Source organism: Paenibacillus sp. SZ31, from assembly GCF_012912005.1.
Classification (GTDB): Bacteria; Bacillota; Bacilli; order Paenibacillales; family Paenibacillaceae; genus Paenibacillus.
In genome coordinates, this window is the sequence record NZ_JABBEA010000021.1 from 1 (window position 1) to 87,247 (window position 87,247).

General features: G+C 47.4%; 65 protein-coding genes and 1 riboswitch. Of the genes, 45 read left to right on the forward strand and 20 right to left on the reverse strand.

Features of this window, described 5'->3' with window-relative positions:
• Positions 1 to 240: 240 nt before the first annotated feature.
• The 3 genes from HF638_RS25975 (at position 241) to HF638_RS25985 (ending at position 2,280) form a co-directional block, all read left to right on the forward strand.
• Positions 241 to 864 carry a deoxynucleoside kinase gene (locus tag HF638_RS25975; RefSeq protein ID WP_169482874.1) on the forward strand — a complete coding sequence of 208 codons (624 nt, stop codon included), beginning with the start codon at positions 241 to 243 and terminating at the stop codon, positions 862 to 864.
• Positions 861 to 1,517, forward strand: coding sequence for a deoxynucleoside kinase (locus HF638_RS25980; RefSeq protein ID WP_169482875.1), 657 nt, complete (start codon positions 861 to 863; stop codon positions 1,515 to 1,517). The genes HF638_RS25975 and HF638_RS25980 overlap by 4 nt, the downstream gene beginning before the upstream one ends.
• 280 nt (positions 1,518 to 1,797) lie before the next feature.
• Positions 1,798 to 2,280, forward strand: coding sequence for a hypothetical protein (locus HF638_RS25985; RefSeq protein ID WP_348982159.1), 483 nt, complete (start codon positions 1,798 to 1,800; stop codon positions 2,278 to 2,280).
• A gap of 479 nt (positions 2,281 to 2,759) precedes the next feature.
• Here the strand turns inward: HF638_RS25985 and HF638_RS25990 are convergent, their stop codons facing one another.
• From HF638_RS25990 to HF638_RS26020, 7 genes are all read right to left on the reverse strand, one after another.
• Complete coding sequence (locus tag HF638_RS25990) at positions 2,760 to 3,503, reverse strand: MerR family transcriptional regulator (protein ID WP_169482876.1); 744 nt, start codon at positions 3,501 to 3,503, stop codon at positions 2,760 to 2,762.
• Positions 3,504 to 3,825: 322 nt separating this feature from the next.
• Positions 3,826 to 4,491 (reverse strand): thiamine phosphate synthase, encoded by a 666-nt coding sequence (thiE, locus tag HF638_RS25995; RefSeq protein ID WP_169482877.1) that lies wholly within the window; start codon positions 4,489 to 4,491, stop codon positions 3,826 to 3,828.
• Positions 4,491 to 5,303: a bifunctional hydroxymethylpyrimidine kinase/phosphomethylpyrimidine kinase gene (gene thiD, locus HF638_RS26000; protein ID WP_169482878.1), complete on the reverse strand. Its 813-nt coding sequence runs from the start codon at positions 5,301 to 5,303 to the stop codon at positions 4,491 to 4,493. The genes thiE and thiD overlap by 1 nt, the downstream gene beginning before the upstream one ends.
• Positions 5,300 to 6,112, reverse strand: coding sequence for a hydroxyethylthiazole kinase (gene thiM / locus HF638_RS26005; protein ID WP_169482879.1), 813 nt, complete (start codon positions 6,110 to 6,112; stop codon positions 5,300 to 5,302). Before thiM ends, thiD begins: the two co-directional genes overlap by 4 nt.
• Before the next feature lie 506 nt (positions 6,113 to 6,618).
• Positions 6,619 to 7,692, reverse strand: coding sequence for an ABC transporter substrate-binding protein (locus HF638_RS26010; RefSeq protein ID WP_169482880.1), 1,074 nt, complete (start codon positions 7,690 to 7,692; stop codon positions 6,619 to 6,621).
• A gap of 162 nt (positions 7,693 to 7,854) precedes the next feature.
• Entirely contained in the window at positions 7,855 to 8,685 is an 831-nt protein-coding gene (locus tag HF638_RS26015) for an ABC transporter permease (RefSeq protein WP_248278278.1), read from the reverse strand.
• A complete protein-coding gene (locus HF638_RS26020; protein WP_169482881.1) occupies positions 8,672 to 9,439 on the reverse strand; it encodes an ABC transporter ATP-binding protein in 768 nt (255 codons plus the stop codon). The genes HF638_RS26015 and HF638_RS26020 overlap by 14 nt, the downstream gene beginning before the upstream one ends.
• Positions 9,440 to 9,597: 158 nt before the next feature.
• Positions 9,598 to 9,700, reverse strand: a riboswitch (TPP riboswitch).
• Positions 9,701 to 9,905: 205 nt separating this feature from the next.
• On the opposite strand from HF638_RS26020, the gene HF638_RS26025 reads away from it, so the two are divergent.
• Together HF638_RS26025 and HF638_RS26030 are read left to right on the forward strand one after the other, a co-directional pair.
• Positions 9,906 to 11,897 (forward strand): glycoside hydrolase family 127 protein, encoded by a 1,992-nt coding sequence (locus HF638_RS26025; protein ID WP_169482882.1) that lies wholly within the window; start codon positions 9,906 to 9,908, stop codon positions 11,895 to 11,897.
• Positions 11,898 to 11,984: 87 nt separating this feature from the next.
• Positions 11,985 to 15,956, forward strand: coding sequence for a DUF5695 domain-containing protein (locus tag HF638_RS26030; RefSeq protein WP_169482883.1), 3,972 nt, complete (start codon positions 11,985 to 11,987; stop codon positions 15,954 to 15,956).
• A gap of 187 nt (positions 15,957 to 16,143) precedes the next feature.
• Here the strand turns inward: HF638_RS26030 and HF638_RS26035 are convergent, their stop codons facing one another.
• Entirely contained in the window at positions 16,144 to 17,052 is a 909-nt protein-coding gene (locus tag HF638_RS26035) for an AraC family transcriptional regulator (protein ID WP_169482884.1), read from the reverse strand.
• A 157-nt stretch (positions 17,053 to 17,209) separates the two neighbouring features.
• Between HF638_RS26035 and HF638_RS26040 the strand changes: the two genes are divergently transcribed.
• The 15 genes from HF638_RS26040 (at position 17,210) to HF638_RS26110 (ending at position 37,040) form a co-directional block, all read left to right on the forward strand.
• Positions 17,210 to 18,529 carry an ABC transporter substrate-binding protein gene (locus HF638_RS26040; protein ID WP_169482885.1) on the forward strand — a complete coding sequence of 440 codons (1,320 nt, stop codon included), beginning with the start codon at positions 17,210 to 17,212 and terminating at the stop codon, positions 18,527 to 18,529.
• Between the two features lie 139 nt (positions 18,530 to 18,668).
• On the forward strand, positions 18,669 to 19,541 hold the full coding sequence (locus HF638_RS26045; RefSeq protein ID WP_169482929.1) for a carbohydrate ABC transporter permease: 873 nt from the start codon (positions 18,669 to 18,671) through the stop codon (positions 19,539 to 19,541).
• A 7-nt stretch (positions 19,542 to 19,548) separates the two neighbouring features.
• Positions 19,549 to 20,403, forward strand: coding sequence for a carbohydrate ABC transporter permease (locus HF638_RS26050; RefSeq protein WP_169482930.1), 855 nt, complete (start codon positions 19,549 to 19,551; stop codon positions 20,401 to 20,403).
• 140 nt (positions 20,404 to 20,543) lie between these two features.
• The gene (locus HF638_RS26055) at positions 20,544 to 21,419 is read left to right on the forward strand and encodes a radical SAM/SPASM domain-containing protein (protein ID WP_169482886.1); all 876 of its coding nucleotides are present in this window, start codon (positions 20,544 to 20,546) and stop codon (positions 21,417 to 21,419) included.
• A gap of 326 nt (positions 21,420 to 21,745) precedes the next feature.
• Entirely contained in the window at positions 21,746 to 22,414 is a 669-nt protein-coding gene (locus HF638_RS26060; RefSeq protein WP_169482887.1) for a pectate lyase, read from the forward strand.
• Between the two features lie 607 nt (positions 22,415 to 23,021).
• Positions 23,022 to 23,615 (forward strand): ECF transporter S component, encoded by a 594-nt coding sequence (locus HF638_RS26065; protein ID WP_062837536.1) that lies wholly within the window; start codon positions 23,022 to 23,024, stop codon positions 23,613 to 23,615.
• On the forward strand, positions 23,616 to 25,205 hold the full coding sequence (locus HF638_RS26070) for an ABC transporter ATP-binding protein (protein WP_169482888.1): 1,590 nt from the start codon (positions 23,616 to 23,618) through the stop codon (positions 25,203 to 25,205).
• Positions 25,180 to 25,974, forward strand: coding sequence for an energy-coupling factor transporter transmembrane component T family protein (locus tag HF638_RS26075; RefSeq protein WP_169482889.1), 795 nt, complete (start codon positions 25,180 to 25,182; stop codon positions 25,972 to 25,974). The genes HF638_RS26070 and HF638_RS26075 overlap by 26 nt, the downstream gene beginning before the upstream one ends.
• A 100-nt stretch (positions 25,975 to 26,074) precedes the next feature.
• Positions 26,075 to 28,378, forward strand: a complete 2,304-nt coding sequence (locus tag HF638_RS28950) for an outer membrane protein assembly factor BamB family protein (RefSeq protein ID WP_169482890.1) — start codon at positions 26,075 to 26,077, stop codon at positions 28,376 to 28,378.
• Between the two features lie 131 nt (positions 28,379 to 28,509).
• Positions 28,510 to 29,319, forward strand: a complete 810-nt coding sequence (locus HF638_RS26085; protein WP_169482891.1) for a methionine ABC transporter ATP-binding protein — start codon at positions 28,510 to 28,512, stop codon at positions 29,317 to 29,319.
• Positions 29,316 to 29,987 carry a methionine ABC transporter permease gene (locus HF638_RS26090; protein ID WP_169482892.1) on the forward strand — a complete coding sequence of 224 codons (672 nt, stop codon included), beginning with the start codon at positions 29,316 to 29,318 and terminating at the stop codon, positions 29,985 to 29,987. Before HF638_RS26085 ends, HF638_RS26090 begins: the two co-directional genes overlap by 4 nt.
• A gap of 64 nt (positions 29,988 to 30,051) precedes the next feature.
• On the forward strand, positions 30,052 to 30,891 hold the full coding sequence (locus HF638_RS26095; RefSeq protein ID WP_169482893.1) for a MetQ/NlpA family ABC transporter substrate-binding protein: 840 nt from the start codon (positions 30,052 to 30,054) through the stop codon (positions 30,889 to 30,891).
• Positions 30,892 to 31,234: 343 nt separating this feature from the next.
• On the forward strand, positions 31,235 to 33,232 hold the full coding sequence (locus tag HF638_RS26100) for a methyl-accepting chemotaxis protein (RefSeq protein WP_481856179.1): 1,998 nt from the start codon (positions 31,235 to 31,237) through the stop codon (positions 33,230 to 33,232).
• Positions 33,233 to 33,315: 83 nt separating this feature from the next.
• Positions 33,316 to 33,621 carry a PAS domain-containing protein gene (locus HF638_RS26105; RefSeq protein WP_169482894.1) on the forward strand — a complete coding sequence of 102 codons (306 nt, stop codon included), beginning with the start codon at positions 33,316 to 33,318 and terminating at the stop codon, positions 33,619 to 33,621.
• Between the two features lie 194 nt (positions 33,622 to 33,815).
• The gene (locus HF638_RS26110) at positions 33,816 to 37,040 is read left to right on the forward strand and encodes a response regulator (protein WP_169482895.1); all 3,225 of its coding nucleotides are present in this window, start codon (positions 33,816 to 33,818) and stop codon (positions 37,038 to 37,040) included.
• A 25-nt stretch (positions 37,041 to 37,065) separates the two neighbouring features.
• On the opposite strand, the gene HF638_RS26115 is transcribed toward HF638_RS26110, so the two are convergent.
• Together HF638_RS26115 and HF638_RS26120 are read right to left on the reverse strand one after the other, a co-directional pair.
• Positions 37,066 to 37,740 carry a response regulator transcription factor gene (locus HF638_RS26115; protein WP_169482896.1) on the reverse strand — a complete coding sequence of 225 codons (675 nt, stop codon included), beginning with the start codon at positions 37,738 to 37,740 and terminating at the stop codon, positions 37,066 to 37,068.
• Between the two features lie 169 nt (positions 37,741 to 37,909).
• Positions 37,910 to 38,755: a helix-turn-helix transcriptional regulator gene (locus HF638_RS26120; RefSeq protein WP_169482897.1), complete on the reverse strand. Its 846-nt coding sequence runs from the start codon at positions 38,753 to 38,755 to the stop codon at positions 37,910 to 37,912.
• 138 nt (positions 38,756 to 38,893) lie between these two features.
• Here HF638_RS26120 and fabF point away from each other — a divergent pair, with 138 nt between their 5' ends.
• Complete coding sequence (gene fabF / locus HF638_RS26125) at positions 38,894 to 40,132, forward strand: beta-ketoacyl-ACP synthase II (protein WP_169482898.1); 1,239 nt, start codon at positions 38,894 to 38,896, stop codon at positions 40,130 to 40,132.
• A 123-nt stretch (positions 40,133 to 40,255) separates the two neighbouring features.
• On the opposite strand, the gene HF638_RS26130 is transcribed toward fabF, so the two are convergent.
• Entirely contained in the window at positions 40,256 to 41,485 is a 1,230-nt protein-coding gene (locus HF638_RS26130) for a nitrate/nitrite transporter (protein ID WP_169482932.1), read from the reverse strand.
• Positions 41,486 to 41,914: 429 nt separating this feature from the next.
• Between HF638_RS26130 and nirB the strand changes: the two genes are divergently transcribed.
• From nirB to HF638_RS26165, 7 genes are all read left to right on the forward strand, one after another.
• A complete protein-coding gene (gene nirB, locus HF638_RS26135) occupies positions 41,915 to 44,068 on the forward strand; it encodes a nitrite reductase large subunit NirB (protein ID WP_169482899.1) in 2,154 nt (717 codons plus the stop codon).
• A gap of 21 nt (positions 44,069 to 44,089) precedes the next feature.
• Positions 44,090 to 46,222, forward strand: a complete 2,133-nt coding sequence (nasC, locus tag HF638_RS26140) for an assimilatory nitrate reductase catalytic subunit NasC (protein WP_169482900.1) — start codon at positions 44,090 to 44,092, stop codon at positions 46,220 to 46,222.
• 335 nt (positions 46,223 to 46,557) lie between these two features.
• Positions 46,558 to 46,977, forward strand: a complete 420-nt coding sequence (locus HF638_RS26145; RefSeq protein WP_169482901.1) for a hypothetical protein — start codon at positions 46,558 to 46,560, stop codon at positions 46,975 to 46,977.
• A gap of 24 nt (positions 46,978 to 47,001) precedes the next feature.
• Positions 47,002 to 51,972, forward strand: a complete 4,971-nt coding sequence (locus HF638_RS26150) for a DUF4132 domain-containing protein (protein WP_169482902.1) — start codon at positions 47,002 to 47,004, stop codon at positions 51,970 to 51,972.
• A 584-nt stretch (positions 51,973 to 52,556) separates the two neighbouring features.
• Entirely contained in the window at positions 52,557 to 55,268 is a 2,712-nt protein-coding gene (locus HF638_RS26155; RefSeq protein ID WP_169482903.1) for a beta-glucosidase, read from the forward strand.
• An 80-nt stretch (positions 55,269 to 55,348) separates the two neighbouring features.
• Entirely contained in the window at positions 55,349 to 56,917 is a 1,569-nt protein-coding gene (locus HF638_RS26160; RefSeq protein WP_169482933.1) for a glycoside hydrolase family 30 protein, read from the forward strand.
• A 278-nt stretch (positions 56,918 to 57,195) separates the two neighbouring features.
• Entirely contained in the window at positions 57,196 to 58,182 is a 987-nt protein-coding gene (locus HF638_RS26165) for a WXG100 family type VII secretion target (protein WP_169482904.1), read from the forward strand.
• A gap of 260 nt (positions 58,183 to 58,442) precedes the next feature.
• Here HF638_RS26165 and HF638_RS26170 read toward each other — a convergent pair whose 3' ends face one another.
• From HF638_RS26170 to HF638_RS26185, 4 genes are all read right to left on the reverse strand, one after another.
• A complete protein-coding gene (locus HF638_RS26170; protein ID WP_169482905.1) occupies positions 58,443 to 59,231 on the reverse strand; it encodes a formate/nitrite transporter family protein in 789 nt (262 codons plus the stop codon).
• Between the two features lie 83 nt (positions 59,232 to 59,314).
• A complete protein-coding gene (locus tag HF638_RS26175) occupies positions 59,315 to 59,701 on the reverse strand; it encodes a hypothetical protein (RefSeq protein WP_169482906.1) in 387 nt (128 codons plus the stop codon).
• Between the two features lie 25 nt (positions 59,702 to 59,726).
• The gene (locus tag HF638_RS26180) at positions 59,727 to 59,945 is read right to left on the reverse strand and encodes a bacteriocin immunity protein (RefSeq protein WP_169482907.1); all 219 of its coding nucleotides are present in this window, start codon (positions 59,943 to 59,945) and stop codon (positions 59,727 to 59,729) included.
• 206 nt (positions 59,946 to 60,151) lie between these two features.
• On the reverse strand, positions 60,152 to 61,141 hold the full coding sequence (locus HF638_RS26185) for a quinone oxidoreductase family protein (RefSeq protein WP_169482908.1): 990 nt from the start codon (positions 61,139 to 61,141) through the stop codon (positions 60,152 to 60,154).
• A 181-nt stretch (positions 61,142 to 61,322) separates the two neighbouring features.
• On the opposite strand from HF638_RS26185, the gene HF638_RS26190 reads away from it, so the two are divergent.
• From HF638_RS26190 to HF638_RS26210, 5 genes are all read left to right on the forward strand, one after another.
• Positions 61,323 to 62,183 (forward strand): LysR family transcriptional regulator, encoded by an 861-nt coding sequence (locus HF638_RS26190; protein ID WP_169482909.1) that lies wholly within the window; start codon positions 61,323 to 61,325, stop codon positions 62,181 to 62,183.
• Positions 62,184 to 62,191: 8 nt separating this feature from the next.
• The gene (locus HF638_RS26195) at positions 62,192 to 63,298 is read left to right on the forward strand and encodes a threonine aldolase family protein (protein ID WP_169482910.1); all 1,107 of its coding nucleotides are present in this window, start codon (positions 62,192 to 62,194) and stop codon (positions 63,296 to 63,298) included.
• 328 nt (positions 63,299 to 63,626) lie between these two features.
• A complete protein-coding gene (locus tag HF638_RS26200) occupies positions 63,627 to 65,006 on the forward strand; it encodes a discoidin domain-containing protein (RefSeq protein WP_169482934.1) in 1,380 nt (459 codons plus the stop codon).
• Between the two features lie 155 nt (positions 65,007 to 65,161).
• A complete protein-coding gene (locus HF638_RS26205; RefSeq protein WP_169482911.1) occupies positions 65,162 to 65,632 on the forward strand; it encodes an SMI1/KNR4 family protein in 471 nt (156 codons plus the stop codon).
• A 31-nt stretch (positions 65,633 to 65,663) separates the two neighbouring features.
• Positions 65,664 to 66,542, forward strand: coding sequence for a LysR family transcriptional regulator (locus HF638_RS26210; protein ID WP_169482912.1), 879 nt, complete (start codon positions 65,664 to 65,666; stop codon positions 66,540 to 66,542).
• On the opposite strand, the gene HF638_RS26215 is transcribed toward HF638_RS26210, so the two are convergent.
• Positions 66,539 to 67,528 carry an aldo/keto reductase family protein gene (locus HF638_RS26215; protein ID WP_169482913.1) on the reverse strand — a complete coding sequence of 330 codons (990 nt, stop codon included), beginning with the start codon at positions 67,526 to 67,528 and terminating at the stop codon, positions 66,539 to 66,541. The two genes, HF638_RS26210 and HF638_RS26215, sit on opposite strands and share 4 nt — an antisense overlap.
• A gap of 105 nt (positions 67,529 to 67,633) precedes the next feature.
• Positions 67,634 to 68,668, reverse strand: coding sequence for a PocR ligand-binding domain-containing protein (locus HF638_RS26220; protein WP_169482914.1), 1,035 nt, complete (start codon positions 68,666 to 68,668; stop codon positions 67,634 to 67,636).
• Between the two features lie 305 nt (positions 68,669 to 68,973).
• On the opposite strand from HF638_RS26220, the gene HF638_RS26225 reads away from it, so the two are divergent.
• The 8 genes from HF638_RS26225 (at position 68,974) to HF638_RS26260 (ending at position 79,090) form a co-directional block, all read left to right on the forward strand.
• On the forward strand, positions 68,974 to 70,116 hold the full coding sequence (locus tag HF638_RS26225) for a glycerol dehydrogenase (RefSeq protein ID WP_076333049.1): 1,143 nt from the start codon (positions 68,974 to 68,976) through the stop codon (positions 70,114 to 70,116).
• On the forward strand, positions 70,116 to 71,885 hold the full coding sequence (gene dhaK, locus HF638_RS26230) for a dihydroxyacetone kinase subunit DhaK (protein ID WP_169482915.1): 1,770 nt from the start codon (positions 70,116 to 70,118) through the stop codon (positions 71,883 to 71,885). The genes HF638_RS26225 and dhaK overlap by 1 nt, the downstream gene beginning before the upstream one ends.
• Before the next feature lie 394 nt (positions 71,886 to 72,279).
• Complete coding sequence (locus HF638_RS26235; RefSeq protein ID WP_169482916.1) at positions 72,280 to 73,317, forward strand: siderophore ABC transporter substrate-binding protein; 1,038 nt, start codon at positions 72,280 to 72,282, stop codon at positions 73,315 to 73,317.
• A 31-nt stretch (positions 73,318 to 73,348) separates the two neighbouring features.
• On the forward strand, positions 73,349 to 74,359 hold the full coding sequence (locus HF638_RS26240) for an ABC transporter permease (RefSeq protein WP_481856180.1): 1,011 nt from the start codon (positions 73,349 to 73,351) through the stop codon (positions 74,357 to 74,359).
• Positions 74,356 to 75,420, forward strand: a complete 1,065-nt coding sequence (locus HF638_RS26245; RefSeq protein ID WP_062837495.1) for an iron chelate uptake ABC transporter family permease subunit — start codon at positions 74,356 to 74,358, stop codon at positions 75,418 to 75,420. The genes HF638_RS26240 and HF638_RS26245 overlap by 4 nt, the downstream gene beginning before the upstream one ends.
• Positions 75,417 to 76,169 (forward strand): iron ABC transporter ATP-binding protein, encoded by a 753-nt coding sequence (locus HF638_RS26250; RefSeq protein WP_169482918.1) that lies wholly within the window; start codon positions 75,417 to 75,419, stop codon positions 76,167 to 76,169. The genes HF638_RS26245 and HF638_RS26250 overlap by 4 nt, the downstream gene beginning before the upstream one ends.
• Positions 76,170 to 76,486: 317 nt before the next feature.
• Positions 76,487 to 77,665, forward strand: a complete 1,179-nt coding sequence (locus HF638_RS26255; protein ID WP_169482919.1) for an alanyl-tRNA editing protein — start codon at positions 76,487 to 76,489, stop codon at positions 77,663 to 77,665.
• A 120-nt stretch (positions 77,666 to 77,785) separates the two neighbouring features.
• Positions 77,786 to 79,090, forward strand: a complete 1,305-nt coding sequence (locus HF638_RS26260) for a DUF1963 domain-containing protein (protein WP_169482920.1) — start codon at positions 77,786 to 77,788, stop codon at positions 79,088 to 79,090.
• Between the two features lie 82 nt (positions 79,091 to 79,172).
• Here HF638_RS26260 and HF638_RS26265 read toward each other — a convergent pair whose 3' ends face one another.
• Entirely contained in the window at positions 79,173 to 79,520 is a 348-nt protein-coding gene (locus HF638_RS26265) for a DUF1801 domain-containing protein (RefSeq protein WP_169482921.1), read from the reverse strand.
• Complete coding sequence (locus tag HF638_RS26270) at positions 79,517 to 80,092, reverse strand: GNAT family N-acetyltransferase (protein ID WP_211175795.1); 576 nt, start codon at positions 80,090 to 80,092, stop codon at positions 79,517 to 79,519. The genes HF638_RS26265 and HF638_RS26270 overlap by 4 nt, the downstream gene beginning before the upstream one ends.
• A gap of 255 nt (positions 80,093 to 80,347) precedes the next feature.
• Between HF638_RS26270 and HF638_RS26275 the strand changes: the two genes are divergently transcribed.
• From HF638_RS26275 to HF638_RS26285, 3 genes are all read left to right on the forward strand, one after another.
• A complete protein-coding gene (locus HF638_RS26275; RefSeq protein ID WP_169482922.1) occupies positions 80,348 to 80,803 on the forward strand; it encodes a GNAT family N-acetyltransferase in 456 nt (151 codons plus the stop codon).
• 481 nt (positions 80,804 to 81,284) lie between these two features.
• Positions 81,285 to 82,637, forward strand: a complete 1,353-nt coding sequence (locus HF638_RS26280; RefSeq protein WP_169482923.1) for an amino acid permease — start codon at positions 81,285 to 81,287, stop codon at positions 82,635 to 82,637.
• 297 nt (positions 82,638 to 82,934) lie between these two features.
• Positions 82,935 to 84,689, forward strand: a complete 1,755-nt coding sequence (locus HF638_RS26285) for a methyl-accepting chemotaxis protein (RefSeq protein ID WP_169482924.1) — start codon at positions 82,935 to 82,937, stop codon at positions 84,687 to 84,689.
• A gap of 155 nt (positions 84,690 to 84,844) precedes the next feature.
• Here the strand turns inward: HF638_RS26285 and HF638_RS26290 are convergent, their stop codons facing one another.
• Positions 84,845 to 85,756 carry a LysR family transcriptional regulator gene (locus HF638_RS26290; RefSeq protein ID WP_169482925.1) on the reverse strand — a complete coding sequence of 304 codons (912 nt, stop codon included), beginning with the start codon at positions 85,754 to 85,756 and terminating at the stop codon, positions 84,845 to 84,847.
• A gap of 333 nt (positions 85,757 to 86,089) precedes the next feature.
• Between HF638_RS26290 and HF638_RS26295 the strand changes: the two genes are divergently transcribed.
• Complete coding sequence (locus HF638_RS26295) at positions 86,090 to 87,133, forward strand: 2,3-butanediol dehydrogenase (RefSeq protein ID WP_169482926.1); 1,044 nt, start codon at positions 86,090 to 86,092, stop codon at positions 87,131 to 87,133.
• Positions 87,134 to 87,247: the final 114 nt, after the last annotated feature.

Below are 87,247 nucleotides of genomic sequence, written 5' to 3' on the forward strand. Positions count from 1 at the left end.
CTCTAGCGCCGATGGTACTTGGACCGCAGGGTCCTGGGAGAGTAGGACGCCGCCAAGCAATATAAAGACACACTTGATGATATCGAGTGTGTCTTTTTTATTTTATATATTGTTCGTTCCGATTTGACTTGTTTTATACATAAAATACTGGCGTTCCAATCCTTAAAGCTGTGATACAATAGGTGAGGTCTATATAGAAAACGGAAACACGCATAAGTACGAGGAGGAACAGTGAACACGATGAAATCAGCCCCGTTTATTGCCGTGGAAGGTCCGATCGGAGCGGGGAAAACAACGTTGGCAACGATGCTTTCCCAAGAATTGAACCTTCCGCTGGTTAAAGAAATCGTAGAAGAGAATCCATTTCTGGCTTCCTTTTATCAGGATATCGACGAGTGGAGTTTCCAATTGGAAATGTTTTTTCTGTGTAATCGGTTTAAACAACTGGAAGACACGGGCGCTCATTATGTAGAGCAGAATACCCCAGTCATTTCAGACTATCATATCTATAAAAATATGATTTTTGCCGATCGTACCTTGAAGGGAACGAAGCGGGATAAATACCGTCAAATCTATCATCTGTTAACGGATGATCTGCCGAAGCCCAATCTGGTTCTCTATATTGAAGCTGAACTCGATACGTTGATGTATCGCATTAACAAGCGTGGGCGTTCATTTGAGCAGGACATGGACCCAGCATATATGGAACAACTGATCGTCGATTACAAAACAGGCATGGACTATCTGGCGAATAGCTCGAATCCGCCAGTAATCATTAAGGTCAATGCGGAGCAACTTGATTTTGTGGAACATCCTGAGCACTTCAGGCAGATTGTTAATCAGGTAAAGGAGTATATCATATGAATAACTATGGCATTCCAGCGAATGCATTAATTACAGTAGCGGGTACGGTTGGGGTGGGCAAATCCACGTTAACCGCTGCACTTGCACAGCGTTTGAATTTCAAGACCTCTCTGGAGCAAGTGGATCACAATCCTTATTTGGAGAAGTTCTATCATGACTTCGAGCGTTGGAGCTTTCATTTGCAGATTTATTTCCTGGCAGAGCGCTTCAAGGAACAAAAGAAGATTTTTGAACTGGGTGGCGGCTTCGTACAAGATCGTTCCATCTATGAAGATACAGGCATATTTGCACAGATGCATGCGGATCAAGGAACCATGTCTGCTACCGATTTTGAAACATACAGCAGTTTGTTTGAAGCGATGGTGATGACACCTTATTTCCCACATCCGGATGTACTGATTTATCTGGAAGGCAGTCTGCCATCGATTTTGAGCCGCATTACGGAACGCGGACGCGAGATGGAAATTCAAACGGATCGTTCGTACTGGGAGCACATGCATGAACGCTATTCGGTATGGATTAATCAGTTTACGGCCTGCCCTGTGCTACGTTTGAACATTGATGAGTATGATGTTCATGATCCAGCATCGGTGGATGCCATTTTGGCACAGATTTCAGCTGTCATTCAGCCTTCCAAGGAAGCGCAAATATAAGTATAAGATGCAAGAAACGCCAAACATCCCTTTCACGGCTATTAGGCTGCTGGAAGGGATGTTTTTTATGTACGGAGGTAATTAGGGATGTCTGTAGACAAATATATAATCGTTTATCTGAGCGGATATGGAAATATACACCTAATATATCTAATCTATCATAATGAATACATCATCACGAAAAGTAGAAAATTGTTGAATAATAGGTCTTTTTGTGGTTTCATAGGAAAGGTGAATTCTGGAAAAAAAGCATATGCATGACTCAGGAGGGAAAGACAACGTGGAAGAGAAACAAGGAATTAAAATCGGGATGCCGATCATTGGTGGCTTAATTGCAGCCATTCTGGGAGGCATCGTATGGGCAGCTATTGCTGCAATGACCGAGTATGAGGTAGGACTAATTGCGATTTTAATTGGAGCGCTCACAGGCTACGCGGTCGTGTTGTTCTCGAACAAACGAATTGCGACGGTACATAAAGTCATTGCCGTACTTTTTGCGCTCGTCGGCATTTTGTTGGGGAAATATCTGACGGTGGTTTATTTTACTTCCGAACTGTTTGGTGATGTAAGCGTGATGGAACTTGTGTTTGATAGCGAGATGATCAGTGCGTTTGTGGAAACCTTCCAGGAGTATTTCAGCCAACCGATTGATTTGTTATTCATCGTGCTTGCGATTGTGTCTGCATGGCAGATTCCTGGGCGGATGGCGAGAACCAGTTTAGCTACGGATGCATCTTCATCGGATCACGCGCCAAGAGCTTAATGGGATAGACGGTGGACGATGGCAGCAAATGAAAAACGTAGTAAGAGCAATCTACTTTAAAAGATATTCATAAAGTACTCAGAGTGAGCAGCAGTTAGGCTTGTTCACATTGCGGCTGGATTACTTGAAGACACAAAAGGGACGTGACGCTTGAGAGAGCGGACGTCCCTTTTGTGTATCTACTGGGCAGTAGGTGGATATCGCTCATAACGGCTGTAGTAACTCGGATCGATTCAATTTATTTAAAACATAGCCCTAGTATATATTAAGCACTTTCATAAGGTTAATTACACGAAGGAAGGTCACCACAGGAGGAAGCTTCGAATGCCCTGATGTTATTTACAGCGAATGAAGCTGATGACAAGAGATTACTTTTACCACTGCAGATTGAGGTCTAAGTTCCAGACTATTCTTTACAGTGCACATCTGACGGCAATGAGCGTCGAATAATACTGTGTGTGGTTGAAGACAAGTCTAAATTATTTGTTTTGATCAGCAAATATAGCCATGGCATCTCTCATAAATACTGCCAAACCATCGCCAAACTGGTCAATATTGTGTGTGAAGCGTTTATCGTCCACGTACATCTGACCTAGTCCTCTGAAGGCTTCAGGTGAGTAGCTTCCCATCTGGTTCAGCAAGGTGAACCATTCTTGAATAGCGGCCTGTGCCTCGGCAGATGCTGGTTCTGTGTGACGAAGTACGGCCAGACGTTTGTAGATTTCGTTCATTTGTCCGGATAGAGCCTTGTGCTCTGTGTTTAATTTACTGTTCAGCTTCTGGTTTGCCTGATCGACGGCATGGTCTCCCCAGCGCTCCCGCGCTTCCTGTTCAAATGGATTTTGGCTAAAATCAAATCCTTCGAATTGTTCTTTGGCTGTCATTTTAATCTCTCCTCTCACGTGTAAAACCGTTCTATCGATGGTAGCAATCATTTGGTCCAAGTGTTGTCGCTTCTCCAATAAAATAAGTCGATGCATGTTTAGTGCTTCTTCTGGATTGAAGGAGGGGTTGGTTATAATGTTTTTGATCTCCTTCAGAGAGAAGTCGAGTTCCTTGAAAAATAATATCTGCTGCAACCGTTCCAGGTTGGCATCTGAATATAATCGATACCCGGCAGAAGTCACTTCGTCCGGGGTTAATAGTCTGATCTCATCATAGTGATGCAGTGTGCGCACACTGATCGAGGCGAGTTCGGCAACTTCTTTTACTTTCATAGCCATGTGAGAAACCTCCTTACAACATCGATTGTACAGTGTCACGTTACGTGAGAGTCAACAGTTGAAAATAAAAAAACAAGATGCGAGCATGAAGGCTGCATCTTGATTATGGATTGATGACTGGATGTGAATAGGTGTGAATAGATATGATGAAATTATTGTATCATTCAGTCACTGTAGGGAGCGGATGCGCTTCTGAGTCGAAGACATAGACTGCCGCGCCGCAGGGGAGAGGCTCCTCTGTTATGGAGAGGAGAGCGAGCGTTTATGGGCCGCACCATGTAATCGGTGCAGCCCACGGGGCTGGCAGTGCAGGGAAGCATGGCTACGCCTGCACCCCACGCACTGCCGCAGCGAACTGCGCAGCCGCTGCGCGCACGTCGGCCGCGCCCGCGATGGCGGAGATGACGGCTACGCCGTCTGCTCCAGCCGCCATCACGGCGGCCGTGGTATCGGGCGTAATGCCGCCGATACCCACAATCGGAACTGCGATGCCTGCGGCGCGCAGTTCCGCTACCCCTGCGGGGCCCAGCACAGCGTGGGCATCCGCTTTGGAGCGCGTCGGGTACATGGGCCCGACGCCAAGGTAGTCGGCGCCCGCCTGCACGGCACGGCGCGCCTCATCCACGGAGTGGGCGGATACGCCAAGCATCCGCCCATCTCCAATGCGGGCGCGTACTAGTGCCGCGTCCGCATCATCCTGGCCGACATGCACGCCGTCGGCCTCCACCGCTACAGCCAGCTCCACATCATCGTTCACGATGAACGGGACCCCGTGCTGGCTGCATACCTCGCGAAGCCGCATCGCAAGCTTGATGCGAGCTTCGCCAACCAGGGCGCCAGTTCCCTTTTCCCGGAACTGGAACAGCGTGATGCCGCCAGCAATGGCTTGGCGCAGCACTTCCACAGGGTCTTGCGTTATATTGACGCTGCCCATCACCAAATACACCTGCATCGCGCGTCGTACCGCTTCTGCATCCCAAGGGCGCATTACTGCTCACCCCGCTGTCTGCGCTGATACGCAAAATGATTAGTTGGCCCATGTCCGGCCCCAATCCCCAGCTCATCTTCGATGGCTGCCTGAATGAATGCTCGCGCGGTCGTAACGGCAGCCAGAACAGGTGAACCCTTGGCTAACTCTGCGGTGATCGCAGCAGAGTATGTACAACCTGTTCCGTGCGTATGACGTGTTACCACACGAACATTCTCCAGATAATGAAAAGACTGTCCATCGTAGAGCACATCCACGATCATGCCACTTCCTTCATCATGACCACCTTTGACCAAAGCATACGTTGAGCCCATCTGTACAATCCGTCTTGCAGCTTCTTCCCGCTGGCTCAGATTGGTGATAGACATCCCGGTAAGCAGTTCCGCTTCCGGAATATTGGGTGTTGTGATCAGGGCATGGGGCAACAGCTCCGTAACCAGCGCCTGTACAGCTTCCTGCTGGAGAAGGGGGGCGCCACCTTTGGCTACCATCACAGGGTCGATGACCAGATTTGACCAACGGTATTGCTGCCATTTCTCAGCCACTAGACGAATAATCTCGGCACTATATAACATGCCGGTCTTCGTAGCGGTTGGTTGAAAGTCTTCGCCGGTCGAGTCCAATTGCTGGGCAATGCCATCGTAAGGGATAGGAAAAACGCCCTGCACACCTGTTGTATTTTGGGCAGCAATAGCGGTGATAACGGTCATGCCGTATACCCCAAGTTCTTGGAATGTTTTCAGATCGGCCTGAATTCCTGCGCCGCCCCCGTTATCGGAGCCTGCAATGGTTAGCGCTTGAGCAATACTCATACTGCACCTCCACGGATCTGACAGATCTGTGAGCGTTCTGCCAAGAGGTCGGGTGTTACTTGTGCCAGTTGATTCAACAATTCAATCTGGAAGCTGCCCGGCCCCTGATGAGTTGTCCGCTCTGCCGCCAGTTCAGCTGCTACACCATAAAACGCGAGCGCTTCAACAACACTGCCTAGAAGATCGGCTCCTGATTCCGCTATGGCTGTAAAAGCACCAATCACCGAACTGAGTAGACAGCCAGCACCTGTGACCTGAGTGAGCAGGGCATGACCATTACTCGTGAGGAATGTGGATTGTCCATCAGTAATGATATCTTCTTTTCCGGTAATGACCACGACACAGCCAAGTTGTTGTGCTGCCCGCTCCGCAATGCCGATTCGGTCGCCCTCACCTGATCCTGCATCCACACCTTTGATACTCCAACTCTCACCGATGACATTAGCGACCTCCGCCACATTGCCGCGCAGTACTGTGAGACGAAGTTCACGAACGAGCATCTGCACGGTTTCCGTGCGATATGTGGTTGCGCCAGCTCCAACCGGATCAAGCACCACATGCACATGATGCGCATTAGCCGATTGGCCTGCCAGACGGATCGCCTGAACGACTTTGTCATCGAGAGTACCAATGTTGAGTACTACAGCTCCTGACATCTTGGCGACATCAGCGACCTCTTCATGAGCATAGGCCATAAAAGGGGACGCACCTAGTGCAAGCAGGCCATTGGCTGTGAAGGGAGCCACGACAAGGTTGGTGATATTGTGTACCAGCGGATTTTGCATACGAACACGTTCCAGATAAGACATATAATTTCCTCCTTGTTATGAAGTAACCCCATCGGTAGAAGAGCAGTATGAAGGGTCACTCAGCAGATAATAGGATATGAGTCTCCTTGTTGAGTTAAGGGCGCAGAGTCTAACAACAGCCAGATGCAGTAATGCGGGAAAAGCAGAAACGTAAAATCTAAATCAATTTCATAACTCACTAAAAATGGATTGTTGGAACTGGATATGGACAAATTGAATCATTCTGATCGATATCTAGCGAAACAGTAAAAAACGAAACGATACAAAATACAGAAAGTGAACAGAGTGAATTTCTCCAAACTCAGGCAAGAGATAATGTAATGGATGTTAGCATCCAACCAGTGTCTTGAAGAAGTCCAGGCTGGTCGATACCCAACTGATTGGGGCACGACTGGTCAGACGATGTTTCTTAAGAACACAGGACGTCTTATTTGGCTGTCAGGTCCTCCTTTTGAAATGTAAGGAACTTCAGTCACTTTGTCTTGATTGCCTTTGCACGCCTTTACTTACTCTCCTTGCAGAGTAATAAAAGCATCCTCGGCTTTCACCGATTCAGGAATCAAATCCTTTTCAACGAGCCATGTACGTACATTTTCCCACGATTCCATTTCCTGCCGGCCAAACGGTTGATCTTGTTCATTCATGAGTGGCAGTAAAATAGCCAGGCTTTTGGTTTCGATCTCCGGGTCAAGCGGTGATGTTTCATTCTCATGAGCGAGCAGAATACTCAAGGCTTCTTCTGGATGCTCCGTTACATATTTCTGTCCTTCCTGGATCGCTTTGACGAACCGGGTAAGCTGATCTTTTTTTGCTTCAATGCCAGCTTCACTCGCGGTCAGAACCAATTCATAATAATCAGGCACACCATACTCGACGGGGTTAATTGATTTCATGGCATGTCCTTCTTTCTCCAAAATCAATTGTTCATGGTTAATAAAACCACCCATAATTGCATCCGCCTGTCCGGAAGCCAGCGAAGGAATCAGATCGAACCCAACGTCGACCAGATTCATGTTGTCGGGATTGCCGCCATCGTGGCTGATCATCGTACGTACCATCGCTTCGTACAGAGGAATGGAGGAATAGCCGACAGTTTTTCCTTCAAGATCTTTAGGTGAACTCACGCTGCCATTCGCTTCGGTCAGCAGATGCACAAGTGGGTGCCGAACAACAGCAGCAATGGAACGTACAGGAATGTTCTCCCCACGAGCTAGCAAAATTTGGGGCTGGTAGCTTAGGGCCAGATCAATTTTTCCGGCAGCAACAAGTTTGAGTGAATCATTGGTATCCGCAGGCATCTGAATTTCAACATCCAGACCTTGGTCTGCAAAGTATCCTTTTTCCTGAGCAACATAGATGAAGGAGTGTACTGCATTCGGGTACCAGTCGAGCATGATGGACAGTTTATCTTTGGTGTCTGATTCTGGATCAGTTACAGACGAATTTTTTTGCTGTGCATTGGATGCTGAATCTGTTGTTGGCGTATTTTGGCTAGTGTCTGTGGTGCTGCATCCGCTAATGACCAGCAACAGGCTTATGAGCATGATGGGAAGCAGGGAGTATATGCGCTTGGTGTTCATAATTGAAGTTCCTCATTTCATCGTTTTAATTTGTAGAAAATGGACAGCAGCATGTTAACGGACAATGTAACAATGTACTGATTAAAGTTTGCTGCTGAAATTGTACATAAGTATGTTTTAGAAACCGTAATTCCTATACTTAAATCAAGTTTCTTTCGAAGATCATTCAACTTTTCTTTTGCCTCCATGACGATGACGCCGTATGCTAAACCGCTTCTCCAGCCAGGCAATCAGTACAAACAAAACGATACCCAGCAGGGATAACAGTACAATAGCGGCAAACATCGCATCCGTGTTCATGTTGCTGGACATGCGGCGGCTGAAGTACCCGAGACCTTTGCTGCCACCGAGCCATTCGCCAATCGTTGCACCCACCACGCAGTACACCACAGACATCTTTAGCCCCGAGAAAAAAGAAGGGAGTGCCAGCGGAACCTGGAGTTTGCGAAAAATATCCCACTTGCTGGCGCCCATGGTGAGCAGCAGTTCACGCTGCTCCGGATCACCTTGGCGGAGCCCATCATAGGTACTGACCACAATGGGGAAGAATGCGATTAAGAATACCACCGCGACTTTGCTCCACAACGTGTAACCAAACCACAAGATAAATACGGGGGACAAGGCAATCAGCGGGATGGTCTGACTGATCACAATGAAGGGATACAAGGCCTTTTCAATCGATCGGTTCATATGCATGCCTGTCGCTAGCATAATTCCGGTCACTATGGACAAGCCAAAACCAACAAGAACCTCCATAAAGGTAGCAGGCAGATGTATGGTCAGCAGCAGACGACGATGCTCAATTAGTGAGCTTGCAATGGCCGTGGGTGCAGGAATGATGAAGGAGGGCACCCATCCCATACGCACAATCGTTTCCCAGATCGCCAGTAAAGAGAGCATGAGCAGAATAAACAAACCATATTGGGAAAAGGACTTCGAGATCCACTTCGAACACCACGTCCAGACTCTAACCTCAGCTCTATCGCTTTGCATGCAATTGTTCCTCCAGTTGTCGTCTCATCTGCACGAGAGTCGGTTCGTAGATCATGTCCGAATGCCTTGGGCGTGGCAAAGGAACCGTCGTTTCCCTCAACTGCTGACCTTGTCCACCCGGAGTTAACAGAATGATACGATCACTTAACAGCAGGGCTTCTTCAATGTCATGTGTAATGAACAGCACGGTTTGTCCAAAGTCCTCCCACAGCTCCAACAACCAGCGATGCATTTCTCGTTTGGTTAAAGCGTCGAGTGCACCGAAGGGTTCATCCAGCAACATGAGCTGCCCGCCTGTAAGCAAGGTACGCAGCAGTGAAACCCGCTGCCGCATGCCGCCGGATAACTCATCCGGATAGGTCTGCTCATAACCGGACAAGCCGAACCTTGCCAATCCTGCGATGATATCGGCTCGTAGTTTCTCATTGTCCTGTCGGCCTCGTGCAAGCTCGGCATGCAGCATGCAGTTCTCCATGACGGTACGCCAGGATAACAGCAGATCTTTCTGCGGCATATAGGCGACTCGTCCGAGCCGTTGTCCTTGCGGTACATCAGCTATATCGATGGTGCCGATGGTGGGCTCATGCAAGCCTGCAAGCAGCTTGAATAGCGTGCTTTTACCTGATCCGCTAGAGCCGATGAGCGAGACAAATTCGCCTTGTTGAACCTGAAGCGACACATTGGCGAGTATGGGTGAATCCTTTTTTCCGGGAAAAGCGAAGCTAACGTTCTCAATGGTTACATGGTTGGTCATCTGATCCTCACCCCCTTAATGCCAGACTGCTGGAATAACAACGGCATCCTGTACTCTGCAAAAGAAACAAAAAAGACCCACCCATTTCCGGAGAAATGAGTGGGTCTGTAAGTTAAATCCGCAATTTATCTTCACATACATGAAAAAATTCCGCTTACTAAAAGGCCGCTCCACTTCCCTCCGCTGGTATGATCCAGATCAGGTTCAAAGGGTCCGAATAGTCATATTCGTCTCAGCCGCAGGGCTCCCCTAGTGCAAAAGTTCAAGATATGCAGTTGTGTGTTCAGCATATATCACTTGAACATGAACTGTAAAGAGGCAGCATGATGGATTTCTTGAGATGAGCGTGGAGTCAGATCCTGAGAGTGAGGTTGTAATCATACAAATTTCAGTTGGAAATGATGATTTCATCGACCTGTAATGATTTGTAAAATGAGGATATTGAATAGAACAAGGAGAGGTTCCAATGAGAAATAAAATAAAAGATCCATTCTGGTCCCATTATGTTGATCTGGTGCGGACCGTGGTTGTCCCCTATCAATGGGAGGCGCTAAATGATCGCATCGAGGGGGCTGAACCCAGCCGGGCCATCCGTAATTTTCGCATTGCTGCGGGTGAAGAAGAGGGAGAGCACTATGGCATGGTATTTCAGGACAGTGATGTAGCCAAGTGGATCGAAGCTGCGTCATACCTGCTTGCAACCCAACCAGATCTGGAACTGGAACGCATTGTGGATAGGGTCATCGAGACCATTGCTAAGGCTCAACAAGCTGACGGTTACTTGAATACCTACTTCACACTAAAGGAACCGGGAGCACGCTGGACGAATCTCGCGGAATGCCACGAGCTGTACTGTGCAGGTCATATGATCGAAGCGGGTGTTGCTTATTATGAGGCAACGGGTAAGCGTAATCTGCTGGACGTGGTCATTCGTCTGGCCGATCACATTGGAACGGTATTCGGTACAGAACCGGGACAACTGCCCGGCTATGATGGGCATCAGGAGGTTGAGCTGGCCCTGTTCAAGCTGTATCAGATCACAGGGGAAGAGAGCTATCTTAATCTGAGCCGTTATTTTCTGGAGCAGCGGGGGAGCAGTCCACACTATTTTGTGGAGGAGTGGGAGAAGCGGGAGCGTACGGTGCATTTTGGAGAGCTGGATATGGTTCACCGTCATGCCTACTCTCAGTCTCACCTTCCGATTCGAGCGCAGAATACAGCCGAAGGCCATGCGGTTCGATTGGTATACATGTGTGCTGCAGTGGCAGACGTAGCGGCAGAGACGGGCGATGAGTCGCTGAAAGAAGCGTGTGAACGATTATGGAACAATACGGTCAACAAGAGAATGTACATTACCGGCAGCATCGGTTCATCCGCGAGAGAAGAGGCATTCACAGGGGATTACGACCTGCCGGGAGATACCGCATATGCGGAGACTTGTGCGTCGATTGGATTGATTTTTTGGGCAAAACGCATGTTTCAGATCAAGCCGGATAGCAAGTATGCGGATGTGTTAGAGCGAGCACTGTACAATACCGTGATCAGTGGTATGTCATTGGATGGACAACGTTTCTTCTATGTGAATCCGCTCGAAGCCGATCCGGAGCTGCACAAGGTCAATCCCAATTATGCACATGTGCGGACACGTCGGCAGGGCTGGTTCGGTTGTGCCTGCTGCCCACCTAATATCGCAAGGTTGCTGGCTTCACTGGATCAATATGTGTATACAACCGATGAGGCTGCATCGACACTGTATGTGCAGTTATACATCGGCGGCGAAGCGGCGTTTACGCTGAATGGTACGGACTTTTCCGTCAACATGACCTCGACCTATACCTCCAACGGAGAAGCGGTCATTCGGATTGAGTCTGTTTCCACGGAGGAAACAGGATTCACAATGGCATTACGAAAACCGGATTGGTGTGTATCTCCGGAGTTGTGGATTAACGGAGAAAAGGCAGATGTAGACAACACCATAATTGAATGCGGTTACATGAAAGTACAACGATGCTGGCAAGCCGGAGATGAGATCAGGTTACGGTTTCCCATGGAGGTATTACGCATGAGAGGACATGATCACATCCGAGATACGTTTGGTAAAGTTGCCATTCAGCGAGGACCCTTCATGTACTGCCTTGAAGAAATGGATAACGGTGCAGGATTATATCGTATTCAGTTACCAGCATCAGCGGATTTTGAGGTGAACAGTGGTGGGGGAGTGAATGTGCTGGGTGTTCCTCATCTTACCGTAGAGGCAAGGAGAATCGTCTCGCATGAGAATGGTGCGATGCAATTATACCGCAGTGATGTGAAACGGGAATTTCAGGCCGTGACGCTGCGATTCGTTCCCTATTTTACCTGGGCCAATCGGGAAGAGGGAGAGATGAGTGTCTGGGTTCGGGAGTGGGACGGGGAGGGACAACAACAAGACGGAGAGGAGGTGATTCAGAGGGGCTGAAGTTAAGACGGCAAAATGAAGAACGGTTATAAGTCGTGTACCTGCCTGTGAACGTTAACGATGAATCCATAAGAGGAGGCCAAGTTCATGAGGTTTAAAATGATGTTGACCGCAGTGTTATCCCTGGCGGCTGCGCTTGTATTTGCTACGGATCAAACGTATGCCCACGAGTTGTCCACCGACAAGCTTATTCTTCAGACGGGAAGTCATGGAGAAATCTCTTCCATTAAGATCAAAGGCGATGCTTTTCCGACGGAATACGTTATGAATGCAACCGTTGCGCCAGAACAAAATACAGCAGACCACCAGTGGCTTGGTGAACTGATGTTCACGTACCGATTGAATGGTGGGGCGTGGACCAAAGCCTGGACCAATCTGTCGGCAGATGGTCGGACTATCACGAATTCCGGTAATCAGGTGACGGTGACGTATGCCAATGCATCGAATGCCCAGGGGATTCGCAATTTCAAAGTGATCGAGACCTATACCACCCAGACGGATGGCTCCATTCTGTGGAAGATTGAAGTGCAGAATACGAGCGGCCAGAAGCTGGAGATTGGCGATTTGGGTCTGCCCTTGCCATTCAATGAACAGTGGACCTACGGTGATGCGATCTATGAGACACGGGTTGTTACACACTCGTTTGTTGGTAATAACAGCTCCTATATTACGGCCAGCCGTCCAAGCGGCATTGGTTCTTATCTGATGCTGATTCCAGATGCAACGACGGGAGCAGGATTTGAGTACCAGGATCGTTGGCGTAATGAGGAACATCCGGGTAGCAAGTGGGCCTGGAATCCGGCAAATGAAGGCAAATGGATTGAAGGGCTGAACGTCTTCTATATTCATTCCAACGTGATCAAATCCACCAACCGGGGATATCTGCCGAATACGAGCCTGGTTCTGGAAGCAGGCCAGTCGAAGACGTACGGATTCAAGTTCCTGGCTGTTGCGGACGAACATGCAGCGAAGAATGCACTGTATAACGCGGGACTTATTGATGTAACCGTAGTTCCAGGCATGATCGTGCCGACCAATCAGAAAGCGAAGGTGGATCTGCGTACGTCCAAGACCATCACCAAAGTGCAATATGCGAATGGAACGGTTGTACCGTTAAAGGAAAGCAAGCCTGGCGATCATAAAATCTATGAATTACAGTTCAGCCAGCTAGGACCCAATAACGTGACTGTGGAGTATGATGGTGGCAAAAAAACGGTGCTGCAATTCTACGCCATTGATCCCGTCGACAAAGCGTTGCAGGATCATTCGACCTTTATGGTGGATAAAACCCAGTGGAACCTGCCGGGAGATATCCGGGACAAAGTGTTTGATGACTGGATGATGAATACCAAGTCCAAGCGCAATGTATTCAACGGCTACTGGGGTTGGGGAGATGACTGGGGACTGACGCATGGACAGTTTTTGGCTGAAAAGAACACGCTAACACCCGTTGCCCGGGAAATTCGGGCCGTGGACGATTATCTGGAAACAGCGATCTGGACCAATCTGATGAATGGACATCATGAAGATTATCTGATTCACGACTTTCTGATGCCAGAGCCGAATACAACACCAACCTACCGTGGATATGCTTATCCACATGTGTATAACACATACTTCAGCATGTATAAAATTGCGGATTTATACCCTGATCTTGTTACTTACAAGCATGACAAAGAAATCTATCTGCTGCGCGCTTATAACATTTTCAAAGCCCTCTACGAAGGGCCTGTCGCCTACAACTGGAACACCGGGCTGATGGGAGAATTGACGACTCCGGATATCATTCAGGCTTTGAAAAAAGAAGGATATGACACTGAGGCGAACGATATTATCACGAAAATGAGAACGAAATACGGGAATTTCAAGAATACGACTTATCCTTATGGTTCGGAGTATAGCTATGACAACACAGGCGAGGAAGCTGTATACACGCTAGCGAAGCTGCATTCGGATCAAGTAACAGAGCAGAGTAGAGCATTGGAGATTATGGGCAAAATCAATCTCAAAACCCGTGCTTCCCGTGGACACATGCCGGTGTGGTATTACTACACGGACCCGGTAACGATTACCGGGGAGAATTGGTTTAACTTCCAGTACACAACCTCTCTGGCCGGATACGCCATGGATGACTGGATTCGGTTCCATGAGGGAACCAAGCGGGAAGAACAACAACGCTTGTCCTACGCCGCTAAGATCGCTAACGTAGGGGCCATTAACTCGGGACAGATTAGTGCTGACCCGGACAATTTTGGTGCAGCTTCCTGGACGTATCAGGCCGAGAAAGGCAACTATGGTACGAATGGAACTGGCGGTGGAGCCAATGTACCGTTATTGAATGGCTGGCGCGGGATGACAGGTGAAGCAGACCTGGGCCTGTTCGGTGCATTGCAGACATTGAGTGCAGATATTGCGGTGGACCCGATCTTCGGACTAACAGGGTACGGTGCAGATGTCACGCTTACGAATGGACAATATAACATCACGCCACTGGATGGATTGTTCAAGCGGCTTAATCTGATTACTGAAAAGATGTACATTGAACTGAACAAAGACCAGTACACAGGGGCCAAACTGGCTGTAGCGAAGGATTATGTCTGGCTGGATATGAAGAATCTGACACCAGGCCAGCCACACCAGACGTCCATTACGTTCCAAGGTCTGAAAACCGGCACATATCTGATCAAGGTGGACGGTCAGGTGAAAGGCAAATTCAATGCCTATCAACCGGTGAACACCTTGAAGGTAGATGCAGGTACAGCAGCATCTTACACCGTGGAGCTTACGCCTACGACGCCGGATGCCAACGCGGCTCCAACGGTTGATGCAGGAACGGATTCTTCCATCACGTTGCCTGACAAGATCCGTCTTCAGGGAACGGTTATCGATGATGGACTGCCGAGTGGTCAGTTAACATTGGGATGGAGTTTGGTAAATGGACCAGCAGGAGCACAGGTCTCTTTTGCATCGCCAAATTCAGCGTATACGCAGGCAACCGTTTCTATTGCGGGCGTGTATACATTCCGTTTAACGGCTAATGATTCGATATTATCGGCAAATGACACGGTGCAAGTGACGGTGAATGCCGCACCGCCACTTCCGGAGAAGATGGCACAGTACAATTTTGATGAGAACACAGGAACGGCTGCCGCGGATTCTTCTGGTAGTGGCAACCATGCGACTGCCAAAGGTACAACATCCTGGGTAACAGGTAAAAAGAATCGTGCCATTAGTCTGTCCGGTACGGACGGTTATGTGCAATTACCTGAAGGTATTGTCAACATGGCGGATTCTATCACGATTGCAACCTGGGTGAAGGCGAACTCACTCAGTGATTTTACCCGCATTTTCGATTTTGGTACGGGGACGGGAACCTACATGTTCCTGACACCGAAGGTGGGGAGTAATATGAGATTTGCCATCACCACAGGAGGTAATGCCGCAGGCCAGGAGCAAACGATTAATGTACCGGGTCTCCCGGTAGGCGTGTGGAAACATGTGACCGTTACATTGACAGGCAACACCGGAATCATCTACGTGGATGGTGTGGAAGTCGGGCGGAATAACAATATGACGTTGAAACCGTCCAGTCTCGGTCAGACCAAGAATAACTATATTGGCAAATCGCAATACCCTGATCCGTATTTTAACGGGCTCATTGATGATTTCCGCATCTATAGCCGTGCATTGAGCGCAGCCGAAGTGGCAACCCTTGCATCCAGTACTTCGCTGGCTCTGAATGGGGAGGACGAAGCCGTTGTACTGCCGGATCTGAGTGAAGAGAATACAGCTCAGCTGAGCGTTAGTGAAGTGGGAAGTGTGGATGTGACGGCTGTGGTAGGTGAAATACCAACCTTACCTGTCGTTGTTGCTGTGACGTACAGCGATGGTGCAACAAAGGACGTTGCGGTGGTTTGGAATGAGATAACGGCTGAGCAATTAGCAGTGGTAGGCACGTTCGTGGTTGAAGGAGCCGTGGAGGGTACGGAACTGAAGGCGCAAGCGAACGTGACGATCATTGCTGCAACGGGAGAGGAGACAGTGGCAGGTGAAAGTTGAATGGATGTAGCCGTTAACCGTATGTAACATAACAGGTACTAGGCAGCATCCCATATTTGACATCCAATAATACAGCGCATTATTACGGATTACACATGAAGCGCCCGGTTTGTTCGAAGATATGCGTTGCAGAGCAACGTGATCTCGACGTATCGGGCGCTTTTTTGCTATATCAATTTGGACAGACTTATAGCGACTTGGGTTTGTATTCGGTACCGGTAAATTTGTTACGGAAGTTGGAGGGTGAGATGCCTTCTTTTTTGGAGAAGCAGGAAGAAAAGTAGGATACATGGTTGAAGCCGATCTCCTCGGCAATGCGAGCAACGGACCAGGCGGTTTGCAGCAGCAGCTTTTTGGCCTGTTCGAGTCTGAAGTGTAGCAAATATTCCATGGGTGTCATGCCGTAGACCTTCAACATACTTCGGGCCAGATAGTTCGGGTGATAGTTCAGTTCCTTTTGCAACAATGGATTGGAGATCGGAAGTGAGTAGTTATGGCGGATATATAATTCAATCTTCTCGGCGATGCGAATGGCCGTTACATCGGACAGGGAGGATAGTCCACGATCCAGATGCTGCATGAAATGCTGAAAGCTCGCCTGTCGTTTCCAGTTTCGCATGGACTGTGGCTCCTGATCAAGCTGTGAAAAGTGTTCCAGCATCTCCATTTCCTTGGGTGAAATTCGCATATGTTTCGGAATGAAGATGGAACATACATCGCAGTGATTCAGATATGCACTTTTCTTATGTGTATCAATGAGCTGAGCCTGATTCGCCAGACACTCATCCATATCGCTGGATTCTTTCCAACTGCCATAGGTCTGAAAATGAATCCAGAGCAATTCTGTCTCCGTTTCACATGCAGCACTGCCATAATGGTGGCCATCAGGCATCAGAATCAAGGCGTCTCCTTCCTGAAGTCGCCATTCCGTTCCATTCTCGTTGACAGCGAGAGAACCACGGGTAACGACAATGAGATCAAATACACCAATGTCACTGCGGCTGATATGATATTCACCAGCTTCGTAATATGCACGTCCACAATCGATAAAATAGGGAATGGGCGGGGTGATGAAGTGAAGTATGGGTGAGTCCAATCCGGCACCTCCGAACAGGTTGGAATATTTAAAATTCATGTTGGCATCGAGCATTTATTTTTTATGATACAGCAAGTAACATAGAAAATAAAGCGCTTACGAAATTAGCTTTATCCTTCATCTGATTCATATCACAACCTTGGGAAGGGGATTTTACATGAAGAAAATGTTGGTTTGGTTAGGGGTATGTATTCTTGCGGTGATGACGGTCTTGAGTGGATGCAGTACGACAAAGGAAGCGTCCAATGGGTCATCTGGGGAAAACGGAGGAAACGCACAAGGGGGAGCGACCAAACTCGTTTTCTGGACGTTTGTAGATGCGCATCAGAAGTTTTATGAAAGTATGGCAGAGCAGTGGAATCAGGAACATCCGGATCAACAGATTGAATTGGAAGCGACTACGATTCCATACGACGATATGCATACGAAGTTGCTGCTTGCATTACAGTCGGGTGTAGGTGCACCCGATCTGGTAGATATTGAGCAGAGCAAATTCCCCAATTTCATGAAAGGTGTTCCGCAACTGGTGGATCTGACAGACATGATCAAGCCAGAACTGAATAACATTGTACAATCCCGTGTTGAGATCTACAGCAAGGAAGGCAAATATTACGGTATCGATTATCATGTCGGTGCAACCGTCATGTATTACAACCAGGAGATTTTGGATCAGGCGGGTGTGAATGCAGATGATATCAAGACCTGGAGTGATTTTGAACAGGCAGGGAAACAGGTGCTCGCGAAGACAGGCAAACCGATGATTACATTTGAGGGTAACGGTAACTGGTCTTGGTGGCCGGCCATCAGTCAACAGAAATCAGATCAGGTGGATGCAGACGGCAATGTTACGGTGAATGCGCCTGTGAATGTGCAGACGATGAAATTCTTCCAGCAGATGGTCAAGGAAGGGGTAGCAGCTGTCGCTCCTGGGGCGGGTCATGATACGGAAGAATACTTCGGTTATATGGATCAAGGCAGTTCGGCGGCGGTATTTATGCCATTCTGGTTCATGAATCGGTTCACGGACCATATTCCGTATCTAAAAGGGAAAATGATCATTCGTCCGATGCCGGCATGGGAAGAGGGCGGTAACCGTTCAGCGGGTATGGGTGGAACAGCAACGTCCATTACGAATCAGTCTGGTGCTGTGGAGCTTGCGGAGCAGTTCCTCGCTTATGCGAAATTATCCAAGGAAGGTAATCTTCAGATCTGGAAACAGCTTGGATTTGACCCGATTCGTACCGACGTATGGACTGATTCAGCGATGAAGAAATCGAATAAATACACGGATTATTTCGGGGACGATATCTTCGATACACTGCTGAGTGTGAAAGATGAGATTGCTCCGGTCAACATTCGGGAGAAGTCACCTGAAGTGTTCGATGCCGTACGTAACAAAGCCATGCCAGACATCTTCATTAATCTGAAAGATCCTGAACAGGTATTGAATGATTTGCAGGCTGAATTAACCCGTTGAGGTAGGAAAGGCTTAAACGTCAATTACATTTCTTTCATACAGAGTATACGGTTCATTCCAGGTTGGAGGTTGGTCCACAGTGCAGCTGCAAAAGGAAACAACGGTTTCTGTACGCGCCATCAGGCAGCGGAGAGTACGGATGAATGCCAGAACATGGGCACCTTATCTGTTTGTGTTACCGTTCATTTTGTCTTTTCTCATCTTCTTTGCCTACCCGTTATTTCGAGCCGGGGTTATGAGTTTCCAGCAGGTGCTCCCCGGAGACGTACAGTTTGTGGGGCTTGAGCATTACAGTAAGCTATGGAATGCCGATTTCCGGGCAGCACTGTGGAATAGCACGCGTTACACGTTCTGGACGCTACTCTTGTTGGTTCCCATTCCACTCGTGCTTGCTGTATTGCTCAATTCAAGTCGCATGATGGCTCGTAATGTGTTCCGATCGGCCCTGTTTATTCCGGCACTGACCTCCGTTGTTGTAGCGGGGGTTGTGTTCCGGCTTATCTTCGGCGAGCTGGATGGTGCGCTGATGAATTCCATCCTGAACCTGCTGGGTATTCCGAGCCAGCAATGGTTGTACAGTTCGTCCCTTGCGATGGTCGCACTGGTTGTACTGGCAGGTTGGCGCTGGATCGGTATTAATATGCTGTACTTTCTATCGGCATTGCAGAGCATCCCTAAGGATCTGTATGAAGCGGCAGATATCGATGGAGCGGGTGTGCTGAACAAATTCACCAAGATTACCGTACCGATGCTCAAACCGATCACGATCTATGTGGTGACGATTACTTTGTATGGCGGATATGCCATGTTCACGGAGAGTTACATGCTCTGGGCAGGCAAACCGTCTCCGCAAAATATCGGGTTAACGATGGTGGGGTATATCTACCAACAAGGTTTCCAGTATTTCAATCTGGGATTCGGTGCAGCAATTGGCATTACGCTGTTGGTGATTACACTCGTGATCAGTATGCTTCAGTTGACGGTGCTCGGCATGTTCAGGAAGGAGGATTAAGGCCTTGATGCGTAGATGGGGAATCAAACTGAATGTGGCTTCACTGCTCTTACTGATGTTGTTCGTGATCTTGGGTATCTTGATGCTGTTTCCGCTATATGCACTGATCCTCGCTTCGCTGAAACCGGCTACGGAACTGTTTCGATATGGACTCAATGTCCGATGGGATTGGGCATTAATGAGCTTCGAGAATTACAAATCGATCTTCACCGGAACGGGAGCAGCAGGGAACTATTTTATATGGTACAAAAACAGTCTTGTCATCACAGCATTATTCACGGTATTAAGTCTGCTGTTCTCCTCGATGGTCGGATATGGGCTGGGGGTCTATCGGTTCAGGGGCCAGAATCTGATCTTTACCCTGGTGCTGGTTGTTATGATGATCCCGATGGAGATTATCCTGCTTCCCTTATATGAACTGACGATTAAATTGAAGCTGATCAATACGGTGTGGGGCGTTATTCTGCCTTTTATCGTGGCACCCTTGCCCATCTTCTTCTTCAGGCAGTTTGCCCAAGGTTTGCCGAAGGATTTTATGGATGCAGGGCGGATTGATGGTTGTACGGAGTTCGGGATCTTCTTCCGCATTATGGTGCCGTTGATGGCTCCTGCATTTGGGGCGATAGCTATCTTGCAGGCGATGAACAGCTGGAATAACTTTCTCTGGCCACTCGTGGTGCTTCGGACAACAGAACAATTCACTTTGCCGATCGGACTCGCGTCTTTCGTATCGCCACTGGGCAATCATTACGAAGAACTAATCGCTGGAGCTGTGCTCGCCATTGTACCTATTCTGATTCTATTCCTGTTCTTCCAACGCTTTTTTATCTCAGGACTTACGGTTGGCGGGGTCAAAGGATAATGGCATAAATCTTTAAACCCGTAAACAGTTCAACAATTTACCTCGGCTCACGAACCCGATATAATAGGGATGGCGCATATTGGCCGGATCACAAATGCAGGCGGGATTGTTCTCCCTCCGAAGCAGAATGGGGACCCGAGTTGAAAACGTTCAAAAAAGTATATATTGAGATCACGAGTATCTGCAATCTGGCGTGCAGCTTCTGTCCGCAGACACAGCGTGCCAAAGGATTCATTGACCCTGAAGTCTTCAACAATATACTGGATCAAGTTAAACCACATACCAACCATATTTATTTACATGTCAAAGGTGAACCCTTGTTGCATCCCAAAATAGATTTGCTGCTCGATTCCGCACATGAGAAGGGACTCAAGGTGAACATTACAACGAATGGTACACTGTTGCCCAAGACTCAGCATAAATTGCTTGGCAAACCGGCGCTGCGCCAGATGAATTTCTCCTTGCACAGCTTCGATGGACATGAAGGTTCAACCGACCGTGACGGGTACCTGAGCAATATTCTCTCTTTTGTACACGAGGCCGTTAAGCACAATGTGATCATCTCATTCCGGTTGTGGAATCTGACACAGGATAACTTCACGAATGCTCAGATGAATCGAAATCGGGAGACCCTTGAATTACTGGAACGTGAATTCAATCTGGACTTCCGCATTGAGGAAAAAGTAGTTCCAGGCAGCGGGGTCAAAATTGCCCCGAATGTATACCTGAATCAGGATCATGAGTTCCAGTGGCCAAGTCTGGATGCACCCGAAGATGACGGCAAAGGCTTTTGCCATGCACTTCGCGGTCAGGCAGCTGTACTTGTGGATGGAACGGTGGTTCCATGCTGTCTCGATGGCGAGGGTGTCATTAACCTCGGTAACGTACACGAGAAATCATTCTCGGAGATTATTGAGGGTGAGCGAGCGAACAATCTGGTGTATGGTTTCTCCAAGCGGGAAGCTGTGGAAGAGTTGTGCAGGAAGTGCGGGTATCGTCAGCGTTTTGGAGCCTAGAATATATAGTAAATTAAATTATTTTCCTATAAGATCACGTTGTCTGTAACAGATGATGTGGTCTTTGTTGTGTTATTGAGGCTGTAAATAGAGCATATCCGAAGTTGATATTGGTACATAACAAGTAGACATTATACCGCAAAGCATACTGAAACATCAGGTTCTATGCTGGAAAATGATTACGTGACCTAATGATTATTCTCGTAATATTCCTTTATTTGGTAGGATCAGGGTAGGTTCCGAGGACAGAGATTTTTCTCTTAGTTTATAGGAAGACAAGTCTCTGCTTGAACCCATTCAATCCAAATAAGGGAGGATGTTTATTTATGAAAAAGATGTTGACGGTATTGTTGTCGGTGGGTCTGCTTGCTTCTACATTTGGTGCAATTCCGGTGTCTGCAGCTCCCGAGATCGTGAAGACAACAATTATTGTTCCTAAAGGAACGACGTATGATGGGAAAGGCAAAAGTGTTGCCGCAGATCCCAAAACATTAGGAGATGGCAGTCAGGCCGAGAACCAGAAACCCATTTTCCGACTGGAGGCAGGAGCTACGTTAAAGAATGTTGTGATTGAAGCACCGGCAGCGGATGGGGTGCACTGTTATGGCAACTGCAATATTGAAAATGTAACCTGGAAGGATGTCGGTGAGGATGCGCTCACGCTGAAATCCGCAGGGACTGTAAACATCACAGGTGGTGCGGCGTACAAGGCCTATGACAAAGTGTTCCAGATGAATGCATCCGGTACGATCAATATTAAAAATTTCAAAGCAAATGATATCGGCAAGCTGGTACGTCAAAATGGCGGAACATCCTATGCAGTCACAATGAATGTGTCCAACTCAGACATTTCCAATGTGAAGGATTCCATTTTGCGGACAGATAGCAGTTCTACCGTAGGTAAAATCACAAATACACGGTATTCCAAAGTGCCAACGCTGTTCAAGGGCTTTGCTTCAGGGAAAACGAGCCAGTCCGGAAACACGCAATATTAAAGCATTGCCACAATTACCCATCTGATGTACATTAGAAGCAATGAAATAAGTGAACCGGGAGCTCAATGAAGTTGGGCTGAGAGAGTGGCCTTGTGCCGCTGACCGTACATCTGATCTGGGTAATGCCAGCGTAGAGAACATGGATTTACAATGTGTAAGGGTGAAATGTGCAAATTAATGAGGAAAACAACATGACTTCTTTTAGCTGCGGTGGTTGGTCTGCTGCAACGGAGAGGGAATGATTGATATTCCGTCTTTTCGACATCCATCCCATACATCGTTGTGAGGATTGTATACTGTGCGTAAGGCCTGCCCGGAACCGGGGAGGCTTTTTTTGTTTATTTTTAGAGGTTGTTCAAAAAGTCTGCTTTTGATTACGAAGGATGCCTGACGGCATCATCAGCATCGAATATGGAATTCAGCCGAAATAAGCGGGAGGCTTACGAAGTATGTTTCCGAAGGAAACATTTTGGTTGCTCACGTAGTTTTCCCTACGCTCCGCTACTCCATTTCTAGCTTCATCCCATCTTCTTGGTACTGAAAACCAGTCTTTTTGAACACACACTTTTACAACCCTCACAGGGAGCAGAGGAAGGACGTAGAGAACATGGCAGCAACAGCAGGCAACAAACGATTGAAGCTAACAGATATTCTGGTAACCATCGTGATCGCAGTGGTGTTTGGAGTGATTTACAAGATATGGGGACCTACGTATGACCTGATGAAACCATTCGGCGTTCATGCGGAGCAGATGATCTACGGCATGTGGTTTATGGCGGGCACATTTGCTTTTGTCATCATTCGTAAACCGGGTGTGGCGATTCTTGCTGAGGTTGCAGCTTCAACGGTGAGTGCTTTTCTGGGCAGTGAATGGGGCATGTCTACACTTGTATATGGTCTGTTGCAAGGATTGGGAGCCGAGATATTCTTCGCCGCATTTTTGTATCGTAAAACCAATCTGTTCGTCACGTGTCTTGCAGCCATAGGAGCTGCCGCGGCTTCACTCTTGCTGGATTATCAGTACGGGTATATTGATTCACTCTCGGCGTGGAACTATACGTTGTTTATCGGATTCCGCTTCATTGGAAGTATTCTGATTGCTGGAGTGTTCGCTTATTATCTCGCCAAAGCATTGGAACTGACCGGTGTAACGCGTTCGCTCAGACCGGTATCCAAACAAGATTATGAGGCTCTGGATTAGATGAACGGGGAAGGGAATTCGCAAGCGGTAAGTGTGACGAATCTAAGATGCAAGTTCCCGGGAGAGAAGGCCTTGGTATTTCAAGGCTTGTCTCTCTCTGTGCGTCAAGGGGAGAAAGTGTTGTTGCTTGGACCTAGCGGCTCCGGGAAATCGACGTTATTGCAAATATTGAGCGGTCTGATACCACGTTCGGTTGAGATCCCGATGAAATGTGATGATATTCAGGTCCCTGCCAAAGCAGGAGTGGTCTTTCAAGACCCGGATACTCAGTTCTGCATGTCCTATACAGATGAAGAGATTGCATTTGTGCTGGAAAATCGAAATATTCCGCGTGAAGAGATGGGGGGTCTGATTGAATATTATCTGGATCAGGTGGGGTTATCCTTTGAACAGAATCGGACATTGATCCAATCGATGTCTCAGGGGATGAAGCAGCGTCTTGCGATTGCTTCGATGCTTGCCATGGACCCGGAGGTGTTGTTTCTGGATGAACCCACTGCACTGCTGGATGATGAGGGGACTTCCCAGGTGTGGGATACCGTCAAACAGATCGCCAGTGACAAAACGATCATTATCGTTGAACACAAAATCAATGAGATTGTGGATATGGTCGACCGTATCATTGTGTTATCACCTGAAGGAAAGATCGTGGCGGATGGGCCAGCACAGCAGGTATTCACGCATGAACGGGGTAAGCTGAAGGCTTATGGAATCTGGTATCCGGGTGTGTGGGAAGAGCGGGAGCAGGAGGAGGAGAAGGAGAAGGCAGCAAAGGAGGAAGTAGGAAGTATTTCTGGAGAGCACCGGGCATGTGAGGATCAGGGCTTTCCGAGCTTGGAAGCAGAGCAAGCGTCTAGTTTATCCGAAACAATCGGGATATTCCCCGTATCTCACGTATCATCCTTACCGCCTGTATCGCCTCCCTATCAGCCTGCACTGGATTTGCAGCAGTTCACCGGATGGCGTGGGAAAACATCATCTATTCAGGTGGAACAGGCCAAGGTATGGCATGGAGACTGGGTCGGTGTTGTGGGAGCTAACGGAGCTGGAAAAAGTTCGTTGTTATTGTCCCTGATAAATATTTTGAAAACGACAGGTCACTATGAGGTGGATGGTCAGCTCTCTGGCAAAACGGAGCAGCTCGCAGATCGAATTGCGTTTGTATTTCAGAATCCGGAATTTCAATTTGTGACCAACACTGTTGCGGAAGAAGTGGGATTTTCCTTGCTTGGGAGCAGGCTTACTACGGAAGAAAGACATGCTAGGACTGAGCATATGCTGAAGCAATTTGGGCTAATCGATCTGTCCGAGCGTCATCCTTACCAATTATCGATGGGGCAGAAACGACGCTTGAGTGTTGCCTCCGCTCTGGTGAGGGAGCAGCGGATTTTGCTGCTGGATGAACCTACTTTTGGACAGGATGCCCGCAATACGTTCGCCATGCTGGCACAACTGGAGCAATTGCGGCGTGAAGGAACAGGCATCGTTATGGTTACCCATGACCGTGAGATTGTAAAAAGATATTGCACCCGAATCTGGACGGTGGATGACGGGAGGTTATCTGATGCAACTGTCGTTCCCTCACCGTGAAACTTGGCTTCATGCCGTCAATCCCGGCTTGAAGATGATTATTCTGACATTGATGTTTGTTTTTGTTATCCTAATTCACAATCTGAATGTAATGGCCAACGTCGCGGTAGCTATGATGCTGTTACTGTGCTGGACAGGCCACCCGTGGTACAGATTAATACTGTACGCATCACCATTCATTCTGGTATTTATCTCTACATCTACAGGTATGATGATGTTTGGTAAGGGAGAGACCACGTGGTATAAGTGGGGACTGATTCATATTACAGAAGAGAGCTTCTATCGCGGACTACACTTAGGATTTCGCTCGCTCAGCATGGCAGCGGCCGGCTTACTTTTTGGACTGACAACGAAGCCGGTAAGACTGTTTTATTCTCTGATGCAGCAGTGGAGGCTTCCCGCAAAATATGCTTATAGCTTTCTGGCCGCGATGCGCATGATCCCGATTTTGCTGGATGAATTCCAGACGCTCCGTTATGCGATTCGCATTCGTGGAACAAGGCAACGCGGCTCTAGATGGAATGTGTATGGTACTCTCAAGCGTTATGCTATTCCGCTGCTGGCACAGAGTATTCGCCGTGCACAGCGAATGGCGGTAGCGATGGAAGCGAAGGGATTCACGGATGGCGCGAGCCGAACGTATTACATTCAGATTGGCTATTCCCGGGCTGATCTGTGGTTTGTATTTTATTATATGCTCACCTTAACAGCTGCTTATTACATGGGGGTCACTTTTCCTTATCATGCTACGATGGTGGATGTAAGGTAATACGGGAAGATGAAGAGAAATATATTGAGGTATACGGTAACTTTTTCCTGTTCACAGCGTCTATATGGAAATAACTTCTAATGGATGGGGATGAACGAAAGTGAAGACGGGTCCTGACTGGCAGAGAACGGGGTACAAATGGATTACCTTGACTGGATTATCAGCTGTGCTGTTGACGGGATGGATGCTCCTGGATTCCAAAATGGTCGTGCTTGGAGGACAAGCTTCGGCTACAACGCCACAAGCCTTGGGTGCAAGTCCTCAAGCCTCATCAACACAATTGGCCTACAAACAAGGTGAACCCGTTACGCTCATGTCCGACATCCCTCTGTTCCAAAACAGGAGGGACAGCAGTGTGGCTACTGACCAGATGAAAGTTGAATATTATACGACGAAAAGCGAAAAGTATACCCTTGCATCGGTTCGTGGTGAGTGGATACAACTCAAATCATCCGAGCATGGAGACTTTTGGCTGCCAAGTTGGTATGCGCTGAAGGGAAGCAGAAGCATGAAGAAAATGGCTCCCCAAAGCTTTACACTTCAATCGGGTAGCAAGCTGTATCTGGCGCCAGGCAGTACTTCAACCTGGTCTTTTGATAAAAGGCTAACAGATAGAGCTGTTATTGTTGCGGCGTGGGATGGATGGTACGGCGTCTCCATTGCCCCTCGAATCTGGAATAAGGAATCGTCCACTTATCGCCCTGTACTGCTCTGGATCAAGGAAAAGGATATAGATCAACGAATGAATGTGGCTGATGGCTGGTTCAATCAGGAGGCATCGCTGCCAACTTCGGTTATACGCCATCTGACAGATATTAAGCTGAACAAGGCAACCATCTCCAAACAAGTGGCTGGGTGGTTAGGCGAGCCGGATTGGAAAGAGAGTTCAAGCAATCTAAATTTCACGGGTTATTCAATGAATATTGGACAGACCTGGAGATATGAGCGGGAAGATGCGCAATTTCTGGTCACATTCAACAAGAATGGCAGACTGGTCAGAACACGCTGGAATTTAGCACAGGATAATCGAAATGCTGTCGTTTCCGATTGGAACATCAGTCGGGCGGATGAATATGAATTCACGACAAAAATCTATGGCACAACGCTTCCGCTGACAATCCCCTGGAAACCGGTATGGACCAACCAGGGGGATATTAACTACACTTTTTTACAAGCAGCCACGGATGATGTGCTCCTGATGAAAGGGGATGACGGTGGATTTAGCGGGGATTACTACGAAAGTTCCATATATGCCCTTGACCGACATTCCGGCCAGCAATTATGGGAGATCAACGGGGGTTTTGGAAGACAGCAGGCAGAGGTGGATACAGCACGCCAATACGTTACAATCTACAACGATTATGACCCTGATAAGAAAAAATACGTGGATCGTATTCGTCATCTGAACTTGAAGAACGGAAAGGTCACGTGGACGTACACCCCTAAGCAAAATTTCAGACTAGATGGCATTACCGCTGCAAAGAACGTCGTGGTTGTGGACAGCCCCGTTGTTGAGAACTCAAGCAACAGCTGGTTGACGGTTCTGGACAGTGCGAATGGAAAAACATTGTGGACGCGAAAACTGGCTACGGGTTATGAATTATTGAACAAGAGTGCAGATGACCCTTATGTGTTGTACTGGGAAAAGAATAAACTGGTTGCAGCCGATCCGCAATCAGGCCGAACCGTATGGAGCTTGAAGGCCAAACGATCCACCATAGAACAATTTGTGAATGATCCATATTTTGATGGAATCGAACGTCTGGATCCCTTTGCAACCACGAATGCTGAAAGATGGCTATCACTAGATAATCAGTGGCTCCTGCTTGATCTGAACACGGGGAAAAAGCTTGCCCAATTTCCTGCTCGGGTAGGACAGAGATTTGAGGAGCTGAACGATGGCATGCTGCTGATCCGTGAGAACAAAAACGGCGATCATTACGGAAAATATGAAGATTTTACAACCACCCTGTACGATGCCAAGACAGGCAAAACACGCTGGACGCTCAAGGGCAAGATTGAACGAGGACTGGTGGAAGAGGATCAGTTGTATGTAATTAAGAACGGCTACCCAGCGGCTTTGGATTATAAAACGGGGGAGACGCGTTGGAATGCCAAAGATACGATTGCAACGCTAAGGTATCCGACGAATCAGGGAAGTTACCTGATCATTGATGATCAGTTGCTGTTGCCCATGGACGAGAATCTGCTCGTATTGAATAAAAAGAATGGGGCATTGCTAGGTCGTGTACATGACGTTGTGATGGGAAGCCCGGAGCACCGGGACCGGGATGCGAAGAATGGAATGATTAACCGAATCGGAAATGAAGTGTATGTGGGTTCGTCCAACGGACGTTTTCGTGTATATGAAGCCAGCCGCTTTCAGGAGGCAATCTCACCTTAAAAGCTTGTCTCTCAAGGGATGTTGTTTTATTATAAATGAACAGGCTTGCTCGCGCTCCGGTTATCGGCTGTGCGGGCTTTCTTCATGTGTTCTTGAAGAACCATGCATGATCATTCACGGGAGGACTCTCCATGATCTCATTATATGGTGTAAGCAAACGTTATAACGAGCGCGGTTCCCGTGCAGATCAGGGATTCGAAGCATTAAGCTCGGTGTCCCTCGAAGTGGGACAAGGAGAAATACATGGCATCATCGGATCGAGTGGAGCAGGTAAATCCACGCTTCTGCGGATGCTCAACGGATTGGAAAAGCCGGATGATGGTGAGGTTGTTGTGAATGGGCAGCACCTGACCCAGATGAATGAACAGAGTCTACGTCAGGCACGAAGATCCATTGGTATGATCTTTCAACACTTCAATCTTGTCAGTAACCGTACGGTGAGTGGCAATGTCTGCATGCCATTGGAGCTTGCGGGTATGCCCCGTGCGCAGCGAGTTGAACGTGGACTTGAGGTGCTGCGGTTTGTTGGACTGGAAGACAAGGCGGGTCAATATCCTGCTCAGCTTAGCGGAGGACAGAAGCAGCGTGTGGCGATTGCACGAGCACTTGCCAGTCGTCCGGATGTGCTGCTCTGTGATGAACCGACCTCTTCGCTTGATCCACAGACCACGAACGGTATCCTGGATGTGCTTCGTCATATCAATGAAACGCTGGGCGTGACCATTGTTGTAGTGACGCATGAGATGGAAGTGGCTCGCAGACTATGTCATAGAATATCGGTCATGAAGGATGGGCGACTTGTTCGCACGTTGTCTAAAGCAGAAGTGAGCAGTATCCCTGCTCCGCAGCCTGATCTGCTGACCTCCTTACTTGCGGGTGACGAATACGGGATGACAGGATCGTCTTGGTTACGTCAGGCAGAACAGGAGGACAAGTTATGAAGATACCTGAGTCTGTGCTGAAGTATCAGCATGAGATATGGCAGGCGATCGGAGAGACTTTTGTCATGGTGGGCATCTCCATTGCGGCAGCTGTTCTGATTGGGTTACCTCTGGGTACACTCCTGTACTTATTCCGGAGAGGACAACGGTATCAGAATCAAACGTTGTCCTTTGTACTCGGTAGTGTCGTCAACATCGTTCGTTCGTTTCCGTTCTTACTGCTGGTTGTATTCATGATTCCATTCACACGGATCGTCGTGGGTACGTCCATCGGTACACTGGCGGCAACCGTGCCACTCTCGGTCATTGCGATTGCCCTTTACGCGAGACTGGTGGAACAAGCGTTGCTCGATGTACCGCGGGGAGTGGTTGAAGCTGCTGCTTCCATGGGGGCATCGACGATGCAGCTGGTGGTGAAATTCCTTTACGTGGAGGCACGATCTGGCCTTGTACTGGGAATCACAACAGCTACGATTAGCTTCATCTCCTACTCAACGGTGATGGGCATTGTAGGAGGTGGCGGGGTTGGCGATTTTGCCATTCGCTACGGTTATCAGCGCTTCGAAACGGAGATTATGGTATTTACGGTTATCATTATGATTATCCTGGTACAGATGATCCAATTCACAGGTAGCAGACTGTCCCACTGGCTGGATCGCAGATCCTGAACGGTTGGACCGTGCATTATCACGAAAAACCAATACAGATTATACGATGAGGGGTAGACACGAAATGAAAGCAAAAATGATGCTTATGTTGCTCGCAGTGATGCTGGTTGTAGCTGCTTGCGGACAAAAAGAAGAAACACCTGCGGCAGAAGGAACAAATGAAGACACACAAGCTGCACAAGAAGTTACGCTGAAAGTAGCCACGTTGATTCCACCGATGACAGATGTACTGGATATTGTTAAACCGTTGTTGAAGGAAGATGGCGTCAACTTGGAAGTTGTCGTGCTGTCCGATAACGTTCAGCCGAATACGGCACTCGCGAACAAGGAAGTGGATGCAAACTTCTTCCAGCACGTACCTTACATGACCCAATATAACGAAGCGAACAATGCAAATCTGGTGGCAGTACAACCTATCTATAACGCCATCTATGGAGGTTACTCCAAAAAGTATAAATCCATTGAGGAATTACCAGAAGGTGCAACGGTCGCGATTGCAAACGATCCGTCCAACATTGGTCGCTCTCTTGTAATGCTGGAGCAGAACGGACTGATTAAGCTGAAAGAGGGCGTAGGTTTTAACGCCACGCAGGCAGACATCACCGAGAATACGAAGAACTTCAAGTTCGAGGAAGTGGACTTGTTGATGCTGGCACGTATGATGGATGATGCTGATCTGGTAGCCATGACTCCGGCATATGCCAGCCCGCTCGGTCTCACACCGAAAAAGGATGCACTGTTAACTGAGAAAGATGATTCCCACTTTGCTATCACTATGGTTGCTCGTGATGACAACAAAGACTCCGAAGCCATTCAGAAGCTAGCTAAGCGCATGGCGGGTCCAGAGGTCAAAGCCTTCTTCGAAGAGAAGTACGCAGATATTGCTATCCCGGCATTTGAATAGAGAATATGTAGTCCAAATGTGAACACCCTGTGAGATCTGAGCGATAACGCTTGGGTCTTTTTTTTATGGAATCCGCTAGGCTATTAATAAGTGTTTAGAAACTTAACAATTTGGTCATACCGCTGATTTACTTTATTTAATAGTTTTTTCGTATAATTTGTTTGAAAGTAGTTCTTTAGGATTATAAATTAAGAGATTCAAGTAATTTATTTGGTGCGAAAAATGTCTATTGCGAGAGGTAAGACCTAGTTTTTAATATCTTGAGGAAGAGGAAAGTTGACCTGCACTTTATGAGAGCTAGATCAAGTAGAACTATAAATTAATCTGGAAGAGGTAGAGAAATTTGTCCCGAAAAAATAGCAAATCGACCTGGTTCAACAAGATGCATAAGAACTTTAAAACGAAGCTGGTGGTGTCCTTTATTGCGTTCTTGGCCATTCCTTCGTTAAGTATTGGCGTTTTATCGTATAGCAGTGCGAAGGGTGAAGTGGAGAAACAAATTTTACATAGTGCGATGGAAAACGTGAACCTTGCCAGTGCAACCATTGACCTTTCGATCAATGCCAAGCGCAATCACATTGAATACTATGCGAGTACACTCGCAGAGGAATTACGTCAAGAAGATGCCGAGGTTCGGGTCGTCAAAGAATTGAAGGGATATGCTGCGCAGAACACCGATATTATCACTATTGGTGTGGGAACAGAAGCGGGTGTATATCTGATGTCCTCTGATGCGGAGATGCCCAAAGATTACGATCCGCGAACGAGACCATGGTATACGGAAGCGATGGGAAATCCGGAACAGGTAATTGTAACAGATCCATACATATCTGCCGAGACGAATGAGATCACAGTCACGATTGCCAAGGCACTGAATGACCAATCAGGTGTGGTCCAACTGGATCTCGATCTGTCAAATATCAGTACCTTGGTGAGCGGAATTAAAGTAGGAGAACAGGGTTATCTAATTCTGCTGGATGCTAGCGAAAAGTATATCTATCATCCGACGGTACAACCCGGTACAGATGCAACAGAAGATTTTTGGACACAAGTGTATACGAATGAATCCGGCAACTTCAACTATACCTTTGATCAGGCTGATAAAGTCATGTATTATGCTACAAATGCATCCACAGGATGGAAGGTCGCTGGCACCATGTTCTCTTCTGAAGTAGAGGATGCGGCTGCGCCCATCCTGAATCGAATGATCATCGTCATTGTGTCCTGCCTCGCCGTGGGTATTTTGATTATCTGGCTGGTCATGCGATCTATCATTAAACCGATCCGTCAGTTAAAGGACCAGGCGATTCAGGTGAGCGAAGGGGATCTAACCCAAACGATTACTTCCACAAGCCATGATGAAATTGGTGAACTAAGTGATGCTTTTGGCAAAATGCAGCACAATCTGCGTGTACTGATACAGAATGTGGAGAACAGCGCCAGTCAGGTGGTCATCTCATCGGATGAAATGACTCAGAGTGCGGAATCAACCAGTGCAGCCAGTGAACAGGTAGCGCGAGCCATTCAGGAAATTGCGAGTGGTGCGGAGAAGCAGACCCAAGGTATTGACCATAACCATCAGGCCATGAATGAAATTACGATCGGAATTACACGAATTGCCGAACGTTCCATACAAGTTGCTGATTTGGCGAAACATACAACCGTACAAGCGGAAGAAGGCGGCAACACCGTCAAGCAGACGGTGGGTCAGATGCACTCGATTCAAGAAACGGTAGCGCAGACGAATCAGATAATTCAGGCGTTATATGAACGATCACACCAGATTTCAGCGATCACGGAGTTAATCGGAAGTATAGCCAAGCAGACAAACCTGCTCGCGCTGAATGCATCCATTGAAGCTGCTCGTGCAGGTACGCATGGGAATGGATTCGCCGTTGTAGCAGCAGAGGTTCGGAAGCTGGCAGAGCAGTCTGGGCAGTCCGTAAGTGAAATTACCGTGCTGACTACGGCAGTGCAGGAAGACATGGCTGCTTCCGTTCGCATGATGGAAAAAGTGACCACAGAGGTTGGAGAGGGCATGGAAATCTCCACAGAGGCGATTCGGAAGTTTGAACGTATTCTGGATAGTATGCGGGAAACGACACCTCAGATTGAAGAGATTGCAGCCACTTCTCAAGAGATCACAGCAGGTGTACAGGAGGTATCTGCTGTGTCCAATGAGCTGGCAGGCATTGCTTCAGGCAACGCAGCGGCCTCCGAAGAAGTGGCCGCTTCTTCGGAGGAGCAGTTGGCAGCAATGGAGCAGATTTCTGCCTCGGCTCGGGGCCTTTCTTCCATGGCTGAAGAGCTGCAACGCCTCATTAGACAGTTTAAATATTAAACGGGTATGCAGCAGTAGCAGGACCAGAGAGTATCATACAGGAACGGCATCACATCATGTTTCATCAGAGGGAGTGGATAACCATGCAACTAGAACTCAGAGCCTTCTTACTGCTAATGGATGCGGTTATGATTACAGATGAGGATGGTGTGATCCTTGATGTGAATTCCGTTTATGTCACCAAAACGGGATTCTCACGGGAGCACACGGTAGGTCAGCCTGCCCGATTGCTAATGGATACCCAGTGGAGAGGGAACCAGACCTGGTCTGGCGTTGCCAAACTGATGAAGGCTAATCAGGAAGTGTGGGATGCCCAAGTCACGATTACATCGGTAAATTTGGATGATTCTCTCTTTTATATCAGCATATTTAATGATGAACTTTCATGAGAAAAAAACGTTATCTAGCGATAAGTGTATGTTAGCTGAAAGGTTCTGTTATTTTCAAAAAAATGGTCCATATCGTCGATTGAATAAGGGAGCCTGGCATACTATGATTTGTATACTGGGGAACTGCGATCGTGAATCCGGCAACATTCATTGAATGCATGAATTCCTGAATTCGTATTGTGGACGGTGACCATTTGCTACGCGATCTTGTATTAAATTTTACGCTGATTTTGATCTTTGTTTTCCTGATTCATCACTATCTGAACCAAACAAATGCTACGCGAACATCTTCCATCACGACTCGGATTATTATTGGCATTGCACTGAGCATGTTGGGTACAGCGTTATATTATTTCTCCATTGTACTAAGTGATGGGACCATGTTGAATTTCCGGGCAAGTGTGTATCTGCTCGCCGCTTATTTTGGTGGAAGTGGCTCCGCAATCGTTACTTTTGTATTCATGTGGATTTTTCGGATTAATATGGGGCGTAATCCCTTGTTGGAGAATTGGCAGTATGCGTTGACAGAGTTGTTATTTGTTGTAGCTATATGCCTGATCTTCAAGTATGTCAGGGGATATATGCAGAAGTGGTTGTCCGGAGCGTTGCTGCTGATTACTGTGTATGAGTTAATTGTGGTAAAGACATATTCGCCTTCTTTATCCATTTTGGGGATGATTCTGCTTTTTCAATGTATTTGCTTTTTGGCGATTGTACTATGCCTGTACTATCTGAACCAAAATCATCGATACAGGCGATTGGTCATTCAAAGGGATGGGGAAATGCTGGAGATGCTTCGTATGCAGCCCGGGTTTACGTTTAAAATCCATAAACAGAACGGAAAATTCGAATATCTTCTACTTGAAGGAGAGATGCTCTCCCGGCTGGGCTTGGATATGAGTAGTCTGAAGCAAGATTACACATTGGGCACGTTGAACATTTTACCTCAGGAGAAGGTAGAGTTTCTGCGAAAGCAGTTTAACCGGGCCTGGGAAGGGGAATCTTTTTTTTACGAGATTGAGCATGAAGGTTACTATTCACTGGTGAAAGTTCGGCCTTTGCGAGAAGATGGTGTGGTGAAGTATGTCATGGGATATGGACTTGATATTACGGAGCACAGAGCAGTTAAACGAAGAATTCAAGAGAGTGAAGAGCGATATCGAACACTTGAGCGAGTGTCGGCAGACTGGTTTGTCGGTTTGGATAGCAACAGGTGTATTGTGTCGGTTAATCAGAAATTTCTGGATGTTCTCGGTCTCGACAGGCATGAAGTGATCGGACATCAGCTTGAAGAATTGTTGTTCATTGAGCAGTCGGAGAACTGGTTGTTCATTTTCCAAAAAGCCTTACACCACAATATAGTCCAGGAGATGGAACTGAGTTTTATTGTTGGAGAAGGTCATGAGCAGCATGTTCGGGTTCATCTATATCCGGATAAAGCGCTTAACTCAAGTGAGAAAATTAAGGCAGTTATTCATGATATTTCGGATCAGTATAAACGTGTTAAGGCCGACAAAGCCAGCCAGGCGAAAAGTGAGTTTCTTGCCTTCATGAGTCACGAGATTCGCACCCCACTGAGCGGCATTATCAGCTTTTCGTTGTTGCTTCAACGGACAGATCTATCCCCACAGCAATTGGATTATTTAAGTAAAATCAACGCGTCCTCCCAAACCATGCTTACCCTGGTGAATGATATTCTTGATTTTTCGAAAATTGAGGCAGGCAAGCTGACTTTGGAGAAGGTTTCTTTTTCACCAGAGGATGTATTCAAGCGTGTGGCTGATCAGATCGGTGTGGCTATCGGGCACAAAGACATCGAAGTGATCTTTACAACCGATTCCGATCTGCCGTTAACGGTTATTGGTGATCCGTTCCGACTTGAACAGGCGTTATTGAATCTGCTGAGTAATGCGATTAAATTTACGGAGCATGGATATGTAACATTGCGGGCAGAGGTGCTTTCTTTGGAAGCGGAACAAGTTCAAGTCCGTTTTGAGGTAGAGGATACGGGGATTGGCATCTCACCTGAACAAATGGAACGGCTTTTTGTCCCGTTTACTCAAGCGGAACCTTCGACGTATCGAACATATGGTGGTTCTGGACTTGGGCTGGTGATCTGTTATCTTCTGGTGACCTCCTTGGGAGGAAACTTGCATGTGGATAGTGTGCTGGGAGAGTACAGTCTGTTTTCATTTGACTTGATATTTGAACTTGCAGATACGGAAGAAGAGAGTTCCTTTCTGCAAACATTCCCTTTGCTCTATTGTGTGAATGATGTGGTTATCATTGAAGAGGATGAACGGATGGGCGAAAGTCTGAAGCAGATGCTCTACTCATTCGGAATGAAGCCGACAGTGTATCCTTCCTTGAGCCATATGATAGAGAGCGATTGGTGTGTATCTCATGCAGATGGGGCAAGTTCCCTGTTAATGATGATGGATATGGATGCAGAGGACACCATCAACGGGTCGTCATGGGACAAATTCATGAAGCGATTGAATCGAACCAAATTTCAAATGGTGGGTTATACCCATGCCTTTAGTGATAATGCCTTGTGGAGTGAGGAGAGGTCCTTCCGCCCGGATATGATGATGATCAAACCGATTACACGTCTGGGGTTGTTCGAAGTGTTACTTGCACTTCAGGGTGAAGGGCCACTGGAGAACCATCGGAGGGTAGAAGGCGAAGAACCCTATTTGCTCAAATCCAAAGGGCATATTCTGATCGCTGAGGACCAAGAAATCAATCAACTGGTTATTCGAGCGATGCTGGAACATATGGGATTCGAGGTGACGCTGGCAGACAGTGGCACAGAGGTTTTGAAGAAATTGGGCGAACAAACATGGGAATTGATTCTGATGGATATGTATATGCCCGAAATGAATGGAATTGATGCAACGCGACACATTCGCAAGATGAGGCAATATGATCGTACGCCCATTATCGCGCTAACAGCGAATAGTCTGCAAATAGATCATGAGACTTGCTTTGAGGTTGGCATGAATGCCATCTTGACCAAGCCGATTCATGAACAACAGATGGCAGATACATTGGAAACATGGATTGATGTGAGAGGCATACGAGAGATCAGTGGAATTGATGCAGATAAGGCGATTAGGCAGATGGACGGCAAGCCGCATATTCTGCAATATGCGCTCACGAAATTCAGAATAGAATATGGCTCGTTTCAGAAAAAACTGACGATTCAGCTTCAGCAGCAGCAGATTGCTGCTGTGATCCGCAACGTTCATTCACTCCGTGGCGTAGCTGCCAATCTGCATGCAGTGGACCTGTTACGTCCGGTTCTTCAACTGGAATCGCTCTTGTCCCGTCCGTTATTCGAAGAAGAGGAATTGAATTTGGTATTGGAGAAGGTACAACAGGAGATTGATAAAATTACCGAGTCTCTGCCATGGTGACCAAGCTGAATGAAGCTGTGTTGTGTTAAGGTGTGAACTTATATCCGACCCCCCAGATGGTTTGAATAAATTGGGGGTTTTTCGGGTTGTCCTCAATTTTTTTGCGAAGCTTGGTAATGTGTACATCTATGGTGCGATCATTAATGTAGGCATCAATACCACGAATGGCTTCAATTAGGGCATAACGACTGTAGACTTTGCCGGGATTGAGGACAAACAGCTTCATGATCTCAAATTCGGAAAACGTCATTTCGACTCGCTGGTTATCCAATAGTACGGTCCTTCGGGCCAGGTCCAGAGATATTCCGGTTTCCTGTTCAGTAACAATAGGATTGTTCAATATGGAGTAGCGACGTAATACAGCCTCAATACGTGCCTTCAGTTCCTGCATGCTGAAAGGTTTGCATACATAGTCATCAGCCCCATCGGTTAACGATCGAATCCGCTCCGCAACTTCGGTTAACGAAGAGATGACGATAATGGGAATGGCCGTATGTTGGCGCATGAGAGAACAAGGATTCTTATCTCCGGAATCAGGGAGCATCAAGTCAAGAAGCAGGATATCAGGCCGCGCTTGAAGCTGTAGAAGACCATCTCTTGCGTTATCGACACGGATAACATCATACCCTTCACCTTGTAAATACAGGGATAATGTATCACCTAACATGTTGTCGTCCTCTATGATAAGCACTTTGGTCATGATATTCCTTTCTGAATCCACTTCGTGTAGAAGAACTAAGATCCATGGGTTAGCTTAATATCCCTGATAATGTATACCCTGATAATTAGAACATGCAACAGGAGGAGGTCAAGATTCCAACATGACTCGCCAAGAAGGGGGAGGCTCCGATTCATTACTTGCCAAGATATCAGTTAGCTTCACGCTCGATCAGGCGCATCAGTTTGCGCTCGGTAGCGGTGTCTGGTGCCGGCGTGTATACACTGCATCGCAGATCGGAGCTGCCTTGAACCTGCAACGAAGTCAGATCAAACAACATTTTGCCTGCTTTGGAATGTCTGAATTCGATTAACACATCCGGGGCACTGCTGACACTGCTTTGTTTCCAGAGGGTATGAAAATCGGGATGTCTGTTCATCATGTCATCCAGAAATAAATTATACCATTCATCATCGACATACTGACCATAATAAGCACGAAAAATCGCCAGAAATCCGCTAACAAAATCCTCCCAGTTCACTGCGAGCCTGCGAAATTCCTTTCGATCAAATAACAGACTGATCATATTCCGCTGTTCGGGGAGAATCTGTTCAAAATCCATAAAAACATGACGGGCTGCATCATTCCAGCCTACAATGTAACAGCGCCGATCCGAGATCACGGTAGGACAGTGGTGAAGCTCTTGCAAGATTTTCTGCAGGGAAGGGTGAAGTTGAATAGGTTCTTCTTCCAGCGTGGGCAGCTCCGAGTGATGTTCCATAGCGAGCGAAAACAGATATTTTCGTTCATCCGCAGTAAGCCTTAGTGCTGAAGCAATGTTATCCAACACGGAATGGGATACCTGAATATCCCGACCCTGCTCAAGCCAGGTATACCACGTTGTACTTACTCCTGCCAGTTGGGAGACTTCTTCTCTCCTCAGCCCAGGCGTTCTGCGCCGACTTCCGGTGGGTAAACCGACCGATTCGGGTGAAATTTTGGAACGCTGTGTTTTCAGAAAAGTGGACAGGGCTTGTAGCCTGACATCGTAGTTCAATCCATCACCTTCGATCCTCGTTATCATGGTAGTCATTATACTATTATAATTGACAACTTGTAATAGGATATTCGAAAGTGCACTATTAGTGGCAGAGCGTAAGAGTAAGGTAGACAACAGCGCTGAAGGAGGATGGACATGGAACGAGTCGTGATTACAGGAATGGGAGTCATCTCTCCTTTGGGAAATGATGTAGATACATTCTGGAATGGATTAATTGAGGGTAGATCCGGGGTATCGCCTATAGAGCATTTTGATACAGCTTTGTACAAAACCAGAATCGCTGGCGTGGTCCGTGACTTTGATGGTGAAGAGCGTTTTGGACGCAAGGAAGCAAGGCGCATGGACCGATTCGTTCAATTTGCTGTTGCTGCTGCGGATCAGGCTGTATCGCAATCGGGTCTCGTGATGGAGGAACTGGATCGCGAACGCGTAGGTGTATATATTGGTTCAGGCATAGGCGGCATCCAGACATTGATGGAACAAGGCAAGGTCCTGTCCGATCGGGGACCTGCGCGAGTTAGCCCAACACTGGTACCGATGATGATATCCAATATGGCTGCGGCTATGGTCAGTATGAGGTTCGGTTGCTGGGGGCCAACATTGTCTCCAGTAACGGCTTGTTCCATTGGCAATACATCCATTGGAGAGGCTTTCCGGCTTATCCGACATGGTGGAGCCGATGTCATTATTGCTGGAGGAACAGAAGCAGCTGTAACCGAAGTGTCACTGGCAAGCTTTGGTAATGCGACAGCGTTGTCTACACGAAATGAAGCGTTCCAAGCAGCCAGCCGTCCATTTGATGCAGGGAGAGACGGTTTTGTCATGGCGGAGGGCGCCGGAATTCTGGTCGTGGAATCACTGTCTCATGCTCTGGCAAGAGGGGCGAATATTCTTGCCGAAGTGATTGGATATGGTGCCAGTTCAGATGCGTATCATATGGTAGCTACCCATCCGGAAGGGCGGGGTGCATATCTGGCGATGAAAGCATCACTCAAAGAGGCTCAGATTGGACCTGAAGACATTGATGTGATTAACGCTCATGCCACCAGTACGGAGGCGGGTGATCTGTCTGAGACGAAAGCCATTAAACAACTTTTCGGAACAGCTGCCTATGACATTCCGATTACGGCGAATAAATCTATGACGGGGCATATGCTTGGTGCAGCAGGTGGTGCGGAGGCGATCTCACTTATTCAAAGTCTGCGGCATGGCATCATTCCTCCAACTATTAATCAAGAGCAGAAGGACCCCGAATGTGATCTGGATTACGTGCCCAACGAGGCAAGAGAAGCAGAGCTGCGGATTGGTATGTCTAATTCCTTTGGCTTCGGTGGACATAATGCCGTTATTGTTCTTCAAAAATACCCATCTTAAGCCAAAAAACAGCCTTAAGTAGAAAGAACAGCGTAGCCCCATCGGGCTGCGCTGTTCTAGGGTTAATCCAGGGTCATCTACAACCACCGCACCATTGGTTAACCACCCGAGTGGTTGTACGCCTCAGGAAGAGAGGGATGTCGAGTCGGCCATGCCTTTGTTGCCTCGGCTCAGCCAGCTTACACGCCAGCGGGATTGCATGAAGAGAACGAGGATTAGGGAAGCTGCTGCAATCAGGCTAAGAATGACAAAGCCTGGCGTGTAGGATTGATAGCTGCTATACAGTTGACCGAGAATCAGTGGCAGTGCATATCCGCCCAATCCGCCAGCGGCACCTACAATGCCTGTCATCAGACCAATCTCGTTACCGAAGCGTTGGGGAACCAGTTGGAACACCGAGCCATTTCCGGCGCCCAGACACATCATGCCGAGGAATAACATGATGACCACAACAGGAAGTGGTGGCATGAAGGATACACCGATCAACATGATACAGGCTCCTGTGTACAGGAAAGTTAGCATGCGGGTTCCACCAATTTTGTCCGCCAGGTATCCCCCAACAGGCCGGAAGAAACTACCTGCGATTACACAGAAGGTGGTAATGTCTGCGGCACGAACAGGAGAGAGTCCATACTGGGTGTTGAAGAAGATGGTGAGATAGTTACATAATCCAACGAAACCACCAAAGGTTACACAATAGAAGGCACAGAATACCCAGGCATCTTTTTGTTTAAGCAGACTTCCGTATTGCGACAATTTCTTGGGTTCAGGCCGGTTAGGGCTATTTTTGGCAAAGATAGAAAAGAGAATGAATACGATAACGATCGGTATAATAGCAAGTCCGAATACAACTTCCCAGCTGCCAAAATGCGTAGCCAGGCGATTGGCAAACAACGTCGCGAGTACGGTTCCGCTGTTACCTGCCCCGGCAATACCCATGGCCAGACCCTGGTGCTCTTTGCCGTACCATTGGCCTGCGAGAGGTAGCGCAGCAGCAAAGGAGGCGCCTGCGACACCCAGCAAGAGTGCCACCACGTACAGTTGGCTTAAAGAGTCGACCCATAGCCAGCCGAGTAATAAAGGAACAAGAGTGACGAGCATCCCGATCTGTGCGGTCAGTTTCGGACCAATATAATCAGACATGAAGCCAAGCACAAGGCGCAGGATGGAGCCGCCGAGAATAGGTAATGCGACCAGATTGGCCTTTTCCAGCGGAGTCATCGGATAATCCAATGCAATGACAACTGCGAGTGGACCAAGCATCCCCCATATCATAAAACTGATGTCAAAATACATAAACGCCCCGAAGAGGGTGGGCTTATGCCCGCTTTTCCAAAAACTTTTGCTCTCCATCATCCATCATCGCTCCTCATCCAATTGAGATCTTCGTAATTTGTCTATGTGCTTGTGGAGGCAGAAAAAGGCCGCAATTCGTCCAGATAAGAACGATTTGCGGCCCCGTTGCCGACAGGCGGTACACGTCATTGTGTTCCCGCATCTGAGTTGATCACAGCACTGTGATTTTGATTCAAATTATAATCAAGTGAAAATAGAGATGTCAACAAAAATTACACGGAATTTTAAATAATTCATTTTTTAATCGTATTTCATATTCATGATGTTAATTTAGTTGACATATGATTGAGATTCCCTTAATCTGAATCTAATATGAATCCACACAATGGCGTGTGGATTCCGGAGGCAACGGTGCCCTTTTCCGAATCATGGAGAAGGGATTTTTCTGTTTATTTTCAGGTGAGAGAGATAGATAGGGGGCAGCCCATGAGCAGAAGCAAACTGGTGATTATCGGGAATGGCATGGCTGGAGTGAAGTGTGTCGAAGAGATTATCGCACTGGAGCCTGATACGTATGAGATTGTAATCTACGGTAATGAACCCCGCCCCAACTACAATCGGATCATGTTATCGAAAGTATTGCAGGGTGAGCATTCGTTACAGGATATCATTATCAATGATTGGACCTGGTATGCCGAGCATCATATACGGCTATGTACAGGTGAAACGGTACACCGGATTGATACCCGTGGAAAATATATAGAGACTGAATCGGGACTAAAAGAAACATATGATGTTCTGATTCTGGCGACAGGGTCATCACCATTTATCCCACCGATTCCGGGAATTGATAAAGAGCGGGTCATGTCCTTCCGAACCATTGATGATTGTACGCGCATGTCTGACTATTCCAAAGAATATCGGAAGGCCGCAGTCATTGGTGGCGGATTGCTGGGACTGGAGGCGGCACGGGGGTTGCTGCATCTGGGTATGGAAGCTGTGGTGGTCCATAATGCACCTTACATTATGAACCGACAGTTGGATCAGAGAGCGGCTTCAATGCTTCAACAGGAGCTTGAAGACCAGGGCATGTCCTTCCTTTTGGCCAAAAATACGCAGAAGATTACCGGACGATCGCAGGCCCAGGGACTGCTGTTCACAGATGGTTCCAAGCTTGAAGCTCAGGTTGTCATTGTCGCTGTAGGGATTCGGCCGAATGTGGATCTGGCCAGACGAAGCGGGATCGCCACCAATCGGGCAATTATGGTAGATGACTATATGCGCACCAGTGTACCGGATATCTACGCAGTTGGGGAATGTGCCGAACATCGGGGAATCAGTTATGGTCTGGTGGCCCCCTTATACGAGCAGGGGAAAGTACTCGCACGTACGCTCTGTGGACAGGAAACGCCTGAATACAAAGGATCTATTCCATATTCACAGCTGAAGGTATCGGGGGTTGATGTTTTCTCGGCCGGGGAGATCAGCGGGGAAGGCATGCAGACCGCAATTCAACATTTAGATGGCATTCAAGGCACATATAAAAAGGTGCTGATGCAGGCTGGCAAAGTGCGCGGAGCCATTTTATTTGGAGATACAGCCGAGGGAACGGCATTGCTTGGGCTGGTGCAACGAGGCGCAGATGTGGCGGAATTGGCTCCGCGTGAAGGGGCCCCGGACCCGGCTGAGATGGCTGCTGCGGCATTACCGGCTCAAGAGACCGTATGTGCCTGCAACAATGTGACCAAGGCTGCGATAATGAAGGCCATTCAGGAACAGGGTCTTGAAACGGCAGATCAGGTGAAGGAGCAGACCAAGGCGTCAGGTTCATGCGGTGGCTGTCGCCCGATGGTGGCTGCACTGTTGAAACATACACATAACCTGAAAAAAAGCGGGGGTACTGGAGTGGTAGCCACACCGGATAAACCTGCTCCAATGCCTGTATGCAGTTGTACGGAGCTGGGGCATGCAGAACTGAAGGAAATGCTGAATAACAGTGTTGGCCCCCGTGAAGTTCATGTGGATAGACACGATTATCAACCTGTAATATCTCTCAAGAGAGACCTACCTTTGATCCTGCAGAAGCTAGGTTGGGGTTCGGAGCTTGGCTGCACGGTATGTCGCCCAGTGATCCACTATTACTTGCAGGTATCCACTCGAACGATACATGATCAAGAGATCGAGAGTACCCAAGAGATTCAGGTGCGCTGGGATAGTCAGATCCCGTTGTCATCCTATGCGAGGGATGCGGGTGGCTTGGCAACACAGCTTCGTACGAATTGGATTGGTGCATCGATGCCGTCACCTGTGAGTATAGGCGTCGCACCCGGGCCTGGATCATTGGTGAGCGCACTGGTGCAGGATATTGGTTTGCTGGCTTCACCGGCTGGATGGGAGATTTACGCAGGCGGTCATGCTGAGCATCCGGTCAAGCAAGGTGGCTTGCTCGGGGTGGCTGAAACAGAGGTGCAGGCGGCGACACTCGCATCAGCGTGCCTCCAATGGTATCGCCAAACCGCCTGGTATGATGAGCCGTTATGGGCATGGACGGAGCGATTGGGATTCATGTCGATTCGAGAAACGCTGCTGGATGACCAGTTGCAGAGGGAACTCGCAGCTACACTTCATGCTGATATATAGATGAAAGGCGGGGATGGGAAGATGGGATTATCCGTGAGTTCAGAACCAACAGCCTCCAGGCTCTATGTAAAGGAAACCCAGTGTCCGTATTGCAGTGTGCAATGCAAGATGACGGTTGAAGAACTGGCCGCACCTGTTGCAGGCCAGCGTCGTGGTGAGTATACGGTTCAGGGCGTTCCGAATGAAGCCTCTCAGGGCAGGCTCTGTGTGAAAGGAATGAATGCTCATCAGCATGCACTCAGTGGACAACGATTAATGCATCCGCTAATTCGTCGCAATGGCGAGCTTGAACCCTGTTCATGGGACGAAGCCATTCAGAACATTGCAGAGCGGTTTCGGGACTTGAAAGATTCATACGGAGCAGATACGGTCGGAGTATACGGAGGCGGATCTTTGACCAATGAGACAGCCTACCTGCTCGGCAAATTTGCCAGGGTTGCATTGGGGACAAAGTATATCGACTATAATGGACGGTTCTGCATGTCAGCTGCGGCTTCAGCTGGCAGTAAAGTGTTTGGGATGGACCGTGGATTGACGTTCCGCCTATCCGATATTCCCAAGGCGGGCTGCATTGTACTCGCAGGAACCAATATTGCTGAATGCCAACCTACCCTGTTACCCTACTTCAATCAGGCCAAGGAGAATGGGGCATTCATTATCGTTATTGATCCCCGCAAGACGGCAACCGCAGCCATTGCCGATCTCCACTTGCAGGTGAAGCCCGGCATGGATGCTCTGCTGGCGGATACCATGTTGAAGGTGATTATGGATGCCGGATTGGTGGACCCTCATTTTATAGGTGAACGAACGCATGGGTACGAACAATTGATGCAAGAGTTAGCTGATCTGCAGCTCGAACAGGCGGCACAAGCATGTGGTGTGGATCTGGCCCTGATTCGTCAGGCGGCGATGGCTTATGGTGAGGCAGAGACAGGTATGATCATGACAGCGCGTGGTGTGGAGCAGCAGACAGATGGGCATATGGCCGTCAGGCATTTTCTGAACCTTGTGCTGGCGACTGGCAAAATTGGCAGAGAAGGCTGCGGATATGGTGCCATCACAGGACAAGGGAATGGGCAAGGTGGACGGGAGCATGGGCAAAAGGCTGACCAGCTGCCGGGCTATCGCTCCATTGAAAATGAAGCTGATCGTGCCTATGTGGCATCCGTCTGGGGCGTGGACCCTGCAAGTTTACCGGGTAAAGGGGTCTCGGCCTATGAGATGATGGAGAAGGTTCATGATCAGGAGATTCGGGCGTTGCTCGTAATGGGCTCCAACCCGGTTGTATCCAATCCCAATGTGCGTTTGGTGGAAGAAGGTCTGCGCAAGCTGGACTTTCTGATCGTGGCAGATATGTTTCTGTCTGAGACAGCGCGCATGGCTGATCTGGTTCTGCCAGTTACATCTTATATGGAGAATGAAGGCACACTCACCAATCTGGAGGGGCGTGTTCTACTCCGTGAACAGGGGCGACCTGCGCCGGGAGAGACGCTCGATGATTGGGATATATTATGCCGAATTGCTGCAAAAGTGGGCAAAGCCGCTTACTTTCAATATGACACTGCTGAGGATATCTTTAATGAGCTTCGGGTGGCGAGTCGTGGCGGAGTCGCTGATTACTATGGTATTACCTATGAGCGTTTGCGTACCGAGAAAGGGGTATACTGGCCGTGTTCTGCCCCGGAGGATCAGGGAGAAGGGTTGCTGTTCGGTGAACGATTCGCTCACCCGGATGGCAAAGCGGCATTCACATTCGAATCAAGCACAGGCTGGAATGATGTAACTCCGGAATTCCCCTTGATTCTGACTAATGGCCGTGTGCTTCCTCATTATCTTACTGGGGTGCAGACACATCGTAGCCCGGCACTCGCAGCACGTGAATTGGAGAACTTCGTTGAACTTCATCCGGCTACCGCTGCCCGTCATCGCATTCACGATGGAGAATGGGTCGAGATTCAATCGGTGTACGGAAGCTTCACGGTACGTTCGCGCATCAAAGACTCCATTCGGGAGGATACTTTGTTCGTACCGATGCACTGGGGTGGCGTTCAAAATGTGAACCGGGCAACCCGACCGGAGCTGGACCCGTTCTGCCGAATGCCTGGGTTCAAGACAGCGGCCGTAACCATTCGACCGTTGCGATTGGCGAGATGATTCATACAGATTACAGGTAACCAGGTGTCCTAATCTGCTCAAAGGGTAGCTTAACGGCTGCGCAGTCCCATCTTTATATGAGACTGTGCGGCTTTTTTTGCGTATATGTACGCAAGTAGACCATAGTTCCGTGGTTCCACGTAAACATGAGGATTGGCTCATGAATATGGATTGAATTTTGGTTATGATGTTCATTAGGGGTACATATGTACGCATTTTTGATTATATTTTGAGGCCGACAGCAGTTTCGAGTTTAGATTATTACGCAACGTGGTATAGATATCGGAGCTTATGGAAGCTTCTTTAAATAGGGCAGGACTTAGGGAGGGAACGCGGTGAACGTATGGATAACGGTAAAAAGTCTGGGTAAGCGCAAGCCGGCACTTGCCAAGCAAGCTGCCGAACTTCCGGAAACAACCCATACGCTGAGGCAGCTCATTGAGAATATGGTGGGACTGCAAGTGAACGCTCTTCAGGACAAGAAGCAACAGGCAGAATTACTCGCTTATCTGATGCCGGATGATATTGAGGCACAGGGATCGGTGGGGAAAGTCGGGTTTGGCGCAGTATACAATGAGCGCGTTCCTGATCTGAATGGTGCGATGGAGACAGCTATAACCGATTATGAGGATGGGTTGTACAAAGTGTTTCTCAACGATGAAGAATTGCAGGAACTGGACAAGTCCATGGTGATACAGGACGGCGATAACGTGGTGTTTATCCGTTTTACAATGCTTGCCGGACGTCTGTGGTAGAGAGTGATGAAGGAGGAGAACAGGATGAATCAGGAAGATCAAGTACAGGTATATATGGATGAATTGCAGGTAAAAGCAAAGTCGTTAACAGGGGTACAGCTTGAGCTGGCAAACTATGTTGTGGAGATCGCCGGGTCTACGTATTTGCGTGGAGACGAAAAGATGTTTTTGAATACAGAAAAGTTGCTTGGAAGGCTGGCTGCGGAAACGCAGAACCCATTATTCCAGCCACTATTGGATGTACTCCAGCATCTGGCGAGCGAGTCATTGGTTGCACGATTCCGTTATATCGCAGAACGTGCGACTCGTTTCCCATACAGTAACCACTATGAACGCCGGCCTTATCGCACATCCGATCCGGAGCAGCATGTAGAACAGGTCATCCGTAAACTGATGGGATTATTCCGAATGGAAATGAAGAATTTCTCCCTGAGTGAATATGTGTCACTTCGTGAGTACAAGCTGGATTATCTGCATGAGATCCGTTCGGTACTGCCGGATTGTATCGCGTATGAACTTGATCATCAGGGCGGAGATATGAAGCAGGCACTGCACGATATTATATATGGTGACAATCAGACGGCGCTGTTAACCCATGAAATGATCAAAGGCATATTCATGAGCGATCAGGCAGATGCCTATCAGATGTTGGGTGAGCTGCTCATTGCAGCAAGGTTGCAGGAAGGGTTGCGCCAAAGCATTGTGGAGCGGATGGATGAAGGAACACTGGAAGCCTATATTTACATATTAAAAATCATCATCGACAACAACCTGATCCGTTTCAGTTCAGTGGTAAGAGCGCTCGCCGTATGGACAGGAATCGGCATAGAAGCAGCCAATCAGCGTGTTGCCGCACAGCTCATTGAACAGGCCTATGAGGCGCTTGTGCAACCAGAAGTACGCGAAGCCTGGCAGCAGGAAGCGAACGCCAACAAGCTCTTTATCAGCCTGTGGGCGACAGCGGTCATTGAAGAGAATGAACTGAAGAGCAAGATATTCGAAATTATGGATCAAGGCCAATTATATCAGAAGATTGTTGCCCAATATGTACTGGCTAACAGCCAGAACAGAGAGCTTCGTTTGCATATTGCACGTCGTTATCTGGAGGCGCAGGATACCGAGTTGATGCACTGGATTGTAACCAACTATGATGCCATGTATATGTACAACTGGAGTTTCGAAAATGGAGAAAATCAGCGTAGCGTCTACATATGGCCATTACCTGCGCTTGAAGATAAGACATTGAGACGTCAGGACTTTGATCGATTCAAACAGATGCTGACTGTCATTCCAAAAGGCGGTTCAGGTGGACCATCGGGTGTACTTGAGTATGTTCACTACCGGATTGATACGGATGATGTAGTGAAGAAAATGTTATATCTGGCCGCCTATGATATGGACCCGGAATGGATTGGGGAAGTCATCGCAATCAAGGACCGTTTGAGCCCGGAACTGCGCGGAGAACTGTTGTCCCAGTTTGTTCAGCATCCCGATAATGAGGTGCAAAGACAGTTTGTGTTTGAGAGTTTGTCTGATAAAAGCATCAGTAATCGGGAAAGTGCGCTCTCCAAAGCGAAGCTACTCACGCTGACGGTTGAAGAGATGAAACAGATGGAGGCGTTGATGAAGCTCAAGACAGGCTCACTTCGCCAGAAGGTCATCCATGTATTGTTACTACAACCCGTGGACCAATTGACGGTTTCACTGAAGCGACTTTTGCAGGCGAAGAGTGAGTTGCAGCGTCTGGGTGCGCTCGAATTGTTGACCGAGATTGCGGCAGATGCGGAGCGGGCAGATCAGCAGGAGCAATTGCAGTCATTGGCGCAGCTGATTAAGACGCCAACCGCGAAGGAACAGAAGTTGCTCGACAAGCTGACGGATCAGGGGAGTCGTTATACGGCCGCTAATGGGTTTGGTTTATTCGATCCGAAGCGACGTGAGCCATTGCTGGATGAGAAGCGTGAGCTCAACGGCCACAGTCCGAAGGATATCTTTACGCTCTCTCTGGATCAAACCAGACCATTCCTGCAGGGGCTCAATGAATTGGTGCATGAACACAGGGATCATGAGTATGAAGTGGAGTACTATGCTGGCTACAAAGACACGTTGTTACTTGGAGCGAGTCTTCGCTCAAAGGTTCCGTATGCAGAGCGCAATGAAATGAAGCAGTTGGAGCAATTTCCACTTCATGACGTATGGGAGAACTATATTCAACAAGCAGGGTTTAGCAGTGTGGAACTGATGCAGCTATACATGGTTATACAGCTCCGGGAGTTCAATGGCAATTTGGGTGATCATTACAGTTATTTCCGTGAACAGTATGACTATGATGAAATGCAGAAGATTCCGTTAATGGAAGGCTGGCGTAAGTCGTTTGCCGAACAGATCTATCCTCTGGATGATATCGAAAAGCTACAGCAGTTGCTGGATTCGTTAACGTATAAGGATCAGGTGACTTCTCTAATCTCAGCGGCATATCTGGATAGCAATCCGGAGGATACATTTGAGATCGCAGAGAAAACGTGGGCGTCCATTATCTCAAGTATGCCTGCCGAGCGACTGGAGAAGGAATCGGGTATGCTGCACATTCTAACGGGACCATGGAATTATACGGTTCGGAGCAAAATCCATGACGATGACAGCTTCAAACGGTTCTTCCAGACGGCTTACCCGTTCGCCAGTCTTGTAGAAAATAGTCAACCGTTGTCCTTGCTGTCACTTGAAGATTTCCTGCGCGCGTACCAGCTGAACCTGATTAATGATCAGGAGATATATCGACAGGTATTGGTCGGTGGCAATCGTCTGTTATTTATTCGTGACTTAACATCCACTCGTACAGAAGGGATCGCGAGTGATCCGAAGCTGGTTCAATTACGAGATGCGGTGGTCGATCGCATTCTGGAGATTGAGCTGACCCGGGGAGAGCTCTCTACAGAGGTAAGCACGCTTGCCATGAAACTGGATCGAATTGAAGGCATGGAACACTGGGTACATCTGGTCTCGGCGATGGATCAGGATACATTTGTCCGTGGATATATCTACAGCTATGGAGACAACACAATACGCAAAGAGACGTTCAGCTATCTGATTCAGAATTGTCATCCACGGGATGGAGAAGATGAGAAGCGGCTTGGAGAATTGCTCCAGAAGTATCCGGTGAATGAGAAGAAATTGCTGGAAGCAGCCATGTATGCACCACAGTGGATGGAGATTGTTGCGAAACATCTAGGATGGGAAGGTCTTCGCAGTGCAGCCTGGTACTTCCATGCCCATATCAATGAACGCTTTACTGCGGAGAAAGAGACCATCGTGGCCCACTATTCGCCAATATCACCACAGGACTTCAATGAAGGTGCATTTGATATCGCGTGGTTCGAAGAGGCCTATGCGGCTGTCGGGGAGGAACGGTTCAATCTGTTATACGATTGCGCCAAGTACATTTCCGGGGGAGCCAATCACCGCAGATCTCAATTGTTCGCGGATGCTGCACTTGGCAAGCTTCGTCTGGACGACATGCGTGAGTCTGTGTCAGACAAGCGAAACAAAGATCATTTGTTAACCTACAGTTTGATTCCATTCGCCGTAAATCGGGAACAGGATCTGCGTGAGCGATACGACTTCATTCAGAAGTTCCTGATGCAGAGCAAGCAATTCGGTGCACAGCGCCGTGCCAGTGAAGGTGTGGTATCGCAGATTGCACTGGGCAACCTTGCCCGTAATGCAGGCTATGCCGATGTTACGCGGCTGATGTGGGACATGGAAGCACGTAAGCTGGATGAGATGAAATCCTTCTTTGAACCTCATGCATTGGATGCGGACACTACAGCGCAATTGGTCATTGATGAGGAAGGCCAACCCGAGATGGTTATCGTCAGCAAAGGGAAGACACTCAAATCTGTACCTGCCCGGTTCAAAAAAGACGGATATATCGCTGAACTGAAAGAGCTGAAATCGGATCTGGTAGATCAGTATCGCCGGGCACGACAGGAACTGGAACGTTCGATGACTGCCGGAACATCCTTTACACATCAGGAAATTGCCAGTCTAATGCAAAATCCGGTTATCCATCCGCTGGTAAGAACACTTGTATTCCAGTCAGGTGACAAGACGGGAAGATTCGATGTATCGTCTAGCGGTTTGCTTGCTCCAGGACCAGAGGGCACGATCCAGGCATTAACAGAGCAGGATCAACTGCTGATTGCTCATCCGCTTCATCTGTATCAGAGCGGAAGCTGGAGTGAATTCCAGCGAGATCTGTTCACCCGTCAGGAGCGTCAGCCATTCAAGCAGGTATTCCGTGAGCTGTATCTTCCTAACGAGGACGAATTGGCTAATGGTACGGTGTCCCGCCGATATGCAGGGTACCAGATTCAACCGAAAAAAGCAGTAGCTCTGCTTAAAGGACGCCAATGGACTGTCAGTTATGAAGAAGGTCTGCAGAAGGTAAGCTACGAGCACAATCTGATCGCGAATCTCTATGCGATGGCGGATTGGTTCTCACCGGCAGATACCGAGGCACCAACACTGGAGACGGTGCAATTCTACGATCGCAAGACCTACAGGCCTGTAGCGCTGCAAGATGTACCGCTGACGTTCTTCTCGGAAGTTATGCGTGATATCGATCTGGTGGTCAGCGTTGCACATGTGGGAGGCGTAGATCCGGAAGCCAGCCTGACAACAATCGAGATGCGCCACGTCATTGTGAACGAGTCGTTGCGTCTGCTGAAGATCGACAATGTACGTCTGGACGGGAACTACGCACGGATTGATGGTGAATTAGGTGAGTATGCTGTTCATCTGGGTAGTGGTAATGTGTTCAAACAGGCCACAGGTGCGCTGCATATCATACCGGTACACAGTCAGCATCGGGGCCGAATCTTCCTGCCATTCCTCGATGAAGATCCGAGAACAGCTGAGATTCTGTCCAAGGTGATGTTGCTCGCCGAAGATAAGAAGATTAAGGACCCGCAGATTCTTGCACAGTTACAGAACTAGAACTGATTGAACCGTCCTATTAAGGCCGGTGTATAACTTGAAAATATAATCACTATGTTTGAATCATAAAAGCAACTGAGGAACCTGTTAAAAGGGACTTCAGTTGCTTTTATATTTTCGGATATTTCAATGGACCGGATTGGTTCCGGTTTCAAATAGACTTAGGACCCAGAGCGTGTCGGTATATTCCTTAATCTGATAATTAATTGCATTAATTGGTTGAACGGGAGTGGGTCGAACCGACTGTTTTTAAAAGTAAAGAATTTGTTCGAAAGTAGTTACATAAATGTAAATAATTCGTTTTCTTGTTTTGTTATCTGCATTATTAATATGGTGATTCCAAAGAACTAGGCTCCTTCTAATCGGTCTTTTACCAAATTTAAGGGGATGTAATTCGGAATCAGGTCGGTTAACGTTAGGAAGCGAAATCTGCTGACTTGCTTGCAGGCTGCAGTTTCAGAAGCCATGTGCAGGACGACCTGAATGCTTGAAAGACTGGAATCAAGCCAGTTTGCATTCCCTTGTATACATGTATTCAAGATGTGCACAAGAAAAATGATCAAGAGAGAAGGAGAGCTTACAACATGAACAGAAGACTCAATCTGATTTTCCTCAAACGATGGTTTATGCTATTAATCATCGTGGCGGTTGCGGCTATGCCGCTACACGCCTTCGCCGCGGAGGCGGAATCCGGGGCTGATCGGCCTTGGATGAACAAATCCTTGTCTGCGGAGGAACGCACCGAGCTGCTGCTCAAGGAGATGACGCTGGAGGAGAAAGTTGGATTCGTAACCGGTAAAGTAAATAACTATTATGGTTTCTATAATGATGGATTGGAGCGCCTCGGCATTCCGGCATTACAGATGGCAGACGGACCTGCAGGGGTACGTGTAGCTAACCCGGATGTGCAGGACAAAAAGTCCACGGCATTGCCTGCGCCCATCGCGCTTGCCGCTTCCTGGGATACCAATCTGGCCAAGAAATATGGTGATCTGATCGGTCAGGAAGCACATGATACAACACATAATGTAGTGCTTGGTCCTGGGCTGGACATTGCACGTACACCATGGGGTTCCCGGAACTTTGAATCGCTCGGGGAAGATCCGCTACTGGCTTCCGGTATGGGTGCAGCGTATGTGAACGGGATTCAAAGTAATCCGGTTATCGCTACTGCGAAGCACTATATCCTGAACAACCAGGAGACGGAACGTTTCACGACCAATGCAACAGCCAGCGAACGTGCCATTCAGGAAGTCTATGCACGTCCGTTCCAGGCGATGGTCGAAAAAGCGGATCTCGGTTCGGCAATGTGTTCATTTAACCAGGTGAACGGTACATATGCTTGTGAGAACAAGGAGATGCTGACGGATGTCCTTAGGGATCAGTTTGGCTTCGAAGGGTTCGTCATGAGTGACTACGGTGCAAACTTCAGCACAGCCAAATCCGCCAATGCGGGTCTGGATCTGGAGACACCTGGAGAACCTTACGGCAAATGGGGAGACAAATTGCTGGAAGCCGTGAACAATGGCGAAGTCAGCGAGCAAACCATTGATGAGAAGGTTAGACGTATTTTGCTTCAAATGTTCGATAAAGGGCTGTTCGATAACCCTGTAACAAATACACAAATCAATGCCAAGAAAGACGGCAAACAGGCACGTGAAATTGCAGAAGAGAGCATGGTTCTTTTGCAAAACAACGATAATACGCTGCCGCTTTCCAAGAAAAATGTGAAATCGATTGCTGTCATCGGACCGGATGCAGATAATGCATCTGCTGCTGGTGGAGGTAGCAGTCTGGTTAACCCGACGTATACCGTAAGTCCACTGCAAGGTATTCGTAACCGTGCTGGTAACGGTGTGGATGTAAAATATGCAGCTGGAACCGATCCAATCTCCGCAGGAGATGCATTTAATGGACCGTCCGCCGTACCTTCCACTCTGTTATCGCCTGGGGATGCTCAGGAAAGTGAAAGAGACTATGGTACAGATCGTGCGGAATACGGTCTGCGTGCTGAATACTGGACGAATAAAGATATGGAGGGTAACCCTTCGCTGGTTCGTACAGATAATCAGGTCAACATGAATCTTGGATTCTACAACTATGAAGGGTTTAATGCACAATCTTCCAAGCTTCCGGTGACACCAACGAAGTTCAATGCCAAGATGTCTGCTCGTTGGACAGGGGCAATTACAGCGCCTCAAACGGCTGAATATAAGCTGTCCCTGACCAGTCTCGGTTCTGCGAAACTGTATGTGGATGATGAGTTACTCGTAGACAATCAAGGTGAAACATTGAGTACAACGAAGAAAGAAATCACGTTCAAAGAAGGCGAGTCCCACAATATTCGGATTGAGTATCGTACAGATTTCCCGGTACAGTCCAATCATGATATGGGTGCACAGGTTCGTTTTGGCTGGGAAGCTCCAGAAGACGCTGTTGATATCAAAATGCAAAAAGCAGTCGATCTGGCGAAAAAATCCGATGTTGCCGTTGTGGTAACACGTACGTATGACAGTGAAGGTTATGTAGACCGTTCCGATCTGGAACTGCCAAATAACCAGGAACAGCTGATCCGCAAAGTAGCGGCAGCTAATCCAAAAACGATCGTGGTGCAAATGAGTGGTCGTGCTGTCGAGATGGACTCCTGGCAAAAAGAAGTGCCATCCATCGTTCAAGCTTGGTACGCAGGTCAGGAACAAGGTAATGCAGTGGCACGTGTGCTGTTCGGTGATGTGAATCCATCCGGTAAGTTGCCGGTGACGTTCCCATCAGATGATTCCCAGACCCCGGTATCGACTGCGGAACAATTCCCAGGTGTGAATGGGGTGGGTAACTACTCCGAAGGTATCTTTGTAGGGTACAAAGGATATGACAAAGAAGGCATGACACCGGCGTTCGCCTTTGGACACGGACTGTCGTATACCGATTTTAATTATCGTAATCTGCATGTGAAAAACACAGGTAAAAGCGATAAGGAAACTGTAGAAGTATCCCTGAATCTGCGCAATACCGGTAAAGTTGCCGGTGCAGAAGTCGTACAAGTCTATGTTGGCAATCTGCCAACCAAAGTTGAGACACCAGAGAAACAACTTGCTGGTTGGGCGAAGGTCGATCTGAAGGCAGGCAAGCAACAACGGGTTAACATTCAACTGGATCGCAGCGCACTGTCCTACTGGGATGAAGCATCGCATGAATGGGTAATGCCTAAGGGTAAAGTCCAGGTGTATGTCGGCAGTGCATCGGATGATATCCGTCTGACAGGCAGTGTGAATATCGGAAGCAAGTCCGGTAAATAAAAGTGGAATAAGGGAGATTGAAATTGAGTCGTGGCCGAATGGCCGCGGCTTTTTCCACAATGGAAGGAGAGTGAAGCGTGATGAACATAGGCTGGCGAGAGCATCCCAAACGATGGATGATCCTGTTGATGGCAGCTGTTTGTTGTGTCAGTATAGGAATCGGGCTTATCTTCAACCGAAGTGAACAACCCGCTCCGCCGCCGGTTGTGGACAAACAGAGAACGGCCGAAGTCTGGTTAACCACGGGAGATCAGCAAAATCTGCTTACACCACAGAAACCCATTCCAATTACAAATCACCATGATGCAGACACAAGCTCTTCAGATTCTAAAATGCAGGAGTCAGATACATCTTCGTCGGAGTTTACCATACAGATTGATCCGAACAAGACATATCAGACCATGGATGGATTTGGCGCAGCGATGACGGGTTCGTCAGCACATCTGATTAATCAGCTTCCAGAGGAACAGCAAGAACAATTGCTACAGGAGTTATTTACGCCGGAAGGCTTGAACATGGATATGGTGCGTCACACGATTGGTGCCTCCGATTATTCGGTAGATGAATCAGGCGCGGCTTCAAGTTATACCTATGATGATATCGAATCCGGAACGGATTATGACATGCAACACTTTTCGATCGATAAGGATCAGGAAGTTGTGAATATGTTGGAGCGTGTAGCTGGTCTTAAAACGGATCTTAACGTACTGGGCACACCGTGGACGGCCCCCGCTTGGATGAAGTATGGGGAGAAGACGACCAACGGCTGGTATCTGGATTACAACGATCCCCAGGTGTATGAAGCGTACGCGAGCTATTTTGTGAAATATATCGAAGCATATCAAACGAAGGGCATTCCCATCTACGGGATCACGTTGCAAAATGAACCGGAGTTCACCTCGGACAAATATCCGAGTATGAGTATGGGAGCCGAAGAACAAGCCATGTTCATTCGGGATTATCTTGGCCCTGCGCTACAAGATGCGGGACTGGATACGCGAATCATCGCGTATGATCATAACTGGGATCAGGCGGTCGAATATACGAGCAAGGTGCTCGGTGATGAGCAGGCTGCTGTTTACATCGATGGATCTGCTTTCCACTGTTATGCAGGTGATCCATCTATCATGTCGGAAGTGCATGATCGCTTCCCGGACAAACATATCTATTTTACCGAATGTAGTGGTGGGGAGTGGAGTCCTGATTTTGGCGAGAATCTGAGCTGGCAGATGTCCAATCTCATCATTGGTGCGCCTCGCAACTGGGCGAAAAATGTGCTGCTCTGGAACATCGCGCTCGATCCGCAAGGTGGACCCACGAACGGTGGCTGTGAGAACTGCCGTGGGGTTGTGACGATTGACCCGGAGCGTGATGAAATCACTAGAAATGTTGAGTATTATGCGCTGGGCCACATCAGTCGTTATGTACGTCCGGGAGCCGTAAGGATCGATTCCTCACAAGAACAAGGCAAGATCGAGAACGTAGCTTTCCGCAATCCGGATGGAACGATCGTGCTGGTTGCAGCTAACACGGGTGAGGCAGAAGTTTCCTTTGATGTAGTTATGGATGGAGATTCGTTTCAATATGTACTGCCTTCTCAATCGGCAGCAACCTTCCGCTGGAATCTGAAAACGGGGGGAGAACGTTGACTCAAGCTTGGAAATTATGGGTACAGATTGAATGATGGACATGGTAAAATACACGTAGAGTTATTTCAAATTTGATGTATTAAATAAGTCCGATCCCAGGATCGGGCTTTTACATAACCATTTACTTTTAATAGAGAAGGAGCATACGTCGGACATGTTAGTCGCTGCATATCGGGAACAGGATCATGACCAATTGGTCGAGATCTGGGAGAGTGTTCGAGCGATATCATCATCGGTTAACCACGGGATATCAATGACCACGAAGAGGAGTGTGCAGCATGACACAGATCAAGGTTACACCGGAACAACTGGAGACGGTCAGTGGGCAGTTCGCTCAGGCGCATCAGCAATTATCGGGCTTCATGTCCACACTGGATAGCAAGATGAGTGTCATGCGCAGCAACTGGGATGGCATGGAGCGGGAGCGTTTTTATAACGATTATTCAACAGCTCAAGGCACGATGAAATCTGTGCTGGAACTAGTTCTGTCCATTCAATCGGAGCTTAAGAAAATTGCCGAGCGTTTCCGCACGACAGATGAAGAGGCGGTGAGCCAGGCAATCATGACGGCGCTGACCGCAGCGCGGGCGCTATCAACCATGGGCAAAAATAAAGGCGACGCTCTAGACAAAACGCCAGGCCCACCAAAGAACATGGATGAATGGGATGAGAAGGATGCCGAGAAGTACCAGAACTATGAGGAAATGCTGAAGAAAGCTGAAGAGGTGGGTGACGAAGAACTGGCGCAGCAGATTCAGGCCAGCATGAACATCATTCGGCTTCAGTATGAAGATGTAATCTATCAGACGGACCCCAATACGGGCAAGACGGTGAAAATTACCGAGGATTCCATCGTGGGTACGTATCAGGTGAAAAGCGACAAGGGCGAAACGACTACGATCAGTCTGGATAAACAGGGCAATGTGGTGGACTATAGCAAGGATACGGAAAAGTATAAGTATTCGGAGCAAACGCACACGACCAGTCAAGGAGAGCATCTCTTTGGCAAAGTGGCACAAACGGCTACAGCTTACGGCATTGGTCTGCTGCTCACAAGCAAGACAGGCTCTGCCTTCACGGAACATGCCACTGGACTCGGTTCTTCCTTCGTAGCGGACAAGTTCCTGTTCTCTGTGCCGGAAGAAGGCGAGACACGTACGATGATCTATCGGACCAATAAAGATACAGGCAAAATCGAAAATATGATCGTGGTCACGCGCGGCGACAACGATATTGAATATACGCCGTGGCGGGATTACTTCTAAGCCACGGATGGGGTCGGCAAGCAGGCAACACAGGGTAAATGATTGCGGCCTGCTTGTCGACCCACAGCATGTAGCCATGTGGTTGTGTATCACATGGCTACAATCAAGGGGCAGGCGGCTTATCTGTGAGCCTGCCCATAGAGAAACACCCCGGCAACCTTCTCCCTGCGATGGGAAGGTTGCCGGGGTGTTTTGGGTTAATCTTACCGATTAGCCACGGTCAACGGACCGGGCTAAAGGGAGTCTTTTTTTGCCAAAGATTAATGCGTCTCTTCATCCAGAAATGGTTTGTTCACCGCATAATACATGAAGCCCATCAGCAGCACACCGCCCACCAGATTGCCCAAGGTAACGGGAACCAGGTTGTGAATCACACCTTCGAATGAGATTGTCCCCGGATGGTTCAGCACGAGTGCAATCGCGAACGTACACATATTGGCGATGCTGTGCTCATATCCGGAGATGAAGAAACAGAACACAAAGAGCATCATGGCGAACATTTTGGCCCCATTCTCCTTCATGAACATCGGCACAAAGAACGCCATACATACGAGCCAGTTACACAGGATTCCCCTGAAAAAGAGCTGCATCGTCGGAACTTCCATCTTGTGCTCCACCACGCTTAACAGAAATCCATTCACCTGAGACGAGTCGAACAATCCCGTCAGGTAGATTAACAGAGCAAACACGGCTGCACCCATCAGGTTACCGCTATAACTCGCAATCCACAGCTTGATTACTTCGAACCAGCGGAGTTTCTTGCGCAGCGCCGCATACGTGTAATAGAACGTATTGCCTGTAAACAGGTCACCGCCGCCATAGGCGATCAGAATGATGGCCGCGCCAAACGTAATTGCTGCCATAGGGTAGGTGAACGGGGACTGCTCCATATAAAAGAAGTTACCTGTCTTAAACGCCACGATGACGCCGAATCCGATAAACATACTGGCCAGCATGGAGCGTGCAAGGTACCTGATTAAGCTTTGTTTGTAAATCTTGTGTTTCTTCAGGGCGAGTTGTTCCACGTTGCGTAGAGCTTCCGTTTCCATAATTCTCCTCCAATAGCATGATGTCTTGCTTACCATTATAACGAAATTATGGAAATTGGGGAGGGGGAAGCTTGGATTACTGATTATTTAACCGGATATGGATACATGCAGGATGTGAGAATATCGATCTTTTGATCCTCTGTTCGTTCACGCGGTGCAATTTCTTCTGCATAAGAACGTTCCAGCTTGGTTCGCATGAAACGCTCTGCATGTTCGTTTGGACGAGAGTGAAGTTCTTTGGCATACTCACCAAATGCGCTGACATCCCGTACCTTTTCCAGTACGCTGTTCAGCAGTGGACTACCCGAATAGAGCAGGGATTCAGTCTCTTCGCATTCAAACTTGAGAAACAAAATGGCTTTTTGCAACGCATTGATTTCACCTTGGGTAAGGTGTACAGGTTGCGTAGCATCTTCGTTAGATTTAGTGAAATCAGACTGTTCATTACTATTTTGATTTGCATCTGACATCGGATTGCTCACCTCTTGACTTAAATTAGGACTGGGGCGGAAGCAGAATAGGACGGGCAGCCAAGGCTTCTTCCACAATCTGTTCGGGCGTCAGGTCTCGCTCATCCCAGTAAATCAGATTGCTGATCTCTGCATGAGGCACCCGCTGCTGTAGCTCCGTCAACATGTCATCCAATTCCGCTTCCGTTCCTTCGGCGTCCATCAGTTTGCGAACTAATTCTACCAAATACAATCGATTGTCCATATGTATGTACACCTCCTGAATGATTAATAGAATGAACAAACTATTGCGAGCGCTGACGAATCTGAGACGTCTTATTCAAGGATTTGAAGCGTCCGCGGAAATGTAAGGAACCTGAAACGCGCTACATCCGAAAAAACAGCCGTTTGCAGCAGTTTTGTCAGGGGATTTTGGGAAATAACGTGTCTGAAGTTCCTTACAATTTAGCATCATTCAATTCGTATAGCCATGTTGCCAAACTGCTCGCCTTTTTCCATACGCTCAAATGCTTTCGCTGCGTCTTGCAACGGATATACGCCATCGATTACAGGATGTATGTCATGTTGCTCCACCCATTGCAGCATCTGGACAAACTCCTCACGGCTGCCCATAGAGGTGCCGATCAGACTGACCTGCGGGAAGAAGATAGAGCGAATGGGAACGGTCAGATCATCTCCGGAGCTTGCACCATACATTACGATACGTGCACCTGGTCTGATTATATCAAAATATTTCGGGAACATGGCTTGTCCGATGCTATCCAAGATCATGTCCACAGTTTCCAGATCATTCTGCATACTCCAATCGCTATGACTATCCAGTGCACGAAAAGCGCCTAAGCGCAGCGCCTCATTTCTTTTGGCTTCACTTCTGGAGGTGACAGTCACCTGGGCACCAGCGGATACGGCCATGAGCAGGGCATAGGTTGCTACACCACCGCCAATGCCGGGAATGAGGAGATGTTCACCTTGCTTCAATACGCCGCGAGTGAATAAAGCACGATAGGCCGTCAGCGCGGAAAGGGACAGCACGCCTGCTTCCTCCCAAGATAGGTGGGCTGGCTTAGGCAGGGCATTTTCAGCAGGCAAGGTTATATATTGCGCCAGCGTTCCATCCGTAGGACCACCAACAATATCGGGTACGATCGGCACTTCAGATGTATGTTCCCAACCGAGCGTAGGATGGATAATGACTTCATCACCTATTGAGAATCCTCGTACACCTTCGCCGATCTCAACGATGATACCTGCCCCATCGGAACCGGGAATAAGCGTGGTGTCCTGGGTTCCGCGTTCTGCCATGATGAATAGATCCCGATGGTTGATTCCAGCGGATTTTAGTTGAATCAGCACTTCCCCGGCTTCTGGTGCCCGAGATGTTGATTCTGTATATTGAAGACCTGCAAGGCCGCTCTGTCCTGAATGGACGATAGCTTTCATATTCAATATTCCTCCTGTCTATGTAGCCAGACTTCACTACTGAGCCTCATTGTACAGACGGGGTAGATTCACGTAAAATGAACAAAAATGATTGTCAGTATCATTGAAAATAATAGATAAGTATTTTGCATGAATCGCATGATGCAGAATACCGATATAACGACAAGCAGGTGATCAGGGTATGGATGCAGGTGATTTGAAAATATTTCAGGTGGTTGCCCGCGAAGGTAGTATCAGTAAAGCTGCGCTCGCACTCAATTATGTACAATCCAATGTGACCACACGGATCAAACAGTTGGAGACTCAGCTACAAGTACCTTTGTTTCATCGTTCCAATCGGGGGATGTCGCTCACACCGGCGGGCGAGAACCTGCTGGTGTATGCGGATCGAATTTTGCAATTACTGTATGAAGCAGAGCAGGCCACGCAAGTGGGGAACCCACCAGCAGGCTTACTTCGTTTGGGTGCCATTGAGACAGCTGCTTCCACTTTTCTGACGCCACTCTTGGCTGAATATACTTCATGCTACCCGGAGGTACAGCATTCGCTTGTCACGGGTGGGACGCATGAACTGAACCAGAAGGTGATTCAACATGAATTGCATGGCGCTTTAATCTATGGCCCAATCGATCATCCTGAGCTGAACTATATGAAGATGTATGACGAAGAAATGGTACTGGTCGCTGAACCTGGAACACATGAGCTACATGATCTATTGTCCAGGCCGATGTTGTTTTTTGAGATCGGATGCACACATCGGACTCAGGCGGAATCCTTTCTGAAAGATCAGGGTATCCACACGCTTAATGTCATGGAATATGGAACACTGGATACGATTTTGAATGGTGTATCTGCCGGGCTCGGCGTATCATTGCTGCCCCGGTCTTCGGTTACCAAGGCAGAATTAAGAGGCGAGATTGCAGTGATGTCTTTGCCTGAGCCTTATTGCCGGTTGGAAGTAGGATTTGTGTATTCCCGTGGTGAACATATATCTAATGCGCTGAGCGCTTTGGTACAGATCATTACAGAACCAGAACTATAAAGGAGTGAATGATCTTGGAGGATACTACGTTAACGCTCGCGGAAGCATTTAGTCAGGCAGACTTTATTATTGGCGGTCATGGCATTCGCAAAGTGAAGGTACTTCAGGACGTACTGGAGCAGATCGATGGGGAGCTGTTCAGTGACCACTATGGCAACGGCCCCGTCATTGAAGAATTTCAGCAACAAATGGCTGACGTTCTAGGCAAGGAATCGGCGGTGTTTTTCCCAAGCGGAACGATGGCGCAGCAGATTGCATTACGGATCTGGTGTGACCGCAAAGGTGTAAAACGAGTCGCTTATCACCCTCTATGTCATCTGGAAATCCATGAGGAAGACGGACTAAAAGAGTTGCACCAGATTGAATCGATTTTGCTGGCGGACAAGGACCGATTGATTCGTTTGCAAGATGTACAAGCGCTCGATCAGGACATTGCCTGCCTGCTGTTGGAACTGCCGCAACGCGAGATTGGCGGCCAATTGCCAGCGTATGAAGAACTGGAAGCGATCTCGGCCTATTGCCGTGAACGCGGGATTAAGCTGCATCTGGACGGGGCGCGCCTGTTTGAGATTACTCCCTATTATCAGAAGACACCTGCGGAGATTTGCAGTCTGTTTGATACGGTGTATGTGTCCTTTTACAAAGGAATCGGAGGGATTGCGGGTGCTATATTGGCGGGTGATCCGGATGTGATGCAAGAGTCAAAAGTATGGAAACGGCGGCATGGCGGTGATCTGATCGGCCTCTATCCGTATATTCTGAGCTCTCAATATTATTACAATGAACGGATTGGCAAAATGGAGCTTTATTACGAGCAGGCTCAAGAACTCGCCTCCCTACTGAATGCGTGTCACGGGATACATACATTGCCCGAGGTGCCGGTATCGAATATGTTCCATGTTCATTTTGCGCTTGCTGCTGCCGAAGTTGAACCGATTCTTGTGCAAATGGCTCAACAGCATGGCATAGCAATAACTTCGTATTTGAACAAGACGAGTGGGAATAGCTGTTCTTTTGAATATTCTGGTGGAGATCGTTATGGGCAAGTTCCTCAGGACAAGCTGCGTGCAGCACTGGAATGGCTGGACCAAGAGTTGCGCAAACAGGTGAGATAAGAAGTCTGAGAGAAATTTGTGTGCTAAATTAATTAAATGTTGTTAACCTGCCTTGTCCACATGCTGGACAGGGTATTTTTGTGCACTTTTATACAACTTCCTATGAAAACCACTTTCATGAACGAGCATATGTCATTAGTCCAAAGTCCGACTTTTATTACAGGATTAACTTGATCGAATGCATGAACCTGAAGCAAAAACAGGTATACCGATGTATTCCAACATTTTCTTAATCATGTAAAATATTAAAGGTAATATATTCCAAACAAGGAGTGGGGAGCGAAGCAAGAACGGTTCATGAAATTAAGGGGGAGAAAGGATGAAGATCATGTTTTTACGTCAAAAATACACATTAGCTGTAATGTCACTCGCGTTATCTGCAACACTGCTGGGGGGAAGTGCCGCGTGGTCTGGAGATGCGTACGCAGCAGAAGCTGCCGATTCTGGCGTATCGATCACTGCTGTATTATCTGATATGCCTTCGGAATTGAGATCATCCATTGAGTGGGTGTATACCAATCGTATGATCAAGGAGGGTTCGGTCAATCGGAAGAACCTGATCTACGATCAGATTTTTGCAGGTCAAGGAACCATTAACTATGTTGTGCGCTGGCAATCGACCAAGAATGTGACCTTGCAACAACGTAGGGATATCGAGAAGATGTTGGGACGGCAAATGAATAACTGGACGAAACATTTGAAGGGTTATGACGGTTGGCCTTATGGGGATATTGCCGTTAAAGTGGTCGGTTGGGCAGTAGCGAATCCAGCACAGATTCTGGACAAGCAATCGAATGAAATCGTTTATACCACCACATCTGTGGATGAACTGAGCAAGTCTGATCCGAAGATCCCGGCAGCCTTGCCCTATGCACCTAATGCGTTGTCGCGATTTGAGCATTTTACGAATCCGAACTATGCCTATCCTGGCGGTTTGGACAAGCGGTTTGACATGTACCTGTGGGGAACGTCCAACTTCGGCGGCGGTGCTGGCGGAGACTGGGGGCAGCGGGTTTCCGATGATTACATTTTGAGAACCGTGAACAACACGGAAATTGAAATTACTGAACATGAAATTGGACATGGCTTCGGCATGCCAGATTTCTATGAAGTACCGGATCGTCCGCCGGGTGGCTTCCCCATGCCAACGATTATGTGGGCAGGTAATTCATCTACGATCACGAATTGGGATGCCTGGTTACTGCGATATACGTGGAGCCAGTTGAAGAAGGATACCGCACGTTTCCCGCTTGCGCCAGCCACCAATCAACCTGTTAATGTAGCTGCGAATGCGAAAGTGACAACATCGTATGTTTCTCCATGGGAAACGATTGCTGCGCTGAATGATGGACTGGACCCTGCACATTCCAACGACCGCACACAGGCGGTGTATGGGAACTGGCCAGAGATCGGTACACATTGGGTACAATATGATCTGGATCGTACATATACGGTATCGCAAACGGATGTGTACTGGTTCAAGGACAACGGCGGCATCGACGTACCTCGCTCGTACAAAATTCAATACTGGGACGGAAAAACATGGCGAGATGTGAAGAACGCCAAGGGCCGTGGGACTCGAGCAAATACTTACAATACCACGACTTTTGATCCGGTGAGCACCACGAAAATGCGTCTTCAGATGGTATCCAGTGATGCTGCTTCCACGGGCATTCTGGAATGGAAGGTAACGGGTATTGCGTTGTAATTTGCAGTTTATTTACAAGAATTGATAATCTGAATAAACAGCGGCTGATCAGTGGCGAAAGTCCTGATTCAGCCGTTTTTTGCAGGAATAGATAGACAAGTGACGAAAGGTACATTTTAAGAGGTTGTTGAACACGTATTAAAGGGGGAGTTCAAGTGGCATCGATAGAATTAGAACCGATTCGTGATCTTTTGGTGAAAGCTTATGATACGACAATGGGAGAAGGGTGTACTCCTGAGACGCAACAGAGCATTGAGGTTTTTGAGCAAAAGCATAACGTGAGATTGCCCGCAGCGTATCGCGCGCTTTTGCTCGAATTCGGTGCATGCAACTTCGGCGATCCTGCCTTGTATTCGGTGAAAGAACTGGACTGGGCCTATCCCGAGTTTCTGGAAGCCTATCATGAATATGAGAGTGAATATGAGTTGCCAGCTGACCTCCAGCCTTTCCCCATTGGTGGATTCGGTGAAGGAAGTATGGCTATACTGGATCAGGTCTCAGGCAAGGTTTTGATGTTGATCCACGATGCAGGAGAACTGCCTCTTCGGGAGATTGCTGTGGACTTTAATGAATTAATGACGATGCTGGCTGAGTCGGCAATCTGGGTTCAGGAACAGATGGATTAAGAGTGTAGACGGAAGGAAGCGTAACATACGTATGGATATCCGAAAGTTAAGATACTTTATCACCGTGGCGGAGGAGCTTCATTTCCACCGTGCAGCGGAAAAATTAAATATGACGCAACCACCGTTGAGCCAGCAGATTCAGAATTTAGAGGAAGAGCTTGGCGTAAAGTTGTTGGAACGCACAAGAAAAATGGTTCGTCTGACACCAGCAGGTGCCGTATTTCTGGAACAGGCCAGACTCATCCTGGCCCAACTTGATCGATCTATTCAGCTTACACAAAAGGCAGATCAGGGTATCATCGGGCATATAACCGTGGCGTTTGTGGATTCGGCTTCAGGGAGCATTATGGTGGATGTACTCAGGAAATTTCGCGCTGCGTACCCGCAGATTGAATTGACATTACGTGAGATGACTTCGTCCCAGCAATTGCAGGCACTGGAAGACGGACAGATCCATATTGGATTTCTGCGCTATCAGGAAGATACCCGCCATGTTTCGTTCCGTCCCTGTCAGATGGAAACGTTGATTGCCGTGTTGCCAGATCATCACCCGATGGCTTCTCAGACTCAAGTTTCAATTCGAGAACTGGCGGATGAAGATTTTATTTTATTCCCAAGGCATCTGGGCTCTCCGTTCCATCGTCTCGTTCTGGATTATTGCAGAGCACATGGCGTAGACCCTCGAATTACGCAGGAAGCGATCCAGATGTATACGATTGTGAATCTCGTTGCGGCTGGCATGGGCATTTCCATTGTTCCATCATCGGTGGATGTGTTCCAGCGAAAGGGTGTAGTCTTTCTTCCATTACAAGAAAATCCGCCCTCCGTACCGTTGTACACGGCATGGCGGACGGATATGAATCAGGAAGTGATATCCCGTTTTATGAGCATAGTTGATGAATGCGTTTAACCAGTCTTGGCTGGATCACGTTCAATCCACGGATTCAGTATTTCATCAATTCGAGACATGATCTCAGGGTCCAGTTTCACACCGGAAGCTTTTACATTTTCCAATACCTGCTCTGGCCGGGATGCACCGATAATGACGGAACTGACATACGAATGCTGAAGAACCCATGCTACAGCGAGTTGGGGGAGCGTTAGACCAATCTCTTTAGCGAGCGGAACAAGCTCTTGCACAGCGGTAAGAACATCTTCGCGTAACCACTGACCAGCCAATTTGTTGAAAAAGGGTGCTCCGGCTTCTCCAGCTGCACGTGATCCGGTGGGTAATGCTTCGTTAGGTTCATATTTGCCTGATAGTATGCCCTGAGTAAGAGGAGACCATGTAATCTGTCCAAGTCCTGCTTGGTCACTTGCAGATACCACTTCTTGTTCAATCACACGCCATAACATGGAATATTGGGGTTGACTTGCAATGAAGGGTACATGAAGTTCCCGCGCCAAAGCGGCTCCTCTTGCAATCTGATCCGCGTTCCATTCGCTTACGCCAATGTAGTGCACTTTGCCCTGACGCACCAGATCGGCAAACGCAAGAAACGTCTCTTCCAGCGGAGTATTGTTATCATAACGGTGAGCGTAATAGACATCGATGTAATCAGTCTGTAGGCGTCGCAATGAGCCATTGCAGGCTTCCATGATGTGTTTCCGGGAAAGTCCGCGGTCATTATGACCAGAGCCGGTGGGGTGACAGACTTTGGTGCACAGTTCAATACTTTCTCTTCGTACATCCTTAAGAGCCTGTCCTAATACGGATTCTGCCTTGGTATTGGAGTATACGTCTGCGGTATCGAATGTGGTAATACCTGCATCCAATGCGGCTCGCACACAAGCTTCTGCTATACCATCCTCGACTTGTGCTCCATGCGTAATCCAGTTGCCGAGTGAAATCTCACTGACGGTTAATCCACTGTTTCCTAATTTGCGATATTCCATTCTTGCCGCCTCCCTAAGTCATCTGGACTCCATTGTAGCAATGGCAGATTAATAGGTGAAATATCTTTTAACCCCATCTTTGATACGAAAAAGATATCAGTGAATTTACATTTTCTCTTGAATGTATTTGCGATAGAGAGCGGGCGTAATCTCCTCGAACTTTTTGAATATTTTGATAAAATATCCCGATTCATTGAATCCCAGCTCATCACTGATCTGTGAGACAGGCATGTCGGTGACCTCCAGCAATTGCTTGGCCCACTTGATTTTGAGCCGTGCCAGGTAGGTTGTGAAGTTCTCACCGGTTTCCTTGGCAAACAGCCTGCTGAAATAACTCGGACTCAGGTGGCATAGATCGGCCATTTGTTTGAGTGAAACCTGCTCACTCTTGTGACTGTGAATGTATTCAAATGCAGGCTGGAGCACCGGGCTGGAGCTTTCCGTATCACTTGGGCTGTTTTTGAGATAGGCATCCGCAATCGCATTGGTCATCTCTTTTTTGATCGACTCGATATTACGAATGGAGTAACCCGGCAGAATGGTGGAGAGGTTCAGCGACTCCTGATTGCCTGACGCTTTCTCGAATATTTCCACTAACAGATTTTTGTTGAGGGCTTCTTCAACAATATAGTTGCAGAGCAGGGATAACATGTTGGAGATTTTTACAATCTCTTCATAGGTCATCACAGGTAGCTGGGCGTAATCGTCCTTTAATTCCTCCAGCTTGGCTGCATGCATGGGCACGTTCTTGGACGTGACAATCTGCTCCAGATCACTACCCTTTTCCGGATCGGCCAGCTTCACTTGTCCTGCCATCACGGCACCGATATATTTGCCATCGATTGTGATTGGAATCGCGATATCAATAATGTTGAAATGGCATAGATAGACATAGGGCTCATTCAACCGAACCGCTTCCAGACCGCCGCGCGAATCACATTTTTGGCAGTAGGGGAGAAGTTCGGGGTCTTTGCGTACATTCTGGCAGAAGGCCTGACAGCTGCTGTGACTGGTTATGGGAATGCCTTTATAGTCAACGGTGAGGATCGCGAGTTTGGTAACTGTGGCAAGAGAATCCTGTAGACGCTTCCATTTATTAAGGTCGAGAATTTTATTGATATGCAGATATTCTTTAATCATTGGATGAAACCTCCATAGCTAACCTGATTCATGATGTAGGCCGTTAAAAGTTAGCAAGTTGTACATATTAAGATGTAAGGGTGACGGGTAATGTATAATGGGAGGTCAAAATTCAACCATCTCATGACAATAACATACCATGATTGCGCTAAAAAGCAAAAATTTACGATTGAAAATTATAATAATTTGTTATCAAAGTCCACTGTAAACCTGCTGCTCATGCGTTATATTAAGGTCAATTGTAAGAAATTAAAATTTGATCTAATGACTACACTATTTCATATCCTTAGGAGGCATATATTAATATGAGAAAAGCATTTATCAGCCCAACCAAATATGTACAAGGCGAAGATGAGTTGTTGAACCTGGGGTACTTTGTTAAATCCTTCGGAGAATCAGCCTTGCTGATTGCACATCCGGATGATGTACAGCGTGTAAAAGCGAAGCTGGATGCAACAGCAGAGAAATTCAATATTACGTTTGTTGAAAGCGGTTTTAAAGGGGAATGTTCCCGTGAGGAAGTTGCTCGTCTGCAAGCGATCGCGAAGGAAAAAGGATGTGACTCTACCATCGGTCTGGGTGGCGGTAAAGCGATCGATGCTGCGAAATGTGTAGCTGAAGGCGAAGCACTGATCATCTGTCCAACGATTGCGGCAACAGACGCACCGACAAGTCACTCGGCTGTATTGTACACACCGGATGGTTCTTTCGATGACTATGCTTACTTCAAACAAAGCCCAAGTGTGGTACTCGTTGATACGACGGTAATCGCTAACGCACCAACACGTTTTCTCGTATCCGGTATGGGAGATGCGCTCTCTACATACTTCGAAGCAAGAGCAACAGCGAAATCCTATTCCCGTGTAAACGCAAGTCTTCCAATGGGTTCCCGCGAAGGATATACACCTTCTGCAGTAGGTACGAATGCGGCACTTGCACTGGCAAAACTGTGTTATGAAATGCTGCTGACTGACGGAGCGAAAGCGAAAGTAGCCAGTGATAGCAACGTTGTGACTCAAGCACTGGAAAACATCGTTGAGACCAACATTCTGTTGTCTGGTCTTGGATTCGAAAGTGGCGGTCTGGCGGCAGCACATGCGATCCACAACGGTTTGACTGTTCTCGAGGGTACACATCACTTCTTCCATGGTGAAAAAGTATCCTTCGGTACAATCGCACAACTCGTGCTCGAAAATGCACCAACCGAAGAGCTGCATGAAGTCATGGACTTCTGTCTCGAAGTGGGACTGCCGATCAGCTTGGCGGATATCGGTGTAGACACGATTAGTCAGGAAGAGCTGTTGAAAGTGGCAGAGATCGCTTGTATTCCAGAAGAATCGATTCACGCGATGCCGTTCCCGATCACCGTTCCTGAAGTGGCTGCTGCCATTGCAGCCGCTGACCGCATGGGTCGTGAGTACAAAGCAGCTCGCCGGGAGGCAAAATAATGAAGAAAATTATTAACCAAGCAGAACATGTTGTTATGGAAATGTGTAACGGGATTGCGCTTGCGCACCCGGAGCTTGAATTTCTGAAAAAATATAAAGTCATTAAACGCAGAGAGATTCAGGCCGATAAAGTCAGCCTGATCAGTGGCGGTGGCAGTGGACATGAACCAGCTCACGCAGGTTATGTGGGGAAAGGTATGCTGGATGCAGCGGTATGTGGAGATGTGTTCGCATCTCCTTCCCAAATCCAGGTGTACCAAGCAATCAAGGCAACAGCCAGCAACAAGGGTACACTTTTGATCATCAAGAACTACAGCGGTGACATGATGAACTTCAAGAATGCAGCGCATCTGGCAGAAGAGGATGGCATCGACGTACAATATGTACGCGTTGAGGATGACATCGCTGTACAAGACAGCTTGTATACCGTTGGACGTCGCGGCGTTGCCGGAACTGTACTGGTTCACAAGATTGCCGGAGCAGCAGCCGAAGAAGGCCGCAGCCTGGCAGATGTGAAATCCGTTGCCGAGAAAGCAGCTCAGAACGTGCGCAGTATTGGTTTTGGATTCACATCCTGTACCGTACCCGCCAAAGGCACGCCTACATTCGAAATTGCTGAAGATGAGATGGAATTCGGCGTAGGGATTCATGGTGAGCCAGGAATTCGTCGGGAGAAAATTGTATCGGCTGATGAATTGGCAGGACGTATGGTCGAAACATTGCTCGCAGATATGAAGCTGGATAAGGATACATCCGCTGAGATTGCGGTGCTCGTGAATGGTTTTGGTGCAACGCCACTGCAAGAACTGTATCTGCTCAACAATTCCGTTCAACGTGAGCTTGCTGGACATGCAGGCCTCAATGTAGCTACTACATTTGTAGGCAACTACATGACAAGTATTGATATGGCGGGTGCATCGGTTACGATCCTGAAACTGGATGATGAACTGAAGTCATTGTTATTTAAGGAAAGTGATACTCCTGCATTTAAAGTATCCGGTCCTCCTGTAGCACAAGTGGCGTATTCCGAAGCGCTGGAAGCTGTCGTGGGTGAAGATGCTCCGGTATCTTATGAAGTGGAGACGCCTGCAACATCTGCGGTGATCAGCAACAATCAATTCTCCCTGGACAATGTCGTCTACCTGATCGATAAAATGGGTGAGATCATCATCAAGAATGAAGTACCATTCTGTGAACTGGATTCCCATGCTGGTGATGGCGATTTCGGTATGAGTGTGGCAAAAGGCTTCCGCCAGTTGAAACGCGAATGGAATCACATCATTAACGAAGATAAAAAAGATATCGGTTCATTCCTCGATGCATGTTCCTTGGTTATCATGGAATATTGTGGCGGCGCATCCGGCCCGATCTGGGGTTCAGCATTCCGTGCGGCCGGCAAAGCAGTAGGGGGTAAACAGCAGCTGAACGTTGCTGAATTTGCTGAGATGATTCATGCAGCTGTGCAAGGAATTCAGTCTACAGGAGAACGCTCCTTCGGACGTGGTGCTGTTGTAGGCGACAAGACCTTGATCGATGCACTCGTTCCGTGTGCTGATTCCTGGACACAAAGTGCGGAGTCTGGAGATGATTTCAAAACCGCATTTGCCAAAGGTGCAGCAGCTGCCGTTGAAGGTGCGAAGAAAACCGAAGACATCGTTGCACGTATGGGCCGAGCAGGTACTGTCGGCGATCGCAGTCTGGGCTACCCTGATGCTGGCGCATACGCATTGGGTGTTATTTTCACAGAGTTGTCCGAGGCGATGAAATAAGGAATGTTGGTAAAAAATTAGATTATTTCGATGAGAAATATATATGTATAAAGTGTTCTTACCGCAAAAGAAGTATCACACAGTGATGCTTCTTTTTTGTATTGAAATGTCGATTTTTATGCATATAAATACATATAATGGAATATTTGGTTCATAATTTCGCCATGAATTTAAATAAATAGGTTGTTGAAAATGCCTTCTAACTTGTTATAATATAACCTATTGATATTGATAATCACTATCATTTGTTGTTTTGTTACTCAGCACTACAGTGAAAAGGGGTCAAAATTATTCTCTAAATTTACGTCTGAGGAGGTATATGATACTGAGTTTATCCAACACAGTACGCTGCGTGGGAATCCAAATTTTCTAAATCTAGGGGGATATAAATTAAATGAGAAAGTCTATTTCTTCAAAATTAATGTTTATCATGGTTGCAGCTTTAACTTTGGTGTTGGCAGCTTGTTCAAGTAATGAACCTGCTACGACGGATACTGCGAATACAGAGGCTACAACTTCCGATGCTGCTACTACAGCTACACCCACAACTGTTGAAATTACGGATGCTCATGGAACGGTAACTGTGCCTGTAAATCCAACGAAGGTCGTTGCGCTGGATAACAGAACATTTGAGACTCTGTCCACTTGGGGCGTCAAATTAGCAGCAGCGCCGAAGGATGTAATGCCTGCGGATTCACCATATGTGGCGGATGAATCGGTACAAAATATTGGAAATCATCGTGAACCAAACCTTGAACTATTGGCATCAATACAGCCTGACCTTGTCATTGTTGGTCAACGATTCGCTAGCTACTATGAAGACATCAAAAAATTAGTGCCTAATGCAGCAGTGATCGACCTTAATATTGAGCTTGAAGAAACAGCATCACCTGGAGAAAACTTTGTTAATGGCCTTAAAGATGCAACAACCAATTTGGGAAAAGTTTTCGAGAAGCAAGAAGAAGCTGCCCAACTGATTGCTGATTTTGATAAAGCTATTGAAGAAGCTAAGGCTGCTTATAATGGTGAAGATAAAATTATGAGCGTTGTCGTTTCTGGTGGAAACATCGGTTTCTCGGCTCCTCTTACTGGACGTGTGTGGGGACCATTGTATGACATTTTCGGCTGGGTTCCGGCCCTAGAAGTGGACAAATCTTCTTCTGATCATCAAGGTGATGATATTTCTGTTGAAGCGATCGCCCAAAGCAATCCGGATTGGATTTTCGTACTGGATCGGGATGCAGCTGTATCTGCTGAAGAAGGTGCCGTTCCGGCTCAGGACGTTATTGATAACTCACCTGCTCTGAAAAACACCACTGCTATTACTCAAAAACAAATCCTGTATGCTCCAAACGACACGTACACCAATGAATCCATCGAAACGTTCTTAGAGTTGATTAACAACCTTACGAAAGCTTTAGCTAAACAGTAAAAAGGAGTATGCTGCAGTGCAGAAAAATTTAATACCAAAATTAGCTGGGGTTGAGAATTCTCAACCCCAGCGTCATAATCCGAAAAAGCTATGGACTATACCTTTTATCACTGCGATTATAGCCACTATTATTTTAGGCATTACATCACTGCTTATTGGAGTCTATGACATACGAGGACAAGCGGATGGAATGGAGATGTTCTTCATTACTCGTGTCCCACGAACTGTTGCATTAATGCTTACCGGTGCCGCCATGGCAATGGCAGGACTGGTCATGCAGCTTATTACACAGAATCGCTTGGTGGAACCTACCACAACCGGAACAATGGAATGGTCAGGACTGGGGATCATGTTTATTTATCTGGTCTTTCCTGCTCCGAGCTTAACGCTAAGAATGACGGGTGCAATCATTTTTTCTTTTATAGGAACGATGATTTTTTTTATGTTTCTAAAGAAAGTTAAACTCCGTTCGTCTTTGGTTGTCCCGATTATTGGGATGATGCTTGGAGCTGTCATTTCTGCATTTTCAACTTTCGTTGGGCTTGTGTTCCAAATGACTCAAAATATCGAAAGCTGGTTTGCAGGTTCCTTCTCATCTGTGCAAATTGGCAGGTATGAATATTTATGGCTCATCGTATTGGTGACTATTCTTATATTTGTTTTTGCTGATCGGCTGACATTAGCCGGACTAGGAGAAGATGTCGCTACCAGTCTTGGCGTAAATTATGACAGGATCATTCTTTTGGGTACTGCGCTTATTTCACTAGCCGTTGGAATCGTTGCAGCGGTCATTGGGAACTTGCCTTTTCTAGGGTTAATTGTCCCCAATATTGTTTCCATGTTTAGGGGTGACGATCTCAGGAGCAATTTACCATGGGTGTGCTTATTAGGGATGGGCAGTATCATTGTGTGTGATATCCTGTCTCGTGTCATTATTATGCCTTTTGAAATACCTGTCTCGATGATCCTTGGAACAGTGGGAGCCGTCGTATTCATTGTCATTTTGTTAAGACAAAGGCGGTCAACAAGGAGGGTAAGATGAGCGACTTAGCAAGTAGAAATCCACTGAATATCGAAATCGATTCTAGCCGTCGTCCTAAAAAAAGATCAGCTAGAGCCTTCCGTACCAAGAAAGAAGAAAAGCGCTATTGGATTTTGCTGATAACATTGATTGTTCTGGGCGTTTTTGCATCAGTTGGACTACTGGTTTATAACAATCCGGTCCCGGTATCGTCTCCTTCATTTATACCTGTTGTTACAAGAAGGGTAGTCGCTCTGGTTTCAATGCTGATCGCTGCAATCTGCCAAAGTTTATCCACGGTTGCTTTTCAATCGATTACGAATAACAGAATTATAACTCCGTCTCTTTTAGGTTTTGATGCTATTTATTCAACCATTCATACGAGTACTATATTTTTCCTTGGTGCTACGGTATTTGTGAATTTTAGCGGTGTCGATTCCTTCTTATATCAAGTTGCCGCAATGGTCATCATGTGTTTGATTCTTTATGGATGGCTGCTTTCCGGAAAATACGGCAATTTACAACTTCTGCTTCTGGTCGGTATTATCATTGGCACAGGGCTGAGATCCGTATCTTCGTTTATGAGAAGACTTCTTGCACCGTCCGAGTTTGATATTTTACAGGCAAGAATGTTTGCTTCCGTGAATAATGCGGATTCTGCCTATTTCCCGATTGCGATTCCTATCGTCATCATTGCAGCAATTCTGCTGCTTGCTAATGCCAAGAGGTTAAATGTATTGTCGCTGGGTAAGGATGTCTCGACTTCCTTGGGAACTAAACATCAAAGTAGTGTGATTTATACGCTGGTCCTGGTTTCCATTTTGATGGCCATTTCGACGGCTTTGGTTGGACCACTAACATTCTATGGATTTTTAGTAGCGATTTTGAGTTATCAGGCTGCGCAAACCTATGATCACAGATATGTTTTCCCAATGGCTCTTGCGATAGGGTTTGTGATCTTAACCGGTGCATACTTTATAATGAATCATGTTTTCAATGCCCAAGGTGTTGTTTCCATTATTATAGAATTGGTTGGCGGACTAACATTTTTAATTGTGATTTTAAGGAAGGGTTCTTTATGATACAGATCAATAATGTCAAAAAAACCTATGCAGCCGAGGTAGAGATAGGCCCTTTGAATATTCATATACCCAAAGCCGGTCTTACTTCATTGATTGGACCCAACGGTGCGGGGAAGTCGACGACACTTCTGATGATCGGAAGACTTTTGGATTTGGACGAAGGTCAGATCAAGGTTGCCAATATGGATGTTTCCACATCCAAGTCAAAAGACTTGGCCAAAATTGTAACGGTTTTACGACAAGAAAATCATTTTGTCACAAGGCTTACCGTTAGACAACTGGCTGGATTCGGACGGTTTCCTTATTCTAAGGGAAGATTAACGGATGAGGATGAAGCTATTATCTCTAAATATATTGATTTTCTAGACTTAACTGATCTGGAAAATAGATATCTAGATGAGCTTTCTGGTGGTCAAAGGCAAAGAGCTTATGTCGCAATGGTTTTGTGTCAGGAGACGGAATATGTACTTTTGGACGAGCCTCTGAACAATCTGGATGTTGCTCGTTCTGTTCGGATGATGGAGCATTTGAGATATGCCGCTAATGAATTCGGTAGAACCATTCTGACGGTTATGCATGATATCAATTTTGCTGCCAAATATTCGGATCGAATATGTGCCATGAAAGATGGTCAAATCGCCGCTTTTGGAAGCGTAGATGAAGTGATGGACCCCGCAATTTTAACAGATATTTTCGAAACGAAAATTGAAATTATCGATGGTCCATATGGACCGATAGCGATCTATTAGCTATAAGATTTAATGGAAAGTTGTTTATTAAGATGGTTTTCAGAAAGTAGAGTGATTAATCACTCTGCTTTTTTTTATTAAAGTCGAACAAGACAGTTTGAAAGTTTATCTTAAAAACATCATAGAACGATAAGCCTTTACCAGAAGCATCTTCCTGCAAACGTTCCTTTCTCGATTAATAGCTATTTTCGCTCACAGAGTAGTCTTTTGGATATGAAAAGGAGATACTCTATGCCATAAATTGGCTTGAAGGTTCCAGATAGTGTAATCTGGAGATTATGAAACCCATTTGAACGAGAAGGGATCGGGATGATTCAATGACGCAAAAAATCTATTATGACTCTGCTTATACAAGAGAGTGGCATACAACGATTACAGGCAGAGTGGACAAGGAAGATGGCGTATATGTCACGCTGGCGGAGACTGCTTTTTACCCGCATGGGGGCGGACAGCCTTGTGATCTGGGACAAATTGGCGGCTTTGCTGTTCTAGATGTGAACATCGAAGATGGTGAAGTATGGCATAAGCTGGAACGCGCCCCTGAACAGACTGAGGTACATTGTGAGATTGACTGGGAACGCAGATTCGATCATATGCAGCAGCATACGGGCCAGCATTTGTTATCGGCAATCACGCTGAAGCTGACTGAAGCGATGACGCTCAGTTTCCATCTTGGAACGGAGTATGACACGATTGATGTGGCTGCGGCTGAACTGGGAGTAGATCAATTGACTGCTATTGAACAAGAAGTGAATCGCCAGATCTATCGTAACGCTCGTATCAACACTTCATGGGTTACAGCAGAAGAGGCGGCACAATTACCACTGGTGAAGCAGCCAACGGTAACGGAAGACATTCGCATCGTCGAGATCGAGAGTGTAGAGTATAACGCCTGCGGCGGAACGCATGTGTCGGCGACAGGTGAGATCGGCATCATCAAACTGTTGAAAACCGAAAAAGTGAAGGGCGGTACCCGCATTTATTTCAAATGTGGAACAAGAGCCCTGAATGAATTCACATCCACACAAAACGTGCTCAATAGCATCATGGTTAAATTAAAGACCAGTAAGGACGAGGTATTGGAGCGCATTGAGAAAATGGAGCTGGAGCAAAAACAGCTGCAAACCGAATTGAATGCAGTGAAAACAACGAATGATGCTTACTATGCGGATGAACTTCTGGCTGCCCGGCAAGGGCTGGGGATTGCTCAGGTCTTTGAAGACAAATCGCTCAAAGATATGCAGAGCCTGGCAACCAAGCTGACGGCAGACCATGAGGGGCTTGTATTGTTCGTCAGCATCTCGGAGGCCAAAGTCGTTCTGGCACAGAACGGGCAGCCGTCCGAATGGGCTTGTGGACCGTTCTTCAAAGGCAATCTTGGAGCATACCAAGGCAAAGGTGGAGGTAGTGAAAAGATGGCTCAGGCAGGCTTTGCCAGCAGTGAAGATGCGCTCGCCTTTTATGAGTTCACCAAGGATCAATTGGGACATCACTGATGTATGTTTTCCAATATAAGATCGGCAGCATTTAAATATGGAGTAAGGGACAAGCACGTCACGTTGTGGCGTGTTTTTCATGGCATGATGAAGCGAGCAGATAGCAGAGGGGGTGGAGGGATGACAGAACGAATTCCGTGTATACGGGAAGGGTGTGCAAATACCATTTTACCAGCAACAGCGGCGAAAACGGGTGGTTATTGCATGCCTTGCAAACAGGAGATGGAGCGTGAGGAGCGCCAGAGATACATTGAAGCACATCGGCGTGATGTGAACTTGTATGCGGGTATCACAGACCCGGTAAAAGTTTTGAAAATCATGCACGAACCTCAGGTTCGCGATCCACTAATTCGTTATGTGCCCTATGAACAATCGAAGGAACAAGCATATCTATCGTTGGCTGCGGAGCAGCAGGATGAGATGAAGGATTATGCGATGCACCGGATTCGTACAGGCGATGAGGATGCCGGCAAAGACATCCTGTTATACCTCGTCTGCTACCATGATACATCATTGACCGCCGAAATCCCGGAGCTGCTGGAACAGGAGATCTATTATCCTGTCATTTTGTATAAAAGTGCCTCCGCGGCAGTGCGAGATCATCTCTTGCAGCAGGTGAACACCGATGACGAGAATCGTAACCATATTTTGCTCATGCTGGCCTATATCGGGGATGATGTTGTTGTGCAGCAATTCCGGCAGTGGAGACAGTCTCCGCCATCATGGAGGAGTGAGTTGTACGTGGCACCAGAGCATTACACAACTGAAGCTGGTTGGGAGCTCAGGAAAGACGGACAGCGCAGGGAATTATTCATCACCCCAAGTTATTCACTCTATAAAGTAAAAGAGAATAAAGAAACTAGCGTGGAAGTATCCAGAGATTCATTCTCGTTGCTGACTCCGAGCGCCAATTGCTGTCCATGGTGTGGCAATGAGTTAACCACCTTAATTAGTCTGGATGTGAAGCATCCAGCTCTGAAGGACGTTTCTTGGCATGCCCAGCAACTTCACATTCAGACATGCGTAATATGCAGCAGTTACGGTGTAGTTTACATGGAGGTGGACGCAGTAGGGGAACCGTTATGGAGTTCACATAATGTCATGCCTTTGGGAGCGGATGAGATTGATCCGGACGACTATGTAAAACTTGCACAGGATGTTGGCCGGCAGTTTCGCATTGCGACTGTATCACGTCGTGCATTCCATGCCAGTGAGTGGGCGATGGAGCCATCGTTATCTCAGATCGGGGGCCATCCGGGATGGGTTCAGGATGCCGATTATCCAACATGTCCACGCTGTTCCACGAGAATGAAGGCTGTCGCACAACTGGATTGGGGCGAGGTTGAGGAGCATGGTGAGGGCATGTATTATATGTTCATATGTGAACCGTGCCAGATGACAGCTGTAACCTATCAGCAATCTTGATAGCAGACTGCAACAACAAAAAGGGGCATCCCGTAAGTTCTGAACTTAATGGGGGGCCCCTTTGATGTACCGCCAGATCTTCCTACAAGTCCGCAGATGCCTGCTTTAACAAACCAGCCAACCATTCATAATCCGGGGTATCTTTTTCCTTGAGCTTGATCGTTTTACGCTCTTCCGGGCCTTCGAATATTCCATCGGGTAGATCAAGTCCGGTTGCATGGAAAATGGTGAAAGACACGGCCTGTTTGGATGGAGAGATGACTGCAGCGTACTTTCCGTTTTTCAAAAAATGAGGTTTCTTGTATTGTACGCGTTCCTGCACGTCAGGGATGGTATCATGCACCAACTGACGCAGTTGTCCAGCGACTTCTACTTGCCAGGGGATCTGAATTTGTTCAATAAACTCAGTGACTTCTGCATTCTTGGTCATGCTTGTTCACCCTCCGTATGGATCTGATTGTGTGTTTCCCATTCTGGTCTTAGGATTCCCATCATTAAGCGGTCGTAACGCTTACCATCACGATATACAGCTGAGCGTGCCCGACCTTCCAACTGAAAACCAGCCTTCTCATAGGAACGGATTGCTTTGGCATTGTAGGCGATGACATCGAGGCCAACCCGGTCCAGATTCATTTCATGGAACGCATATCGTAAAATAAGTTTCAACGCTTCCGTGCCATATCCCTTGTTGCGATGTTCAGCAAGTCCGATGCCAATGGCAAGCTGACCGCAGCGGTTATTCCATTCAATGCTGTGGATAACGACAAAACCGATCAGCGTATCCTCTTCATGCGTGCGCAGTCTGAAGTACACTTCCTTGTTCTTTGTTTCTCCCTCATCCTCCAACTGTTTCTCCGAATAGGGAATGGCAATATCGGTATCTACATTCCGAAGGTACTCCGGGTCTTCGTTCCATTGCAGCATCGTCTGCACGTCTTCAGGACGTGGTGGCGTCATCTTTAATCGTTTGCTATAAAACAGGTTGTCCGTAGTTAGTGTCATAGGGGTCTCCTTTAAAATAGGTTAAGCTTGCTTCACCTTGGTTTCACATTTAACTCTATGTATATTACGCAATAGACCTCGCTCCTTTGGCACCTGATAGCCTCATCATACTGGAAATTACAGGTGAATCACAATAGCGTATTTCAGTGGATAGAAGTAGCCTCTTATCACGAAACCTGACACGGTAGTAAGATGAAATGATTGATATACATTCAGTGATAGAACCAATAAAAATGTCGGCAGGAGTGGTACGTTTTGGAGATTAAAGTGGATAATTTGAATGGATTACAAGTTAAGGCTTTAATTGCAGAACATTTGCAAGGTATGGCGGCGGATTCGCCTCCAGAGAGTATTCATGCGTTGAATCTGGATGGACTCAAGAAGCCTGAAATTACATTCTGGTGTGCATGGGAAGGGGACGACTTGCTCGGTTGCGGGGCTATCAAAGAACTGAGTTCGGAACATGCAGAATTGAAGTCGATGCGTACCGCTTCGGCTCATCTGAGAAAAGGCGTAGCGAGAAAAATTTTGGCCCATATTATGGACGTTGCAGTAGAACGTGGTTATAAGCGAATTAGTCTGGAGACGGGTTCAATGGATTCATTTATCCCGGCACGGAAGTTGTATGAAGATTTCGGATTCGAATATTGCGAACCCTTCGCGGATTATATATTGGACCCGAACAGCACGTTTATGACGAAAATAATCTAAATCGATTCACATGATAAACCAGTATTCTGTTTTTTACAGGATGCTGGTTTTTTTATTTTGCAACATATCATATGAATCCGCTGTTTGCCGTCTTGATATTATGTCCCATAATCGCTTTGGTGCTTGGAGTCAGCAGTTATTTTGCCAAAGGGTTTAGACTTTGGGGAGCGCTGATTATATCTTTTATGCTGCCTTTGTTGTATATCGCGAGTGATCTTTCAACATTGAGGAGTAACATAGGCGCTTGGTTCATCTATGGGGCAGCGTATAGTTTAATCACCTGGATTATACACAGATTGTTCCGTGCCATTGTGGGGTATAAAACATAGGTTATGTTTCTATATGTTTGGGATGAATTGGCCATAAGGAACTTCTGGGCTGATTGATGGACAATAGGGTATACTGGACATTATGTTTATGAGGTTGTTCAAAATTATGAAACAAGACATTACAGACGTTTTTTACATCAGGAGGACTTGAATTGGCTCAGACAGAAGGAACACTACAGAAGAAGCTTAAACCAAGACACATCAGTTTTATGGCTATGGGTGGTGTCATTGGAACAGGAATTTTCAAAGGCAGTGCAGAGACGATCGGACTTGCAGGTCCGGGTGTGATCGTCACGTACATTTTTGCCGGATTATTGCTGCTGGTCGTTATGGCCGCGATGGCGGAGATGGCTACGGTGTACAAGAACAAAAATATGAAAGACTTCGTGCAGGAAGCATTCGGTAGCCGAGTGTCCTTTGTTATGGGATGGATGTACTGCTTTCTATGGTTATCGGTGTGTGTCATTGAGGTGATTGCCGCTGGGAGCTTTTTGCAGTATTGGTTCAGTGAAGTACCGCTGTGGATGCTGAGTCTGGCTTGTGCGGCGTTCATTATACTGGTTAATCTGCTCAGTGTGGGTGTGTTCGGTGAATTTGAATTTTGGTTAGCTGGAATCAAAATCGCCATGATCATTATTTTTATCTTCTTGGGTGCAGGGTTGATCTTCGGCATTATTCCAAGTGATAACACCCCTTATCTGCAAAATTACACGCAAGCAAGCGGGTTCTTCCCGAACGGATGGTCATCGATCTTCTCGGCACTGCTTGTGGTCATGTTCTCCTATGGGGGATCGGAGCTGATTGGTCTGACCCTGACCGAGACGGAAAATGCAGAAAAGGTTATGCCCAAAATCGTAGGCAATTTCATGCTCAGAATTATTCTGTTCTTCACCTTGCCGATTCTCATCATCTGTGGACTCATTCCATGGAATGAGATCGGGCCGGAGAGCAGTCCGTTTGTACAGGTGCTCGCATCTACAGGACTGCCGGGAGCGGCACACATAATGAACTTTATTTTGGTGACGGCCGTTCTGTCTGCTGCGAATTCAGGGATCTACGGTGCATCCCGGATGATGCACTCCATGGCAGTAGGCGGGGAAGCTCCAAAGGCATTGTCACAGACGAATCGCAACGGTAGCCCAGTTAACACACTTCTGGTGTGCTCGGTCGTCCTGCTTGGAGGTTCCTTGCTTGGTCTGTTCGCGCAGGATCAACTGTTCCGCGTATTGCTCGCAGTACCTGGGTTTGTTGTAATCCTTGTGTGGATATGTATTGCTTCATCACAGCTGAAACTACGGAAGAAATACCCGGTTCAACCGACATTCAAAGTCTGGGGATTTCCTTATATAACCGGAGTTGTCGTGTTGTGTCTCAGTGTCATAGCGGTCATGTTTGTGTTTGATGCAGGGAATCGTTTCAGCATTAGCATCTGTCTTGCCGTGCTCGCGTTGCTGATAATCTGGTCCCTGATTCGATTCAGGAAGACGAATGGACGGACAGTTTAGTATTTGTGACATTCAAATGTAAAACACCACAACATCTCGACGCTTGCGTCGGGGTGTTTTTTTGTATCATTTTTCGCTGCAAGGAACCGAAACGATTTCTCCGAAATTAAGCCTAGATGCAGTTCCAATGATCAAAGCTACCACAGCCATGATAGCGTTTTTATGTAAACCCAATATTTTCTTGCCTAAATCGACATATTCGTTTACTATTTTCCCATACTTAGTGCTTCAAGCATGCGTTTTTTGGGTAGCGCCTAGTCAAAAAGGCTTGGGTTCACGGGAGAGGAAGAGGAGCGGATGATCGGTTTTTTTAGAAAACGTTTGGTTGTACGCATTGTTGCAGTAGTTACACTGGTCATTACGATTATCGCCGTTGGAAGTATGCTGTTACAGGTGGCCAATATGAAGCTAGCTGCGCAGGAGGCCATTTCGAGTTACAATATCCAGATTGCTCAGAGTTATGTGAATCAGCTGGATACAGCATCTTATGCCGAGTTTGCCAAGGACCCCAAGGAGAATGACGAATTCTTGAAGATTCGTGATGAACTGGATGACTTTCGTGTAAGTATTGGTGCAATGTATGTGTATTTCGTCAAAATAGATGACAAAGGTACGCCACTTATTATGGTGGACGGCATGAAGGATGCAGATAAAGCCTCACCGATTAATGAAGTGACGGATGTGCCACAGGATGCTATTCAGAAGCTGTTGCAGGGGCAAACAGCCAGTTCTTCGATTATTAACAATGAGGAGTACGGCGACTATATTTCCTCTTACGCTCCGATGCTGGATAGTAATGGGGCTGTAACAGGTGTGATTGGTATCGATACGGCGGTATCGGTGATCGGAAGCATTGAGTCAGATATTATGAAATCGAGTATTCCTTTCTATGCCTTGTTGCTACTTATTACACTTATAGGCATTGCCGTTGTCATGTGGTTTATCGTTAGGGGACTGCGACCACTTCAACCGCTGAAGGCGAGTGTGGAAAGAATGGCACAGGGTGAGCTTGCAGAAGCTAACCGAATTCTGACGTCGTATCGTTTGCGGAGTGAAGATGAGATTGGAACCACATACCAAGCGATGATACATATGTCGGGGAACTTGAATAAGATCGTGAGTAACATGGTTGAAGGTGTAGCAGTAACCACAGATATTTTATCGGAATCAACCAAGGAATTTAATCACAGTACTGAAGAGATGCTCAAGATGAGCAAGACGGTTGATCAGTCTGTTGAACAGATTAGGCAAGGTGCACATACGCAGAAGCAGGGTGCGAGCGATAGCGCGCATGCGATGGAAGAGATTGCAAAAGGCATAACGGATATATCTGAATCCTCGATGATTGTGTCGGATGCGGCAACAAGTGCACTTGCTACGGCGGAGTCGGGTAAACAGAGTATGACACTGATGAAAACACAGATGGAGAGCATCTCGAATGTCTCAGGAGAAGTTGTAGCGATGGTTCAGGTGTTGAACAACTACTCCGAGGAAATTGGTGGTGCGCTGCATACGGTTCGTGATTTTGCGAGTCAGACGAAGCTGCTTGCGCTTAATGCATCCATTGAGGCAGCACACGCAGGAGAACACGGCAAAGGTTTTGCGGTTGTAGCGGACGAAGTTCGGAAGCTTGCAGAGGCCTCAAGCACATCCATGGAACTGATCTCGAACCTGCTGCTTCGCATTCAACAAGAATCACAGCAGATTGGCTCACAGATGGGCGTTACCGCAACCGAGATAGGACAAGGGGTTACGATTACCGCAGAAGCGGAGCAAGCATTCGCCCATGTGGTTGATGCGTTCCAACTGGTGACCCGTCGTATTCAGGAAGTCTCCGCGGCGGCAGAGGAAATCTCGGCAGGATCGGAAGAGGCCGCAGCCTCAGTCAATACAATCTCGCAGATTTCAGCCGGGGTGTCGGATCATTCGGATGAAATCTATCGTTTGATGCGTGAACAATCGGCCATGTTCAACAGGGTGGCGCAGACCTCGACCATGCTGGAGCAGCAGACCAACGAGATGAGCGAAGCCGTACGAAAAGTGAAAGTATAGTTTGAGTTAGATGTAGTATAAGTAACGCAAGAAGTAGTTAGAAAAGAGTCTGGTTTGTTGTGTAACCATACAAAGCAAAAAAAGTGTTCCGCTTTTGTAGAAGTTGGTGTTCATCCAAAACTTCCTTCAAAGCGTGGAGCACTTTTTTTGTACATTCATACCATTAAATGATCCAGCTCAATTGCCTGTCTGAAGCGTCGGGCGAATCGTTCTGCGGCTACGGCGCACTCCTTGGATTCCGTCTGCACGAAGCCAATTTGCATTTTTGGCTGATCAATCCCAGCGATCTCAACCATCTTCACCAGACCTTCTTTCCATAATAGATTTTGGTGAAAGGAAAAGTCATGACCAATCGTGGCGGCAATATCGTTTCTTAATACCATATTGATCGCTTCTGAATTATTTGTTTTGAACAGAATGGACAGAGGCCCATGATCATAGGTGAATTCCTGGATAAAGTCTTCGATGAAACCGTCTCGATAGAGTGCCAGCTTGTGTTCTTTTAATTGATTAGGTGTAACACGGCTGTGCTTGGCAAGCTCAGACAGGTGATGCGTACCGACGACCAGCTTGCCCGAGTACATGGGACTGAAGTGAAGTCCATCGAAATCCCGTAATTGTTTGGCATAGATCGCGATAAAGCCCAGATGGGTTTTGTTGTTGCGAATATCCTCAATAATTTCCATGGACCCTTTCTCTTCAATGGAGATGTTAAGTTGGGGGTGCTCATGCTTCATATCCGCAGCAGACTGGACAAGATAGGGCATGACACTTGGAAAAGTAGCCACATGAAGCTCTCCGGTAAGAGAGGAGGCTTCGGCGTTCAGGGATTTCAATTCATCAATCCGCTGTAAAATGTCCAGTGCTTTGGCAATGAATTGTTTGCCTTCAGGAGTGGGATGAGTTCCCTGCCGCGAGCGTTCGAACAGGATCAAGCCCAGTTCTTTCTCCAGACGGTGAACCGATTGGCTAATCGCCGATTGCGTGACATGTAGATGCTCTGAGGCGGCGGAGAATGATTGCGTCTTCGCAATTTCAACGACATATTCGAGCTGTTCCAGATTCATGATTTCATCTCCGTTTAGCATTAATATAACTAATGTTAACATTAGTATCTATAAATATGAATAATACATGAACAGCGATATAATATATAGACAAGCTTTATAGTTCTTTACTATATAAGTAGAACTTTAACTTTTACACCAGAAACGCAGAGTGCAGAACCAATCTGAAGAAGCAGAGCGTGCGCCTTTATCACCGGATTTTTCCCTTGCATCAAGGGAATGAAGAAAATCTGGGGATAAGAGTGATCGAAAGATGGTATTGCAATCAGCGTGCTCAGGTGTAACATATCTAGTTCAACTTATATAGACAATCATATAAAGGGGATGAACTTCATGAAAGCAGCAGTATGGTACGGCCATAAAGACGTTCGTGTAGAAGAACGGGAAGTTCCGGTCTCTCAAGCAGGTCAGGTCAAAATCAAAGTGGAATATGCGGGGATCTGCGGCAGTGACTTGCATGCCTATCATCATGGTGTAGGGATTCAAGAAGGCGAGAATCATCCGCTCTCAGGACAGAAAGCACCGTTGACATTGGGTCATGAATTTGCAGGAACCGTGAGTGAATTGGGGAGTAATGTAAGCGGTATCAGTGTAGGTGACCGTGTTGTGGTAGAGCCGTTGTACCATTGTGGAAAATGTGAGTACTGTATCCAGGGGCGTTACAACCAATGTACTCAATTTGGATTCGTTGGACTGAATGGTGATGGTGGTTTTGCGGAGTACGTTGTTGTTGAAGCATATATGGTTCATCCCATCCCGGATAACGTCACTTTCGAAGAAGGTGCACTTGTAGAGCCTACAGCCGTAGCCTTTCACGCAGTTCGTCATAGCAAGCTAAAAGTGGGAAACAAGGTAGCCGTGTACGGAGCCGGCCCAATCGGATTATTGACCATTCTGTCTGCCAAAGCTGCAGGCGCTTCTGAAATCTATGCAGTTGATGTATTTGAGGAACGTCTGGACCTGGCAGCCAAGCTGGGAGCTATTCCCGTGAACAGTGCCAAAGTCAATGCAACCGAAGTGATTTTGCAACAATCGGGTGGCATCGATGTGGCCTATGAAGCAGCTGGTGTGCAGCCAACGATGGACAGCGCTATTGCGGTTGTCAAAAAAGGTGGAGAAGTCGTTGTCATCGCAGCGATTCCGAATCCGCTTCAAGTGAACTTCTTCGATCTTCTGGTCAAAGAGGCGAACTTAACGGCAACGCTGGCATATCGCCACATTTTCCCTGAAGTAATTTCATTGATTGCGGAAGGATCGCTCGATGTGAAACAGGTCATCACCAAGAAAATCAAACTGGACGATATCGTGCAGGAAGGACTTGAACTGTTGATGAGCGACAAGAGCCATGCGAAGATTTTGGTGGAGATTGGCGGTTAAGCCTAAAAAATCAATAGTGATGTATCATTTCAAATGCTATATAAGTTATTATGAACGAAAATGAGCTCCCCTTTATGCAAAACCGTGGGTTATCTTGGCAATACTGTCCCAGTA

Bases quoted from the DNA above. Each gene is read 5' to 3' on its own strand.
- HF638_RS25975 (WP_169482874.1), top strand. From the start codon at position 241: ATGAAATCAGCCCCGTTTATTGCCGTGGAAGGTCCGATCGGAGCGGGG.
- HF638_RS25980 (WP_169482875.1), top strand. From the start codon at position 861: ATGAATAACTATGGCATTCCAGCGAATGCATTAATTACAGTAGCGGGT.
- HF638_RS25990 (WP_169482876.1), bottom strand. From the start codon at position 3,503: ATGGCTATGAAAGTAAAAGAAGTTGCCGAACTCGCCTCGATCAGTGTG.
- thiE (WP_169482877.1), bottom strand. From the start codon at position 4,491: ATGCGCCCTTGGGATGCAGAAGCGGTACGACGCGCGATGCAGGTGTAT.
- thiD (WP_169482878.1), bottom strand. From the start codon at position 5,303: ATGAGTATTGCTCAAGCGCTAACCATTGCAGGCTCCGATAACGGGGGC.
- thiM (WP_169482879.1), bottom strand. From the start codon at position 6,112: ATGTCTTATCTGGAACGTGTTCGTATGCAAAATCCGCTGGTACACAAT.
- HF638_RS26010 (WP_169482880.1), bottom strand. From the start codon at position 7,692: ATGAACACCAAGCGCATATACTCCCTGCTTCCCATCATGCTCATAAGC.
- HF638_RS26015 (WP_248278278.1), bottom strand. From the start codon at position 8,685: ATGCAAAGCGATAGAGCTGAGGTTAGAGTCTGGACGTGGTGTTCGAAG.
- HF638_RS26020 (WP_169482881.1), bottom strand. From the start codon at position 9,439: ATGACCAACCATGTAACCATTGAGAACGTTAGCTTCGCTTTTCCCGGA.
- HF638_RS26025 (WP_169482882.1), top strand. From the start codon at position 9,906: ATGAGAAATAAAATAAAAGATCCATTCTGGTCCCATTATGTTGATCTG.
- HF638_RS26030 (WP_169482883.1), top strand. From the start codon at position 11,985: ATGAGGTTTAAAATGATGTTGACCGCAGTGTTATCCCTGGCGGCTGCG.
- HF638_RS26040 (WP_169482885.1), top strand. From the start codon at position 17,210: ATGAAGAAAATGTTGGTTTGGTTAGGGGTATGTATTCTTGCGGTGATG.
- HF638_RS26045 (WP_169482929.1), top strand. From the start codon at position 18,669: ATGAATGCCAGAACATGGGCACCTTATCTGTTTGTGTTACCGTTCATT.
- HF638_RS26050 (WP_169482930.1), top strand. From the start codon at position 19,549: ATGCGTAGATGGGGAATCAAACTGAATGTGGCTTCACTGCTCTTACTG.
- HF638_RS26060 (WP_169482887.1), top strand. From the start codon at position 21,746: ATGAAAAAGATGTTGACGGTATTGTTGTCGGTGGGTCTGCTTGCTTCT.
- HF638_RS26065 (WP_062837536.1), top strand. From the start codon at position 23,022: ATGGCAGCAACAGCAGGCAACAAACGATTGAAGCTAACAGATATTCTG.
- HF638_RS26070 (WP_169482888.1), top strand. From the start codon at position 23,616: ATGAACGGGGAAGGGAATTCGCAAGCGGTAAGTGTGACGAATCTAAGA.
- HF638_RS26075 (WP_169482889.1), top strand. From the start codon at position 25,180: ATGCAACTGTCGTTCCCTCACCGTGAAACTTGGCTTCATGCCGTCAAT.
- HF638_RS26085 (WP_169482891.1), top strand. From the start codon at position 28,510: ATGATCTCATTATATGGTGTAAGCAAACGTTATAACGAGCGCGGTTCC.
- HF638_RS26090 (WP_169482892.1), top strand. From the start codon at position 29,316: ATGAAGATACCTGAGTCTGTGCTGAAGTATCAGCATGAGATATGGCAG.
- HF638_RS26095 (WP_169482893.1), top strand. From the start codon at position 30,052: ATGAAAGCAAAAATGATGCTTATGTTGCTCGCAGTGATGCTGGTTGTA.
- HF638_RS26105 (WP_169482894.1), top strand. From the start codon at position 33,316: ATGCAACTAGAACTCAGAGCCTTCTTACTGCTAATGGATGCGGTTATG.
- HF638_RS26115 (WP_169482896.1), bottom strand. From the start codon at position 37,740: ATGACCAAAGTGCTTATCATAGAGGACGACAACATGTTAGGTGATACA.
- fabF (WP_169482898.1), top strand. From the start codon at position 38,894: ATGGAACGAGTCGTGATTACAGGAATGGGAGTCATCTCTCCTTTGGGA.
- HF638_RS26130 (WP_169482932.1), bottom strand. From the start codon at position 41,485: ATGGAGAGCAAAAGTTTTTGGAAAAGCGGGCATAAGCCCACCCTCTTC.
- nirB (WP_169482899.1), top strand. From the start codon at position 41,915: ATGAGCAGAAGCAAACTGGTGATTATCGGGAATGGCATGGCTGGAGTG.
- nasC (WP_169482900.1), top strand. From the start codon at position 44,090: ATGGGATTATCCGTGAGTTCAGAACCAACAGCCTCCAGGCTCTATGTA.
- HF638_RS26150 (WP_169482902.1), top strand. From the start codon at position 47,002: ATGAATCAGGAAGATCAAGTACAGGTATATATGGATGAATTGCAGGTA.
- HF638_RS26155 (WP_169482903.1), top strand. From the start codon at position 52,557: ATGAACAGAAGACTCAATCTGATTTTCCTCAAACGATGGTTTATGCTA.
- HF638_RS26160 (WP_169482933.1), top strand. From the start codon at position 55,349: ATGAACATAGGCTGGCGAGAGCATCCCAAACGATGGATGATCCTGTTG.
- HF638_RS26165 (WP_169482904.1), top strand. From the start codon at position 57,196: ATGACACAGATCAAGGTTACACCGGAACAACTGGAGACGGTCAGTGGG.
- HF638_RS26170 (WP_169482905.1), bottom strand. From the start codon at position 59,231: ATGGAAACGGAAGCTCTACGCAACGTGGAACAACTCGCCCTGAAGAAA.
- HF638_RS26175 (WP_169482906.1), bottom strand. From the start codon at position 59,701: ATGTCAGATGCAAATCAAAATAGTAATGAACAGTCTGATTTCACTAAA.
- HF638_RS26180 (WP_169482907.1), bottom strand. From the start codon at position 59,945: ATGGACAATCGATTGTATTTGGTAGAATTAGTTCGCAAACTGATGGAC.
- HF638_RS26185 (WP_169482908.1), bottom strand. From the start codon at position 61,141: ATGAAAGCTATCGTCCATTCAGGACAGAGCGGCCTTGCAGGTCTTCAA.
- HF638_RS26190 (WP_169482909.1), top strand. From the start codon at position 61,323: ATGGATGCAGGTGATTTGAAAATATTTCAGGTGGTTGCCCGCGAAGGT.
- HF638_RS26195 (WP_169482910.1), top strand. From the start codon at position 62,192: ATGATCTTGGAGGATACTACGTTAACGCTCGCGGAAGCATTTAGTCAG.
- HF638_RS26200 (WP_169482934.1), top strand. From the start codon at position 63,627: ATGTTTTTACGTCAAAAATACACATTAGCTGTAATGTCACTCGCGTTA.
- HF638_RS26210 (WP_169482912.1), top strand. From the start codon at position 65,664: ATGGATATCCGAAAGTTAAGATACTTTATCACCGTGGCGGAGGAGCTT.
- HF638_RS26215 (WP_169482913.1), bottom strand. From the start codon at position 67,528: ATGGAATATCGCAAATTAGGAAACAGTGGATTAACCGTCAGTGAGATT.
- HF638_RS26220 (WP_169482914.1), bottom strand. From the start codon at position 68,668: ATGATTAAAGAATATCTGCATATCAATAAAATTCTCGACCTTAATAAA.
- HF638_RS26225 (WP_076333049.1), top strand. From the start codon at position 68,974: ATGAGAAAAGCATTTATCAGCCCAACCAAATATGTACAAGGCGAAGAT.
- dhaK (WP_169482915.1), top strand. From the start codon at position 70,116: ATGAAGAAAATTATTAACCAAGCAGAACATGTTGTTATGGAAATGTGT.
- HF638_RS26235 (WP_169482916.1), top strand. From the start codon at position 72,280: ATGAGAAAGTCTATTTCTTCAAAATTAATGTTTATCATGGTTGCAGCT.
- HF638_RS26245 (WP_062837495.1), top strand. From the start codon at position 74,356: ATGAGCGACTTAGCAAGTAGAAATCCACTGAATATCGAAATCGATTCT.
- HF638_RS26250 (WP_169482918.1), top strand. From the start codon at position 75,417: ATGATACAGATCAATAATGTCAAAAAAACCTATGCAGCCGAGGTAGAG.
- HF638_RS26255 (WP_169482919.1), top strand. From the start codon at position 76,487: ATGACGCAAAAAATCTATTATGACTCTGCTTATACAAGAGAGTGGCAT.
- HF638_RS26260 (WP_169482920.1), top strand. From the start codon at position 77,786: ATGACAGAACGAATTCCGTGTATACGGGAAGGGTGTGCAAATACCATT.
- HF638_RS26265 (WP_169482921.1), bottom strand. From the start codon at position 79,520: ATGACCAAGAATGCAGAAGTCACTGAGTTTATTGAACAAATTCAGATC.
- HF638_RS26270 (WP_211175795.1), bottom strand. From the start codon at position 80,092: ATGACACTAACTACGGACAACCTGTTTTATAGCAAACGATTAAAGATG.
- HF638_RS26285 (WP_169482924.1), top strand. From the start codon at position 82,935: ATGATCGGTTTTTTTAGAAAACGTTTGGTTGTACGCATTGTTGCAGTA.
- HF638_RS26290 (WP_169482925.1), bottom strand. From the start codon at position 85,756: ATGAATCTGGAACAGCTCGAATATGTCGTTGAAATTGCGAAGACGCAA.
- HF638_RS26295 (WP_169482926.1), top strand. From the start codon at position 86,090: ATGAAAGCAGCAGTATGGTACGGCCATAAAGACGTTCGTGTAGAAGAA.